The 109,693-nt window shown below is 68.5% G+C and carries 117 protein-coding genes and 1 tRNA gene (1 of these 118 only partly in view); 41 read left to right on the top strand and 77 right to left on the bottom strand.

What is annotated here, in order from left to right; genetic code table 11:
• Nucleotides 1-898, top strand: the 3' portion of a protein-coding gene (hemW, locus tag ABNQ39_RS12520) for a radical SAM family heme chaperone HemW (RefSeq protein WP_376959784.1). Its footprint begins 272 nt before the window's first position; the window shows 898 of its 1,170 coding nt (coding positions 273-1,170); the start codon falls outside the window, past its left edge; its stop codon occupies nt 896-898.
• A gap of 33 nt (nt 899-931) precedes the next feature.
• On the top strand, nt 932-1,426 hold the full coding sequence (locus tag ABNQ39_RS12515) for a dihydrofolate reductase (RefSeq protein WP_376957896.1): 495 nt from the start codon (nt 932-934) through the stop codon (nt 1,424-1,426).
• Nucleotides 1,427-1,453: 27 nt separating this feature from the next.
• On the opposite strand, the gene ABNQ39_RS12510 is transcribed toward ABNQ39_RS12515, so the two are convergent.
• The 7 genes from ABNQ39_RS12510 to ABNQ39_RS12480 form a co-directional block, all read right to left on the bottom strand.
• Nucleotides 1,454-2,365: a ParB/RepB/Spo0J family partition protein gene (locus tag ABNQ39_RS12510; RefSeq protein WP_098740884.1), complete on the bottom strand. Its 912-nt coding sequence runs from the start codon at nt 2,363-2,365 to the stop codon at nt 1,454-1,456.
• Nucleotides 2,362-3,159 carry a ParA family protein gene (locus tag ABNQ39_RS12505; protein WP_063635622.1) on the bottom strand — a complete coding sequence of 266 codons (798 nt, stop codon included), beginning with the start codon at nt 3,157-3,159 and terminating at the stop codon, nt 2,362-2,364. The genes ABNQ39_RS12510 and ABNQ39_RS12505 overlap by 4 nt, the downstream gene beginning before the upstream one ends.
• Nucleotides 3,160-3,221: 62 nt before the next feature.
• The gene (gene rsmG, locus ABNQ39_RS12500) at nt 3,222-3,836 is read right to left on the bottom strand and encodes a 16S rRNA (guanine(527)-N(7))-methyltransferase RsmG (RefSeq protein ID WP_376957895.1); all 615 of its coding nucleotides are present in this window, start codon (nt 3,834-3,836) and stop codon (nt 3,222-3,224) included.
• Nucleotides 3,833-5,713 carry a tRNA uridine-5-carboxymethylaminomethyl(34) synthesis enzyme MnmG gene (gene mnmG, locus ABNQ39_RS12495; RefSeq protein WP_376957894.1) on the bottom strand — a complete coding sequence of 627 codons (1,881 nt, stop codon included), beginning with the start codon at nt 5,711-5,713 and terminating at the stop codon, nt 3,833-3,835. Before mnmG ends, rsmG begins: the two co-directional genes overlap by 4 nt.
• 356 nt (nt 5,714-6,069) lie before the next feature.
• Nucleotides 6,070-7,401, bottom strand: coding sequence for a tRNA uridine-5-carboxymethylaminomethyl(34) synthesis GTPase MnmE (mnmE, locus tag ABNQ39_RS12490; protein WP_376957893.1), 1,332 nt, complete (start codon nt 7,399-7,401; stop codon nt 6,070-6,072).
• A gap of 10 nt (nt 7,402-7,411) precedes the next feature.
• A complete protein-coding gene (locus tag ABNQ39_RS12485) occupies nt 7,412-7,786 on the bottom strand; it encodes a (2Fe-2S) ferredoxin domain-containing protein (protein ID WP_376957892.1) in 375 nt (124 codons plus the stop codon).
• Nucleotides 7,783-8,034, bottom strand: coding sequence for a DUF6489 family protein (locus ABNQ39_RS12480; RefSeq protein WP_014249167.1), 252 nt, complete (start codon nt 8,032-8,034; stop codon nt 7,783-7,785). The genes ABNQ39_RS12485 and ABNQ39_RS12480 overlap by 4 nt, the downstream gene beginning before the upstream one ends.
• 200 nt (nt 8,035-8,234) lie before the next feature.
• Between ABNQ39_RS12480 and ABNQ39_RS12475 the strand changes: the two genes are divergently transcribed.
• From ABNQ39_RS12475 to ABNQ39_RS12465, 3 genes are read left to right on the top strand one after another with little or no spacing between them, the layout of a single operon-like run.
• Nucleotides 8,235-10,286, top strand: a complete 2,052-nt coding sequence (locus ABNQ39_RS12475) for a thioredoxin domain-containing protein (RefSeq protein WP_376957891.1) — start codon at nt 8,235-8,237, stop codon at nt 10,284-10,286.
• A 20-nt stretch (nt 10,287-10,306) separates the two neighbouring features.
• Nucleotides 10,307-10,804 carry a methylated-DNA--[protein]-cysteine S-methyltransferase gene (locus ABNQ39_RS12470; RefSeq protein WP_376957890.1) on the top strand — a complete coding sequence of 166 codons (498 nt, stop codon included), beginning with the start codon at nt 10,307-10,309 and terminating at the stop codon, nt 10,802-10,804.
• 38 nt (nt 10,805-10,842) lie between these two features.
• Entirely contained in the window at nt 10,843-11,817 is a 975-nt protein-coding gene (locus tag ABNQ39_RS12465; protein WP_376957889.1) for a quinone oxidoreductase family protein, read from the top strand.
• 136 nt (nt 11,818-11,953) lie between these two features.
• On the opposite strand, the gene dnaQ is transcribed toward ABNQ39_RS12465, so the two are convergent.
• From dnaQ to ABNQ39_RS12440, 5 genes are read right to left on the bottom strand one after another with little or no spacing between them, the layout of a single operon-like run.
• On the bottom strand, nt 11,954-12,637 hold the full coding sequence (gene dnaQ, locus ABNQ39_RS12460) for a DNA polymerase III subunit epsilon (RefSeq protein ID WP_376957888.1): 684 nt from the start codon (nt 12,635-12,637) through the stop codon (nt 11,954-11,956).
• Nucleotides 12,630-13,274, bottom strand: coding sequence for a dephospho-CoA kinase (coaE, locus tag ABNQ39_RS12455; RefSeq protein ID WP_376957887.1), 645 nt, complete (start codon nt 13,272-13,274; stop codon nt 12,630-12,632). The genes dnaQ and coaE overlap by 8 nt, the downstream gene beginning before the upstream one ends.
• A 10-nt stretch (nt 13,275-13,284) precedes the next feature.
• On the bottom strand, nt 13,285-14,166 hold the full coding sequence (locus ABNQ39_RS12450) for a shikimate dehydrogenase (RefSeq protein ID WP_376957886.1): 882 nt from the start codon (nt 14,164-14,166) through the stop codon (nt 13,285-13,287).
• On the bottom strand, nt 14,163-14,768 hold the full coding sequence (locus ABNQ39_RS12445; protein WP_376957885.1) for a Maf family protein: 606 nt from the start codon (nt 14,766-14,768) through the stop codon (nt 14,163-14,165). The genes ABNQ39_RS12450 and ABNQ39_RS12445 overlap by 4 nt, the downstream gene beginning before the upstream one ends.
• Entirely contained in the window at nt 14,765-15,604 is an 840-nt protein-coding gene (locus ABNQ39_RS12440) for a pyruvate, water dikinase regulatory protein (protein WP_085086922.1), read from the bottom strand. The genes ABNQ39_RS12445 and ABNQ39_RS12440 overlap by 4 nt, the downstream gene beginning before the upstream one ends.
• A gap of 514 nt (nt 15,605-16,118) precedes the next feature.
• Between ABNQ39_RS12440 and hemE the strand changes: the two genes are divergently transcribed.
• From hemE to rho, 4 genes are all read left to right on the top strand, one after another.
• Nucleotides 16,119-17,144 carry a uroporphyrinogen decarboxylase gene (hemE, locus tag ABNQ39_RS12435; RefSeq protein ID WP_376959783.1) on the top strand — a complete coding sequence of 342 codons (1,026 nt, stop codon included), beginning with the start codon at nt 16,119-16,121 and terminating at the stop codon, nt 17,142-17,144.
• A gap of 93 nt (nt 17,145-17,237) precedes the next feature.
• On the top strand, nt 17,238-18,359 hold the full coding sequence (hemH, locus tag ABNQ39_RS12430) for a ferrochelatase (protein ID WP_376957884.1): 1,122 nt from the start codon (nt 17,238-17,240) through the stop codon (nt 18,357-18,359).
• Between the two features lie 55 nt (nt 18,360-18,414).
• Nucleotides 18,415-18,843: a protoporphyrinogen oxidase HemJ gene (hemJ, locus tag ABNQ39_RS12425; protein WP_376957883.1), complete on the top strand. Its 429-nt coding sequence runs from the start codon at nt 18,415-18,417 to the stop codon at nt 18,841-18,843.
• Nucleotides 18,844-19,238: 395 nt separating this feature from the next.
• Nucleotides 19,239-20,495: a transcription termination factor Rho gene (gene rho, locus ABNQ39_RS12420; protein WP_376957882.1), complete on the top strand. Its 1,257-nt coding sequence runs from the start codon at nt 19,239-19,241 to the stop codon at nt 20,493-20,495.
• Between the two features lie 126 nt (nt 20,496-20,621).
• Here the strand turns inward: rho and secB are convergent, their stop codons facing one another.
• Together secB and ABNQ39_RS12410 are read right to left on the bottom strand one after the other, a co-directional pair.
• Nucleotides 20,622-21,110: a protein-export chaperone SecB gene (secB, locus tag ABNQ39_RS12415; RefSeq protein WP_109052251.1), complete on the bottom strand. Its 489-nt coding sequence runs from the start codon at nt 21,108-21,110 to the stop codon at nt 20,622-20,624.
• 199 nt (nt 21,111-21,309) lie between these two features.
• On the bottom strand, nt 21,310-21,954 hold the full coding sequence (locus tag ABNQ39_RS12410) for an FxsA family protein (protein WP_376957881.1): 645 nt from the start codon (nt 21,952-21,954) through the stop codon (nt 21,310-21,312).
• Between the two features lie 236 nt (nt 21,955-22,190).
• Between ABNQ39_RS12410 and ABNQ39_RS12405 the strand changes: the two genes are divergently transcribed.
• On the top strand, nt 22,191-22,886 hold the full coding sequence (locus ABNQ39_RS12405; protein ID WP_376959782.1) for a Tim44/TimA family putative adaptor protein: 696 nt from the start codon (nt 22,191-22,193) through the stop codon (nt 22,884-22,886).
• A gap of 16 nt (nt 22,887-22,902) precedes the next feature.
• A complete protein-coding gene (gene mltA, locus ABNQ39_RS12400; protein WP_376957880.1) occupies nt 22,903-24,105 on the top strand; it encodes a murein transglycosylase A in 1,203 nt (400 codons plus the stop codon).
• A gap of 77 nt (nt 24,106-24,182) precedes the next feature.
• Here the strand turns inward: mltA and hslU are convergent, their stop codons facing one another.
• The 3 genes from hslU to ABNQ39_RS12385 form a co-directional block, all read right to left on the bottom strand.
• The gene (gene hslU / locus ABNQ39_RS12395; protein WP_376957879.1) at nt 24,183-25,526 is read right to left on the bottom strand and encodes an ATP-dependent protease ATPase subunit HslU; all 1,344 of its coding nucleotides are present in this window, start codon (nt 25,524-25,526) and stop codon (nt 24,183-24,185) included.
• Between the two features lie 5 nt (nt 25,527-25,531).
• The gene (gene hslV / locus ABNQ39_RS12390; protein WP_098740902.1) at nt 25,532-26,095 is read right to left on the bottom strand and encodes an ATP-dependent protease subunit HslV; all 564 of its coding nucleotides are present in this window, start codon (nt 26,093-26,095) and stop codon (nt 25,532-25,534) included.
• 103 nt (nt 26,096-26,198) lie between these two features.
• The gene (locus tag ABNQ39_RS12385) at nt 26,199-27,710 is read right to left on the bottom strand and encodes a serine protease (protein ID WP_376957878.1); all 1,512 of its coding nucleotides are present in this window, start codon (nt 27,708-27,710) and stop codon (nt 26,199-26,201) included.
• 135 nt (nt 27,711-27,845) lie between these two features.
• Between ABNQ39_RS12385 and hisB the strand changes: the two genes are divergently transcribed.
• The 7 genes from hisB (at nt 27,846) to ABNQ39_RS12350 (ending at nt 32,115) form a co-directional block, all read left to right on the top strand.
• The gene (gene hisB / locus ABNQ39_RS12380) at nt 27,846-28,469 is read left to right on the top strand and encodes an imidazoleglycerol-phosphate dehydratase HisB (RefSeq protein ID WP_044550958.1); all 624 of its coding nucleotides are present in this window, start codon (nt 27,846-27,848) and stop codon (nt 28,467-28,469) included.
• A 61-nt stretch (nt 28,470-28,530) separates the two neighbouring features.
• Nucleotides 28,531-29,175: an imidazole glycerol phosphate synthase subunit HisH gene (hisH, locus tag ABNQ39_RS12375; protein WP_376957877.1), complete on the top strand. Its 645-nt coding sequence runs from the start codon at nt 28,531-28,533 to the stop codon at nt 29,173-29,175.
• A gap of 4 nt (nt 29,176-29,179) precedes the next feature.
• Complete coding sequence (locus tag ABNQ39_RS12370) at nt 29,180-29,722, top strand: GNAT family N-acetyltransferase (RefSeq protein ID WP_376957876.1); 543 nt, start codon at nt 29,180-29,182, stop codon at nt 29,720-29,722.
• A gap of 61 nt (nt 29,723-29,783) precedes the next feature.
• Entirely contained in the window at nt 29,784-30,530 is a 747-nt protein-coding gene (hisA, locus tag ABNQ39_RS12365) for a 1-(5-phosphoribosyl)-5-[(5-phosphoribosylamino)methylideneamino]imidazole-4-carboxamide isomerase (RefSeq protein WP_098740906.1), read from the top strand.
• Nucleotides 30,530-31,315, top strand: a complete 786-nt coding sequence (gene hisF, locus ABNQ39_RS12360) for an imidazole glycerol phosphate synthase subunit HisF (RefSeq protein WP_376957875.1) — start codon at nt 30,530-30,532, stop codon at nt 31,313-31,315. The genes hisA and hisF overlap by 1 nt, the downstream gene beginning before the upstream one ends.
• Nucleotides 31,308-31,715, top strand: coding sequence for a phosphoribosyl-ATP diphosphatase (locus ABNQ39_RS12355; RefSeq protein ID WP_376957874.1), 408 nt, complete (start codon nt 31,308-31,310; stop codon nt 31,713-31,715). The genes hisF and ABNQ39_RS12355 overlap by 8 nt, the downstream gene beginning before the upstream one ends.
• Nucleotides 31,716-31,746: 31 nt before the next feature.
• Nucleotides 31,747-32,115: a histidine triad nucleotide-binding protein gene (locus tag ABNQ39_RS12350; protein ID WP_376957873.1), complete on the top strand. Its 369-nt coding sequence runs from the start codon at nt 31,747-31,749 to the stop codon at nt 32,113-32,115.
• Between the two features lie 39 nt (nt 32,116-32,154).
• On the opposite strand, the gene ABNQ39_RS12345 is transcribed toward ABNQ39_RS12350, so the two are convergent.
• From ABNQ39_RS12345 to ABNQ39_RS12190, 32 genes are all read right to left on the bottom strand, one after another.
• A complete protein-coding gene (locus ABNQ39_RS12345) occupies nt 32,155-32,553 on the bottom strand; it encodes a helix-turn-helix domain-containing protein (protein ID WP_376957872.1) in 399 nt (132 codons plus the stop codon).
• Nucleotides 32,554-32,577: 24 nt separating this feature from the next.
• Nucleotides 32,578-33,153, bottom strand: coding sequence for a Smr/MutS family protein (locus tag ABNQ39_RS12340; protein ID WP_376957871.1), 576 nt, complete (start codon nt 33,151-33,153; stop codon nt 32,578-32,580).
• 151 nt (nt 33,154-33,304) lie between these two features.
• Entirely contained in the window at nt 33,305-34,141 is an 837-nt protein-coding gene (locus ABNQ39_RS12335) for a shikimate 5-dehydrogenase (protein ID WP_376957870.1), read from the bottom strand.
• Between the two features lie 51 nt (nt 34,142-34,192).
• A complete protein-coding gene (ccmI, locus tag ABNQ39_RS12330) occupies nt 34,193-35,626 on the bottom strand; it encodes a c-type cytochrome biogenesis protein CcmI (RefSeq protein ID WP_376957869.1) in 1,434 nt (477 codons plus the stop codon).
• Nucleotides 35,626-36,096 (bottom strand): cytochrome c-type biogenesis protein, encoded by a 471-nt coding sequence (locus tag ABNQ39_RS12325; protein WP_376957868.1) that lies wholly within the window; start codon nt 36,094-36,096, stop codon nt 35,626-35,628. The genes ccmI and ABNQ39_RS12325 overlap by 1 nt, the downstream gene beginning before the upstream one ends.
• Nucleotides 36,096-36,650, bottom strand: coding sequence for a DsbE family thiol:disulfide interchange protein (locus ABNQ39_RS12320; protein WP_376957867.1), 555 nt, complete (start codon nt 36,648-36,650; stop codon nt 36,096-36,098). The genes ABNQ39_RS12325 and ABNQ39_RS12320 overlap by 1 nt, the downstream gene beginning before the upstream one ends.
• Nucleotides 36,651-36,664: 14 nt before the next feature.
• Complete coding sequence (locus tag ABNQ39_RS12315; RefSeq protein ID WP_376957866.1) at nt 36,665-38,671, bottom strand: heme lyase CcmF/NrfE family subunit; 2,007 nt, start codon at nt 38,669-38,671, stop codon at nt 36,665-36,667.
• Nucleotides 38,672-38,678: 7 nt separating this feature from the next.
• Nucleotides 38,679-39,143, bottom strand: a complete 465-nt coding sequence (gene ccmE, locus ABNQ39_RS12310; protein ID WP_376957865.1) for a cytochrome c maturation protein CcmE — start codon at nt 39,141-39,143, stop codon at nt 38,679-38,681.
• Complete coding sequence (gene ccmD / locus ABNQ39_RS12305) at nt 39,140-39,385, bottom strand: heme exporter protein CcmD (RefSeq protein WP_376957864.1); 246 nt, start codon at nt 39,383-39,385, stop codon at nt 39,140-39,142. Before ccmD ends, ccmE begins: the two co-directional genes overlap by 4 nt.
• Nucleotides 39,386-39,390: 5 nt before the next feature.
• Nucleotides 39,391-40,149 carry a heme ABC transporter permease gene (locus tag ABNQ39_RS12300; RefSeq protein ID WP_376957863.1) on the bottom strand — a complete coding sequence of 253 codons (759 nt, stop codon included), beginning with the start codon at nt 40,147-40,149 and terminating at the stop codon, nt 39,391-39,393.
• Nucleotides 40,150-40,384: 235 nt separating this feature from the next.
• On the bottom strand, nt 40,385-40,852 hold the full coding sequence (locus ABNQ39_RS12295) for an EVE domain-containing protein (RefSeq protein ID WP_376957862.1): 468 nt from the start codon (nt 40,850-40,852) through the stop codon (nt 40,385-40,387).
• Nucleotides 40,849-41,286, bottom strand: a complete 438-nt coding sequence (locus ABNQ39_RS12290; protein ID WP_376957861.1) for a VOC family protein — start codon at nt 41,284-41,286, stop codon at nt 40,849-40,851. The genes ABNQ39_RS12295 and ABNQ39_RS12290 overlap by 4 nt, the downstream gene beginning before the upstream one ends.
• A gap of 116 nt (nt 41,287-41,402) precedes the next feature.
• Nucleotides 41,403-42,095, bottom strand: a complete 693-nt coding sequence (locus ABNQ39_RS12285) for a helix-turn-helix transcriptional regulator (protein WP_376957860.1) — start codon at nt 42,093-42,095, stop codon at nt 41,403-41,405.
• 123 nt (nt 42,096-42,218) lie between these two features.
• Complete coding sequence (pnp, locus tag ABNQ39_RS12280; RefSeq protein ID WP_376957859.1) at nt 42,219-44,330, bottom strand: polyribonucleotide nucleotidyltransferase; 2,112 nt, start codon at nt 44,328-44,330, stop codon at nt 42,219-42,221.
• 347 nt (nt 44,331-44,677) lie between these two features.
• Entirely contained in the window at nt 44,678-44,947 is a 270-nt protein-coding gene (gene rpsO, locus ABNQ39_RS12275; protein ID WP_376957858.1) for a 30S ribosomal protein S15, read from the bottom strand.
• A gap of 14 nt (nt 44,948-44,961) precedes the next feature.
• Nucleotides 44,962-45,903: a tRNA pseudouridine(55) synthase TruB gene (truB, locus tag ABNQ39_RS12270; RefSeq protein WP_376957857.1), complete on the bottom strand. Its 942-nt coding sequence runs from the start codon at nt 45,901-45,903 to the stop codon at nt 44,962-44,964.
• On the bottom strand, nt 45,893-46,507 hold the full coding sequence (rbfA, locus tag ABNQ39_RS12265; protein WP_376957856.1) for a 30S ribosome-binding factor RbfA: 615 nt from the start codon (nt 46,505-46,507) through the stop codon (nt 45,893-45,895). The genes truB and rbfA overlap by 11 nt, the downstream gene beginning before the upstream one ends.
• A gap of 49 nt (nt 46,508-46,556) precedes the next feature.
• Nucleotides 46,557-46,952: a type II toxin-antitoxin system VapC family toxin gene (locus ABNQ39_RS12260; RefSeq protein WP_376957855.1), complete on the bottom strand. Its 396-nt coding sequence runs from the start codon at nt 46,950-46,952 to the stop codon at nt 46,557-46,559.
• Complete coding sequence (locus ABNQ39_RS12255) at nt 46,931-47,254, bottom strand: type II toxin-antitoxin system Phd/YefM family antitoxin (RefSeq protein ID WP_376957854.1); 324 nt, start codon at nt 47,252-47,254, stop codon at nt 46,931-46,933. Before ABNQ39_RS12255 ends, ABNQ39_RS12260 begins: the two co-directional genes overlap by 22 nt.
• Before the next feature lie 114 nt (nt 47,255-47,368).
• Entirely contained in the window at nt 47,369-50,248 is a 2,880-nt protein-coding gene (gene infB / locus ABNQ39_RS12250) for a translation initiation factor IF-2 (protein WP_376957853.1), read from the bottom strand.
• A gap of 21 nt (nt 50,249-50,269) precedes the next feature.
• Nucleotides 50,270-51,070 carry an RNA-binding protein gene (locus ABNQ39_RS12245; RefSeq protein ID WP_376957852.1) on the bottom strand — a complete coding sequence of 267 codons (801 nt, stop codon included), beginning with the start codon at nt 51,068-51,070 and terminating at the stop codon, nt 50,270-50,272.
• Nucleotides 51,071-51,144: 74 nt separating this feature from the next.
• Nucleotides 51,145-52,716, bottom strand: coding sequence for a transcription termination factor NusA (gene nusA / locus ABNQ39_RS12240; RefSeq protein ID WP_376957851.1), 1,572 nt, complete (start codon nt 52,714-52,716; stop codon nt 51,145-51,147).
• 119 nt (nt 52,717-52,835) lie between these two features.
• Complete coding sequence (gene rimP / locus ABNQ39_RS12235) at nt 52,836-53,336, bottom strand: ribosome maturation factor RimP (RefSeq protein WP_109052223.1); 501 nt, start codon at nt 53,334-53,336, stop codon at nt 52,836-52,838.
• Nucleotides 53,337-53,600: 264 nt separating this feature from the next.
• A complete protein-coding gene (gene trmB, locus ABNQ39_RS12230) occupies nt 53,601-54,353 on the bottom strand; it encodes a tRNA (guanine(46)-N(7))-methyltransferase TrmB (protein ID WP_376957850.1) in 753 nt (250 codons plus the stop codon).
• A gap of 151 nt (nt 54,354-54,504) precedes the next feature.
• Entirely contained in the window at nt 54,505-55,686 is a 1,182-nt protein-coding gene (gene metK / locus ABNQ39_RS12225) for a methionine adenosyltransferase (protein ID WP_376957849.1), read from the bottom strand.
• 315 nt (nt 55,687-56,001) lie between these two features.
• On the bottom strand, nt 56,002-56,496 hold the full coding sequence (locus ABNQ39_RS12220; protein WP_109052220.1) for a helix-turn-helix domain-containing protein: 495 nt from the start codon (nt 56,494-56,496) through the stop codon (nt 56,002-56,004).
• 130 nt (nt 56,497-56,626) lie between these two features.
• Entirely contained in the window at nt 56,627-58,240 is a 1,614-nt protein-coding gene (lnt, locus tag ABNQ39_RS12215; RefSeq protein ID WP_376957848.1) for an apolipoprotein N-acyltransferase, read from the bottom strand.
• Nucleotides 58,241-58,379: 139 nt separating this feature from the next.
• Nucleotides 58,380-59,336, bottom strand: a complete 957-nt coding sequence (locus ABNQ39_RS12210; protein ID WP_376957847.1) for a hemolysin family protein — start codon at nt 59,334-59,336, stop codon at nt 58,380-58,382.
• Entirely contained in the window at nt 59,333-59,839 is a 507-nt protein-coding gene (gene ybeY, locus ABNQ39_RS12205) for an rRNA maturation RNase YbeY (RefSeq protein ID WP_376957846.1), read from the bottom strand. Before ybeY ends, ABNQ39_RS12210 begins: the two co-directional genes overlap by 4 nt.
• Complete coding sequence (locus ABNQ39_RS12200) at nt 59,836-60,885, bottom strand: PhoH family protein (RefSeq protein ID WP_428846400.1); 1,050 nt, start codon at nt 60,883-60,885, stop codon at nt 59,836-59,838. Before ABNQ39_RS12200 ends, ybeY begins: the two co-directional genes overlap by 4 nt.
• A 56-nt stretch (nt 60,886-60,941) precedes the next feature.
• Nucleotides 60,942-62,336 carry a tRNA (N6-isopentenyl adenosine(37)-C2)-methylthiotransferase MiaB gene (gene miaB / locus ABNQ39_RS12195; RefSeq protein WP_376957844.1) on the bottom strand — a complete coding sequence of 465 codons (1,395 nt, stop codon included), beginning with the start codon at nt 62,334-62,336 and terminating at the stop codon, nt 60,942-60,944.
• A 181-nt stretch (nt 62,337-62,517) separates the two neighbouring features.
• Nucleotides 62,518-63,222, bottom strand: a complete 705-nt coding sequence (locus ABNQ39_RS12190; RefSeq protein WP_376957843.1) for a GNAT family N-acetyltransferase — start codon at nt 63,220-63,222, stop codon at nt 62,518-62,520.
• Nucleotides 63,223-63,667: 445 nt separating this feature from the next.
• Here ABNQ39_RS12190 and apaG point away from each other — a divergent pair, with 445 nt between their 5' ends.
• From apaG to ybaK, 3 genes are all read left to right on the top strand, one after another.
• Nucleotides 63,668-64,060, top strand: a complete 393-nt coding sequence (gene apaG, locus ABNQ39_RS12185) for a Co2+/Mg2+ efflux protein ApaG (RefSeq protein ID WP_098740939.1) — start codon at nt 63,668-63,670, stop codon at nt 64,058-64,060.
• Between the two features lie 459 nt (nt 64,061-64,519).
• Complete coding sequence (gene folE, locus ABNQ39_RS12180; RefSeq protein ID WP_193548487.1) at nt 64,520-65,146, top strand: GTP cyclohydrolase I FolE; 627 nt, start codon at nt 64,520-64,522, stop codon at nt 65,144-65,146.
• Between the two features lie 94 nt (nt 65,147-65,240).
• The gene (ybaK, locus tag ABNQ39_RS12175) at nt 65,241-65,723 is read left to right on the top strand and encodes a Cys-tRNA(Pro) deacylase (protein WP_193548476.1); all 483 of its coding nucleotides are present in this window, start codon (nt 65,241-65,243) and stop codon (nt 65,721-65,723) included.
• A 17-nt stretch (nt 65,724-65,740) separates the two neighbouring features.
• Here ybaK and ABNQ39_RS12170 read toward each other — a convergent pair.
• A tRNA-Arg gene (locus ABNQ39_RS12170) sits at nt 65,741-65,817 on the bottom strand.
• A gap of 304 nt (nt 65,818-66,121) precedes the next feature.
• Complete coding sequence (locus ABNQ39_RS12165) at nt 66,122-66,859, bottom strand: sulfite oxidase-like oxidoreductase (RefSeq protein WP_376957842.1); 738 nt, start codon at nt 66,857-66,859, stop codon at nt 66,122-66,124.
• 327 nt (nt 66,860-67,186) lie between these two features.
• Here ABNQ39_RS12165 and ABNQ39_RS12160 point away from each other — a divergent pair, with 327 nt between their 5' ends.
• Nucleotides 67,187-69,469, top strand: coding sequence for a mechanosensitive ion channel domain-containing protein (locus ABNQ39_RS12160; RefSeq protein ID WP_376957841.1), 2,283 nt, complete (start codon nt 67,187-67,189; stop codon nt 69,467-69,469).
• Between the two features lie 137 nt (nt 69,470-69,606).
• Nucleotides 69,607-70,083, top strand: a complete 477-nt coding sequence (locus tag ABNQ39_RS12155) for a low affinity iron permease family protein (protein ID WP_376957840.1) — start codon at nt 69,607-69,609, stop codon at nt 70,081-70,083.
• A 7-nt stretch (nt 70,084-70,090) separates the two neighbouring features.
• Here the strand turns inward: ABNQ39_RS12155 and ABNQ39_RS12150 are convergent, their stop codons facing one another.
• Both ABNQ39_RS12150 and ABNQ39_RS12145 read right to left on the bottom strand, forming a co-directional pair.
• Entirely contained in the window at nt 70,091-70,681 is a 591-nt protein-coding gene (locus ABNQ39_RS12150; RefSeq protein ID WP_376957839.1) for a DUF2244 domain-containing protein, read from the bottom strand.
• Nucleotides 70,682-70,762: 81 nt separating this feature from the next.
• The gene (locus tag ABNQ39_RS12145) at nt 70,763-71,239 is read right to left on the bottom strand and encodes a hypothetical protein (RefSeq protein WP_376957838.1); all 477 of its coding nucleotides are present in this window, start codon (nt 71,237-71,239) and stop codon (nt 70,763-70,765) included.
• A 320-nt stretch (nt 71,240-71,559) separates the two neighbouring features.
• Here ABNQ39_RS12145 and nth point away from each other — a divergent pair, with 320 nt between their 5' ends.
• Nucleotides 71,560-72,195: an endonuclease III gene (gene nth / locus ABNQ39_RS12140; protein WP_376957837.1), complete on the top strand. Its 636-nt coding sequence runs from the start codon at nt 71,560-71,562 to the stop codon at nt 72,193-72,195.
• Nucleotides 72,196-72,266: 71 nt separating this feature from the next.
• Here the strand turns inward: nth and ABNQ39_RS12135 are convergent, their stop codons facing one another.
• The 4 genes from ABNQ39_RS12135 to ABNQ39_RS12120 all read right to left on the bottom strand — a co-directional run bounded on the left by ABNQ39_RS12135 (nt 72,267) and on the right by ABNQ39_RS12120 (nt 75,817).
• The gene (locus tag ABNQ39_RS12135; RefSeq protein WP_376957836.1) at nt 72,267-73,112 is read right to left on the bottom strand and encodes a bactofilin family protein; all 846 of its coding nucleotides are present in this window, start codon (nt 73,110-73,112) and stop codon (nt 72,267-72,269) included.
• Nucleotides 73,113-73,263: 151 nt separating this feature from the next.
• Nucleotides 73,264-73,959, bottom strand: a complete 696-nt coding sequence (locus ABNQ39_RS12130) for an EI24 domain-containing protein (protein WP_376957835.1) — start codon at nt 73,957-73,959, stop codon at nt 73,264-73,266.
• 116 nt (nt 73,960-74,075) lie between these two features.
• A complete protein-coding gene (gene fabF / locus ABNQ39_RS12125) occupies nt 74,076-75,347 on the bottom strand; it encodes a beta-ketoacyl-ACP synthase II (RefSeq protein WP_376957834.1) in 1,272 nt (423 codons plus the stop codon).
• The gene (locus tag ABNQ39_RS12120; protein WP_376957833.1) at nt 75,344-75,817 is read right to left on the bottom strand and encodes a winged helix-turn-helix transcriptional regulator; all 474 of its coding nucleotides are present in this window, start codon (nt 75,815-75,817) and stop codon (nt 75,344-75,346) included. The genes fabF and ABNQ39_RS12120 overlap by 4 nt, the downstream gene beginning before the upstream one ends.
• Nucleotides 75,818-76,053: 236 nt before the next feature.
• Between ABNQ39_RS12120 and ABNQ39_RS12115 the strand changes: the two genes are divergently transcribed.
• The gene (locus ABNQ39_RS12115; protein ID WP_376957832.1) at nt 76,054-77,073 is read left to right on the top strand and encodes an adenosine kinase; all 1,020 of its coding nucleotides are present in this window, start codon (nt 76,054-76,056) and stop codon (nt 77,071-77,073) included.
• Nucleotides 77,074-77,176: 103 nt separating this feature from the next.
• On the opposite strand, the gene ABNQ39_RS12110 is transcribed toward ABNQ39_RS12115, so the two are convergent.
• Nucleotides 77,177-77,656, bottom strand: coding sequence for a hypothetical protein (locus tag ABNQ39_RS12110; protein WP_376957831.1), 480 nt, complete (start codon nt 77,654-77,656; stop codon nt 77,177-77,179).
• Between the two features lie 129 nt (nt 77,657-77,785).
• On the opposite strand from ABNQ39_RS12110, the gene ABNQ39_RS12105 reads away from it, so the two are divergent.
• From ABNQ39_RS12105 to ABNQ39_RS12075, 7 genes are all read left to right on the top strand, one after another.
• A complete protein-coding gene (locus tag ABNQ39_RS12105; protein ID WP_376957830.1) occupies nt 77,786-78,316 on the top strand; it encodes a hypothetical protein in 531 nt (176 codons plus the stop codon).
• Between the two features lie 97 nt (nt 78,317-78,413).
• Complete coding sequence (locus tag ABNQ39_RS12100; protein ID WP_376957829.1) at nt 78,414-79,103, top strand: hypothetical protein; 690 nt, start codon at nt 78,414-78,416, stop codon at nt 79,101-79,103.
• Between the two features lie 170 nt (nt 79,104-79,273).
• Complete coding sequence (locus ABNQ39_RS12095; RefSeq protein ID WP_376957828.1) at nt 79,274-80,191, top strand: sulfite exporter TauE/SafE family protein; 918 nt, start codon at nt 79,274-79,276, stop codon at nt 80,189-80,191.
• 11 nt (nt 80,192-80,202) lie between these two features.
• Nucleotides 80,203-80,991 (top strand): TIGR02186 family protein, encoded by a 789-nt coding sequence (locus tag ABNQ39_RS12090; protein WP_376957827.1) that lies wholly within the window; start codon nt 80,203-80,205, stop codon nt 80,989-80,991.
• Nucleotides 80,992-81,009: 18 nt separating this feature from the next.
• A complete protein-coding gene (locus ABNQ39_RS12085; protein ID WP_376957826.1) occupies nt 81,010-81,528 on the top strand; it encodes a universal stress protein in 519 nt (172 codons plus the stop codon).
• Nucleotides 81,529-81,697: 169 nt separating this feature from the next.
• Nucleotides 81,698-82,255 carry a NifU family protein gene (locus tag ABNQ39_RS12080; protein ID WP_376957825.1) on the top strand — a complete coding sequence of 186 codons (558 nt, stop codon included), beginning with the start codon at nt 81,698-81,700 and terminating at the stop codon, nt 82,253-82,255.
• 59 nt (nt 82,256-82,314) lie between these two features.
• Nucleotides 82,315-83,184, top strand: a complete 870-nt coding sequence (locus tag ABNQ39_RS12075; protein ID WP_376957824.1) for a DUF1848 domain-containing protein — start codon at nt 82,315-82,317, stop codon at nt 83,182-83,184.
• 16 nt (nt 83,185-83,200) lie between these two features.
• Here the strand turns inward: ABNQ39_RS12075 and ABNQ39_RS12070 are convergent, their stop codons facing one another.
• The 4 genes from ABNQ39_RS12070 to ABNQ39_RS12055 all read right to left on the bottom strand — a co-directional run bounded on the left by ABNQ39_RS12070 (nt 83,201) and on the right by ABNQ39_RS12055 (nt 86,332).
• Nucleotides 83,201-83,566 carry a response regulator gene (locus ABNQ39_RS12070; protein WP_098740953.1) on the bottom strand — a complete coding sequence of 122 codons (366 nt, stop codon included), beginning with the start codon at nt 83,564-83,566 and terminating at the stop codon, nt 83,201-83,203.
• A gap of 159 nt (nt 83,567-83,725) precedes the next feature.
• Complete coding sequence (gene grpE / locus ABNQ39_RS12065) at nt 83,726-84,325, bottom strand: nucleotide exchange factor GrpE (protein ID WP_098740954.1); 600 nt, start codon at nt 84,323-84,325, stop codon at nt 83,726-83,728.
• A gap of 51 nt (nt 84,326-84,376) precedes the next feature.
• Nucleotides 84,377-85,417, bottom strand: coding sequence for a heat-inducible transcriptional repressor HrcA (hrcA, locus tag ABNQ39_RS12060; protein ID WP_085090505.1), 1,041 nt, complete (start codon nt 85,415-85,417; stop codon nt 84,377-84,379).
• Nucleotides 85,418-85,585: 168 nt separating this feature from the next.
• Nucleotides 85,586-86,332: a creatininase family protein gene (locus ABNQ39_RS12055; RefSeq protein WP_376957823.1), complete on the bottom strand. Its 747-nt coding sequence runs from the start codon at nt 86,330-86,332 to the stop codon at nt 85,586-85,588.
• Between the two features lie 221 nt (nt 86,333-86,553).
• Between ABNQ39_RS12055 and ABNQ39_RS12050 the strand changes: the two genes are divergently transcribed.
• A complete protein-coding gene (locus ABNQ39_RS12050) occupies nt 86,554-88,086 on the top strand; it encodes a YifB family Mg chelatase-like AAA ATPase (RefSeq protein WP_376957822.1) in 1,533 nt (510 codons plus the stop codon).
• 30 nt (nt 88,087-88,116) lie between these two features.
• Here the strand turns inward: ABNQ39_RS12050 and ABNQ39_RS12045 are convergent, their stop codons facing one another.
• Nucleotides 88,117-88,371: a helix-hairpin-helix domain-containing protein gene (locus ABNQ39_RS12045; protein ID WP_376957821.1), complete on the bottom strand. Its 255-nt coding sequence runs from the start codon at nt 88,369-88,371 to the stop codon at nt 88,117-88,119.
• Between the two features lie 22 nt (nt 88,372-88,393).
• A complete protein-coding gene (locus ABNQ39_RS12040; protein ID WP_376957820.1) occupies nt 88,394-89,887 on the bottom strand; it encodes an alpha/beta fold hydrolase in 1,494 nt (497 codons plus the stop codon).
• A 975-nt stretch (nt 89,888-90,862) separates the two neighbouring features.
• Between ABNQ39_RS12040 and ABNQ39_RS12035 the strand changes: the two genes are divergently transcribed.
• Nucleotides 90,863-91,237 (top strand): MarR family winged helix-turn-helix transcriptional regulator, encoded by a 375-nt coding sequence (locus tag ABNQ39_RS12035; RefSeq protein ID WP_085090502.1) that lies wholly within the window; start codon nt 90,863-90,865, stop codon nt 91,235-91,237.
• 7 nt (nt 91,238-91,244) lie between these two features.
• Here ABNQ39_RS12035 and ABNQ39_RS12030 read toward each other — a convergent pair whose 3' ends face one another.
• From ABNQ39_RS12030 to ABNQ39_RS12020, 3 genes are all read right to left on the bottom strand, one after another.
• Nucleotides 91,245-91,934, bottom strand: a complete 690-nt coding sequence (locus tag ABNQ39_RS12030) for a pyrrolidone-carboxylate peptidase (protein WP_376957819.1) — start codon at nt 91,932-91,934, stop codon at nt 91,245-91,247.
• A 13-nt stretch (nt 91,935-91,947) separates the two neighbouring features.
• On the bottom strand, nt 91,948-92,946 hold the full coding sequence (gene trpS, locus ABNQ39_RS12025) for a tryptophan--tRNA ligase (protein WP_376957818.1): 999 nt from the start codon (nt 92,944-92,946) through the stop codon (nt 91,948-91,950).
• Nucleotides 92,947-93,040: 94 nt separating this feature from the next.
• Nucleotides 93,041-93,409 (bottom strand): cupin domain-containing protein, encoded by a 369-nt coding sequence (locus tag ABNQ39_RS12020; RefSeq protein ID WP_376957817.1) that lies wholly within the window; start codon nt 93,407-93,409, stop codon nt 93,041-93,043.
• Between the two features lie 108 nt (nt 93,410-93,517).
• Here ABNQ39_RS12020 and ABNQ39_RS12015 point away from each other — a divergent pair, with 108 nt between their 5' ends.
• Nucleotides 93,518-94,387 carry a LysR family transcriptional regulator gene (locus ABNQ39_RS12015; RefSeq protein WP_376957816.1) on the top strand — a complete coding sequence of 290 codons (870 nt, stop codon included), beginning with the start codon at nt 93,518-93,520 and terminating at the stop codon, nt 94,385-94,387.
• Nucleotides 94,388-94,460: 73 nt separating this feature from the next.
• Here the strand turns inward: ABNQ39_RS12015 and gshB are convergent, their stop codons facing one another.
• The 4 genes from gshB to rsmI are packed head-to-tail and all read right to left on the bottom strand — an operon-like array spanning nt 94,461 to nt 97,571.
• Nucleotides 94,461-95,408, bottom strand: coding sequence for a glutathione synthase (gene gshB / locus ABNQ39_RS12010; RefSeq protein ID WP_376957815.1), 948 nt, complete (start codon nt 95,406-95,408; stop codon nt 94,461-94,463).
• Nucleotides 95,409-95,430: 22 nt separating this feature from the next.
• Nucleotides 95,431-96,273 (bottom strand): SirB1 family protein, encoded by an 843-nt coding sequence (locus ABNQ39_RS12005; RefSeq protein ID WP_376957814.1) that lies wholly within the window; start codon nt 96,271-96,273, stop codon nt 95,431-95,433.
• A gap of 27 nt (nt 96,274-96,300) precedes the next feature.
• A complete protein-coding gene (locus ABNQ39_RS12000) occupies nt 96,301-96,669 on the bottom strand; it encodes a YraN family protein (RefSeq protein WP_098740964.1) in 369 nt (122 codons plus the stop codon).
• On the bottom strand, nt 96,666-97,571 hold the full coding sequence (gene rsmI / locus ABNQ39_RS11995) for a 16S rRNA (cytidine(1402)-2'-O)-methyltransferase (RefSeq protein WP_247872894.1): 906 nt from the start codon (nt 97,569-97,571) through the stop codon (nt 96,666-96,668). The genes ABNQ39_RS12000 and rsmI overlap by 4 nt, the downstream gene beginning before the upstream one ends.
• A gap of 104 nt (nt 97,572-97,675) precedes the next feature.
• Between rsmI and ABNQ39_RS11990 the strand changes: the two genes are divergently transcribed.
• On the top strand, nt 97,676-98,833 hold the full coding sequence (locus ABNQ39_RS11990; RefSeq protein WP_376957813.1) for a penicillin-binding protein activator: 1,158 nt from the start codon (nt 97,676-97,678) through the stop codon (nt 98,831-98,833).
• A 203-nt stretch (nt 98,834-99,036) separates the two neighbouring features.
• Here the strand turns inward: ABNQ39_RS11990 and ABNQ39_RS11985 are convergent, their stop codons facing one another.
• From ABNQ39_RS11985 to ABNQ39_RS11965, 5 genes are all read right to left on the bottom strand, one after another.
• A complete protein-coding gene (locus tag ABNQ39_RS11985; protein ID WP_098740967.1) occupies nt 99,037-99,726 on the bottom strand; it encodes an ABC transporter permease in 690 nt (229 codons plus the stop codon).
• 4 nt (nt 99,727-99,730) lie between these two features.
• Nucleotides 99,731-100,435, bottom strand: a complete 705-nt coding sequence (locus ABNQ39_RS11980) for an ABC transporter permease (RefSeq protein ID WP_376957812.1) — start codon at nt 100,433-100,435, stop codon at nt 99,731-99,733.
• Nucleotides 100,436-100,596: 161 nt separating this feature from the next.
• Nucleotides 100,597-101,451: a lysine/arginine/ornithine ABC transporter substrate-binding protein gene (locus ABNQ39_RS11975; RefSeq protein ID WP_376957811.1), complete on the bottom strand. Its 855-nt coding sequence runs from the start codon at nt 101,449-101,451 to the stop codon at nt 100,597-100,599.
• Nucleotides 101,452-101,537: 86 nt separating this feature from the next.
• A complete protein-coding gene (locus ABNQ39_RS11970) occupies nt 101,538-102,344 on the bottom strand; it encodes an ABC transporter ATP-binding protein (protein WP_376957810.1) in 807 nt (268 codons plus the stop codon).
• A gap of 137 nt (nt 102,345-102,481) precedes the next feature.
• Complete coding sequence (locus ABNQ39_RS11965; RefSeq protein WP_376957809.1) at nt 102,482-104,161, bottom strand: putative transporter; 1,680 nt, start codon at nt 104,159-104,161, stop codon at nt 102,482-102,484.
• Nucleotides 104,162-104,748: 587 nt separating this feature from the next.
• Between ABNQ39_RS11965 and ccmA the strand changes: the two genes are divergently transcribed.
• Nucleotides 104,749-105,441 carry a heme ABC exporter ATP-binding protein CcmA gene (ccmA, locus tag ABNQ39_RS11960; protein WP_376957808.1) on the top strand — a complete coding sequence of 231 codons (693 nt, stop codon included), beginning with the start codon at nt 104,749-104,751 and terminating at the stop codon, nt 105,439-105,441.
• A complete protein-coding gene (gene ccmB / locus ABNQ39_RS11955; RefSeq protein WP_098740972.1) occupies nt 105,438-106,103 on the top strand; it encodes a heme exporter protein CcmB in 666 nt (221 codons plus the stop codon). The genes ccmA and ccmB overlap by 4 nt, the downstream gene beginning before the upstream one ends.
• 19 nt (nt 106,104-106,122) lie before the next feature.
• Here ccmB and ABNQ39_RS11950 read toward each other — a convergent pair whose 3' ends face one another.
• The gene (locus ABNQ39_RS11950) at nt 106,123-106,698 is read right to left on the bottom strand and encodes a glutathione peroxidase (protein ID WP_376957807.1); all 576 of its coding nucleotides are present in this window, start codon (nt 106,696-106,698) and stop codon (nt 106,123-106,125) included.
• A gap of 370 nt (nt 106,699-107,068) precedes the next feature.
• On the opposite strand from ABNQ39_RS11950, the gene ABNQ39_RS11945 reads away from it, so the two are divergent.
• The 3 genes from ABNQ39_RS11945 to ABNQ39_RS11935 all read left to right on the top strand — a co-directional run bounded on the left by ABNQ39_RS11945 (nt 107,069) and on the right by ABNQ39_RS11935 (nt 109,648).
• Nucleotides 107,069-107,434: a hypothetical protein gene (locus ABNQ39_RS11945; RefSeq protein WP_376957806.1), complete on the top strand. Its 366-nt coding sequence runs from the start codon at nt 107,069-107,071 to the stop codon at nt 107,432-107,434.
• A 363-nt stretch (nt 107,435-107,797) separates the two neighbouring features.
• A complete protein-coding gene (gene motA / locus ABNQ39_RS11940) occupies nt 107,798-108,658 on the top strand; it encodes a flagellar motor stator protein MotA (RefSeq protein WP_098740974.1) in 861 nt (286 codons plus the stop codon).
• Nucleotides 108,659-108,688: 30 nt separating this feature from the next.
• Nucleotides 108,689-109,648, top strand: a complete 960-nt coding sequence (locus ABNQ39_RS11935; RefSeq protein ID WP_376957805.1) for a lipid II:glycine glycyltransferase FemX — start codon at nt 108,689-108,691, stop codon at nt 109,646-109,648.
• Nucleotides 109,649-109,693 lie beyond the last annotated feature (45 nt).

Genomic DNA, 109,693 nt, shown 5'->3' with positions numbered 1-109,693 from the left:
GCCGGTCGCCGAGGGGCTGGAGGCGACGCTGGAGGCCAACCCGACCTCCGTCGAAGCCGACAAGTTCCGCGCCTTCCGCAGCGCCGGCATCAACCGCGTCTCGCTGGGCATCCAGGCGCTGGACGACGCCAGCCTGAAGTTCCTCGGCCGCGAGCACAATGCGGCGGAGGCGACCGGCGCCATCGAACTGGCGGCGCGGATTTTCGACCGCTTCTCCTTCGACCTGATCTATGCCCGTCCGGGCCAGACGGTGGCGGCGTGGCAGGCGGAGCTGGCGCGGGCGCTGGACTACGCGGTCGGCCATTTGTCGGTCTATCAGCTGACCATCGAGCAGGGCACGGCCTTCTATCCGCTCCATGCCCGCGGCGATCTGGTGCTGCCCGACGAGGATCTGGCCGGCGATCTCTATGAGGCGACGCAGAGCCAGCTGACGGCGGCCGGGCTGCCGGCCTACGAGATTTCCAACCATGCCCGTCCAGGCGAGGAAAGCCGCCACAACCTGACCTACTGGCGCTATGGCGACTATGTCGGCATCGGTCCCGGTGCCCATGGCCGGCTGACGCTGGACGGCGAGAAGTTCGCCACCCGAGCCCACCGCGCCCCGGAGATTTGGCTGGAGCGGGTGGAGCGCGACGGCCATGGCGCTGCCGCTCCCGATCCCATCGACCGCGACGCCCGCGGGACCGAGCTGCTGATGATGGGGCTGCGCCTGAGCGAAGGCGTGCGGCTTGCCCGCCTGACGGAGGAAACCGGCCGGAATTTGGACGATTTCGTCGATCCGGCAGCCCTGTCCCGCCTGATTGACGGCAATTTCCTCACCCGCGATGCCGACCGTCTGGTTGCCACACCGGAGGGGCTACAGCGTCTGAACGCGGTACTCGGCGCAATTCTGGCGTAAAATCGGTCAGCTCCAGCAGGGAAAGGGCATGGAATGCTCATCACTCTGATCGTCGCCGCCGCAACGAACGACGTGATCGGCCGCGATGGCCGGCTTCCCTGGACCCTTCCCAGCGACCTGCGCCGGTTCAAGGACCTGACGATGGGAAAGCCGATCCTGATGGGTCGGAAGACCTGGGAGTCCCTGCCGCGCCGTCCGCTTCCCGGCCGGGACAATCTGGTGATCAGCCGTCACGCCGAAGTCGGCGAAAAGGACGGCGCCCGCTGGTTCAGCGGGCTGGGTGCGGCGGTGTCGTGGGCGCAGGCGTCCGGCGCCGCCGAACTCTGCGTCATCGGCGGTGCCGCCCTGTTCCGCGAGACGATGCCGATTGCCGACCGCCTGCACCTGACCCGCATCGAAAGCGCGGTCGACGGCGACACGCTGATGCCGCCGATCGGGGCGGAGTGGGCCGAGGTGTGGTCGAGCGCGCCCATGGAAGAGAACGGGCTGATCTATCGCTACATCGACTTCGGGAAGGTGAGGGGGTAGGGGGCGAACGCCCCCGATAAAGCCCCGTTACTCTTCGCCGCCCAGCCGGTGCAGCACATCGTCCAGCTGGTCGAGCGTCTGGTAATGGATGGTGATCGTCCCGCGCTGCCCCTGCGGATTGATGGCGACCTTCAAGCCGATGCGGGCGGAGATCTCCTCCTCCAGATTGATGAGGTCGACGTCCTTCATCGCGGGCGCGGATCCGGCTCCGCCGGCCGCGGCCTTGCCCTTCTTCGCCTTGGGCTGATCGCCGCGCATCAAATCTTCGGTCTGGCGCACGTTCAGGCCGCGGGTCACCACCTCGCGGGCGACGGCGGCCGGATCCGGGGCGGTCAGCAGGGCGCGGGCATGGCCGGCGGTCAGAGCGCCGTCCTGCACCATCGACTTGACCGGCTCCGGCAGGGCCAGCAGGCGCATCATGTTGGCGACATGGCTGCGGCTCTTGCCGACAGCGCGGGCCAGATCCTCCTGCGTGTGTTCGAACTCCTCCATCAGGCGGCGATAGCCTTCCGCCTCTTCCAGAGGGGTCAGATCCTGGCGCTGGATGTTCTCGATCAGCGCGATTTCCAGCGCCTCGCGGTCGCTGAGATCGCGGATGATGACCGGCACTTCATGTAGGCCGGCGATCTGCGCCGCGCGCCAACGGCGTTCGCCGGCGATCAGCTCGTAGGAATTGGCGTCCTCGGCGTCGCGGCGGACCAGCAGCGGCTGGAGGATGCCCTTGTCCCGGATGGACTCGACGAGGCCCTGGATCGCCTCGTCGTCGAACTTCCGCCGCGGCTGGTACTTGCCGGGATGGACGAACTCGATCGGCACCTGCTTGGACTGCCGCACCTTGTCGAGCGCCGAATAATCCTCGGTCGCCTCGCCGAACAGGGCGGACAGGCCGCGGCCCAGGCTGGCGCGGCGGGCGCCGCCTTGTTTGGTGTCGTCGATCATGCGGTCAGTCTCTTCTCACGGCGGAGCACCTCGCCCGCCAGATGGATGTAGGCCTGCGATCCGGGGCAGCGCATGTCGTAGATCAGCACCGGCTTGCCGTGGGACGGCGCCTCCGACACCTTGACGTTGCGCGGGATCACGGTGTCGTACACCTTCTCCCCGAAGAAGCCGCGGACGTCCGCCGCCACCATGTCCGACAGATTGTTGCGCTTGTCGAACATGGTCAGCACGACGCCGTGGATGTCGAGGTTGGGGTTGAAGGCGCGCTTCACCCGCTCGATGGTGCGGACGAGATGGCTGAGACCTTCCAGCGCGTAGAACTCGCACTGGAGGGGGACCATCACCGCATGCGACGCGACCAGCGCGTTCAGCGTCAGCAATCCCAGCGCCGGCGGGCAGTCGATCAGGACGTAATCATATTCCAGCGCGCTGTTGGCGACCGCCTCGCGCAGGCGAAACTCGCGGCGCTCGGCGCCGACCAGTTCGATCTCGGCACCCGACAGATCGACCGATGACGTGATGATCGACAGGTTCGGCACCGAGGAGGGGGTGGCCGCCTCCTCCAGCGACACGTCGTCGAACAGCACGTCGTAGATGCCGACGCGGCGGTCGGAGCGGGGGATGCCGAGACCGGTGGACGCGTTGCCCTGCGGGTCGAGGTCGATCACCAGCACCCGCTTGCCGATGACGGCGAGCGCGGTGGCGAGGTTGATCGTCGTCGTGGTCTTGCCCACGCCGCCCTTCTGGTTGGCAATCGCAACCACGCGGGCAAGGGGACGGGTGACGGCAGACATGGCAGCCTCTCGGGAGTCCGGTTGGCGGGAAGAGGGCGGGGGAACGGTGTCAGGCACGGTCTTCACGCACGCTCAAGATGGCTCACACGCAGGATGGTCCCGCTCGGATCGGTGCGGCTGTCGAATCGCTCAGGAACCAGTGTCCAATATTGCGTTGCAGCGGTCAATTCGTCGTCCAGTGCCGCGCCCTTCAGGAACAGGCACTTGCCGCGCGATCCGATGAAGGGATGAGCCCAGCCGAACAGGTCGGCCAGCGGCGCCAGGGCGCGGGCGGTGACGACATCGGCCTCGATGCCGGTGACGGTCTCGATCCGCTTGGTGTGGACGGTGACCGGCGCCTCGCAGACGCGGGCGACCTCGCGCAGGAAGGCGCATTTGCGCACGTCGCTCTCGATCAGGTGCACCTGCGGCACGCCGAGGATGGCGAGCACCAGACCGGGGAAACCGGCGCCGCTGCCGAGATCGACCAGCATCCGCGTACCCTCCGGCAACAGCGGGAAGAGCTGGGCGGAGTCGAGAAAGTGGCGCTTCCAGGCATCCGACAGGGTGGAGGGGCCGACCAGATTGATCTTCGGCTGCCACTTGCGCAGCAGAGCCTCATAGGCGATCAGGCGGTCGAGCGTTTCACGTGAAACACCCGTGGCCTCCTGAAATGCAACCGCATCGAACCCGCTCATTCGGCAGCCACCCCTGACGGCTCCACATCGCGCCGCTTCACGTGGCGGAGCAGGGCGACCAGCGCCGCCGGGGTCATGCCGGGAATGCGCGCGGCAGCGCCCAGCGTCGCCGGACGCGACTGGCGCAGCTTCTGCCGGATTTCGGCGGACAGGCTGCCGATGCCGTCGACATCGAGATCGTCGGGCAGGGCGAGCGACTCGTCCTTGCGGAAGGCGCGGATGTCGGCCTCCTGCCGGCCGAGATAGCCGGCATATTTGCCGTCGATCTCCAGCTGCTCGGCAATCTCGGGCGCGATTTCGCCAAGCTCCGGCCACAGGCGGGCAAGGGCGGCGAGGTCGATGTCGGGGTAGCGCAGCAGGTCGGCGGCACTGCGGCGCACGCCGTCCTGGTTTACCGCGACGCCCTGGCGGGACAGCTCGACCGGCGTCGCCTGCAACGACGCGACCAGGGCACGTCCGGCGGACAGGGCGGCGCTCTTGGCGGCAAAGACATCGCGACGCTCGGAGCCGACGCAGCCGATGGCGACGCCCTTGGCGGTCAGCCGCTGGTCGGCATTGTCGGCGCGCAGCAGCAGCCGGTATTCGGCGCGCGAGGTGAACATGCGGTAGGGCTCGTTGGTGCCCCGGCCGATCAGGTCGTCGATCAGCACGCCGATATAGGCGTCGGCACGGTCGAGCACAAAACCATCCTGGTTGCCGCTCGCCGCCAGCGCCGCGTTGATGCCGGCCATCAACCCCTGCGCCGCCGCCTCTTCATAGCCGGTGGTGCCGTTGATCTGGCCGGCCAGGAACAGGCGCGGCGCCCGGCGGGTCTCCAGCGTCGGCTTCAGCTCGCGCGGATCGACGTAATCATATTCGATGGCGTAGCCGGGACGGATCATCACCACCTTATCCAGCCCCGGCATGCTGGCGAGGATGCCGAGCTGCACGTCGCGGGGCAGGGAAGTCGAGATGCCGTTCGGGTAAACGGTGGGATCGTCCAGCCCTTCCGGTTCGAGGAAGATCTGGTGCTTCTCCTTCTCGGCGAAGCGGACGACCTTGTCCTCGATGGACGGGCAATAGCGCGGACCGGTGCCGGTGATCTGGCCGGAATACATCGGGGCGCGATGCAGGTTGGCGCGGATCAGCGCATGCGCTTCCGGCGTCGTCCAGGTGATCGCGCAGTCGATCTGCGGCGTGTCGATCCGCTCGGTCATGTAGGAGAAAGGCGGCGGCGGCAGGTCGCCGGGTTGCTTCTCCAGCGCGTTCCAATCGATGGTGCGCCCGTCGAGCCGCGGCGGGGTGCCGGTCTTCAGACGGCCGAGCGGGAAGCCGAGACGGGCCAGCGTGTCGGACAGGCCGATGGACGGCGCCTCGCCGACGCGGCCGGCGGGGGTGCGTTCCTCGCCGATGTGGATCAGCCCGCGCAGGAAGGTGCCGGTGGTCAGCACCACGGCACCGGCACGGATGGACTCGCCGGCGCCGGTGACGACGCCGGTGATCCGCTGCTCGCCATCGACGATCAGGTCCTCGGCACCGCCGGCCTCGATGAACAGGTTCTCCTGGTCCGCCAGCAGAGCCTGCATCGCCTGCCGGTAGAGCTTGCGGTCGGCCTGGGCGCGCGGTCCGCGGACGGCTGGGCCTTTGCTGCGGTTCAGGATGCGGAACTGGATGCCGCCACGGTCGATGGCCTTCGCCATCACCCCGTCCAGCGCATCGATCTCCCGCACCAGATGGCCCTTGGCCAGACCGCCGATGGCGGGGTTGCAGGACATCTCGCCGATGGTTTCGACCTTGTGGGTCAGCAGGAGCGTGCGCGCACCCATGCGCGCTGCCGCCGCGGCAGCCTCACAGCCGGCGTGACCGCCGCCGACAACGATGACATCATAGCTTCGCATGTGCGGGACCATAGCGGAACGGCGGCGCGGATCCAAGAGGCAGGCGGGGAGGCGCAGGTCTTCGAAGTCAGGTCAAGAAGGCCGCCTATAAGCTCTCTCCCCCCTGGGGAGAGGGTTGGGGGGGCAGCGCGGGCGGAACGCCCGTGCCAGGGGATTGCCAAGGGGCAGTATGCCCCTTGGCGGCGCGCAAAGCGCGCCGGCCCCTCACCCTCCCCACGCCTTTGGCGTGGGTCCCCTCCCTCTCCCCGGGGGAGAGAGGGCCTTACATCGCGTACCGTTAACCCGATGGGAAGCGGGCGGGGACAAGTGCCGCAGGTCAGCCCTGTTTCACGTGAAACACGCCCTCATTTCTCCCCTTACTTGCCGATGCAGAAGTCCCGGAAGATCACGTCCAGCAGATCCTCGACATCGACCCGCCCGGTGATGCGCCCCAGCGCCCGGCTGGCGAGACGCACATCCTCCGCCGCCAGCTCGGGCAACGGCGCGTCCAACGCCCGCAGCAACGACTCCCGGCAGTCGGTCAGCGCAGCCCGGTGACGGGCACGGGTCAGCGACGGCGCGCTGCCGATGGCTAGCCGGTCGGCGCTGAACTCCGTCAGTTTTTCTTCCAACAGTTTCAGCCCCTCACCGGTCTGGGCGGAGACCAGGACCGGAGACAGATGCGGCCGCAGATCGGCAGCCTTCGCAAGGTCGGTCTTGTTGAAGACCACCACGGTGTCGCGGTCGATCAGGTCCAGCGTCGCCGGGTCGAGATCGGGCAGGGTGGCGGCATCGAACACCGCGACCTTCACGTCGGCGCGGGCGGCCCGGTCCCGGGCACGGCGGATGCCTTCCTCCTCAACCTCGTCGGCGGCGGCCTCCCGCAGGCCCGCGGTGTCGGCCAGCACGACCGGATAGCCGCCGAGGTCGAGATGCACCTCGATGATGTCGCGGGTGGTGCCGGCGCGGGCGGAGACGATGGCGGCGTCCCGGCGGGCCAGCGCGTTCAGCAGGCTCGACTTGCCGGCATTGGGTGCGCCAACGATGGCGATGTGCAGGCCCTCGCGCAGCCGCTCGCCACGGCCGCCGTCATCGAGATGGCTGGCGATTTCCCCAGCCAGCCCGGCGATCACCGGACGGACGGCATCGGCGACACCGCCGGGCAGGTCGTCCTCGGCGAAGTCGATATCGGCCTCGATGTGGGCGAGCGCGCGGGTGAGCCGCTCGCGCCAGCCGTCATAGAGCTTGCCGAGCGCACCATCCATCTGCCGCAGCGCCTGCCGGCGCTGCGCGGTGGTCTCGGCGTCGATCAGGTCGGCGACCGCCTCGGCCTCCGTCAGGTCGAGCTTGCCGTTCTCAAAGGCGCGGCGGGTGAACTCGCCGGGCTCTGCCAGCCGCAGGCCGGGCAGGGTGGCCAGCGCCTCGATCACGCCGGTGACGACGGCGCGCCCGCCATGCAGATGCAGTTCCACCACATCCTCGCCGGTGAAGCTGGCGGGTGCGGTGAAGCGCAGGACCAGCGCGTCGTCGAGCGCGTCGCCGCTCTTCGGATCGCGCAGCTTGGTCAGCACGGCACGGCGCGGTGCGGGCAGGGTACGGCCGGTCAACAAGGCGAGAGCGGATCCGGCCTCGGGTCCCGAAATGCGAACCACCGCCACACCGGATCGGCCGGGGGCGGTGGCGAGTGCGTAGATGGTGGTGACGGACATCGGCGGAGGATCAGCCCTGCTGCTCGGGCCGCAGCGCGCGCTGCTCCGACGTCAGCATCAGCCGCTCGACCCGGCGGCCTTCGACCAGATGGGTCTGGAGGATTTCGTCGACGTCGCCGGTGCTGCGATAGGTGTACCAGACGCCTTCGGGATAGATCACCAGCGTCGGCCCCAGCTCGCAGCGGTCGAGACAGCCGGCGGAATTGATCCGCACCTTGCCGTCGAAACCGAGTTCGCGGGCACGGGCCTTCATATAGTCGCGCAGCTTCTCCGACCCGTGGGCGGCGCAGGATCCGCGCCGGTGCCCGTCGGGGCGGCGGTTGGTGCAGCAGAAGACATGGGCTTCGAAATAAGGCTTCTGGGACTCAATTGAACGGTCGGTCACTTTCTTCCTTCCTGGCCCAGGGCGGACGCCATCTGGGACCAAAACATCTTCTGCATCTGCTCCATGCCCTGGATGCCGGCGGGCAGCCAGGTCTTGAGCATGGTCTCCGGGTCCATCGCCTGGAGGTTGGCACGCATCCGTTCCTGGATCTCGTGCATCATGGCATCCTGCATCGGCTTCACGTCGGGCAGGCCGAGGAAGTGCCGGGCCTCGTCCGGGGTGCAGTCGATGTCGACGGTGATTTTCATGGGGACCCCCTCCAGAGCCGGAGCCGGCCTCTCCCCCTCGAAATCGAAGGATCGGGCACCGGTCCAGCCATTGGCCGCGTTGATTTTGGGGTTGAGCGCCGCGGCGGCTCATGCCCCACTATACAGATAGGATGCACTGGCGCAACGCCACCCCGGCGCCACCTATTGTCCAACGACACACCAACAGATCGGACACCGCCATGCCCGCCACTCCGTTGGGCGCGAACCTGCTAGGCCGGGAGACCAGCCCCTATCTGCTGCAGCACAAGGACAACCCGGTGCACTGGATGCCCTGGGGTCCGGAGGCCTTCGCCCGTGCCAAGGCGGAGAACAAGCCGGTGCTGCTGTCGGTCGGCTATGCCGCCTGCCACTGGTGCCACGTGATGGCGCATGAGAGCTTCGAGAATCCCGAGATTGCCGGGCTGATGAACGAGCTGTTCATCAACATCAAGGTCGACCGGGAGGAACGTCCGGACCTCGACACCATCTACCAGTCGGCACTGGCGCTGCTGGGACAGCAGGGCGGCTGGCCGCTGACCATGTTCCTGACGCCGGATGCCGAGCCCTTCTGGGGCGGCACCTATTTCCCGCCGGCGGCGCGCTATGGCCGCGCCGGCTTCCCCGACGTGCTGCACGGCATCGCCGACACCTATGCCAACGAGCAGGACAAGGTGGTCAAGAATGTCGACGCGCTGAAATCGGCCCTGGCCGGGATGGGCGAGAACCGGTCGGCCGGGGCGGTCGATGCCGCGGTGCTGGATCAGGTGGCGCAACGGCTGCTGCGCGAGGTCGACCCGATCCATGGCGGCATCGGCAGCGCGCCGAAATTCCCGCAGGTGCCGCTGTTCGAACTGCTGTGGCGGGCGTGGCAGCGCACCGGCCGCGAGCCCTTCCGCGAGGCGGTGACCCACACGCTGGCCAACATGGCGCAGGGCGGCATCTACGACCATCTCGGCGGCGGCTTCGCCCGCTATTCGGTCGATGAACGCTGGCTGGTGCCGCATTTCGAGAAGATGCTCTACGACAACGCCGAGCTGCTCGACCTGATGACGCTGGTCTGGCAGGAGACGCGCGACCCGCTGCTGGAGACCCGCATCCGCGAGACGGTCGGCTGGCTGCTGCGCGAGATGATCGCCGACGGCGGCGGCTTCGCCGCGACGCTGGACGCCGACAGCGAGGGCGAGGAGGGACTCTTCTATATATGGCAGGAGCATGAGGTTGACCGGCTGCTCGGTCCCACCCTCGGCGACAACGGGCTGGCGACGTTTAAACGCGTTTACGAGGTGCTGCCCCAGGGCAATTGGGAAGGCGTCACCATCCTGAACCGGCTGGGCGGCCTGACGCTCGCCGACGACGCCACCGAGGCGATGCTCGCCAAGGGCCGGGACATCCTGCTGCGGGCGCGGGCCAAGCGGGTGCGGCCGGGCTGGGACGACAAGGTGCTGGCCGACTGGAACGGCCTGATGATCGCCGCCCTGACCCATGCCGCCCTGGCGCTCGACGAGCCGGAATGGCTGGACACCGCCGGCCGCGCCTTCGCCTTCGTCCGCGACCGCATGGACACGGACGGGCGGCTTTGCCACAGCTGGCGGCACGGGCAGGGCAAACACACCGGCATGCTGGACGACTATGCCCACATGGCGCGCGCCGCCCTGGCGCTGCATGAGGCGACCGGGGATCCGGCCGCCCTCGACCGGGCCAGGCTCTGGGTGGCGACGCTCGACGCCCATTTCTGGGACGGTGCCAACGGCGGCTATTTCTTCACCGCCGACGATGCCGAGGGGTTGATCGTCCGCACCAAGAGCCCTCACGACAACGCCACCCCCAGCGGCAACGGCACCATGCTGGCGGTGCTGGCCATTCTGTTCCAGCGCACCGGCGAGGATGCCTATCGCGAGCGGGCAGAGGCGCTCGCCGCCGCCTTCTCCGGCGAGCTGACGCGCAACTTCTTCCCGCTGCCGACCTTCCTCAACGCGGTGGAGCTGATGACGGCGCCCTTGCAGATCGTCATCGTCGGCCCGCCCCGGACGGCGGAGACGGAGGCGCTGCGGCGAACGGTGCTGGAGCGCTCGCTGCCCAACCGCATCCTGACCGTGCTGGCACCGGAGGCGGATCTGCCGGCCGGTCACCCGGCGCAGGGCAAGGGGATGCGCGACGGGGTTGCCACCGCCTATGTCTGCCGCGGCATGACCTGTTCGGCCCCGGTGACGGCGCCAGCGGATCTGGCGGCGCTTCTGACGACGAACAGCTGACTTACCGCGGGAGGACCCCTATGGCGCGCCTTTCCATCGACAGCCCGCTCGGGCCCCTGATGCTGACCGGGGACGGATCCGCCCTGACCGCGGTCGGCTGGGGCCGTTTCGACCAGGACGAGCCGGACGCCGTGCTGGTCGAGACGGCGCGCCAGCTGGACGCCTATTTCACCGGACGACTCCAGCGCTTCGATCTGCCGCTGAAGCCGGCGGGCACCGCCTTCCGCCAAAGCGTCTGGGAGGCGATGCTGGCGATCCCCTATGGCGGCACCGCCACCTATGGCGGGATGGCGAAGATGCTGGACAGCGGACCGCGCGCGGTCGGCGGTGCCTGCGGCGCCAACCCGATCCCCATCGTCATCCCCTGCCACCGGGTGCTGGCCAGCGGCGGCGCGCCCGGCGGCTATTCCGGCCATGGCGGGCTCGACACCAAGGCGTGGCTGCTGGCGCTGGAGCGCCGGCATGCCGGTGTCGGCCAGGGCAACGGCGCGGCGGCGGAGCAGTTCGCGCTGCTCTGAGACGCCTGAAAACTCAAAAGAAGGGAGACCAAACCACCATGGTTCACGCGATCCGCATCCACGAGCACGGCGGGCCGGAGGTTCTGCGCTGGGACGAGATCGAGGTGGGAGAGCCCGGTCCGGGACAGGTGCGCATCCGCCAGACCGCGGTCGGGCTGAACTACATCGATACCTATCACCGCTCCGGCGCCTACAAGCTGCCGGATCTGCCGGCGGTGATCGGCATGGCAGGATCCGGCGTGGTGGAGGCGCTGGGACCGGACGTCACCACGCTGAAAATCGGTGACCGCGTCGGCTACGCCATGTCCATCGGCGCTTATGCCGAGAGCCGGCTGATCGCCGCCGACCGGTTGGTGCCGCTGCCGAGCTGGCTCGACGAGCAAGCGACCGCCGCCACGCTGCTCCAGGGCTTGACCGCGCAGTATCTGCTGCGCAGCACCTATGCGGTCCAGCCCGGCGACACCATCCTGGTGCAGGCCGCCGCCGGCGGGGTGGGGCTGCTGCTGTGTTCCTGGGCGCGGCATCTCGGCGCTACGGTGATCGGCACCGTCGGGTCGGAGGAGAAGGCCGAACTGGCGAAGGCCCATGGCTGCCACCACACCATCGACTACACCCGCGAGGATTTCGTCGTCCGGGTGAAGGAGCTGACAGGCGGGCAGGGCGTGCCGGTCGTCTATGACGGCGTCGGCAGGACGACCTTCCTCAAAGGGCTGGATTGCCTGCGGCCGCGCGGTCTGATGGTCCTGTTCGGCGCCGCGTCGGGCGCGCCGGAGCCGCTGGATCTGGGGCTGCTGGCGGCGAAGGGGTCGCTCTACGTGACGCGGCCGACGCTGGCGACCTACACCGCCAAGCGGGAGGATCTGATGGCCTCCGCCGCCGATCTGTTCGACGCGGTGAAGACTGGCGGGGTGACGTTCACCGTCAACCAGCGCTTCGCGCTGAAGGACACCGCCGACGCCCACCGGGCGCTAGAATCGCGGGCGACCACGGGGTCGACGGTGCTGGTGCCCTAGAGTGTGATCGGTTCAAGCGGAATTGCTTGAAGCGTGAATCACACGGAAAACCAAAAGCCTAGAGTTTGTCTGGTGCTTCAATAAGCACCAGACAAACTCTAAAAGTTGGAACCGGAGACCCGGATCCGGCCCTCCCTCACTCGACCGCCCACAGCGGGTTCTTCATCTTCTTCAGCATCTCCGCATGCGCCGCGGCCTCATCGTCGCTGACGGCGAAGACGCGGGCTTCGCGGAAGGGGCGGTCGATGCGGACCGGGCTGGCGACGCCGCCCTTCGAAGCCGGACCGCCGGCGAAGGACAGGCCGGTCTGCCGGCCGCCCAGCAGCTCCAGATAAACCTCGGCCAGCAGCTGCGCATCGAGCAGCGCGCCGTGCAGGGTGCGGTTGGAGTTGTCGACGCCGAAGCGCTTGCACAGCGCATCCAGGGTGGCGGGCGAGCCGGGGAACTTCTGCCGGGCCATCAGCAGGGTATCGACGGCGCGGTCCTTCGGCATCACCGGATAGCCGGCGATCTTCAGCTCCCAGTTCAGGAAGTGCATGTCGAAGGCGGCGTTGTGGATCACCAGCGGCGCGTCGCCGATGAAAGCGACGAAGTCGGCGGCGACATCGTTGAACAGCGGCTTGTCGGCCAGGAACTCCGTGCTCAGCCCGTGGACGGCGAAGGCCTCCGGCGGCATGTCGCGCTCGGGGTTCAGATAGACGTGGAAACGTTCGCCGGTGGCGAGGTGGTTGACCAGCTCGATGCAGCCGATCTCGACCAGCCGGTGACCTTCCTCCGGCTTGAAGCCCGTGGTTTCGGTGTCGAGAACGATTTCACGCATGATGGATTTGCCCTGGTTGATAGCCGCGCAGCGGCCAGTGCCTTCCGGTCCGCCGTACCACGTCGCGCACAATGCCCTGAAGCGCGCGCCGCGTCACCAGCCGACCGGCGCCGGTCGGAACGACATAGTCGGCGCGGCGGCGTTTTTCCGCGTCCGGCATCTGGCGGGCGAGAATGCCGGCGAACTTCTCCGCCGTCATGCCCGGCCGGGCCAGCACGCGGGCGCGCTGGACGGCGAAGGGGGCCGAGACGACGATGGTCGCATCGACCCGCCGCTCGCCCCGGGTTTCGAACAGCAGCGGGATGTCCAGCACGGCGATCCCGGCACCGCGACGGGCGGCACGGGCGAGGAAGTCGCGCTGCGCCGCCTGGACCATCGGATGCAGGATCGCCTCCAGCCGTTTCAGCGCGTCAGGATCGCGGAACACCGCCGCCCCCAGCGCCGGCCGGCTGACCGCTCCATCGGCCACCACGCCGGGAAAGGCGGCGTCGATGACGGGCACCGCCCGGCCGCCGCGGCCGAGCAGCCCATGCACCACCGCGTCGGAATCGCAGACCGGCGCACCCATCGCCTGCAGCATGCGGGCGGCGGTGCTCTTGCCCATGCCGATGGAACCGGTCAGGCCCAGCACGATCATGGCCCGTGCCTCAGCCTTCCAAAACGAAGCGGGTCAGATCCGGGGTCACCTGCGGCTCGACGCCGAACCAGGCTTTGAAGCCGGGACGCGCCTGATGCAGCAGCATGCCGATGCCGCCGGCCACCGGGTTGCCGCGCGTCCTGGCCTCGGCCAGCAGCGGGGTCTCCAGCGGCACATAGACGATGTCGTTGACCACCGCCGAGGCGGGCAGGGCGCGCAAGGACAGCTCCAGCGCCGGCTGCCCGGCCATGCCCTGGGTCGTGGTGTTAACCAGCAGGGATGCACCGTCGAGCGCGGTTTCACGTGAAACCCAATCGACCACCGCCACGCCGCTGCCGAGCCCGACCGCGGCCAGATCCGCCGCCAGCTCCTCGGCACGGGCACGGGTGCGGTTGACCAGACGGACCTCCGGCGCACCGGCGTCGAGCAGCGCGACCACCACGGCGCGGGCGGCACCGCCGGCACCGATCACCGTCGCCGGACCGCGCTCCGCCGTCCAGTCCGGCTGTTCCGCGCGCAGATTCTCGATGAAGCCGAAGCCGTCGGTGTTGCCGCCTTCAAGCGCGCCGTCCTCCGCCACCACGATGGTGTTGACCGCTCCCATCCGCCGCGCCGTCCCGTCCAGCCGGTCGACGGTGCGGAAGGCGATCTCCTTCAGCGGGACGGTGACGTTGCAGCCGCGGAATCCCAAAGCGGGCAGGGCGCGGATCGCCTGCTCGGCGCGCTCCGGCGCCACCGCCAGCGGCACATAGGCACCGTCGATTCCGTACTGCCGCAGCCAGAAGCCATGCAGCCGGGGCGAGCGCGAATGGCCGATGGGCCAGCCCATCACACCGGCGATCTTCGCCTTGCCACTGATCGTCCCAGCACTGCCCGAAGAACCCGCCGTCATTCCCTGCCCACTCCATGCACGCGCAGAAAGCCGAGCAGCGGCAGAAGCGGCAGCCCGAGGATGGTGAAGAAGTCGCCCTCGACCCGCTGGAACAGCTGTGCCCCCAGCCCTTCCAGCTGATAGGCGCCGACCGAGTGCAGCACGTCGTCGCCAACAGAGGTCAGGTAATCGTCGAGGAAGGCTTCGCTGAAGTTGCGCATGGTCAGGCGGGCGCTGTCGGTCTTGTGCCACATCCGCTCGCCGTCGCGCACGACCACGGCGCAGCTGACCAGCCGGTGGGTCTTGCCGCGCAGGTCGAGCAGCTGGGCGCGTGCCGCGGCGCGGTCGCCCGGCTTGTCGAACCAGCGCCCCTCGCACTCCAGCATCTGGTCGGCGCCGACCACCAGCGCGCCCGGATGGCGGCGGGTGATGCGCTGGGCCTTCAATTCGGCCAGGGCTTCGGCGACGGCGTCGGCGGGAACGCCCTCGGCCCGGCCGGCGGCCTTCACCTCGTCCTCGTCGACCAGCGGCTTGTCGAGGAGGGCGGGCACGCCGGCCTGTTCCAGCATCGCCGCCCGCGTGCGCGAGCCGGACGCCAGGACGAGCTTGGGAGCCGCGCTCACGTCTTCTTCCCTTCCGGGCTGAAATTGGCGCTCTGGCGGCGGGCCAGCAGCATCATGATCTCGGCCGCGGTCTCCTCGATGGAGCGGCGCGACACGTCGATCACCGGCCAGCCGCGCCGGCTGAACAGCCGCCGCGCCTCCTGCACCTCGGCACGGACCAGCTCGGGGTCGGCATAGCTGGAGCCCTCGCCCTGGTTCAGCAGCTTAAGCCGGTTGCGGCGAATCTGCACCAGCCGGTCGGGATCCTTGGTCAAGCCGACGATCAGCGGCCGGGTCAGCAGGTCCAGCTCCGCCGGCAGCGGGCTGCCCGGCACCAGCGGGATGTTGGCCGCCTTGATGCCGCGGTTGGCCAGATAGATGCAGGTCGGCGTCTTGGAGCTGCGCGACACGCCGATCAGCACGACGTCGGCCTCGTGCAGGTCCCAGTTCGACTGGCCGTCGTCATGCGACAGGGCGAAATCGACGGCGTCGATGCGGCTGAAATATTCGGCGTCGAGGACGTGCTGGCGACCGGGCTGGCGCTGCGATTCCACGCCCAGGAAGGCGGCGAGCGCGTTGATCAGCGGATCGAGCACGGGGATGCAGGGCACCTGCATCTCACGGCAGAAATCCTGGAGCCGGCGGCGCAGCGTCTCGTCGACCAACGTGAACATCACCAGCCCGTGATTGTCCCGGATTCCCTCCAGAACGAGGTCGAGCTGGCGGTCGGTCCGCACCAGATTCCAGAAATGTTCGATCGGCCGCACGTCGTCGAACTGGATGACGCAGGCGCGCGCCACGCTGTTGATCGTCTCGCCCGTCGCATCGGATACGAGATGTAGGTGGAACTCTTTCATCCGTCCCCAACATTCTGTGGAGAATCCGGCCCAGATCTGTGGACAACCGGATTCACCGTCGTTTCGTCCCGGCTGGGGGACTCTTCCTCCCCGATACGGCCAAGCGCGGAACAACTCCGCCGACCGCTTCGGAAGCTGGGAAGATCCGGTCCCGTCCGCCCGGTTATCCACGGGACTCCCGCTCGTCCAGCTATAGCATTTCCGCCGTTTCCGGCGGTAGTGCTCCGAATCGTCCACAGATCCGCACACATGCCCGCACAAGCCCCCGGATCTGTGGACAGATTCTCCAGAATCGGGGATCACCGTTATCCACAGCCATCCACCTCATCCTCTTCCTTTCTCCCTTTAAAAAATATAGTGAAGAAGAGGGGATAAACCCGTCCCGGATTCTGGCGCGGAATCGGTGCCGGAATCGCACGGGGCTTTTCGGATTCGCATGTCAGGGGAACGCACCGTCTTGTCCGCCACCAGCTCCGACGTCCAGAATCGGGCTTCCAAGCCTGCCCTGAAGCCGATGCTTGCCGCCCTGGCGGGAGAGGTGCGGCCGCGCCCGCCCTTCTGGCTGATGCGTCAGGCCGGACGCTATCTGCCGGAGTATCGCGAACTGCGGGCCAAGGCCGGCAGCTTCCTCGACCTCTGCTACAATCCCGACTTCGCGGTCGAGGTCACCTTGCAGCCGCTGCGCCGCTACGGCATGGACGCGGCGATTCTGTTCTCCGACATCCTGGTGGTGCCGCATGCCCTGGGGCAGCCGCTGGCCTATCTGGAAGGCGAGGGGCCGAAGCTGGATCCGGTCCGCAACGTCGAGGATTTGAAGCGCCTGTCGCGCGACCGCTTCCACGAGACGCTGGCGCCGGTCTACGAGACGGTGCGCCGGCTCTCCACCGCGATCCCCGCCGAGACGACGCTGATCGGCTTTGCCGGGGCTCCCTGGACCATCGCCTGCTACATGGTCGAAGGGGCGGGCTCCAAGGAGTATGCCCACGTCAAGCGCTGGGCCTACGGCGACCCTGTCGGCTTCGGCCAGCTGATCGACCTGATCGTCGAGGTGACCGCGGATTATCTCTGCCGCCAGATCGAGGCCGGGGCCGAGACGGTGCAGCTGTTCGACAGCTGGGCCGGCGTGCTGCCGGTCGCCGAGTTCCGCCGCTGGGTGATCGAGCCGACGCGGCAGATCGTCGCACTGGTGAAGGCGAAGCACCCGAACACGCCGGTCATCGGCTTCCCGCGCGGCGCCGGCCACGCCTATGAGGAGTATGTCTCCGGGTCCGGCGTGGATGCCGTCGGGCTCGACACCACCGTTCCGCCGGTGTGGGCGGCGCAGACCCTCCAGACGCGGCTGCCGGTGCAGGGAAACCTCGATCCGATCATGCTGGCTGCCGGCGGCAAGGCGCTGGAGACGGCGACCCACGACATCCTGGCGGCGTTGGCCGGTGGGCCCTTCGTGTTCAACCTGGGCCATGGCGTCATCCAGTCGACCCCGCCGGCCCATGTGGAGGCGCTGACGCGCATCCTGCGGGACTGGCCGGGGCAGGGCTGAACGGCTTATCGGACGGACCGGTGCTAAGCGGCTGAAAAAGCGACGGCGGGGGTCTGGACAGAGTGGCGGCGACGCTCCAGTTTAGCGGGCACCATGAGCCAGCCATTCTCCCAGCCCTCCGCCCCGACCGATGCAGCCGCCGGCAGCCCGACTTCCGGGGTCCGGCCGCGCCGCGTTGCCGTCGTGCTGTTCAACCTCGGCGGTCCGGATGCGCCGGAGGCGGTGCGGCCCTTCCTGTTCAACCTGTTCGCCGATCCGGCCATCATCCGGCTGCCGAACCCGTTCCGCTTCGTGATCGCCAGCCTGATCAGCGGGCGGCGGGCCAAGCCGGCGACGGCGATCTACGCCCAGCTCGGTGGCAAGTCGCCGCTGCTGGAGAACACGGAGGCCCAGGCGGCGGCGCTGGAAGGGGTGCTGGGGGCGGAGCCGGCTGTTGCCGGTGCCGAGACCAAGGTCTTCATCGCCATGCGCTACTGGCACCCGATGAGCGCCGAGACGGCAGCAAAGGTGAAGGCCTACGACCCGGATCTGGTGGTGCTTCTGCCGCTCTACCCGCAATTCTCCACCACCACCACGGCGTCGAGCGCCAAGGCTTGGGCCGAGGCGGCGCGCACCGTCGGGCTGTCGGCGCCGACGAAGCTGCTGTGCTGCTACCCGACCCAGGCCGGCTTCATCGACGGCGCAGCGGACCTGATCCGCCCGCTCTACGAGGCCGCCAAGGCCCATGGCAAGCCGCGCGTCCTGTTCTCCGCCCACGGGCTGCCGAAGAAGGTGGTGGCCGCCGGCGACCCCTATCAGTGGCAGTGCGAGCGGACGGCCGAATCCATCGCCGCAGCGCTGGGCATCGACGATCTGGACTGGATCAACTGCTACCAGAGCCGCGTCGGCCCGATGGAGTGGATCGGTCCCAGCACCGACGCCGAGATCCGCCGCGCCGGCCAGGACGGCGTGCCGATCCTGGTGGTGCCGATGGCCTTCGTGTCGGAGCATTCCGAGACGCTGGTGGAGATCGAGATCGAATACCGTCACCTCGCCGAGGAGGCCGGGGTGCCGCACTTCACCCGCGTGCCGACGGTCGGGGTGCATCCCGGCTTCATCGACGGGCTGGCCCGGCTGGTGCGGCAGACGGTCGCGGGCAAGGCGGCGATCTGCTCGCAGAAGGGCGACCGGATCTGCCCGTCCAACTTCTCCGGCTGCCCGCAGGCGCGGGGCTGAGCCGCGACGGCCGAACCGAAACGGCTGAACAGTCAAGAAAAAGGGGACACGCCCGGTGTTGTACGATTGGATCAAGGCGCTGCACGTCATCAGCATCATCGCCTGGATGGCGGGGCTGCTCTATCTGCCGCGCCTGTTCGTCTACCATTGCCAGGTGCAGGCCGGATCCGAGGCGTCGGAGACCTTCAAGGTGATGGAGCGCCGGCTGCTGCGCGCCATCATGAACCCGGCGATGATCGCGGCGTACGTGTTCGGCATCGCCATGATCGTGCTGACGCCGGAATGGATGAAGCAGGGCTGGCTGCACGCCAAGCTGCTGTTCGTCCTGCTGCTGACCGCCAGCCACATGATGATGGCCCGCTGGCGCCGGGACTTTGCCGAGGACCGCAACACGCGGCCGCAGCGCTTCTACCGCATCGCCAACGAGGTGCCGACGCTGCTGATGATCGGCATCGTCATCTTCGTCATCGTGAAGCCCTTCTGACCGGCCCCTTCCGAACCAGGGGTCAGGTGAATCGCCGGTCTTCCATCTCCCGGAAAAAGCGGAATCCGCGACCTTTGCCGGTTTCGCTTTCGTTTGACTTGCGTCCGCCGATCCGATAACCATGTCAGGACCACGGGGTTTTCGCCCCGCGGCCTCCCACGCCCACATCTGCCGATCCGACGCTCTGATCTTGAGCCGGGCCTGGTGGCTGGCGAATCGCTCCCGTGCGGCCATTTTCCGGACGCCCTGGCGCGCCTTCGCCGAAGCGCCACCCGCTGCCCACCCGACGCGACCGCGTTGCGGCGTCCGCCGCCCCCAGCCGCCGTCGGCCGGACCCTCCGGCACTCCCCACCTCCAAGGCCATTCCCCCGCATGACGATTTCACAGGCAATCCGATGCATCTCCAAGAGCTGAAGTGCAAAAGCCCCGCTGAACTGCTGGCGTTCGCGGAGGAGTTGCAGATCGAGAACGCGAGCACGCTGCGCAAGCAGGACATGATGTTCGCGATCCTGAAGCAGCTGGCCGAAAACGACATTCCGATCTTCGGCGACGGCGTGTTGGAGGTGCTGCAGGACGGGTTCGGTTTCCTGCGTTCGCCGGAATCCAATTATCTGCCGGGTCCCGACGATATTTACGTCAGCCCCAGCCAGGTGCGCCGCTTCGGCCTGCGCACCGGCGACACGGTGGAAGGGCAGATCCGCTCGCCCAAGGACGGTGAGCGCTATTTCGCCCTGCTGAAGGTCAACACCATCAATTTCGACGCGCCCGACAAGGTCCGTCACCGCATCAACTTCGACAACCTGACGCCGCTCTATCCGGAAGAACGCATCCGGATGGAGGTCGAGGACCCCACCAAGAAGAACCTCACCGGCCGCATCGTCGACCTGGTGGCGCCGCTCGGCAAGGGGCAGCGCGGGCTGATCGTGGCGCCGCCGCGCACCGGCAAGACGGTGATGCTGCAGAACATCGCCCACTCGATCGCCACCAACCACCCCGAAGCCTACCTGATCGTCCTGCTGATCGACGAGCGTCCGGAAGAAGTGACGGACATGGCCCGCTCGGTCCGTGGCGAGGTCATCAGCTCCACCTTCGACGAGCCGGCGACCCGCCACGTCCAGGTCGCGGAAATGGTGATCGAGAAGGCCAAGCGGCTGGTCGAGCACAAGCGCGACGTGGTCATCCTGCTGGACAGCATCACCCGTCTGGCCCGCGCCTACAACACCGTCGTGCCGTCATCGGGCAAGGTGCTGACCGGCGGTGTCGACGCCAACGCCCTGCAACGGCCCAAGCGCTTCTTCGGCGCCGCCCGCAACGTTGAAGAGGGCGGGTCGCTGACCATCATCGCCACCGCGCTGATCGACACCGGCAGCCGCATGGACGAGGTGATCTTCGAAGAGTTCAAGGGCACCGGCAACTCGGAAATCGTGCTGGACCGCAAGCTCTCCGACAAGCGCACCTTCCCGGCCATCGACATCTCCAAGTCGGGCACCCGCAAGGAGGAGCTGCTGGTCGACAAGGGCACCATGTCGAAGATGTGGATCCTGCGCCGCATCCTGATGCCGATGGGCGTGACCGACGCGGTGGACTTCCTGGTCGACAAGCTGAAGCACACCAAGTCGAACAACGAGTTCTTCGAAAGCATGAACCAGTAAGGTCGTGCCGGATCCGCCCTCTCCTCTGCGGAGGGGGCGGCCATCTGTCGCGGCACAGAAAAAGGGCGGGGACCTTCCGGTCACCCGCCCTTTTTCTTTTCAACTCAACTCAATCCCTGACTGGGATCAGAAGGGCGGCTGCTGCGGCTGTTCGGCCTGCTGGGCCGACTGGCGGTGGTACAGCTCGGCGAAGTCGATCGGGTTGATCATCAGCGGCGGGAAGCCGCCTTCGCGGGTCGCGCTGGAGACGATGGCGCGGGCGAACGGGAAGATCATCCGGGCGCCTTCGATCATCAGGACCGGGCGGTGATGCTCTTCCGGCAGGCCGGGGAACTGGAACAGCGCGCCATAGGCCAGCTCGACCAGGAAGGCGACGGTCTCGCCCTGGCGGGCTTCGCACCGCAGGTTCAGCGTCAGCTCGTAAATGTCGTCGCCGACCTTCTGGCCCTGGACGTCGACGCCGATGTTGACCTGCGGCTGCGGCTGGTTCGGCAGCAGGCTCTGCGGGGCGTTGGGGTTCTCGAAGGAGAAGTCCTTCACATACTGCGCGAGGACATGCATCGGCAGCGAAGACGTCTGCTGCTGCTCGGCGCCGTTGCTCATCTGATCGGACATAACGGACTCCTAATCGCCGGCCCGCTTTCCATCCCCGATTCCGCTATGGACGGGGGGCAGGGGTCGCAGGCCGACCCGGATGTGAGGTGACAGGGTTTGGTTCGCGACGGTTGTGCCTTCGCCCAACGGGCTGGCTATCATGGATCGGCCGTCCTGCCAACGGAAACCGCCGACGGGAAACCGGCTGCTGGCCGGCAGCTCAGCGCCGCTCGTCCGGACGCTGCTTGCCCCATTGGGAATCGGTCAGCCGCGGCGCGTCGCGATCCTCGCCGCTCCTGTCCTCCGGGGTGACGTCGCGGAAATCGCCGTCGATGACGCCGGGCACGCCGGGAGTGGGGCGGAAGGGATCGTCGCCGCGTCGGGGACCGCCGGTGCCGAATTCGGCACTGCCGAAACCCTGCTCGCTGGCGGTGGGACCGCCGGCCGCGCCGCCGAAACCGGCTCCGAAGCCGCCCCCAAGGCCACTCCGGCCCGTGGTGGTGAAGACCGGCATGCCGGCGCCGATGCGGCTGAACAGCCAGCGGCCGATGCCGCGGCGCAGCGGCCGGATCAGCAGCAGGATGCCGAGGATGTCGGTCAGAAAGCCGGGGATGATCAGCAGGACGCCGGCCAGCACGGCGCAGAAGCCGTCGAGCACGGTGCCGATGGGTGCCTCGCCGCGCGCCGCCGCCGCCTGGGCTTTGCTCAGCGAGGCCAGCCCCTGGTGACGGACGATCAGCATGCCCACCACCGCCGACAGGGCCAGCAGCCCGATGGTCGGCCCGGCGCCGATCCAATCGCCGACCTGGATGAATCCGACGATCTCCAGGATCGGCAGAAGAAGGATCAACAACAGGGGATTCATGGTGTCCTTGCTCTTCGGGCTCGCTGCCCCTATCTAGGTTTGGATAGGTCGTCCGGTCGAAAGACCGCCGGCCTTACCCAATTGGCGGTTCAATCGGCAATTACTGGCGGGCAAGCAACACGTAATGCCGACCGGCCGCAAGGTCCAGAGGCGGGCCGGATCCGCCGGCGATTTCGCCGCGGCAAATGCCAAGACAACAAGACGTTCACGACAAATCGTATCGGAAGGAACAGATGATGGGAGACGGGTTCGTGTTCATCGAGATCGTGATCTTCGCGATGATCGCGGCCTTCCTCGTCTATCGGCTGCGCAGCGTCCTCGGCCGCCGGACGGGGGAGGAGCGGCAGCGGTCCAACCCCTTCACCTCGGCTCCGGGGGCCGCGAAGCCGGACAATGTCGTGCCCTTGCCGGAGCGCAACCGGACGCGACCCGATGTCGCACCGGGCGCCGATGTGGTCGCTTCGGACGAGCCGCTGTCGCTGGCCGCGTCGATCGACCAGATCCGCGCCGCCGATCCGACCTTCGACGAGAAGCATTTCCTCGAAGGTTCCAAGGCCGCCTTCGCCATGATCGTCGATGCCTTCGCCCGCGGCGACACCGCGACGCTGCGCCCGCTGCTGGCCGACGATGTCTATGACAGCTTCGCCCAGGTCATCCGCGACCGTCAGGCCGCCGGCGAGCAGCACGAGGCCCGCATCGAGCAGGTCCGCGAAGCCGAGGTGGTGGAGGCGAAGCTGGATGCCGGCCGCACCGCCCGCGTCACCGTGCGTCTGGTCTCCGATCAGGTGAATGTGGTGCGCGACCGCAACGGCGCCATCGTCGATGGCGATCCCAAGGCGCTGGTGGAGAACACCGACGTCTGGACCTTCGCCCGCAACCTCCGCTCCCGCGATCCGAACTGGGCGCTGGTCGAGGTTCGTCCGGTCCAGTGAGGAACGACCGCCAGCAATGACACATCGTCACCGTACCGGTTTCAGCGCCATCGCCCTCTTCGGGGCGGTGGCGTTGCTGTTTTCGGCCTGCGCCCCCAAGGAAGAGGCCAAGCCGCCGCCCGACGCCCTGACCCTGGCGCCGCTGTCCTTCGCCGATCTGTCCGGCTGGCGCAGCGATCCGGTGGCGCAGGCGGTGCCGGCGCTCACCCGGTCCTGCGCCCGCTTCAAAAGCCTGCCGGCCGACCGGATCGTCGGGCCGAACGGGGTGGCCGGGACCATTGCCGACTGGCAGGGCCCCTGCGCCCGTCTGGCGGATCTGCCCGCCGGCGACGATGCTGCGGCCCGCGCCTTCTTCGAGCAGAACTTCACCCCCTACGCCGCCGGCAACAACGGCAGCCGCGAGGGCCTGTTCACCGGCTATTACGAAGCCGAGCTGGAGGGCAGCCCGCGCCCGGATCCGGCCTATCCGGTGCCGCTCTACCGCCGGCCGCCCGATCTGGTGATGGTCGATCTCGGCGATTTCTCCGACCGCTGGAAGGGGGAGCGCACCGCCGGCCGCGTGGTCGACGGCAAGCTGAAGCCTTACGAGGATCGCGCCGCCATCGTCGCCGGATCGCTGAAGGGCAAGGGGCTGGAACTGGTGTGGGTGAAGGACCCGATCGGTGCCTTCTTCCTGCAAATCCAGGGCTCGGGCCGGATCCGGATGGCCGATGGCAGCGAGACGCGCATCGGCTACGCCGCCCAGAACGGCCACAAATACGTCGCCATCGGCAAGGAGCTGATCGACCGCGGCGCGCTCAAGCGCGAGGAGGTCTCGTTGCAGACCATCCGCAGCTGGCTGCTGGCGCATCCCGATCAGGCGGCGGGGGTGATGAACGTCAACCCGTCCTACGTCTTCTTCCAGACGCTGACCGGCGATGGCCCGAACGGCGCCCAGGGCGTGGCCCTGACGCCCGGCCGCAGTCTGGCGGTCGACTCAAAGTTCATGCCCTACGGCGTTCCGGTGTGGCTGGATGCCGAGGACCCGGTCGATGCCGGACAGCGGCTGCAACGGCTGCTGGTGGCCCAGGACACCGGCGGAGCGATCCGCGGGCCGGTGCGCGGCGACGTCTTCTGGGGCCATGGCGCGGAGGCGGAGCACCGGGCCGGACTGATGAAGAGCCGCGGGAGCTATGTGCTGCTGCTGCCGAAAAGCGTGAAGGTGGCGGCAGGAGGATAAGCGGGCAGGGCAGCGGCGATCCCGCGCAATGTTTCACGTGAAGCAGAGGGGCGCCGTCTCGGGCGCCCCTCACGCGTTTACAGGATGAACTTCGACAGGTCCGCGTTCTTCGCCAGCCCGCCGACCCGCTCCCGCACCAGCGCGGCGTCGATGGTGACCGTCTCGCCGGCACGGTCGCTGGCGGCGAAGCTGATCTCCTCCAGCAGCCGCTCCAGCACCGTGTGCAGGCGGCGCGCGCCGATGTTCTCCACCGAGCCGTTGATCTCCGCCGCCAGCCGGGCCAGCTCGTCGATGCTGTCGTCGGTGAAGACCAGATCGACCTCCTCCGTCTTCATCAGCGCCTTGTACTGGCGGATCAGGCTGGCCTCCGGCTCGGTCAGGATGCGCTTGAAGTCGTCCTGGCTCAGCGCCTTCAGCTCGACGCGGATCGGCAGGCGGCCTTGCAGCTCCGGCAGCAGGTCCGACGGCTTGGCGACGTGGAAGGCGCCCGACGCGATGAACAGGACATGGTCGGTCTTCACCGGACCGTGCTTGGTCGACACCGTGGTGCCTTCGATCAGCGGCAGCAGATCGCGCTGGACGCCTTCGCGGCTGACGTCGGCGCCGCGGGCGTCGGAGCGGGCGGAGATCTTGTCGATCTCGTCGAGGAAGACGATGCCGTTCTGCTCGACCGCGCGGATCGCCTCGGCCACCACCTTTTCCTGGTCCAGCAGCTTGTCCGACTCCTCGGCCATCAGCACGGTGTGGCTCTCGGCAACCGTCATGCGGCGGGTCTTGGTGCGGCCGCCCATCATCTTGCCGAACATGTCGTTCAGGTTCAGCATGCCCATCTGGGAGCCCGGCATGCCGGGGATGTCGAAGGTCGGCATGCCGGCCGGCGCAGCGGTGTCGGCGACCTGGATTTCGATCTCCTTGTCGTTCAGCGTGCCCTCGCGCAGCATCTTGCGGAACTTGGCGCGCGTCTCGGCACTGGCGTTGTCGCCGCACAGCGCGTCGAGCACGCGCTCCTCCGCCCGCAGCTCGGCCTTGGCGGCGACCTCCTTGCGCAGCCGCTCACGGGTCAGGCCGATGGCGGCCTCGACCAGATCGCGGACGATCTGCTCGACGTCGCGGCCGACATAACCGACCTCGGTGAACTTGGTGGCTTCGACCTTGAGGAAGGGAGCCTGGGCCAGCCGGGCGAGGCGGCGGGCGATCTCGGTCTTGCCGACGCCGGTCGGGCCGATCATCAGGATATTCTTCGGCAGCACCTCTTCCCGCAGCCCCTCGGGCAGCTGCTGCCGGCGCCAGCGGTTGCGCAGCGCGATGGCGACCGCGCGCTTGGCCTCGTTCTGGCCGACGATGTAGCGGTCGAGTTCGGAGACGATCTCGCGCGGGCTGAAGGCGGCGGTGTCGGCGGACACGGATGCGGTCTGGCTCATGGCGCTCACAGCTTTTCCAGGGTGACGTTTTCGTTGGTGTAGACGCAGATGCCGGCGGCGATCTTCATCGCCTTGCGCGCCACGGCCTCCGCATCCATCCCGTCGATGTCGATCAGCGCGCGCGCCGCCGACAGGGCGTAGGAACCGCCGGAGCCGATGCCGATCAGCCCGTCCTCCGGCTCCAGCACGTCGCCGTTGCCGGTCAGCACGAGGCTGACGCTCTTGTCGGCCACCGCCATCATCGCCTCAAGCCGGCGCAGATAGCGGTCGGTGCGCCAGTCCTTGGCCATCTCGACGCAGGCGCGGGTCAGCTGGCCGGGATACTGCTCCAGCTTGCCTTCCAGCCGTTCGAACAAGGTCATCGCATCGGCGGTGGCGCCGGCGAAGCCCGCCATCACCGTGCCGCCAGCCAGCCAGCGGACCTTGCGCGCATTGGCCTTCATCACCGTCGGGCCGACCGAGACCTGCCCGTCGCCGGCGATCACCACCTGACCGTTCTTGCGCACCGACAGGATCGTGGTGCCGTGCCACTGGATGGGATCATGAGGATTGGACGCTGGATAGGTCATGCGGGAACCACGCTGGAGAATGGGAAACGTCCCCGCCGCCCCGGATCCGGGGCGCCGTCGCAGGCGCATGGAGCTTGCAAGTCGTGGCGGCAGGGCATCCGGTCTATGTGGGAGGGGCGCTGTCGCCGTCAAGCATATCGCCGTTTGGCCCATCCTCCTCCCACAGGGACTCTACCGGGGCGTTCCGGCGCGTTTTGCCCGGTTTGGTCGGGGTGACGGACGGCATGGGGCCGGCCGGATCCGCCCCCAGCCGGTCGAGCAGCGGACCGAGCGCCAGGAACTCCACCAGACCGGCCGGGGTGGCGGCCAGAGTGGGGGCGGAACGGCCGGCGGAGGGCGCGATCCCGACAAGCGCACCGCTGCCGTCGAGCAGCGGGTCGCCCGCCTCGGTCACCGCGGTCAGCAGGGCGGCCGAGCCCAGATCCGCCTGGACCACCGAGGGGGCATCCCCCTCGTCGGCCGGCAGCCCGCCGACGATGCCGGCGACCTTCCGTCCCCGTCCGCCGGGGATCGCCCGCACCGGCTCGCTGACGCGCAGGGCCGCGGTGCGGACGGGCAGGGCGGGCAGCCGGGCCGGTACCCGGACCAGGGCGAAGCCGCTGGCCGGGTCGCGCCCGACCACCCAGCCGGTCAGCTCCACCCCGCGGGCAGGTCGGACGGTGACGGTGGGGTCTGATCCGGGCAGCGGGGCCAGCAGCACCGCCTGCACCTCGCCGGCCGCATCGGTCTCGCCGATCACCAGCCCATGCGACCCGCCGACCGGGACTCTCGCCGCTGCCGGCCGGCCGGATCCGGCCCCGGTCCGCAGCAGCAGGCGGCCTGGACGGGACGCCGCCGACCCCGCAGCCAGGGCAGGGGGGGCGGCGTCCGGCGTCAGCGGGGTGGGGCCGGATCCGGCCGGCGCCGCCACGGGAAACACCACCGACGAAGACTGAGACTGGGGCAGGTCGCCGCCCGACAGCAGGGTGCGGAAGCCGCCGTCGGCGGCGAGCGCCTCGACCGCGGCGGCGAAGGCCTCCTCGACCAGCAGGGTGTCGCCTTGCGGCACGCCGCTCTCCTGCGCGATGGCGCCGGTGGTGACCACCCGGTGCACCAGCCCGCCGCCGCGCGCGTCGTAGACCGTCCATTCCACCTTGACGCTGCCGGTGCCGGAACTGCCCTTGCTGCTGCCGGTCAGCCAGTTGGTGCGGTGGCAAAGCTCCAGCTGCACGTCGCGCAGATCGCCCTGCACGGTGAAGCGGGCACGGCTGCGGTTGCCGTCGGGATTGTCGGGACCGCCGGGCCGGCCGACCACGTCGAAGCCGGCGGCGGTCATCGCCTCGGCGAAGCGCTCGTCGAAGGTGGAGCCGCGCCGCATGTTGACGCCGCTGGTCCAATAGACGTCGTCATAGGGCGGGGCGCAGTCGATGCCCCAGACATAGCGGCCGATCTGCATCCCGCGCCGCATCGACCCGATGGTCAACTCGCCGAAGCGGAACGGCGCCGTGGTCCCGGCGGCCACCGGCGGCGCCGTCCTGGCGACCGGCGGCGGCGGGGACAGGCCGGCACATCCGGCCGGCAGCAGGCCGGACAGGAGAACCAGGACTGCGACGATTGGGCGCGGATGGTCGGTCATAAGCGGATATGCACGCAGGAAGTGTAAACAACTCTATCCTGCACACGTCCGTAGGACAATCGTCGGAATGGACGGGCCGCGCATCAATCGTGCCGGGTGCTGGCGCGGGGGGATGCTTCCTGCTACAAAACCGCCATGGACCAGACCCCCATCAATGGCGGCCGCCGCGCCTCGATCGAGCGGAACACCACGGAGACCCGGATCCGGGTCGCGCTGAACCTTGACGGCACCGGCGTCTACGACGTCAAGACGGGGGTCGGCTTCCTCGACCATATGCTGGAACAGCTGTCGCGCCACAGCCTGATGGACCTGACGGTCCTGGCCGACGGCGACCTGCACATCGACTATCACCACACCACCGAGGACACCGGCATCGCCATCGGCATGGCGGTGGCGAAGGCGCTGGGCGACCGCAAGGGCATCCAGCGCTACGGCCATTCCTATGTCCCGATGGACGAGACGCTGACGCGGGTGGCGCTGGACTTCTCCAACCGGCCCTACCTGATCTGGAAGGTGAACTTCACCCGCGACAAGATCGGCGATTTCGACACCGAGCTGTTCCGCGAGTGGTTCCAGGCCTTCGCCATGGCCGCCGGCGTGACGCTGCACGTCGAGAACCTGTATGGCGAGAACAACCACCACATCGTGGAAAGCTGCTACAAGGCGCTTGCCCGCGCGCTGCGCGCCGGGGTGGAGATCGACCCGCGCAAGCGCGATGCGGTGCCCTCGACCAAGGGCACGCTCGGCGGATCGCTCTGACGGCGGGGACCGCGGTCCAGTCCTCCCCCTCCGCCGTCCTATCGGAAGGTTTGTCACGTTCATGGAAACGGTCGCGCTGATCGATTACGGCTCCGGCAACCTGCGCTCCGCCGCCAAGGCGATCGAGCGCGCGGCCGGCGAAGCCGATGCGTCCTACACTGTCCTCGTCACCTCCGACGCCGATGCCGTCCGCCGGGCCGACCGCGTGGTCCTGCCCGGCGTCGGCGCCTTCGCCGACTGCAAGCGCGGCCTGTCGGAGGTTCCCGGCATGCTGGAGGCGCTGGAGGAGGTGGTGCACCGCCGCGGTCGCCCCTTCCTCGGCATCTGCGTCGGCATGCAGCTGATGGCGGAGCGCGGCCGCGAATATGGCGTGACCGAGGGTCTGGGCTGGATCGCGGGCGAGGTGGTGAAGCTGGAGCCGGCCGATCCGGCCCTGAAGATCCCGCACATGGGCTGGAACGAGCTGAACATCCGCCACCCGCACCCGGTGCTGGCCGGCCTGCCCGAGGGCAGCCACGCCTATTTCGTCCATTCCTACCAGTTCAGGCTCGCCGATCCCGACACGCTGATCGCGTCCGCGGATTATGGCGGGCCCTTCGCCGCGGTGGTCGGGCGCGACAATCTGGTCGGCACCCAGTTCCACCCGGAGAAGAGCCAGGCGACCGGCTTGGCGCTGATCGCCAATTTCCTGCGCTGGAAGGTCTGACGAGATGGCCGAGATCGCCATCGACAAGGTCGATGCGCTGAAGACCGCCGACCTGCACGACCTGTGCGACGCGGCCGATGACGCCATCCGCGCCGGCGGCGGCTTCGGCTGGGTCGAGCCGCCGCCGCGCGATGTGATGGAACGCTATTGGAAGGGCGTTCTGGTGGTGCCGGAACGGGTGATGTTCGTCGCCCGCCTGGACGGGGTGGTGGCCGGATCCGCCCAGCTGGTTAAGCCGCCGCGCAACAACGAGGCGCAGGCCCACGCCGCCCAGCTGACCACCAGCTTCGTCGCCCCCTGGGCGCGCGGCCACGGCCTTGCCCGCCGCCTGACCGTGGCGGTGCTGGAGGAGGCGCGCGCCGTCGGCTTCAAGGTGCTGAACCTCGACGTCCGCGTGACCCAGGATGCGGCCATCGCGCTCTATGAATCGCTCGGCTTCAAGCGCTGGGGCACCCATCCCTTCTACGCGCTGGTGCAGGGAAAGCCGCTCGCCGGACATTACTACTGCAAGGATCTCGAGCCTGCGCAACAGCCGCCGGCACAATAACCGACAGCCCAATGACCGCCCGCCCGACAACCGCCAGCCACGCCATAGGAAGACGCCCGCGATGATCATCTACCCCGCCATCGACCTCAAGGACGGTGCCTGCGTCCGCCTGCTGCGCGGCGAGATGAGCCAGGCCACGGTCTTCAACACCGATCCCGGCGAACAGGCCCGCCTGTTCCAGAGCCAGGGCTTCGAATGGCTGCATCTGGTCGACCTCAACGGCGCCTTCGAAGGCAAGCCGGTCAACGGTGCGGCGGTCGAGAGCATCCTGAAGTCGGTCACCATCCCGGTGCAGCTCGGCGGCGGCATCCGCGACCTGACCACCATCGGCATGTGGCTGGAGAAGGGCATCAGCCGCGTCATCCTGGGCACGGTGGCGCTGCGCGATCCGGAGCTGGTGAAGGCGGCCTGCCGCGAGTTCCCCGGCAAGATCGCCGTCGGCATCGACGCGCGCGAAGGCTATGTCGCCGTGGCCGGCTGGGCCGAGACCTCCGACATCAAGGCGCTGGATCTGGCGTTGAAGTTCGAGGATTGCGGCGTCGCCGCCATCATCTACACCGACATCAACCGCGACGGCGCGATGGGCGGCGTCAACGTCGAATCCACCTCCGATCTCGCCTTCCACCTGACCACGCCGGTCATCGCGTCCGGCGGCGTCTCGTCCATCGAGGACTTGAAGGCGCTGAAGGTCGAGGAGGACACCGGGATCGAGGGCGTGATCTGCGGCCGGGCGCTGTACGATGGCCGGATCGATCCCAAGGAGGCACTGGCCCTGCTGTCCGCCCCCGCCGTCGAGGACGCCGACTGATGCTGAAGATGCGTGTCATCCCCTGCCTGGACGTCAAGGACGGCCGGGTGGTCAAGGGGGTCAATTTCGTCGATCTGGTCGATGCCGGCGATCCGGTGGAGCAGGCCCGCGTCTATGACCGCGAGGGGGCCGACGAGCTGACCTTCCTCGACATCACCGCCAGCCACGAGAACCGCGACACCATCTTCGACGTGGTGCGGCGGACGGCGGAGCAGGTCTTCATGCCGCTGACCGTCGGCGGCGGCGTGCGCACGGTGGACGACATCCGCAAGCTGCTGTTGGCCGGCGCCGACAAGGTGTCGATCAATACCGCGGCGATCCACCGTCCGGAGTTCGTGCGCGAAGGCGCGGAGAAGTTCGGCGCCCAGTGCATCGTCGTCGCCATCGACGCCAAGAAGGTGGCTCCCGGCAAATGGGAGGTCTTCACCCATGGCGGCCGCAACGCCACCGGCATCGACGCGGTGGAGTGGGCCAAGCGGATGGAATCGTTGGGGGCCGGCGAAATCCTGCTGACCTCGATGGACCGTGACGGTACCAAGAGCGGCTTCGACCTGGAACTGACGCGCACGGTGGCGGACTCGATCCGCGTCCCGGTGATCGCGTCGGGCGGCGTCGGCACCCTCGACCATCTGGTGGAGGGCATCCGCGAAGGGCACGCCACCGCGGTGCTCGCCGCCTCGATCTTCCATTTCGGCACCTACACCATCGGTCAGGCCAAGGCCGCGCTCGCCACCGCCGGCATCCCGGTGCGCCCGGCCAAGACGCTGGAGACGACAAATGGGTGACAAGAAGGCCACCGAGAAGGCCGCGGAAAAAGCCGGCGAGAAGTCTGCCGATAAGGCACTGACCACCCCGTCGGCCACCCCGTCGGCGGAGGTGCTCGACCGCCTGTTCGTCACCGTGCAGGGCCGCAAGGGCGCGGATCCGGAAAGCTCCTACACCGCGAAGCTCTACAGCCGCGGCACCGCCAAGATCGCCCAGAAGGTGGGCGAGGAGGCGGTGGAGGCGATCCTGGAGGCCGTGCGCGGCGACAAGGCGGCGCTGGCCGCGGAATCCGCCGACCTGCTCTATCACCTGCTGGTGCTGTGGGCCGATCTCGGGCTGGACCCGGCGGAGGTCTGGAGCAGGCTCGCCCAGCGCGAGGGCACCAGCGGCATCGACGAGAAGAAGTCCCGTAAAGCCTGATCGGGGCCTCCCCAGCAAGAGGACGCATGCGATGGCCAAGAACTATGACGCCAACAACGTGTTTGCCCGCATCCTGCGCGGCGAAATCCCGTGCAAGAAGGTCCATGAGACCGAACACGCGCTGGCATTCCACGACATCGAGCCGCAGACCCCGACCCATGTGCTGGTGATCCCGAAGGGCGCCTACATCGACCTGGACGACTTCACCGCCAAGGCGTCGGAGGCGGAGATCGCCGGCCTGTTCCGCGCGGTGGGCGAGGTCGCCCGCATGGTCGGCGCCGACGGCCCCGGCTACCGCATCCTGTCCAACTGCGGGGAAGCCGCGCATCAGGAAGTGCCCCACCTGCACATCCACCTGTTCGCCGGCCGCGACCTCGGGCGGATGATCGGCAAGGCCTGAGGGAAAGAATTCCCTCTGCCTTCGGGAAAAGGGAACCGTCTACCGCCGCCGCATCCCCACCCGGCGCCGTGTCCCCTTTTTTGGCGGCACGGCGTCGAGGATCGCCAGGATCGCCGCGATCCCGTCCTCGTCCAGATCGTCGATCCGTTCCGACAGAAGGTTGGCGAGTTCCGTCGCCCGCGCGCTCAGGCCGGAGGTGTCCACCGTCACGCGCGGGTGGGACAGATCCGCCAGCCGCTCCAGCTCCTCCGCCTCGTCCCAGATGATGCCGAAATAGGCGCAGATCTGCCGGACCAGCTGGGGGGAGGGCTGGCCGCGCTTGCCATGCTCCAGCGCCGACAGATAGGCGGACGAGATGGACAGGTCGGTCGCCATCTGCTTCAGCGTCACGCCCCTGGCGTCGCGCAGCGACCGGACCCGTTCGCCGAACGGGGTCATGTGGAGTCCCTGACTGTTTGGGACCTAGTCCTTACGGTCGCGCCGCCGTTTGATCAAGACATACAGCGCGCCGTCGCCGCCATGCTTGGGCTGGGCCGGCTGGATCGCCAGCACCATCGGCCGCAGGGCCGGATCGGCCAGCCAGCGGGGGGTTGCCTGACGCAGCACGCCCAGGCTGCCGAAACTGCCCTTGCCGGTGATCACCAGCACACAGCGCCGCCCCTCGTTCCAGGCGCGGTGGACGAAGCCGGCGAGCGCGTGGTGCGCCTGCGCCTGGGTCATGCCGTGCAGGTCGATGCGGCCGTCGATCTCCAGCTCTCCGCGGCGGAACCGGTCGCCGGTGCGGCGGTCGATGTTGGCGGTCGATCCGGGGGTCAGCGGCGGATGGGCCGCCCGCGACGGCCGGGCCGGGGAGAGGAATTGCTTGGCGGTCGGCGGCGGGGCGAGGCTGGTCGCCACCGGCTCCTCGACCAGCTCGGCCATGGTCGCCAGCGGTTCCGGCTCCGACTCGACCTGCCGTCCGGGCATCGGTTCGGCGTCGCGCATGGCGATCCGCCACAGGCGCCGCTCGTCGGGCGTGGGCAGTCGTCTGCGGGTCATCGGCGCGGAACCTTCTGCGGCAAAGAAAAGGGCGGTGCCAACGGATAAAGCCCGTCGGCCCGCCCCTGTCAATGTGTGTTGCCGCGCCGCAAAGAAAAAGGGCGCCGGCGAAAAGGCCGCCCACGAGGCGGCACGTTGCCGAAGCCTGGGCTCAGCCCTGCGACCAGGCGGCGGCGGCGGCGATCTGCTCGTCGGTCGGACGCACGCCGGTGTAGAGCACGAACTGTTCGAGCGCCTGGAGGGCGATCACTTCGGCGCCGGTGATCACCGGCTTGCCGGCCTCCCGCGCGGCGCGGATCAGCGGGGTTTCGGCCGGCATGGCGACGACGTCGAACACCTGCGCCGCCGATGCGATCAGCGCAGGCTCGAAGGCGAGGGTGTCGGCTTCCGGCCCGCCGGCCATGCCGAGCGGCGTCACGTTGACCAGCAGCGATCCCTCGGCAATGCCGGTGGTGTCCGGCTGCCAGGGCAGGCTGTACTCGTCGGCGAGCCGGCGGCCGGCCGCCTCGTTGCGGGCGATCAGCGTGCCGTTGGTGAAGCCGGAATCGCGCAACGCACACACGACCGCGCGGGCCATGCCGCCGCTGCCGCGGAGCGCGAAGGGCAGGCCGGGCGAGACGTCGTGACGGTCCAGCAGCGTGCGGACCGCGAGATAGTCGGTGTTGTAGCCGCGCAGCCGGCTCCCGCCATCTTCTGCGCTGTCGTTGACGATGGTGTTGACCGACTGCAACCCGGCGGCCGACGGGTCCAGCTCGTCGAGGAAGGGGATGCAGGCTTCCTTGAAGGGCATCGACACGCCGCAGCCGCGGATGTTCAGCGCCCGGATGCCGGTGATGGCCCCCGGCAGATCCGTGGTGGTGAACGCCTTGTAGACGTAATTCAGCGAGAGGGCTTCATAGAGGTGATTGTGGAAGCGCGTGCCGATGTTGCTCGGGCGGCCCGAGAGCGAAATGCACAGGCGCGTGTCTCTGTCGATCTTGTGGGGCAACCAAGCCTCTCCTTGCCGCAGTCTGGTTCCGGACGTTGTCGCCCCGGCGGGTCAGCCGCCCGCCTTCAACGCGTCCAAACGTCCTTTCAGCAGAGTGTATTCCGGATCGCTCGGCTTGAACTGGGCGATCAGCTTACCCCAATGGGCGGCGGCTTCATCCTTGCGGCCCGACATCATGGCGTCGAGGCCGAGCAGCCACAGCGCATCCTTGTTCTCCGGCTCTGCCTTCAGCGCCAGCCGCAGGGCGGAGGTCGCCTCGTCCGGCAGGGGCTTCGGCGTTTCGTTGCGCGGCTGGGTCTGCAACACGGCGTTGGCGTAGGCGATCTGTACGTCGGCGCGGTCCGGCGCCCGTTCGCGCGCCTTGCGGGCGGCGTCCAGCGCCTTGGCGGTGTCGCCCAGCACGCCGTAGGAGCGGGCGAGCTTCAGCCAGCCATCGACGTCCGACGGGTCGGCCTCCAGCCGGGCGGCGAGGTTGGCGACCATGCCACGGATCATCTCATCCTGGCCCGCTGCGTTGCCTTGGGCATTGCCCTGGGGGTTGGCCTGAGCCTGCGCGTTCGGGGCCGCCTGCTGGCTGCCCTGCGCCGCCTGCTCCTTCTGCTCCGGCGGCAGCGGCTGCGGCGTGACCTTGGCGGGGTCGAGGTTCAGCGCCACCGCGGCCTCGCGGATCTGGTCGCGCACCACCAGCACCCACGGCGCGTCGGCGGGGGACTCCGCCATCAGCGCGCTCCAGCGGTCGAGCGCCCCCTGCTGGTCGCCGGCCTGGAAGCGGGCGAGCGCGGCGAAGAAGCGGGCGCGCGGGTCCTTCGGCTCTTTCGCCAGCACGGCGTCGAAGGCGGCCACCGCCTCCTCCGGCACCATGCCGTCGTTGGCGGACACCAGCGTCTCGGCGAACAGCCCCTGCACCTCGACATCATCCTTGTTCAAGGCGACGGCATGGCGCAGCGCGTCGGCGGCATCGCCGTTGCGGCCCATCTTGGCATAGGCCTGCCCCAGGATCAGCCAGCCCTGGATGTCGCCGGGATTCTCGGCCAGCTGGGCCTTCAGCTTGTCCATCGCCGCCAGGACGCTCTTCGGCGGCCCGCCGCGCTCCTGCTCGATGTTGCGCGAGGCCAGCGGCTGGGCCGGCAGATCTGGGCGGCCGACCGATCCATAGACCGCAAGCGCGCCGACCGGCAGCACCAGCGCCAGCAGCACGGCCAGCACGCGGGCGCTGCGCGGGGCGCTGCTGCCGCCAGCGGTCGCCGCGGTCTTCTCGGCGGTTGCCAGCATGCGCCGGGCGATCTCCGCCCTGGCCGCCTCGGCCTGGGCGTCGTTGATCAGGCCGCGCGTACGGTCGCGCTCCAGCTCGTCCAGCTGGTCGCGGTAGACCTCGCGGTCGAACTCCTCGCGGTCGGGGCCGGATCCGGCCGTGCGCAGAAGCGGCGGCACGATCAGCAGCAGCACGGCCGCGGTCAGGACGGCGGCGAAAATCCAGAACAGCATCAGTCGTCTTTCCGCAGCAGGGCGTCCAGCCGCCGCCGCTCATCCGCGCTCAGGGGCGCGGTGTCGGCACCGGCGGCAACGCCGCGCCGCCCGCGCAGGAACAGGAAGGTGCCGGCCGCACCCAGCAGCAGCACGGCGAAGGGACCGATCCACAGCACCAGCGTGGTCGCCTTGAAGGGCGGCCGCAGCAGCACATAGTCGCCGTAGCGGTCGGTGACGTACTCCATCACCTTGTCGTCGCTGTCGCCGGCCTTCAGCCGGTCGCGCACCAGGAGGCGCAGGTCGCGGGCCAGCGGCGCGTTGCTGTCGTCGATGGACTGGTTCTGGCAGACGAGGCAGCGCAGCTCCTGGCTGATGGTGCGGGCGCGGGTCTCCAGCGCCGGATCCGGCAGCACCTCGTCCGGCTGGACGGCCAGGGCAGGGGAGAGCGTCGACAGCGCCAGCAGGGCGGCGAGGAGGATGCGCGTCATCAGCCCTGCCTCAGATGCTTGACCATCGGGAGGATCTGCTCCTCCACCACCTGCGGGGTCAGCGGGCCGACATGCTTGAAGCGGATGCGGCCCTTGCGGTCGATCAGGTAGCTCTCCGGCACGCCATAGACGCCCCAGTCGATCGACACCCGGCCGTCTTGGTCGGCGCCGATGGCGGCATAGGGGTTGCCGTTGCGCGACAGCCAGGTCAGCGCATCCTCCGGCTTGTCCTTGTAGTTGATGCCGTAGACCGTCACCCCCTGCTCGCGCGACAGGCGGGTGATGACGGGATGCTCCGCCTTGCAGGGGATGCACCAGGAGGCGAAGACGTTCACCAGCGTCACGTCGCCGACCAGCTTTGCCGAGGACAGGCCACTGGCGGCCGGCTGGCCCTGCACCATCTGGCCCGGAATGGCGGGCAGGTCGAAGGTCGGGGCCGGCTTGTCGATCAGGGCCGACGGGATGTCGCGCGGGTCGCGCTCGAACCCCAGGAAGAAGGCGACGCCCACCCCGATGAACAGCAGGAAGGGCAGCAGGTACAGAAGGCGGCGCATGGTGTCTCGTGTCCTCATTCGGCCGGCAGCGGAGCCGACTTGCCCCCGGTTTTCCCGGCCGTGCGGCGGCGTTCCGGCGCGCCGATGCGGAAGCGGCGGTCGGTCAGGCTCACCAGCCCGCCCAGCATCATGCCGACGCCGCCGATCCAGATCCACGGCACCAGCGGGTGGTGGTAGATGCGGACGATCCAGGCGGTGCCGTTCTGCGTCGGGTCGCCCAGCGCCACATACAGGTCGGAGAAGACCGTGGTGTGGATGGCCGATTCCGTGGTGGTCATGCGGGTGGTGCTGTAGCTGCGGCGCTCCGGCTCCAGCGTGGCGACGCGCTGGCCGTCCTTGGTGACGGTGAAGGTGCCGCGCTCCGCCTTGAAGTTCGGGCCGTCGACCAGACCGACGCCGTCGAACTGGAACTCGTAGCCGGCGACGCTGGCCCGGTCGCCCGGCTTCATCGCCGTGATCGATTCCGTCTGCCACGCCGAGGTGCCGGTCATGCCGAGGATCGACAGGCCGACGCAGGCATGGGCGATGGTCATGCCCCAGGCGCTGCGCGGCAGATGCACCGCGCGGTTCCAGCTGTTCTTGAACGAGGTGCGGAACAGGGCGATGCGGTCGGCGAACTCCACCAGCGAGCCGACGAAGGCCCAGGCGGCAAGGCCGATGCCGACCAGCGCCAGCAGCGGACCGCTGCCCGCCTTGACATAGGCGGTGACGGCGACGGCGGCCACCACGGCGACGCCGGCAACCCACAGCCGGGTCAGAGCCGCTCCCAGATCCGCCCGCTTCCACGACAGATAGGGGCCGACGACCATGGCGACCACCATCGGGATGGCGACCGGAACGAAGGTGGCGTTGAAGAAGGGGGCGCCGACCGACACCTTGCCCAGCTTCATGATGTCGAGGAACAGCGGATAGAGCGTGCCGATGAACACCGTCGCCGTCGCGGTCGACAGCAGCAGGTTGTTCAGCACCAGCGCGCCTTCGCGGCTGATCGGCGCGAACAGGCCGCCCGCCTTCAGCGTCGGCGCCCGCAGGCTGTAGAGCAGCAGCGAGCCGCCGGTGGCGATCGCCAGCAGCACCAGGATGAAGATGCCACGCTTGGGATCGACGGCGAAGGCATGGACCGAGGTCAGGATGCCGGAGCGCACCAGGAAGGTGCCCATCAGCGACAGCGAGAAGGTGACGATGGCGAGCAGGATGGTCCAGCTCTTCAGCGCGTCGCGCTTCTCCACCACGATTGCCGAATGCAGCAGGGCGGTGCCGGCCAGCCAGGGCATGAAGGAGGCGTTCTCCACCGGGTCCCAGTACCACCAGCCGCCCCAGCCCAGCTCGTAATAGGCCCACCAGGAGCCCATGGCGATGCCCATGGTCAGGGTCGACCACGCCGCCAGCGTCCAGGGCCGCACCCAACGCGCCCAGGCGGGATCGACCCGCCCCTCGATCAGCGCGGCGACGGCGAAGGAGAAGGCCATCGAGAAACCGACATAGCCGGCATAGAGGAAGGGCGGGTGGAAGGCGAGGCCGGGGTCCTGCAACAGCGGGTTCAGGTCGTTACCGTCGATGGGCGCCGGAATCACGCGGATGAAGGGGTTGGAGGTGATCAGGATGAACAGCAGGAAGCCGACCCCGATCAGCCCCTGGACCGCCAGAACGCGGGCTTTCAGCGTCGGCGGCAGGTTGCGCCCGAACACGGCGACGGCGGCGCCGAAGATCGTCAGCATGACGATCCACAGCATCATCGAGCCCTCGTGGTTGCCCCAGACGCCCGACACCTTGTAGAGCATCGGCTTGGCCGAGTGGCTGTTCTGCACCACGTTCAGCACGCTGAAATCGGACACCACATGCGCCCAGGTCAGCGCCGCGTAGGCCAGCAGCACCAGCAGCATCTGGGCGATGGCCGCGGGCACCGCGACGTTCATCCAGGCGCCGTTGCGGGTGGCGGCGCCGACCAGCGGCGGCACCGACTGCACCAGCGCCACGAACAGCGCCAGCACCAGCGCGTAATGGCCGAGTTCGGGGATCACGGGTCCGCTACTCCTTCTTCGCCGTCTTCGTCGCGGACTCCGCCGGGTTCTTGTAGACGCCGGCCTGCTTCAAGGCCTCCGACACCTCGGGCGGCATGTAGTTCTCGTCATGCTTGGCCAGCACCTCGCGCGCGACGAAGACGCCGCCGGTCATCCGGCCCTCGGCCACCACCCCCTGGCCCTCGCGGAACAGGTCGGGCAGCTGGCCGCGGTAGCGGACGTCCACCGTGTGGGCGGTGTCGGTGACGCGGAAGGCGGTGGTCACGCCGTCCTGCTGCTTCTGGACGCTGCCTTCCTCGACCAGCCCGCCCAGGCGGAAATTGCGGTCGCCGACCTGCTGCGTCTGCAGCTGGCTCGGGCTGTAGAAGAAGACGATGTTGTCCTGGAAGGCGGTCAGCGCCAGGGCGGTCGCCGAACCCAGCCCGAGAAGGGCGAGGCCCAGCATGTAGAGGCGGCGTTTCTTGCGGGTCATCCTTCGCTCGCTTCCGCCGGCGTTCCGGCGTTCTGATCGGCCGCTTTCCGGCCAGTGCTGTTGGAGCTATTGCGGGTGCGGCGGCGGGCGGGGCGGGCGCTTTCCAGCGCCTTCAGCGTCGCCTCGGCGTTGCGCAGCCCCTTCCAGGTGGCGACCAGCAGCCCCAGCAGCACGATGGTGGCGATGCCGTAGGCCGGCCAGACATAGGCGGCATACCCGCCCATATGGAGAAATTCGCTCATCGTCCTTACCCCCGCATCCCGTCCGTCACGGTACCGTCACCGGCAACCCCACCGGCGACTGCCAGCCGCAGCGTCTGGATCTTGCGCTGGGCGATCTCGGTGCGCACGCGCAGCAGGACCACCGACAGGAAATAGGCGGTGAAGGCGCCGGCCATCACCAGCAGCGGCGTCAGCATGCTGGGGTCGATGCTGGGGCCGCCCATGCGCACGACGCTGGCCGGCTGGTGCAGCGTGTTCCACCAGTCGACCGAGAACTTGATGATCGGCACATTGACGATGCCGACCAGCAACAGGACGTTGCCCGCCTTCATGCCGCGCTGCGGATCGTCGAAGGCGTTCACCAGGGCCATGTAGCCGAGATAGAGGAAGAACAGGATCAGCACGCTGGTCAGCCGGGCGTCCCACACCCACCAGGTTCCCCACATCGGCGCGCCCCACAGCGACCCGGTCACCAGGCAGACGAAGGTGAATCCGGCGCCGATGGGGGCGGCGGCCTTGGCGAACAGGTCGGCCAGCGGGTGCTTCCACACCAGGCCGCAAGCCGCGGCGATGGCCATGTTGGTGTAGACGAACAGGCTCATCCAGGCGGCGGGGACATGGATGTACATGATCCGCACCGTCTCGCCCTGCTGATAGTCGGGCGGCGAGCTGAACAGGCTGAACCACAGACCGAGGATCGTCAGGATCACGGTCGCCCCGGCGCACCACGGCAACAGCAGGGCCGACAGGCGCAGGAAGCGGGCGGGGTTGGCGAAGCGATGCATGGAACGATGGCCCCGGTACGGGATGACCTTGGTCAGGCTTGCGGACGATATAAGCGCATGTATGGCGGACTGCGAGGGGTTTCGCCTTGATCTCGGTCAGGCCGATCCGCCATTCGTTCGTACTCTGACACCAAGGTATGAGGTGCCCCGGACCTCCGGCGGCACCTGTCTTCCCGTGTGTGGGACGCCCGAGGCGGGGCGTTTCATCCCCCGCGCGCCGGTGATTTTTTCCCGATCAGGCCGCCATCGCGTTCCGCGCCGCCGCCCCCATCGCCTCCGCAATCAGGTCGAAGTCGCGCAGGCTGACCGGCAGCAGGCCGAAGCGGAAGGGATAGCCCCAGTTCCGCACCCCGGCGGTCAGCTCCAGCCGGTCCAGCAGCGGCTGGATCGGCGCCTCCTCCGCCGGCCACCAGGACACGTCGCGGCGGAAGGGACTGAAGCCGCCGCCCATGTCGAACCGGTAGGGCTCGCCCGGCAGGATCGTGCCGATGGCGGTGAAGGATTTCAGCCCGTCCGCCGCCCCGAACCTGTCGGTGGGGGAGTAGTACGCCACCCGGTCGCCCGCCCGGATCCGCCGCAGCGGGGCGGCCTTGCCGTGGCAGACCTGCATGAAGCCGCCGGCCCGGCCGCGCCGGACATGCTCGGCGCTGGCGACCGCGATCCAGGCTGCGAACGGGGCGCCGGTGTATGTGCTGCCGCTCACGACCGCACCTGCTCGGACTGGGCTTCCTCACCCCGGTTGGGGGCGAACACGCGCAGACGATGGCCGTCCGGGTCCAGTGCAACGAAGGTATGACCGAAATCCATCGCGGTCGGCGGTTGCAGGATGGTCAGGCCGCGGCCGCTCCAGTCGGCGTGCAGGTCGCGCACCACGACCTCGTCGGCAACGGTGAAGGCGATCTCGCCGCCGCCGGGCGCGGTCGCCGCCGGCTCCACCGTGTGGCGCGACCACAGGCCCAGCATCAGCCCGTTTCCCGCCTTGAACATGGCGAAGGTGGGCGAGGCCTCCACCGGCGGCCGGCCCAGCAGCTCGGCGTAGAAGGCGGCGCTGGCGGCGGGGCTGTCGACATAAAGCAGGACGAAATCGAGGGCGAGGGCGGCGGCGGGGTTGGCGGCAGCGGTCTGGGTGGCGGTCATGGTCGGCTCCGGTCTTGAGCGGTTGGGGTGGGGCGGTTCCGTTCGGCGCCCTCACCGGCAAAGCCAAGACTAGGCGGGCATGCTGACAGTTTCCGTCAGCATGCCGTCAACCCCGATCATCCCTTTTGCGGGATGCCCTCGGCCGCGCGCCACTCCTTCAGCATCGCCTGCCGGCGGCGGGGATAGCGGATGTCGCTGGCGGTCAGCGCCAGGATGCGGTCGGTGCGGAAATGGCGGAAGGACTGGCGCAGCTCGCACCACGCCACCATCACCCGCACCCGGTCGAAGAAGCCCAGCGCGAAGGGCCAGACTGTGCGCCGGCTTTCCGAGCCGTCACGGTCGCGATAGGCGATCTCCAGCTTGCGCTCCCCACGGATCGCGCCGCGGATGGCCGCCAGTTCGGCGTCCCCCGCAGGAATGGGTTCGCCCGGCCCGACCAGCAGGGTCGAGCCGTCCAGCCCCTCGCGCTTGTCGGCCGGCAGCACCGCCGCGATCTTGGCGAGCGCGTTGCGCGCCGCCCCGCCCAGCCGGCTGTCGCCGCGCTCCACCACCCAGCGCGACCCCAGCACCAGCGCCTCGACCTCCTCCTCGGTGAACATCAGCGGCGGCAGCAGGAAGCCGGCGCGCAGCAGATAGCCGACCCCCGGCTCCCCCTCGATCATCGCGCCCTGCGCCTGGAGCGTGGCGATGTCGCGGTAGAGCGTGCGCAGGCTGACCCCCAGCTCGCCGGCAAGCGACTTGCCGCTGACCGGCTGGCGATGCCGCCGCAGAACCTGCATCAGATCGAGAAGACGTTCGGCGCGGGACATCGGGAACTGCGGAAAGGGAAGGGACACCCATAATGACAAGGGGCGCTCCCCGATGGGAAGCGCCCCTCTTCATGGCAGGAGTCACCGGGCGGTTGCCCGGCGGTCCCGAACCTTAACGACGGATCACTCCGCCTTCTTGGTCAGGTCCTCGCCGGTGGCCTGGTCGACCTGCTTCATCGACAGCTTGACCTTGCCGCGGTCGTCGAAGCCGATGACCTTGACCTTCACCGAGTCACCCTGCGACACGACGTCCGACACCTTGCCGACGCGCTGCTGCGCCAGTTCGGAGATGTGGACGAGGCCGTCGCGCGAACCGAGGAAGTTCACGAAGGCGCCGAAATCGACGACCTTCACCACCTTGCCGGTGTAGACGACGTTCATCTCCGGCTCGGCGACGATGCCCTTGATCCACTCGATGGCGGCGTCCGACTTCTTCTGGTCGACGGCCGAGACCTTGACGGTGCCGTCGTCCTCGATGTCGATCTTGGCGCCGGTCTGCTCGACGATCTCGCGGATCACCTTGCCGCCGGAGCCGATCACGTCGCGGATCTTCTCCTTCGGGATGTTGATCACGGTGATGCGCGGGGCGTTCTCGTTGACGCCTTCGCGGGCGCCGGTCAGCGCCTTCGACATCTCGCCCAGGATGTGCAGGCGGCCGTCCTTGGCCTGGCCCAGCGCGATCTTCATGATCTCCTCGGTGATCGAGGTGATCTTGATGTCCATCTGCAGCGCGGTGACGCCGACCTCGGTGCCGGCGACCTTGAAGTCCATGTCGCCGAGGTGATCTTCGTCACCCAGGATGTCCGACAGGACGGCGAAGCCGTGGTCTTCCTTGATCAGACCCATGGCGATGCCGGCGACCGGACGGATCAGCGGCGCGCCGGCGTCCATCAGCGACAGCGAGGTGCCGCAGACGGTGGCCATCGAGGAGGAACCGTTGGACTCGGTGACTTCCGACACGACGCGCAGCGTGTAGGGGAAGTCTTCCTTCTTCGGCAGCAGCGGGTGGATGGCGCGCCACGCCAGCTTGCCGTGGCCGATCTCGCGGCGGCCCGGGCTGCCCATGCGGCCGGCTTCACCCACCGAGTACGGGGGGAAGTTGTAGTGCAGCATGAAGTGCTCGCGGTACTCGCCCTCGAGCGCGTCGATGATCTGCTCGTCCTGGCTGGTGCCCAGCGTGGTCACCACCAGCGCCTGGGTCTCGCCACGGGTGAACAGGGCCGAGCCGTGGGCGCGCGGCAGGATGCCGACTTCCGACACGATCGGGCGCACGGTCTTGGTGTCACGGCCGTCGATGCGGCGGCCGGTCTTCAGGACGGCGCCGCGCAGGATGTCGGCTTCCAGCTCCTTGAACTCGAACCCGATCGACTGGGCGTCGAATTCCTCGGCCAGCGTCTCGAGCGCCTTCGCCTTGGCGGCGCCGACCTTCTCGTAGCGGCTCTGCTTGACCGTCTCGGTATAGGCGGCCTCGACGGCGGCGCCGACGGTCTCGCGCAGGCGGGCCTTCAGGGCCTTGCGGTCATAGGCCGGCTCCGGCAGGTCCCACGGCTCCTTGGCGGCTTCCTCGGCCAGGTCGATGATCAGGTTGATCACCGGCTGGAAGTTGGTGTGGCCGAACATGACGGCGCCCAGCATGACCTCTTCGGTCAGCTCCTTGGCTTCCGATTCGACCATCAGCACGCCTTCGACGGTGCCGGCGACGACCAGATCCAGGTCGCTGTCGCCGACCTCGTCCCGGGTCGGGTTCAGGATGTACTGGCCGTTCTTGTAGCCGACGCGGGCGGCGGCGATCGGACCCAGGAACGGGATGCCGGAGATCGTCAGCGCGGCCGAGGCGCCGACCATCGCGACGATGTCCGGATCGTTCTCCAGATCGTGGCTCAGCACGGTGCAGACGACCTGCGTCTCGTTGCGGAAGCCATCGGCGAACAGCGGACGGATCGGACGGTCGATCAGGCGGCTGACCAGCGTTTCCTTCTCGGTCGGACGACCTTCGCGCTTGAAGAAGCCGCCGGGGATCTTGCCAGCCGCGAAGGCCTTTTCCTGGTAATTGACGGTCAGCGGGAAGAAATCGATGCCCGGCTTCGGCGCCTTGGCGGCGACGGCGGTGCACAGGACGGTGGTGTCACCATAGGTGACCAGAACCGCGCCGTTGGCCTGACGGGCGATCTTGCCCGTTTCCAGGACCAGCTTGCGGCCGCCCCACTCGATTTCCTTGCGATGAACAGTAAACATGGATTCTTTCCTTCCATCCGACACCCTGGAACGGCCGGATTGCCGCCCAAGGCCGGGGCCATCGGTCGTAGGACCCCGCGAGAAAACTGGAGATACGGTGTTCGACAACAGGACCAAATCAATCGAGGTAGAGGCGCTGCGGATGCAAAAAAGGCCGGTCCCCGAATAAACGGGCCGGCCTGTCCATCACGAAACGCTCAAGATCGAGTTTCTATTGCCAATAACCAATGAGGTGTTCCGAAACGGTACAGGTGAACGAAGACTTGCCTTGTTCCGCTGTTCCGGTGGGTAGCCCCCGGCCGGTGGCCGGCCAGGGGAACCCGAACCCGTCAGCGGGACGGCGCAGCTTAGCGGCGCAGGCCCAGACGCTCGATCAGCGCGGCGTAGCGCGGATGATCCTTCTTCTTCAGGTAGTCGAGCAGACGGCGGCGCTGACCGACCATCACCAGCAGACCACGGCGGGAGTGGAAGTCCTTCTTGTGGCCCTTCAGGTGATCCGTCAGGTTGCTGATGCGCTCCGTCAGGATCGACACCTGGACCTCGGGCGAACCGGTGTCGTTGGTGCCGCGGGAAAATTCCTTGATCAGCTCTTGCTTGCGCTCGGGCGTAATCGACATCGGGGTCTCCTAAATCACGTGAGGTTGAGCACGCGCACCGGACGGACCTCCGCCCCCTCGACACGGGCCAACGCCACCGGCGTTCCGCCGAAAAGCGCAATGACGGTGCAATCCCCCCCTTCAGCACCCTGAACCGCCATCAGCCGTTCACGATCCTGCCGGGTGAGGAGAGCGACCGTCTGGCCGTGCCTCAGTCGGTGCGCTTCCGCTTCCGTCAGGGCCAGCGCCGGGATGTCGTCCAGCGCGGTCTCGATCGGCAACAGAAGTCGTTCGACGGCCGCACCTTGCTCCATGGCGGCCAGTTCGTCCAGGGAAATCGCCCGGTCCAGCGTGAAGGAGCCGACGCGCAGGCGGCGCAGAAGCCCGACATGGCCGACCGTGCCGAGCGCCTCCGACAGGTCGCGCGCCAGCGAGCGGACATAGGTGCCCTTGCCGCAATCGACCTCGAACACCGCATGGTCGGCGTCGGGTTCCTCGACCAGCTCGAAGCGGTCGATGCGCACGGTGCGGGCGGCCAGATCGACCGCATCGCCTTCGCGCGCGATGTCATAGGCGCGCTCGCCGTCGATCTTGATGGCGCAGAACTGCGGCGGGACCTGCTGGATCTCGCCCAGGAAGGCGGGCAGGGCGGCGCGGATTTCGTCGGTCGCCGGACGGTGGTCCGAGCGGGCGATCACCTCGCCCTCGCGGTCGTCGGTGCTGGTGCGCTCGCCCCAGCGGATGGAAAAGCGATAGGTCTTGGCACCGTCCATGGCATAGGACACGGTCTTGGTCGCTTCGCCCAGCGCGATCGGCAGGATGCCGGTCGCCAGCGGGTCCAGCGTGCCGCCATGCCCGGCCTTCTCGGCGTTCAGCAGGCGGCGCACCTTCGACAGCGCCTGGGTGGAGGTCATGCCTTCCGGCTTGTCCAGCACCACCCAGCCATGGATCGGCGTGCCCTTGCGCTTACGAGCCACGACGGCCGCCCTTTTCCCCGCTATTTTCCCCGCTTTTGTCCTCGTCGTCGAGCATGGCGCGGTCCTCGTCGAGGTCGTCGTCCCCGTCCAGTTCGTCGTCCGCCGCGTCGGGATCCTCGTCCTCGCCGTCCTCATCCTCGTCCCAGGAATCGTCCTCGTCCTCGTCATGGTCGTCGTCGCCATTGACGCGGCCCAGCGGATGGCCGCTCAGGTCGCGGGCGACCTCCGGGCTGTGCAGGATGCTGTCGATGCGGTGGGCGTAGTCGAAGGAGGTGTCGCCCTCGAAGCTCAGCGTCGGGGCGTGGCGCAGGTTGACCATGCGGGCGACCTGCCCGCGCAGGAAGGCGGCGGCCCGTTTCAGGGCGACCTGGGCCTCCTCCATCCGCTCGCCGCCCAGCGTCGCATAGAAGACGGTGGCGTTGGACAGGTCGGGGCTGATCCGCACCTCGGTGACCGTGACGTTCAGCGAGGCCAGTTCCGGATCGTGGAAGTCCCCGCGGCGGAACAGGTCGGCAAGGGCGTGGCGCACCTCCTCGCCGACGCGCAGTTGCCGTTGGGACGGGGGCTTGCCGGCGATGAACGCGCCGCGCTTCTTGCTGGCCATGGTACGTGTCTTTCGTCGATGTCTGGCACCCGCGGCGGCCTGACCGGTGTCAGGACCAGAGAACGGGCACGTCGTAAAGTCTGATGGTTCGGTCGGCGCTGACCAGCGTCAGGCCATCGGCCTGGGCCTGGGCGATCAGCATGCGGTCGAAGGGGTCGCCGTGATGCCGGGGCAGATTGTCCAGCCGGTCGATGTGACGGACGTCGATGGGATGGATCGTCAGACCGTTTTCGACCAGAAGGCGATGAAACCCGGTGGGCAAGGTCAGTTTTCCGAGGCCGGTCTTGATGGTGAGTTCCCAGAGCGACGCGATGCTCGCCAGCACGGTGTTGGAACCGTCGGCGATCACGGTCCGGACAGCGGAACCGAGCTTCGGGTCGTCGGTCGCCAGCCACAGCAGCACATGACTGTCGAGCAGCAGCCTCACCCCGGCACCCCTTTCCACTGGTCCGGCCACTCCTCGTCCGGAGCGAGACCGTAGAAGCTCTTCAGCAGGTCGTCGGGCAGCGGAGCGTCGAAATCCTCGGCGATCCGGATTTGTCCCTTGGCGAAGCCGAACAGCACCGGTCGCTTGCCGGACGGCGTTCGTGCGGGCGCCCCGTCTTCCGCGAGGGGATCTTCTGCGACGGGCACCAGCTTAACCGCAGGCTTCCCATCGCGAAGAATGACGATCTCCTCGCCATTCTCCACCCGGTCGATCAGTTCGGCCATATGCCCGTCGGCTTCGGAAAGCGGAACGCGATCCATAGCGTCACCTCCAGGTTGGCGTCACCCTCACCCTGTCCGGAAAAACTATCCGGAAAACGAACCGCCCGGCCCCGTCCGGTAGAACACCGGAAGGGGCCGGGCGGACCGTCGGTCTCAAAGCTCGCGAGCGATTTCGTCGATCTCGAAGGCTTCGATCTGATCGCCGGCCTGGATGTTGTCGTAGTTCTCGAAGGCCATGCCGCACTCGTAACCCTCGCGGACGTCCTTGACCTCGTCCTTGAAGCGCTTGAGCGTCTTGAGCGTGCCTTCGTGAATGACGACGTTGTCGCGCAGCAGGCGGACGCCGGCGCCGCGCTTGACGGTGCCCTGCGTGACCATACAACCGGCGACCTTGCCGACCTTCGTGATGTTGAACACCTCGCGGATGGTCGCGTAGCCGATGAAGCGTTCCCGCAGCGTCGGAGACAACAGACCGGTCAGCGCCGCCTTCACGTCGTCGATCACGTTGTAGATGATCGAGTAGTAGCGGATTTCGACGCCGTCGCGCTTGGCGAGATCGCGGGCCTGCGGGTTGGCGCGGACGTTGAAGCCGATGATCATCGCGTTGGACGCATTGGCCAGCGTGATGTCGGACTCGTTGATCGCACCGACCGAGTTGTGCAGGACGCGGACCTTGACCTCGGTGTTCTCGGCCGTGAGCTTCTCCAGCGAGCTGGCGATGGCTTCGATCGAGCCCTGCACGTCGCCCTTGATGACGACCGGCAGTTCCTTGGCCTCGCCGGCCTGGATGCGGCTGAACATGTCCTGCAGCGAACCGCGGGCCGAGGCCGCCACCGCCGCTTCGCGCTTCTTGCGCTGGCGGAACTCGGCGATCTCGCGGGCACGGGCCTCGGACTCGACGACGGAGAAGTCGTCGCCGGCCATCGGCGTGCCGTTCAGGCCCAGAACCTCGACGGGCACGGCCGGGGCCGCCTCGTTGACGTTCTGGCCGCGGTCGTTGATCAGGGCGCGGACGCGGCCCCACTCGGCACCGGTGACGAACACGTCGCCGACCTTCAGCGTGCCGCGCTGGACCAGCACGGTGGCGACCGAACCGCGGCCACGCTCCAGCTTCGCCTCGATGACGACGCCTTCGGCGGCACGCTCGGGGTTGGCCCGCAGCTCCAGGATTTCGGCCTGGAGGAGGATGGCCTCCTCGAGCTTGCTCAGGTTGCGCTTGGCCTTGGCCGACACTTCGACGTCGAGCACGTCGCCGCCCATCTCCTCGACCACCAGCTCGTGCTGGAGCAGTTCCTGGCGGACGCGCTCCGGCTTGGCATCGGGCAGGTCGCACTTGTTGATGGCGACGATGATCGGAACCTTGGCCGCCTTGGCGTGGCGGATGGCCTCGATCGTCTGCGGCATGACGCCGTCGTTGGCGGCGACCACCAGCACGACCACGTCGGTGACGTTGGCGCCGCGGGCACGCATCTCGGTGAAGGCGGCGTGACCCGGCGTGTCGATGAAGGTGATCTTCGCACCCGACTCCAGCTGCACCTGATAGGCGCCGATGTGCTGGGTGATGCCGCCGGCCTCGCCCGACACCACGTCGGTCTGGCGCAGCGCGTCGAGCAGCGAGGTCTTGCCGTGGTCGACGTGGCCCATGATGGTGACGACCGGCGGACGGGACACCAGGATGGCGCCCTCTTCCTCGGTGGCACGCAGGCCGATCTCGACGTCGGACTCCGACACGCGGCGGACGCGGTGGCCGAACTCGGTGATCAGCAGCTCGGCGGTGTCGGCGTCGATGGTCTGGTTGATGGTCGCCATCACGCCCATGCGCATCAGCGCCTTGATGACGTCGGCGCCACGCTCGGCCATGCGGTTGGCCAGCTCCTGCACGGTGATGACCTCCGGCAGGACGACGTCGCGGGTGACCTTGGCGGTCTCCTGACGGCTCATCTGGCGCAGGCGTTCACGCTCGCGGGCACGGCGCACCGCGGCCAGCGACCGGGTGCGGTCGCTGCCGTCGTCGCTGAGCGCCTGCGAGACGGTCAGCTTGGTGCCCTTGCGGCGGTCGGCGCCGGCGGGAGCCTTGGCGGCCGGACGGGCCGGCGCGGCCTTGGCCGGAGCGCCGCCGCGACCACCCTTGCGGCGGTTGTCGTCCTCTTCCTCGGCGCGGGCCGGCGGGGCGCCGACGCCCGGCGGGGTGCGGCCGGGAGCGGCGTCGGCGGCCGGACGGGCTGTCGCGCCGCCGGGGCGCTGGTCGCCGGCCGGACGGGCACCGGCCGGACGCGCGCCGTCACGGCCCGCACCGTCGCGGGCGCCATCGCGGACACCGTCGCGGCGCGGGGCCGGCTCGGCGTCGCGACGCTTGGCGTCCTCGGCTTCCTTGCGCTTGGCCTCTTCCTCCTTGCGGCGGCGTTCGGCCTCGGCGGCGATCTTGCGATCCTCCTCCTGGATGGCGCGCATCTCGTCCAGCTCGCGCTGGCGCAAGGTATCGGCATCCAGGATGATCGGCGGCATTTCCGGCGCGGCCGGCGCCGGAGCGTCGGAGGGGGCGGCGGCCGGAGCAGCGGCTTCGGAGGGGGCGGCCGGAGCGGCGGCCTCATCTTCGGCGATCTGGGCGGCGCGGGCTTCGGCCTCGGCGGCGCGGGCTTCGGCGCGGGCCGCGTCTTCCTCGGCGTCGATCCGGCGCTGCTCTTCGAACGCCGCGGCGCCACGAAGCGCGCGCAGGCGGGATTCCAGCTCCTCGCGGGTCAGCTGGCGCCCGGCAGGGGCACCGCCGCCACGGGGGCGCTGGCCCTGGGCGCCGCGCATCGGCAGGCCCTGGGCAGCTTGACGCGCGGCGGCGCCGCCGTCGGCAACGCCGGGCACGGCGCCCTTTTCAACATGACGCTTGCGCTTGACCTCTACGGTCACCGCTTTTGACCGGCCATGGGAGAAGCTCTGCCGGACCTGGGTCTCGACCGGCTTCTTCGACTCCAGCTTTCCTTTGCTGGCGCCGGTTAGGTGCAAGACTTTTTTCTGGTCCTGGTCGTTGCTGTCGGTCATCGGTTCCCGAATGGTCAGACGTTACATCGCAGGCCGGCCGGCCGTATCGCCGACTCCCAAGCCCTTATCAGATTCCCGGTGCGCGTCCCGGTCCCCTTCGGGACCTGTCGAGCCCAGCTGCCCCTGGGGACCTTTCAGCCCCCTCAGGCGTGCCGCATCGCGGGCCAGCCCTGCGGCCAGCCTGCCCCGCGCCACCACGGCGTGCACCGCGTGATCGCGTCCCAGCGCCGCGGCCAAGGCCGGGGACTGGAACAGGTCGATCACCGGCAGCGACGGCGCGAGCGCCGTCACCTTGCCGCGCTGGTCCAGCGAGCCGTCCGCGGCTTCAACCAGCAGGGCCGGCGGGGGACCCGCACGGCCGACCTGGTTGGCCCTCAACGCCTCGCGCACCTTCTCGTATCCCGCCAGAACGTGGCCGGCACGGCGGGCAAGGCCCAACGCGTGCAGACAGCGCCGCTCCAGCAGCCGTTCCAGCCTCTCGGCCAGATCGGGCGGTACTTTCACCGCCCGGCGGGCCGCTTTGGCGAAAACGGATTTACCCATGGCTTTCGCCAGGGCATCCCGGTCGGCCGTGACCCAAAGGCCGCGGCCGGGCAGACGTTCCTCCAGGTCCGGAACCACCTCGCCGTCGGGGCCGATCACGAAGCGGATCATGCTCTCCTTCGGCCCCACCGTGCCCGACGCGATGCAGCGGCGCAGAGGCCCCTTCTCGTCGTCGGCCGGCAGGCGGTCCGTACCGGCACAATCGTCCTGTGCCAAATCCTGTTCCGGCACCGCATCCGCGGTGGCGGTCGGTGTCCGTTCGTCGTTCCGTTCGGTCATCCGATCGTCATCCGCTCGCGCGGTCCCGAATAATCGTTCCTCTCGGGCGCAGTTCCAACCGGCATTGCTGCCGGTCAGGCCTGCGCGCCCTGGCCATCGGCCGAACCCGCGGCAGCGCCGTCGGCGGCGGGAGCCGCAGTGGCGCCGTCCTCGCCCTCACCCTCGAACCAGTGGGCGCGCGCGGCCATGATGATCGCGTTCGCCTCCTCTTCCGAGGGAGCGTCCTTGGCGCCGTCCTTGCCCAGGATCTCGACCAGCTCGTCGCCGGCCAGATCGGCCAGGTCGTCCAGCGTCTTGACGCCGTTCTCGCCCAGCTTCACCAGCTGCGTGGCGCTGAAGCCGGTCAGCTCGGCGATGATGTCCTCGACGCCCAGCTCCAGCCGGCGCTCGTTGGCCTGCTCGTCCCGGACTTCCAGGAAGGCCAGGGCGCGCTGCTTCAGCTCGTCGGCGACCGACTCGTCGAACCCTTCGATCTCGGCCAGCTCCTCGGTCTCGACATAGGCGATCTCCTCGACCGAGGTGAAGCCTTCGGCGACCAGCAGGTGGGCGATCACGTCGTCGACGTCCAGCGCCTGCATGAACAGGGCGGAGCGGTTGTGGATTTCCTCCGACCGGCGCTCCGACTCTTCCTGTTCGGTCAGGATGTCGATGTCCCAGCCGGTCAGCATCGAGGCGAGGCGCACGTTCTGGCCGCGGCGGCCGATGGCCAGCGACAGCTGGTCGTCGGGCACCACCACCTCGATGCGGTGGTTGTCGTCGTCGAGCACGACCTTGGCGACCTCGGCCGGGGCGAGCGCGTTGACGACGAAGGTCGGCGCCTCGCCGTTCCACGGGATGATGTCGATCTTCTCGCCCTGCAGCTCGCCGACGACCGCCTGGACGCGGCTGCCGCGCATGCCGACGCAGGCGCCGACCGGGTCGATGGAGCTGTCGTGGCTCAGCACCGCGATCTTGGCGCGCGAACCCGGGTCACGGGCGACCGCCTTGATCTCGATGATGCCGTCGTAGATTTCCGGCACTTCCTGGGCGAACAGCTTCGCCATGAACATCGGATGCGTGCGCGACAGGAAGATCTGCGGCCCGCGCGGTTCCTCGCGGACGTCGAAGATGTAGGCGCGCACACGGTCGCCGTTCTTGAAATGCTCGCGCGGCAGCAGCTCGTCGCGGCGCAGGATCGCTTCGGCGCGGCCCAGGTCGACGGTGACGTTGCCGTATTCGACGCGCTTGACCAGACCGTTGACGATCTCGCCGTTGCGGTCCTTGTACTCGTTGAACTGGCGCTTGCGCTCGGCGTCGCGCACCTTCTGCACGATCACCTGCTTGGCGGTCTGGGCGGCGATGCGGCCGAAATCGATCGGCGGCAGCGGGTCGACCAGGAAATCGCCGAGCTTGGCGCCGGCCTTGCGCTTCTGGGCGTAGGGCAGGGTTACCTGCGTCGCCTCGTTCTCCACCGTCTCGACCACTTCGAGGTGGCGGGTCAGATGGATGTCGCCGGTCTTGCGGTCGATGCGGGCGCGGATGTCATGCTCATGGCCGTACTTGGAGCGGCCGGCCTTCTGAATCGCCTGCTCCATCGCCTCCAGGACTTCGTCCCGGTCGATGTTCTTTTCGCGGGCGACCGCGTCAGCGACTTGCAGCAGTTCCATCCGTTACACTTCCTGAATCGGTCTTGTGTGGTGCCGGTCTTGCGTGATGTCCGGTCGGGTCGGCGGGGGGCAACTTCGGGCGGGGATCCTGGCGGCTATCGTCCTGGCGGACCGGGCCGTCAGTGCTCCAGGCCCTCCTGCTGCTCCTGGCTGGCGCGGATCAGCTCGTCCGTCAGCACCAGCTTGGCGCGCAGGATGTTGTCGAACTCCAGCCGGGCGGGTCCCTGTTCGGTGTCGACGCACACGAGGCCGTCCTCGACGCCCTTCAGCATGCCCTTGAAACGCTTGCGGCCGTCGATGGCCATGCGGCTTTCCAGCCGGGCTTCGAAGCCGGCGAAGCGCTCGAAATCCTTGAGCCGGGTCAGCGGCCGGTCGATGCCGGGGGAGCTGACTTCCAGCGTGTAGGCCTCGCGGATCGGGTCTTCCACGTCCAGCAGGGCTGAAACGGAGCGGCTGATGTCGGCGCAATCCTCGACAGTCATGGGCGCGCCGTCGGCGCGCTCCGCCATGATCTGGAGAATTGCCCGCTGGCCGCCGGAGATCTGAACGCGCACGACCTCATAGCCCATGGCTTCGACCGACGGCGTGATGATCTGTTCGATGCGACCTGTAGCGTCCATTCCACCTAACCCAAAGCCTGCGGCCGGGATCGAACCGGACGAGGTTTCCACAACAGAAGGTTCAACAAGCGCGTGCTTCCACACGCTCATAAAAAAATAAGTGGGCAAAAGCCCACCCGCAAAGCGTCTCGCCGGCCCGGTTGCCCGGGCCGCCGATCCGTATGGGTTCTCAGAGGCTGAATATAGTCATTCCGGCCGATGCCGCAAGCCTTTTCGGGACCGATCGACGTCGCGGCCCGGAATCTCAAGCGGAACGGGTATATGTCATCCCCGCGGGCGGCGGACGAACCTCATGAAGACCGGCTTGCGCCCGGCAATGATCGCCTTCTCCTCATAGCGCGTTGCCGGCCAGTCGTCGGGGCGGATGCGCCAGTCGGACGGGCGGCGCGCCGTCCATTCGAAATCGGGATGCTTGACCGTATGTTCGAGCATCCAGCGCACCAGACCCATGTCGTCGCTGGCCAGACGCAGCTCGGCGCCGTCCTTCAGCACGCGGGCCAGCCGCGGCAGGTTCTCCGGCCCGATGAAGCGGCGGTCGGCATGGCGCTTCTTCGGCCAGGGGTCGGCGAACAGCACGAAGGCACGGCCGATCGACGCGTCGGGCAGGGCGTCCAGCAGCGGCCGGGCATCGTCGGGATGGATGCGCACGTTGCTGAGATCGTCGTCGTCGATCATCCCCAAGAGACCGGCGATGCCGTTGAGGAAGGGTTCGGCGCCGACGATGCCGACATCCGGGTTGTGCTTGGCCTGCCAGGCGAGGTGATGGCCCATGCCGAAGCCGACCTCCAGCCAGACCTCGCGTTTCGGCGCGTCGAACAGGCTGGCGGGGTCCCAAAATCCCGGTGTCGGGCTGCCGCCGGATTTCGGCACCGCGATCTGGAGCTGCGGCAGCAGATCCTCGATCAGGCTCGTGCGGCGCTTACGCAGGGGGCGGCCCTTGCGCCGGCCGAACAGCCGGTTTCCGGTTTCTATCTGCGGAGCGTCGTCGGTCGGTCGGTCGGTTTTGCTGTCGGTCATGGGCTGTCGGCTAGGGGCTGTCGGTCATGGCGGCCGATGCGGTTCGAAGAGCGGCATCGGCAGGAAAAGGGCTTACACAAAAAGGGCGGCGGAGGCCGTTTCCAGCCTCCGCCGCCCTTTTTCATCTCTGGTGATCCGCCGGTCGGGGCAGTCAGAAGGCGCCGCGCAGGGCCTCGACCAGATCGGTCTTCTCCCACGAGAAGCCGCCGTCCACCTCGGGCTCGCGGCCGAAATGGCCGTAGGCGGCGGTGCGGGCGTAGATCGGCTTGTTCAGGCCCAGATGCGTGCGGATGCCGCGCGGGGACAGGTCGACCAGCTGCTGGAGGATGTCGGACAGACGGTCCTCGTCGACGTTGCCGGTGCCGTGGGTGTCGACATAGACCGACAGCGGCTTCGACACGCCGATGGCGTAGGAGACCTGGATCGTGCACTTGTCCGCCAGTTCCGCCGCGACGACGTTCTTGGCGAGGTAGCGGGCGGCGTAGGCGGCCGAGCGGTCGACCTTGGTCGGGTCCTTGCCGGAGAAGGCGCCGCCGCCGTGCGGGGCCGCACCGCCGTAGGTGTCGACGATGATCTTGCGGCCGGTCAGGCCGGCGTCACCGTCCGGGCCGCCGATGACGAAGCGGCCGGTCGGGTTGACGTACAGATTCTTATCGTCGCACATCCAGCCTTCCGGCAGGCAGTTGACGATGTGCGGCAGCACGATCTCGCGCACCGCGTCCTGGTCCAGCCCCTCGGCATGCTGGGTCGACAGCACGATGGCGGTGGCGCGGGTCGGGCGGCCGTCGATGTACTGCAGGGTGACCTGGCTCTTGGCGTCCGGGCCCAGCTGCGGGGCGGCGCCGGAATGGCGCGCCTCGGCCAGCGACTTCAGGATGGCGTGGCTGTAGTAGATCGGCGCCGGCATCAGGGCCGGGGTCTCGCGGCAGGCATAGCCGAACATGATGCCCTGGTCGCCGGCACCCTCGTCCTTGTTGCCCGCAGCGTCGACGCCGACCGCGATGTCGGCGGACTGGGAATGGACGAAGCACTTGACGTCCATCTTCTCCCAGTGGAAGCCGTCCTGCTCGTAGCCGATGTCCTTCACCGCGGCACGGGCGGCTGCGACCAGCTGGTCGGCCTCGATGCTGGCGGGGCCGCGAACCTCGCCGGCCAGCACCACCTGGTTGGTGGTCGCCAGCGTCTCCACGGCCACGCGGGCCTGCGGGTCGTGCGAGAGGTAGAGATCGACGATGGCGTCGGAAATGCGGTCGCAGACCTTGTCGGGATGACCCTCCGACACGGACTCGCTGGTGAAGACGTAGTTCAACTTTGCCACGGGAAACCTCGGCATTCGGCGGCACGCTATTTCATGAGCCGAAACGGCAGACCGGTACAGCGGCCGCAGACACCGATCCAAATCCGGTTTTGACAAGGTTTCAGGCCGGGGTCAAGAAGCCTACCGGCGGTAAGGCCTTGGTCCTATCATCGCAGGCACCACACGAAGGGGGTGGATACGGTCGCGCCACATCTTCCCCGTTCGGTGGGTATCGCAGGCCGCGGACAACCGGCAGGAGTCGCTGCCGTGAGCTCGACGCCCCCAATTGCCGCTCCCAATTGCCGCGGTGAATTGCCGCCGTGGGTCACTGCTGCAAATCACCGCCGCACCTTACTCCGCGGCTTCCGCCACGGCGGCGCTGGCCACTGCCTTGGTCAGCTCGAACAGGCGCTTGCGCACCGACGGATCGCTGATCTTGTAATAGGCGCGGACCAGTTCCAGCGTCTCGCGCTTGGCCATCGGATCGGGCTCGTAGGTGCTGGCCGACCGCTCTTCCGAGCCACCCGCCTCGTCGTCGTCATCGACGCGGGCCGAGGCCGCGTCGGCCGGCATGTCGTCGAAGAAGAAGGAAACCGGCACGTCCAGCACGCGGCTGAGATCGAACAGACGCGATGCGCCGATGCGGTTGGCGCCACGCTCGTACTTCTGCACCTGCTGGAAGGTCAGGCCGATGGCCTCACCCAACTTTTCCTGGCTCATGCCGAGAAGGGTGCGGCGGAGACGGACGCGGGATCCGACATGGACATCGATGGGATTCGGCTTTCCGGTCTTCGGACGGCCTGCACCCGCACGGCGCCCGCGCGGCGCTCCAGTTTCAGTCTGCATCTCGTTTATCCCTGTAACGGTTGTGCAACCTAGTTACGACATATCCACGTATGCAGTCAAGCCCGCTCCGGTCATGCCGGTTACACGAATTTGTTCTGCCGGTGGCGGGCAGAATGCCCGTATTGCAGTGTCACCGGTGATATCGCGAGGCTAGGGCTGCCATGAAACAGCCTAGAAGCACTATGCCGAAAATCCAGTCTCCCATGCGGGCATAGGCTGTAACGCCAGACGGAGCTTTCGGTAACGTGGTATCGATGAAGCCACGCTCACCCAGACCGAGCAATTGTCGCACACGACCGTAGGAATCCACCACCCCGGATATTCCCGTATTCGCCACCCGGACCAGCGGCAGCCCTTCCTCGACGGCCCGCACCTGATTGATGGCGAAATGCTGGTGCGGACCGGCGGTGCGGCCGTACCAGGCGTCGTTGGTCAGGTTCAGCAGCCATTGCGGCCGGTCGGCGGTATCGACCACCGCGCCGGGGAAGATGCTCTCGTAGCAGATCAGCGGGCTGAAAGGCGGCAGGCCCGCCACGCGGTCGCCCAGATGCAGGGTGCGCGGGCCGGGACCGGCGGAGAACTCCGCCCCGTTGCCGGCGATGGCGCCGACCGGCAGCCATTGCCGCAGCGGCATATATTCGCCGAAGGGGACGAGATGGAACTTGTCGTAGTCGGCGACCGCGGCGCCGCTGCCGTCCACCGCCACCATGCCGTTGAAATAGCGGCGCTCGCCGTCGGCATCCACCGTCGTGCGCGGGGCTCCGGTGATCAGCAGCCCGCCGGACGGCGTGACCGAGGCCAGGGCCTGCCGCACCCGCGCATCGTCCTCGATGAAGAAGGGAACGGCGGTTTCCGGCCAGATGATGACGTTGGGCGGCGGGGTGGAGGGATCGGCCGGGGCGGCGGCGGACAAAGCGAGATGGCTCTGGAAATTCTGCACCCGTTCGCCGGGCGCCCATTTCAGCCGCTGGTCGATTGCCGCCTGCACCAGCCGCAGCCGCACCCCCGGCACCGGCTCGTCGACCGCACCGGCCAGCCGCCATGCGCCCCAGCCGCCGAGGATCGCCAGCAGCGCCAGACCGGCGGCGACGGCGGCGCCGGCCCGGCCGGGCGTGGTGTCGCGGTCGGGCAGGGCGGCCGGCAGCGACGCCACCAGCACCGTCACCAGCGTCAGGCCATAGATGCCGACCAGCGAGGCGGTCTGCAGAACCGGCAGTACCCCGACCCAGCCATAGCCGATCAGGTTCCAGGGAAAGCCGGTGAAGACATGGCCGCGCAGCCATTCCCACAGGCACCAGCAGGCGGCGAACAGCAGCGGGCGCCCGAGCCCGGCGCCGAAGCCGCGCCGGCGCAGCAGCTGGAAGGTCAGGGTGGCGCCGCCGCTGAACGTCGCCAGCACGACCGGCAGGCCGACCGCCGACAGCGGCAGCGCCCACCAGAAGCGTTCGATGTCGGTGAACAGGGCGGCGCTGATCCAGTAGAGCCCCAGCAGGTGGTGGCCGAAACCGAAGAACCAGCCGACGGCGAAGGCGCCCTTTTTGGTCTCCGCCCCGTCGAGCAGCCAGATCAGGCCGGGAAAGGCCACCAGCACGACCGGCATCAGGTCGGCCGGCGGCAGCGCCAGCGTGGCGAACCCGCCCAGCAGCATCGCGGCGGCCAGCCGGCGCCAGCCGGTCAACGCGGCCAGCCGCGCGGAAACGCGGCCCAGCTTGGCCGGGACGGGCAGGGTGTCGGTGGCGGTCAAGGCAAAACTCCGGCAGCGGCAGGGATGGCGGCGCCATAGGTGCGGGCGGCGCCATAGGTAATGCTGCCGTGCGGGGGTGCCAAGGTTCTTGTGGGCGGGGCTGTGTTGTGGGGGTGGGGAGGCCGGCCCCACCCAGTCTTCAGGCCGTCTCCGCCAGCTCCACGCTGTTGGCCGGGACGTTGTGGACGCGCAGGCGCTTCAGCCGGCGGGAGTCGGCGTCGACGATCTCGAACTCCAGGCCCGACGGGTGGACCAGCCGTTCGCCCAGCCCCGGCACGCGGCCGGCGATGGAGACGACCAGACCGCCGAGCGTGTCGATGTCCTCGCGCTCCTCCTCGGTCAGCACCGGGCCGACGCGGACCTCGAAATCCTCGATGGGCAGGCGGGCGTCGGCGATCAGGCTGCCGTCGGGACGTTCGACCAGCCGCGGCGCCGCGGCCTCGTCATGCTCGTCCTCGATCTCGCCGACGATCTCCTCGACCAGATCCTCGATGGTGACGAGGCCGTCGATGCCGCCGAACTCGTCCACCACCAGCGCCATGTGCTGGCGGGTCTGGCGCATCTGCACCAGGAGGTCGAGCACATGCATGGAGGGGGCGACGATCTTCGCCTCGCGGATGATGCCGCTCAGGTCCGGCTTCTGGCGCAGCCCTTCGGCGGAGATGGCCTGCTTGGCCATCAGGGTCATCACATCCTTGATGTGAATGATGCCGACCACGTCGTCCAGGGTCTCGCGGAACACCGGCAGGCGGGAATGGCCTTCCTCGGCGACGCGCTGGACCAATGCTGGGAAGGGGGTGTCGATGTCGACGGCGATGATGTCGGCGCGCGGCACCATGACGTCGGCGACGGTGCGGTCGCGCAGCTTCAGGATGTTGGTCAGCAGCGCCCGCTCGCCTGTGCCCAGCGAATCCTCGCCGTCCTCGCTGGCCGCATCGTCCAGGCCGGAGATCAGCTCTTCGATGGTGCCGCGCAGGGATGTGTCCTCGCGGCCGCCCCAGACGGTGCGGAGCCACCCCTTGAACAGGTGGCCCAGGGAATGGTCTTCGGCCCCGTTGTCATCACGGGGCGTGCGACTGTCGGATATATCGCTCATCGGTCCGGCGGTTGGTGGTTGGCGGCGTAAGGATCGGCGATTCCGAGCGTGGCGAGCAACCGGGTTTCCAGCGCCTCCATCTCCTCGGCCTCGTCGTCCGTCTCGTGATCATACCCCAGCAGATGCAGAACACCATGCATCACAAGGTGAGTCAGGTGGTCCTGCAAGCTTTTCCGCTGTTCGGCGGCTTCGCGTGCAACCGTCTCATAGGCGAGGATGACGTCGCCCAGCATCACCGGCACGCCCTCCTGCGCGTCGGGCTCCTCCGCTTCGGTCAGGGCGAAGGACAGGACGTTGGTCGGCTTGTCCTTGCCGCGATACTCGCGGTTCAGCCGGTGGACCAGTTCGTCGTCGGCCAGCACGACCGACAGCTCGGCCGGGCCTTCCTCGTCGTCGTAGGCCGCAGCGAGCGCGGCGAGCGCCGCGCGCTCGGCCAGCCACTCGGCATCCTCGGCCCAGTCGCCGGCTTCACGTGAAACAGCGATATCGACCGCGGTGGTCATTCCGGTTCTCCAACGATCCCAGCATCGCCGCCGGTCGTTTCGGATGCGGAACCGGTCGGCGCAGCGTTGAAGCGGCGGGCCTGCTTGCGTTCCGCCTCGCGGGCGTCGGCCTGGTCATAGGCACGGATGATGCGGGCCACCATCGGGTGGCGGACCACGTCGGCGTCGGTGAAGCGGACGAAGCGCACCCCCTCCACCCCGCGCAGGATGTCGAGCGCGTCGCGCAGGCCCGACCGGGTGCCGGTCGGCAGGTCGATCTGCGAGATGTCGCCGGTGATGACCATCCGCCCGCCTTCGCCGAGGCGGGTGAGGAACATCTTCATCTGCATCGGTGTGGTGTTCTGCGCCTCGTCGAGGATGACGAAGGCGTTGCCCAGCGTCCGGCCGCGCATGAAGGCCAGCGGCGCGATCTCGATCTCGCCGGACTCCAGCCGCTTCTTGACCTGTTCGGCCGGCAACATGTCGTGCAGCGCGTCATAGAGCGGGCGCAGGTAAGGATCGACCTTTTCCTTCAGGTCGCCGGGCAGGAAGCCCAACCGCTCGCCGGCCTCGACCGCCGGGCGCGACAGCACGATGCGGTCGACCTGACCGGTGGTCAGCAGGGCCACCGCCTGCGCCACCGCCAGATAGGTCTTGCCGGTGCCGGCCGGGCCGAGCCCGAAGACCAGCTCGCTCTCCGCCAGGGCCTGGAGATAGGCGGCCTGGGTCGGGGTGCGCGGCGTGATCGGGCCGCGCCGGCGGGTGCGCAGCGCGATCTCGGCGCGGGTGATCGTCGCCTGCGGGGCGGCGGGGCGCGGCTCCTCGCCAGCAGCGACGCCGGCGAAACCGGCCTCGGCGGTCGCCATGCGGACGGCGCCGTCGACCTCGCCGCCGTCGATGGTCTGGCCGCGGGTCAGCCGGCCATACAGGCCGTTCAGCGCCGTCCGCGCCGTCTCGGCGGCGTCGGACGGGCCGGAGATGGTCAGGGTGTTGCCGCGGGAGATCAGCGACACGCCGAGAAGCGATTCGATGCGGGCGAGGTGGCGGTCATGCTCCCCGTACAGCATCGGCAGAAGACGGTTGTCATCGAATTGAACGTCGATGCGCCGTTCGGGCAGACCGTTCAAGCGCTGGCCTCCAAGGTTACGGCAGGCTGGAAGGGAGAGGTGGTGACGTATTCGCCGGTCACCACGGTGCCGGCGAGGCTGTTGGCCCGCGCGGCGTCGACCCGCACCTCGACGATGCGGCCGAGCAGCCGTTCGTCCGCCTCGGCATGGACCGACTGCATCCACGGGCTGCGGCCCAGCAACTGGCTGTCGCGGCGGCCGACGCGGTCGAACAGGACCGGCACGCTGCGGCCGACGAAGCCGTGGTTGAAGGCGATCTGCTGGGCATCCAGCAGCTGGCGCAGAGCCTCCAGCCGCGCCTCCTTCACCGCGTCCGGCAACTGGGCGCCCTCGACCGCGGCCGGGGTGCCGGGACGCGAGCTGTATTTGAAGGAATAGGCCTGGGCATAGCCGATCTCGGTGACCAGCTTCAGCGTCTGGGCGAAATCGGCGTCGGTCTCGCCGGGGAAGCCGACGATGAAGTCGCCGGACATCGCCAGATCGGGCTTGGCCGTGCGGAGCCGGTCGACCAGCCGGCGGTAGTCGTCGGCGCTGTGCTTGCGGTTCATCGCCGCCAGGATGCGGTCCGACCCGGCCTGCACCGGCAGATGCAGGTAGGGCATCAGCTGCGGCACCTCGGCATGGGCGCGGATCAGGTCGTCGGCCATGTCGCGCGGGTGCGAGGTGGTGTAGCGGATGCGCGCCAGCCCGTCGATCTCCGCCAGTTCGCGGATCAGCCGGCCGAGGCCCCAGGTCACGCCGTCCGGCCCGTCGCCGTGCCAGGCGTTGACGTTCTGGCCCAGCAGGGTGATCTCGCGCGTGCCGCCGGCGACCAGCCGCTTCGCCTCGGCCAGGATCTGGCCGGCGGGGCGGGAGAACTCGGCGCCACGGGTGTAGGGCACCACGCAGAAGGTGCAGAACTTGTCGCAGCCCTCCTGCACCGCCAGGAAGGCGGCGACGCCCTGGGATCCTGCTTCCTCCGGCAGGAGGTCGAACTTGGATTCGGCCGGGAAATCGGTGTTCAGCACGCTGCCGGCGGCACGGCTGGCCTTCGCCACCATCTCCGGCAGGGTGTGGTAGGTCTGCGGGCCGAAGACCATGTCGACGAAGGGGGCGCGGGCGACGATCTCCTCGCCCTCGGCCTGGGCGACGCAGCCGGCGACCGCCAGGATCATCCGGCCATCCTCGGCCTCCGCCTTGCGGTCCTTCATCTGGCGCAGCCGGCCCAGCTCGGAGAAGACCTTCTCGGCCGCCTTCTCGCGGATGTGGCAGGTGTTCAGGATCACCATGTCGGCGCCGTCCGGCTCATCGACCGGTTGGTAGCCCAGCGGTGCCAGGACGTCCACCATGCGGGCGGAGTCGTACACGTTCATCTGGCAGCCCCAGGTCTTGATGAACAGCTTCTTGGTCAACCCGCACCCTTCCGCTTGGAACAAAAACGAATAGCGCGCTCACGGTTCTGCGTGGCGCGCGGCACGCCGTCGGTCCGGCGTCGCTCCTGAAAAGATGGTATCGCGTGCGGGGCGAATCGAGTCAATCCCGCTTCGCCCCGCTCCATTTCGCACAACAAGCCGTTTCCGGGATGCGGAACGGTCACGCCGCCCCGGCCTGGAGGCCGTCGCGCCAGAACCAGTCGGTCCGGCGCACCCGGTCAGTCCAAAGTCGCTCCGCCGCCGTCCGGCCGAACAGGGCGCTGAAAGGGACGGGGGTGTCTCCCGCCGGCAGGTCGATAGACGTGGCCAGCACCGGGCCGAGAACCGGCGTGGCGCCGGCCTCGCTCTCCTGCGCGTCGGCCTGCTCGGGCTTGCCGATCATGCCGGCGGCGCCGGCCAGCGAGCCTTCGACCAGTTCCAGCCCCAACAGCCGGCTCATGTCGACCGGACCCGGCATCTCCATGCCCAGCGTCAGGGCGCGGGAGAAGCCGAACCGCTCGTAATAGGGGGCGTCGCCGACCAGGATCACCGACTTGTGGCCCAGCGCCACCGCCTTGTTCAGGCTCATCCGGATCATCTTGCTGCCCAGCCCGCTGCCCTGGAGATGGGCGGCGACCGCGATGGGGCCGAGCAGGATGGACGGGGTGGCGCCGCCGACCAGGATCGGCCAGTAGCGGATGGTGCCCACCACCACCTCGCGGCCATGCTCGTCATGCTCGATGGCGACGAGGTTCAGGGCGGGGATGGAGTCGACGCCGTCGCGCAGCCGGTAGGCGGTCTTGTTGAAGCGGTCGGGACCGAAGGAGGCGTCCAGCAAGGCTTCGATGGCGGCGGCGTGCTTGGGCTCTTCGACGGTGATGATCATCAGCTGGGGCTCCCGGCGGGAAGAAGGTCTTCTCAGAAGGCTTCTGAAGGGCGGATCGCGCCGCCGCCGGAAGGCCGGGGGTGTCAGGTCCCCGATGTGCCTCTGGCGTTCGCACGCGACCCAAGGACGGCCGCAACCGCAATGCGCGGTGCGAGGCTCCGTCGTCGGATGCGAAGGGCGTGCGAACGAGACATGGACAAGGCTCTTCGGCCGTTGCTGGGACTTGCGCATATATCATCGTCGCCCCCCCGTCGCAAGACCGTGGAGACCCCGATGCAGTGCATAACTGTATCCATCTGAATGCGGGCATGTCCCACGATTGTCCGGGGCGCTTCTGGACAGTGCGGAGGGGGGACCTTATTCTGTGCCGACAGCCGCCCGGCGCCGTTTACCGGGCTGTCCGTTCGGATTGCCCGCCCAGGATTGCCCGCCAGGATTCTCGACCATGTACACCGCCGTCACCCACGACATCCGCGTCACCGTGCAGCCCGTGTTCCTGGAGGACCAGTCGTCCCCGGCGGAGGGACGCTTCGTCTGGGCCTACCATGTCCGCATCGAGAATGAGGGCGAGGAGACGGTGCAGCTGCGCACCCGCCACTGGCGCATCACCGACGCCATGGGCCGCGTGCAGGAGGTGCGGGGGCCCGGCGTCGTCGGCGAACAGCCGGTGCTGGAGCCGGGCGACCATTTCGAATACACCAGCGGCACCCCGCTCGGCACGCCGTCCGGCATCATGGCCGGAACCTACGGCATGGAGGGCGAGGACGGCCGCGCCTTCGACGTGACGATCCCGGCCTTCTCGCTGGACAGCCCGCACCAGCCAATGCAGCTGAACTGACCGGAAAAATCCGGACCCAGAATTCCGGCTGCGGAAATCCGGCTGCAGGCGAATAATACAATAGAACTTGTGTGGTTATTGGAAGAATTCAACACGCGGCTTTGACAAGCCGCATGGCTGCCCGTACTTTGTCCATCGCTTGAAGGTCATAGGCCGGATCCTATCTAGGATCTTCCGAATGGCGTCCGGCGACAGAAACCGGGCGGAAACGGGAAGGCAGGCGCCGCCGCTCCGTTCCAGATATTTCCTTTTCGTCTTACGGGCCGTTCGGTTGATCCGCCGAGGCATCGGCTCCGTACTGACGGCAAACCCGAGTGACGCCAGACAGGATGGGCGTGTTGCGCGACAGCCGTCGGCTCACGGCCGATGGTCCACGCAAGGCGTGTTATCAGTTATGGAAAGGATGTTCCCGTGACGGCTACCAAGACCCCGCACGCCAAGCCTCCGGCGGCCGACAACGTGCTCCGCGGCCCCGGCCTGTCCCGGCCGGACGCCCTTGCCCGCCCGTCCCGCGCCGAGGCGGAGGAGGCCGTGCGCACCCTGATCCGCTGGGCCGGCGACGACCCGGCGCGCGAAGGGCTGGTCGGCACGCCGGACCGCGTCGTCCGCTCCTATGAGGAATTCTTCGCCGGCTACGGCATCGACCCGGTCGAGATCCTGTCGCGCACCTTCGAGGAGACCGACGGCTACGACGAGATGGTTGTGCTGCGCGACATCCGGGTCGAGTCCTATTGCGAGCACCACATGGTGCCGATCATCGGCAAGGCCCATGTCGCCTATCTGCCGCGCCGCCGCGTCGTCGGCATCTCCAAGCTGGCGCGGCTGGTCGAGGCCTATGGCAAGCGCCTGCAGATCCAGGAGAAGATGACGGCGCAGATCGCCAACACCATCGACGAGGTCCTCCAGCCCGAGGGTGTCGCCGTGGTGGTCGAGGCGCAGCACCAGTGCATGACGACCCGCGGCATCCACAAGACCGGCGTGACCATGGTGACCAGCCGCATGCTGGGCGCCTTCCGCACCGACCCGTCGACCCGCCGCGAATTCCTGACGATGATCGGCAACCCGTCGTCGCGCGGGATGGAGTGAGCGTCTCCCTCTTTCCGTTCGGGGAGAGGGCTTTACACCCCTTGCACCGCCTGCCAAGCTCCCGCCGCACTTAGTTCAGCGAGCGGTGTGGAGCATGGCGGCGAAGGTGACCCCGGCGGTCAATGCGGCGAAGGCGGCGGGCGTCGCCTTCCGGCTGATGGAATACGAGTACGACCCGTCGGCCGACGCCATCGGCCTGCACGCGGCCGAATCGCTCGGCCTCGACCCGGCCATCGTTTACAAGACCCTGATCGTCCAGCTGGAGCCCAAGGCGCTGGCCTGCGCCGTCATCCCGGTTGCGGCCAAGCTGGATTTGAAGGCCATCGCCGCGGCGGCCAAGGCGAAGAAGGCCGATCTGGCCGACCCGGCGCTGGCGGAAAAGACCACCGGCTTCCTGGTCGGCGGCATCAGCCCGCTCGGCCAGAAGAAGGCGCTGCCGACCTTCATCGACGCGAGCGCCGAAGCGCTGCCGGAAATGGTGGTGAATGGCGGCCGGCGCGGCTTGCAGATCGTGCTGGCGCCCGCCGATCTGGCCAAGGCGACGAAGGCGGCGGTCTGCGCCATCGTCGCGCACTGAACGGCGATTTTTTGTGGTGGTGACCCCGGCAGGACTCGAACCTGCTGCCTCAAGTTTAGGAAACTCGCGCTCTATCCTGATGAGCTACGGGGCCACTTGCGCCGCACCTTAACGGTTTCGCTTGCAAGGGGAAAGCGGCTTTTGGTGAAAGTGCGGCGTCGCCGGAGCGCTCGCCTGAAAGGTGGGCGTCACGCCGTTGGAAGCAACATAGAACACGGATTACACGGATCAGGCTGTATCCGCGACGTCAATCCATAGGAATGGCGACCGGGATGGACCGTGCTGAACCGGGCGGTTCCGTGAAATCCGTGTCAAAATCCGTGAAATCCGTGTCGATCGTTGCCTGCGTCTCCAGTACCTTGCGTTCAGGCGAGTGACTTGCCCCCGCCGGCCACCCGTCAGTCCGAATAGCGCTCCTCCAGCCAAGGGTCGGCGTGGTTGTTGTAGCCGCGGACCTCCCAATAGCCCTTGCGGTCGCTGGCCAGCAGCTCGATCCGCTTCACCCACTTGGCGCTCTTCCACAGATACAGCTTGGGCAGGATGATCCGCACCGGACCGCCATGCTCGCGGCTGATCGGCTGTCCCTCCCAGCTCGTGGCGAGCAGCACACCGTCGTCGTCGAAGTCCGACAGGGCGACGTTGGTGGTGTAGCCGTCGAAGGAATGGAAGACGACGAAGCGCGCCTCCGGCTTCGGCCGGGCCAGCTCCAGCAGGCGGCGGGCGCTGACCCCCTCCCAGCGGTTGTCGTAGCGCGACCAGGTGGTGACGCAGTGGATGTCGGAGACGAAGCTCTCCTGCGGCTGGGCCTGGAAATCGCCCCAGTTCCACGACAGGCGGTTCTCCACCAGCCCGTCCACCGCGAGCGTCCAGTTGGCCGTCGTCACCTTCGGCGTGATGCCGAGATCCAGCACCGGCCAGTCGGTCACCAGACGCTGGCCGGGCGGCAGCCGGTCGCGCGCCGGGTCGGCGGCATGGCCGGTGAGCGCACGGCCGTCGCGCGCCCATTGCTCCTTGGTGGCGACCAGCTTGTCGCGGACGGCGCCGTCCTGTCCGACCTGCCGGTCCGGTTCCAGTCCGGTACGCCCGTCCGGCTTGGGATCCGGCTTGGCATCCGGTTTGGGAGGTGTGTCGCTCATGGCTCATCCTTACTCAGCGCTTCCGGCACCGCCGGCATCTCCGCCGGCAGGGGCCCCGCTAAAAAAAGGAACAGACAGTCGGGTTGGCAAGCGGAAGCGGGAGAACTAACTTCCCGAAACCCGGCATATCGGAGCCCCGGCTTATTGGAGCCACAGTTCCACGCCAGGGTGCCGGCCGGCTGTTTCTGTGCCGCCCACCCGTATCGCCGCCCCGTCAGAGACCACCCGAGTGAATTGCCGATGATCCGGTCCGCAACGCCCGCCGCAAACCCACTGCCAAGCGTTTGGCGTCAGCTCCTGTCCGGCGGCCTGGCCGTCCTGCTTCTCGTGGCTCTGCTCGCCGGGGCGGGGGCTCCGGTGCTCGCCGCCTCAGCAGCGCCCGCCGGCGCCGGTCCGGCACCCGCCGCCGGTGCCGCCGCTCCCGCCGCCGCCGCGCCGGTGGTGGTGGACGAGGCGACCGTGCAGCAGCTGGAGGCGCTGGTCGGCACGCTGGAGAACCAGGATGCGCGCACCCAGCTGGTCACCCAGCTGCGCAACCTGATCACCGCCCAGCGCGGCCTCGCCCAGGCCAAGGAGGCGGAAGGCGAGTCGGCTCTGCCGCAGACCCTTGGCGCCCGCGCGCTGGCCTTCCTGGCGGCGCGGATGGACGTGGTCAGCCGCCAGCTGGTGCAGGTCGCCAACGTCTTCTCCGACCTGCCGGGGGCGCTGTCCTGGGTCCAGCGGCAGGCGCAGGACGACACCGCCCGCGACCGCTGGGTGCAGATCGGCATCCAGCTGGCGATGATCCTCGGCATCGGCGCGGTGGCCGCGCGCGGCATCGCCTGGCTGCTCAGCCGGCCGCGCCACGCCATGGCTGCCCGCCATGTCGGCTCCACCCTGCTGCGCATCCCGATGCTGCTCGGCCGGGCGGTGCTGGAACTGGCGCCGATCCTCGGCTTCATCGTCGTCGCCTACACCATCCTTTCGGTGACCGAGCCGGCGCCGCGCGTCCGGCTGGTGGCGCTGGCGGTGGTGAACGCCACCGTCATCACCCAGGCGCTGCTGATCCTGGTGCGGATGCTGTTCGCGCCCGACGCCCCCAACCTGCGCATGGTCCACACCAGCGAGGCCGGGGCGAAGCGTTGCTACATCTGGTCGCGCCGGCTGATCGCGGTCGCGGTCTACGGCTATTTCCTGGCGGAGGGCGCCTATGTGCTGGGCCTGCCGCTGGGCGCCTACGGCGCGCTGCTGAAGCTGCTGGGCGTGGTGATCGCCGCCATGCTGATCGCGCTGATCCTGCAGAACCGCGTCGGCGTCGCCGACTGGATGCGCGGCAACCCGCTGTCGGGCGACGGCGACCCGCTGGCGACCGCCCGGCGCGAGGCGGAAGGGCAGGGGGCGGTCCTGCGCACCGCGCGCCGCCGCTTCGCCGAGATCTGGCACGTGCTGGCCATCCTCTATGTCGTGGTGACGCTGGGCGTCTGGGTGCTGAACGTCTATGGCGGCTTCGAATTCCTGGCCCGCGGCACCGCGGTGACCGTGGTGGCGGTGGTGGTGGCCCGGCTTCTGGTGGGCGGGCTGAACCGGACGCTGCGCCGCGGCCTGACCATGAACCGCGAGCTGGCCGGCAACCTGCCGCAGCTCCACACCCGCGCCTTCCACTATCTCCCCATCGTCCAGCGCATCGGCAAGGTCATCATCTGGCTGGTGGCGCTCGGCGCCGCGCTGAACGGCTGGGGCATCGACACGCTGGGGATGGTCGAAACGAACGCCGGCCGCCGCATCCTCGGCAGCGCCATCTCCATCGGCCTGCTGCTGGCCGGCGCCATCGTCGCCTGGGAGGTGGTGAGCGCGCTGATCGAGCATTTCCTGCGCGCCACCGACCGCAACGGCACCCGCATCGAACGCAGCGCCCGCATGCGCACGCTGCTGCCGCTGCTGCGCAACGCCTTCCTGATCCTGCTGGTGACGATGGTGTCGCTGATCACCCTGTCGGAGCTGGGCGTCAACATCGCGCCGCTGCTGGCCGGTGCCGGTGTCGTCGGTCTGGCCATCGGTTTCGGATCGCAGACCCTGGTCAAGGACATCATCACCGGCCTGTTCATCCTGTTCGAGGACACGGTGTCGGTCGGCGACGTGGTGGATGTCGGCGGCGGCCATTCCGGTACGGTGGAGGCGATCTCCATCCGCTCGATCCGCCTGCGCGACGGGGCGGGTGCCGTCCATTCCGTGCCGTTCAGCGCCGTCACCACCGTGAAGAACATGAGCAAGGACTTCTCGGTCACCCTGTTCAACATCACGGTGTCCAACCGCGAGGATCCCGACCGCATCATCGCCGCGCTGAAGGAAACCGGCGCCGAGGTCCAGGCCCAGCCGCAGTTCGCCGCCGACATCCTGAACCCGCTGGAGGTGCTGGGCGTCGACAAGCTGTCCGACACCGGCATCAACATCCTGGCCCAGTTCAAGACCCGCCCGACCCGCCAGTGGGGTGTCACCCGCGAGTTCAACCGCCTGCTGAAGAAGAAGTTCGACGAGCTGGGCATCGCCATGCCGACCCAGTCGATGCAGCTGGTCGTCGGCCAGAACCCGCAGGACCGCGCGCTGGCGGAAGCGCTCAGCCAGGGCTCCTGACCGCCGGGGGTACCGCCCGCCGGGGGTACCGCCCGTAAGCACGGGCTCCGACGTTACGGACAGGGAACGCCCGGCATTGCCGGGCGTTTTCCTTATGTACGTCCTGTACGTTCGATCAGCGGGAGCCAGCCGCAAAAATGGTCAGCGATGCCTTTTCCCGGTTCGCCCGCTGGATGGAGCGCCAGTCCGGCCGTCCGGGCGCCTTCGTCACCGCCTTCGCCGTGGTGCTGGTCTGGGGGCTGACCGGACCGCTGTTCCACTTCTCCGACACGTGGCAGCTGGTGATCAACACCGGCACCACCATCGTCACCTTCCTGATGGTGTTCATCATCCAGAACGCCCAGAACCGCGACACCCAGGCCATCCACCTGAAGCTGGACGAACTGATCCGCGCCACCCACTCCGCCCGCAACGGCATGATCGACGTGGAGGAGATGCCGGAAACCGAGCTGGCGAAGGTGAAGCGCAGCTTCGAAAAGCTCGCCCAGACCGCCGAGTGCCTGGACCACCGCATCGACGAGAAGGTGGAGCGCGCGGTCGAGCGCGAAGTGGAGCGCGAGGTCGACGAGGAGCTGGAGGAACGCGGCCTGCCCGACCCGGCGGACAAACGCTAGGCAGGACCTATCCGGCGGGCGCCGGCGGGCAGGGCGGACGGCGCCAGGCCCGCAGCGCATCGCCCAGCGCGCTGGCGAAGCTGGACCGTTCGTCCGGCGACAGGAAGGACCCGACGCCTACGGACTGGCCATGGGAACTCAGCGTGACCTGCCCGGCGGCGCCGCGGCGCTCATGGTCGGCCGGCTCGGTGTGGGTGATCCGCAGCCAATAGGGATGGAAGGACCAGCGCCGCTCCGGCGCCTTCCAATGCACCCGCTGCACCGTCAGCGCGGTTTCGGTCAGCCGCACCCGTTCGTACTGGCGGGCCGAGCGGTAGCTGACGCGGAAGGCCAGCCACAGCGCCAGAACGTCCAGCCCGCAGAAGGGCACGACCGGCCAGGCGCCATGGGCGACGAAGATGCCGGCGACGATCAGGTTCATCGCCACCACCACCGCCATAAGGACCCGGAAGCCGCTGCGGCCCAGGCTGCGGTGCGGGTGGAGGATGGCGTCGAACAGCACGCGCACCGACCCACTGCCGCCGCCGCTTTCCGCGGGGGAGGGACCGTCGCCGGGCTGCCGGCCACCGGGTTGCGGGCCGCTGATGTCGATTGGCATGGCGGCCATCCTACCCCAGCGCCGCCCGGCAGAAAACCGCGAGGAAAGCGGGGTTATGCCGCCCTCGTCATGCCGCCCTCCTTATGCCGCCTTCGACACCATCGGCACCAAGCCGCCGTTCAGCACCCAGGCCATGGCGCTGTCCATGCCGTAATGGTCCGCGGCCGGCCGGCCCCCGATCTCTCCGGCCAGACCGCCGTCGGCCTGCGGATCCTCGGCTAGGACGAAGATCCGCGCCTGATCGTCGATGCCGGCGGCGATCATCACCTCCGCCATTGCCGCGGCCCAGTGCCAGTCGGTCATCACCACGCCGCAGCGCAGCTGTCCGCAGCGCCGGGCCAGCTTCATCAGGGCGACGACGATCTCCGGCCGGAATCCCTCGGCCTCGAAGCGGTCGAACTCGACAAGGCTGCTCCAGGACGTGCCGCGGGCGCCCAGGGTGGCGCAGTGCCTCTCCACCTGCCGGGCGATGGTGTCGCGCTGCTCCAGCGACAGGGTGCCCTGCAACCGGACATGCAGTCCCCAATCCTTCAGTTCCACAAGAAAAGACGCGGTCATATCAAGATACCCTTATCCGATCGGAACGCCACAACCAGGATGATCCATGGTTCTTTTAAAGGCGTTCAAGCGGTGTCCCGGCAGTCAGCAAATCATACGCCACCGTGAAAGCGACCGGAAAGCCGGTATTCTGCGACCAATTCTGTTGATCCGGCGTCACTTATTCCAATCTTTGTCGCAAATTGCGACGCAACGCTGCAGTTTGGCCTGCGGCCTGCGCCGGAGTGTTTCGCGGCTGTCATCATCGCCTGTCGCAGCCCCTCCGAACGGCCCGCTCCGCCTCTGGCGCAGGCGGGGCCGTTGCGGCTATGGTGGCGGCCATGAAGCCAGCCGCCGTCCAGGAATTCTTCCGCCGCCTGTCCGCCGCCAATCCGGAACCCCGGAGCGAGCTGGAATACATCAATCCTTACACGCTGCTGGTCGCCGTGGTGCTGTCGGCCCAGGCCACCGACGTCGGGGTGAACCGGGCGACCGGACCGCTGTTCCAGCTCGTCACCACGCCCCAGCAGATGGTGGCGCTGGGCGAGGAGGGGCTGCGCGGCTACATCAAGACCATCGGCCTGTTCAACACCAAGGCCAAGAACGTCATCCGCCTGTCGGAGCTGCTGATCGAGCGCCATGGCGGCGAGGTGCCGCGCGACCGCGACGCGCTGGAACAGCTTCCCGGTGTCGGCCGCAAGACCGCCAACGTCGTCCTCAACGTCGCCTTCGGCGAGGAGACCATCGCGGTCGACACCCACATCTTCCGGGTCGGCAACCGCACCGGGCTCGCCCCCGGCAAGACGCCGGACGCGGTGGAGGCGAAGCTGCTGAAGACGGTGCCCAAGCTGTACCGCCGCCATGCCCACCACTGGCTGATCCTGCACGGCCGCTACGTCTGCAAGGCGCGCAAGCCCGATTGCCCGGTCTGCCCGGTCGCCGACCTCTGCGGCTTCAAGGACAAGATCATCGCCTGATCTCGCCTGACCCAGACGCAAAACGCCCGGCATGGCAGAAAGCCAGCCGGGCGTTTTGCGGTTTTTGCCGGTCAGACGGTCTCGGCCGCCGGGACCTGCTCGGCCACGGGCTGGGCCACGGGCTGGACCGCGGCGGCGGCGGGCCTGGAGCCGGCGCCGTAGATCTGGATGTCGCCGATCAGCTGGCCGCCGGCATCGACCGCCAGTTCGCCGAAGCGGATCGACCCGGTGATCTTGCCGGTGGAGCGCACGGTCAGGCGGCCGCGGACGGCGATGTCGCCTTCGAAGCGGCCGGCGATGTCGGCCTCCTCGATGTCGACCGAGCCCTTGAACAGGCCGGTCTCGGCGATCTCGACCAGCCGGCCTTCGCGCAGCTTGGCCTCGACCGTGCCCTCGACCACCACCACGTCGCACGAGCCGATCTCGCCGGTCAGCGAGATGTCGCGGCCGACGATCAGGCGGCGCTGCTCGGGCATGGCCGGGGCGACGGGGGCCGGCGCGACCGGAGCCTGGGCGGCGGCGGCCGGGTTGGCGATCGGGATCGACGGCTGGCGCGGGGCGGAGCCGGGCATGTCGACGACCCGGCGCGGCACGTCGGTCTTGAAGCCGGCACCCGGCACGGACGGCGCGGACGGGGGCTTGGGAATGCTGTTCATGTCGGGTCCCTTCGAGGCGGCAGGCATGTCGGGATAGGCCGGGGCGGCGTGCTGCGTGTCCGCCAGGGCGTGGGCCATGCTGGGGGCGGCGGCTCCGGCCGCGAGAGCGGACGCCGGGGCATGTGCCGGATTATTCAGCGAGGCGAGCGGCGACGAGACGGCGCCGGGCTCGCCCGGGGTGTACGGACGGACACCCGGCTGCGGCGGGACGGGGCTGTCGGCCTTGGGAGCGGCGGGCGGTGTCTTTCGTCCGAACAGCATGAGCGGTTCCCCCAGTCTGGACATTCGGGTGGCGGGATGGCCTGGAAATCGTGTGGCCCGGTGCCGGAGGCGCCCCGCCGGGAAGGCGGTCGCCGCAATCGGTGTCCGGGCGGCCGGTTTCCGGGCAGGCGACGGTGTGCGGCCGTGCCGCCTAGCGGCGTATCACGGTCGTCCGGCCTGCCGCAAGGGCCGCCGACATAGACTGTAGGACATGAACCATGAAGGCGCTCGCGACGACCGGGACCAGCAAATTGGCGAAGGGGATTGTCGAAAGAAAGGCAATGACGACCCCGGCCAAAAAAGGTTTCAGCGGTCTGGCACGGCGCATCGCCCGCGCGGCGGCGCGGTCCATCCGCCGGTGCGCGACCATCTCGAAATACTCCCGGCCCAGCAGATAGCCGTTGATGGTGTAGAAGACGATCAGGTTCAGGCCGGGCGCGAAGATGTAGATCGGCAAAGCCAGCAGATTGACTGCCAGCACCAGCAGCAGGAAGCGCAGCGCCGTCGCCAGCTCCTCCAGCCAGCCGGCCTGGCGCGGGGCGGGCAGGCCGGGGTAATGCCGCGCCTCCACCCGCTCCACCACCTCGTCGAGGAAGAAGCTCGACACCGTGCCGACGGTGGCCGGGAACAGCAGCCACGCCAGCACCAGCACCCCCAGCCCGCCCATGACGTCGATGGTGGCGTCGATCCAGCCATAGCCGGTCAGCGGCGTCGCCGACAGCGCCCACGAGGCGCCGACCGCCAGCAGGGCATAGGCGAGCAGCGAGACGAACACCCCGGTCCACACCACCCGGCGCACGCGCGGGTCGGACAGCTGGGCGAAGGCAAGCACGAGGGCGCGGATCATCGGCGGTCCGTAAGGCGGCAAGGAAGGGCGGCGGGACATGGCCGCCGCCGCCCGCATATCTACGGTGGCCGGCGGCCGGGTTCCAGTCCCCCCCGTGCCGTCCTGCCGCTCTCCCGTTACGGCGCGGGGCTGAACACCAGCGCGGCGTTCGTCCCGCCGAAGCCGAAGCTGTTCGACAGGACGTGGCGGATGCGCCGCTCCTTCGGCCGCAGCGGCACGAGGTCGAGGTCGCAGCCCTCCGACGGCGCTTCCAGGTTCAGGGTGGGCGGGGCGACCTGATCGCGCAGGGCCAGGATGGCGAAGATCGCCTCCACCGCACCCGCCGCGCCCAGCAGATGGCCGGTCGCCGATTTGGTCGAGGACATCGAGAGCGCCGCCGCCGCCGGGCCGAACAGGCGCTTGACCGCCGCGATCTCCACCGGGTCGCCGGCCGGGGTGGAGGTGGCGTGGGCGTTGACGTAGTCGATGGCGTCCGGCGCCAGCCCGGCCCGCTTCAGCGCGGCGCGCATGGCGCGGAAGGCGCCGTTGCCGTCCTCCGCCGGGGAGGTGATGTGGTAGGCGTCGCCCGACAGGCCATAGCCGGTGACCTCGGCATAGATCGTCGCCCCGCGCCGCTTGGCGTGCTCCAGCTCCTCCAGCACCAGCACGCCGGCGCCTTCGCCCATGACGAAGCCATCGCGCTCGCGGTCCCAGGGGCGCGACGCATGGGCCGGGTCGTCGTTGAAGCCGCTGGACATGGCGCGGGCGGCGCAGAAGCCGGCGATGGCGAGACGGCAGATCGTCGCCTCGCTGCCGCCGGCCAGCATGACGTCGGCATCGTCCATGGCGATCAGCCGGGCGGCGTCGCCGATGGCATGGGCCCCGGTCGCGCAGGCGGTCACCGCGGCATGGTTCGGTCCGCGGAAGCCGTAGCGGATCGAGACATGGCCCGACGCGAGGTTAATGAGGGTCGACGGCACGAAGAAGGGCGAGATGCGGCGCGGCCCCTTCGTATGCAGTGTCAGCGCCGCGTCGGCCAGGGCCGGCAGGCCGCCGATGCCGGAGCCGATCATCACGCCGGTGCGCTCCTGCGCCTCCGCGTCCGCCGGGCGCCAGCCGGCATCGGCCACCGCCTCTTCCGCGGCGGCCAGCGCCAGCAGGATGAAGCGGTCCATCTTGCGCTGGTCCTTGGGCGGCACCACCGCATCGGCATCGAAGGCGGCCTCGCCGCTGTCCGGCACCTGTCCGGCGATGCGGCAGGGCAGGTCGGCGACATCGATCCCACCGGCATCGACCCCACGGATCGCGCGGATGCCGCTGCGGCCGTCCAGCATGGCGCGCCAGCTGGGGTTCACCCCGGCCCCGAGCGGCGTGACCGCGCCCAATCCGGTGACCACGACTCGTCTCATTCGGTTTCGTCCTTTGCCCATGTCGTCTTTGCGGGGATGGTGAATTCCGGGCGCAGCCGCTCCGGTTGGATCGCTTCGCCGGTCGTCCTGTCGACCAGCACCGGTTCGACCCGCCGTCCTGTTTCCCTGTCGACGATCCGGAACGCCCCGCCGGGCGGCAGCCAGCGGCTGCCCCAGTCGGCCATGGCGATCAGCACCGGCAGGAAATCCCGCCCCTTGCCGGTCAGGTGATAGGCGTGGCGCAGCGGGCGGTCCCGGTAGGGCCGTTTCTCCAGCAGCCCGGCCTCCACCAGAGCCTGGAGGCGGCGGGTCAGCATGTTGGTGGCGAGCCCGATGCTGCGCTGGAACTCGTCGAAGCGGGTCAGGCCCAACATCGCGTCGCGCAGGATCAGCAGGGACCACCATTCCCCGACCTCGTCAAGGCTGCGGGCGATGGGGCAGGGAACGTCGCTCAGGCGGGTGCGTCGCATGGCGGCGACTGTCGCACGGTCACTTTCATCATGCAAGTGATGGGGGACGCTTCGCCATGGGCACCTCAAAGGCCCTTTCCCCTCCCCAGGGGGAGACAGGGCTATCCGCTGCGGCCAGGAAGATCGCCCTCGGGAGCATCGGAAGTGCTCGCCCGAGCCGCACTTGTGATGCGGGCGGCGGCGGCTATACTCGCGCCGCAACATCGCCCCGACCGCAAGATTCTCCAGGAGAGCCCATGGCCACGTCCACCCCCGATGCCACTCAGGATGCCGCCTACGACGTCACCGGCATCGGCAACGCCATCGTGGACGTGATCGCCCACGCCGACGACGCCTTCCTCGCCGCCAACACCATCGAGAAGGGGGCGATGACGCTGATCGACGCCGCCCGCGCCGAGGAGCTTTACGGCCGCATGGGGCCGGGCGTGGAGGTCTCCGGCGGCTCGGCCGGCAACACCATGGCGGGCATCGCCATGCTGGGCGGGCGCGGCGCTTATATCGGCAAGGTCGCCAGGGACCAGCTGGGCGACGTGTTCCGCCATGACATCCGCGCGGCCGGCGTCGCCTTCGACAGCGCGCCGCTGCTGGGCGGGGCGCCGACCGCCCGCTGCCTGATCCTGGTCACGCCGGACGCCCAGCGCTCGATGAACACCTATCTCGGCGCCTGCGTCGAGCTGGGGCCGGAGGACATCGACGAGGCGCTGATCGCCGGCTCGCAGGTCACCTATCTGGAAGGCTATCTGTGGGATCCGCCCCGCGCCAAGGAGGCCTTCCGCAAGGCGGCGGAGATCGCGCACGCCGCCGGCCGCAAGGTGTCGCTGTCGCTGTCCGACAGCTTCTGCGTCCACCGCCATCATGCCGAGTTCGTCGATCTGGTGGAACGCCATGTCGACATCCTGTTCGCCAACGAGCATGAGATCGGCGCCCTCTACGGCACCGACAGCTTCGAGGACGCGCTGGCGGCGGTGAAGCGGCTGGGCAAGACGGCGGCGCTGACCCGTAGCGAGAAGGGCGCGGTCATCGTGTCGGCCGGCGAGGTGGTCGAGGTGGCGGCCGAGCCGGTGGAGCGGGTGGTCGACACCACCGGTGCCGGCGACCTCTATGCCGCCGGCTTCCTGTTCGGCCACACCCGCGGCCTGTCCCCGGCGGTCTGCGGCCGTCTGGGCGCCGTCGCCGCGGCGGAGATCATCAGCCATGTCGGCGCCCGGCCGGAGGTGAACCTGCGCGAGCTGGTCGCCGCCAAGGGCATCCTCTAACCTGCGATTTGCGCCTCAGATCGCGACAACGTTGCCGGCCGCACTGCATTTTGCAACTGCGGCCGGTTCTCGTTCCGGTCCGGTCTTCTTCGGTTCAGCCGGCTCAGTTCAACTGGTCATCCACCACCGGCCGCTCCGGCACGGTGACCCGGGCGCACAGCAGCGCCAGCGCCGTCCCGCTGTCGGGGGCGGCCACCGCCCAGCGCTCCGGCCGGTCGGGACGCGGGACGGTCAGCAGCCACAGCCGGTCCTTTTCGCCGAACCGCTCGGTCATCAGCGTGTATTCCCGCGGCCCCTGGCGGCGCAGGTCGTTCAATTGGCTCTGCAATTCCGCCGCCTGGGCGTTGCGCACGGATATCGCGTCCTCCAGCTGGCGCAGTTCGGTTTCCTGCCGGCGCAGGTCGCGCCGCAGGGAGTCGGTGGTCTGGGCCAGCTCCGTCCGTCCATGATGCAGCTGCGACCGGCGGCGCTGCACCGACGCGATCCGGTAGCCGATCCGCAGGATCGACACGGTGCCCCAGCTGAGGCAGGCCATCATGATGACCATTTCCAGCACCAGCAGCAGCGGCGTCTGCATGCCCATCGGTCCTCCGCTCCTTCGGCACGCTCCTTGCTGCGTGCGTGACTGCCGGGATTGCAGCAACCGGCGTGCCAGGGCGGGTACCGGCATTTGCGGCGGACTTCGACGGACTTCGACGGGGGAGGGGGTGTGATGGAGGTGGTGCGGACGATTCTCAGCTCGGCGGTGCCGCTGGTGGCGGCGCTGGCCGTGCTGTGCCATCTGTGCTGGGTCGGCATCCGGCGCAGCTGGGAACGGGTGGCCGGGCTCGACCGGCTGCGCCAGTCGGTGCGGCCGCTGAAGGAACGCCAGCGCGCCGAGACGGAGGCGCTGGCCGACATGGCCTGCCGGCTGGAGGAGGCGAGGGGCCGTCTGACCGCCGCCGAACTGCGGGTCAGCCATCTCCAGCGCCAGATCGACACGCTGGACAAGGAACCGCCGGTCTTCCTGCACGTCCTCGGCCCCCCCGGTGGCAACCGGCGCGGCTTCAAGGCGGAGGCGAAGTTCGACACCGTTGTCGCCGCCGCCGCCCGCGCCGCCGGCAAGCCGGTGAACCCGGCCTGGCGCTATGGCAACCGGGTCGTGGTGCATGCGCTGGACATGGCGTCCGCCCGGCGCGAGGCGGACCATGTCTTCCCGCAGAAGGGCGGCTATCAGGTCTTCTTCCACGCGGCGGTGCACTGACCCCCTGCCCGGTTGCCGTTTTTCGCAAAAGCCCACCGTTTGGAGAAATAATTCCTATAACCTCTCCGCAATGCCCACCCATTCGCGGAGCCACGCCATGCCCCTCGACAGCCGTACCCTCGCAAACGACCAGTTCCCGGTGTGGGCCGAAGAGCCGCCGGTGCCGTCGGACGGCTCTCTGGTCCCCGGCTCGCAGTTCCATGAGGAGCAGTGGATCATGGCCGCCGGCATGCTGGCGCGCGGCAGCAGCTTCCTTTATGTCGCCCGCGCCATGGGATGCAGCCGCACCACCCTCTGGCGCGCTTACTACGGCTCCAAGGATTTCCGTCACAGAGTGTGGTGGGAGCGGCAGGCGTTGCGCCGCGAGGCCGACCTGCGCCTCTCCTCGCTGCGCAGTCTGGTGGTCGAGCAGATCGAACGGCTGGTCTCCTCCGGCGATCCGTCCACCGTGCGCTGGCTGGCCGACCGGCTCGGCATCCTCGACGGGCTCGCACCACAGCCGGCGCAACGGCCGCAGCCCCCGCAGCCGTCGGAAGACCTGTCTGCCACCGACCCTGCGGCTGACCCTGCCGCAGACCTTATCGCCGACCTCGACGACGACAGCATCCCCGGCGCCTTCCGCGAACGCACCCCGCCCGATCCGCGCGCCGTCGCCGCCATCCTCGCCCGCCCGGAGGCGGCGGGGCCAAAGGGCGTCTATCCCTATACCCTCAACCCCGACGATCCCTATCCAACCCTCGGCTCGGCGCTGGAACGCCGGGGCAAGGCCGCCTTCGACCGTCTGTAAGGCGGACAAGATGGAACATCGGCCGGAAACCGTTCCACGCCGTTCCACCCCTCCCGCCGGCCCCGTCACCGGAAGCGACCCCCCAAAAGGCCGGCGCTGCGGTCTTCCGCCACGGCACCGGCTCGGGTAAGCTGCCGATCCCGCCGCCCATCCTGACAGATTGCCCCTCCATGCAAGTCTACCTGCCGATTGCCGAGATGTCGGTCAACGCGCTGCTGGTGCTCGGCATGGGCTGGCTGGTCGGCTTCCTGTCGGGCATGTTCGGCGTCGGCGGCGGCTTCCTGATGACGCCGCTGCTGATCTTCATCGGCGTTCCCCCGGCAATCGCCGTCGGCACCCAGGCCAACCAGCTGGTCGCCGCCAGCGTGTCCGGCGTGCTCGCCCACTGGCGGCGCGGCAATGTCGACGTGAAGCTGGGTGTGGTGATGCTGGGCGGCGGCGTGGTCGGCACCGCGGTGGGGGTGTGGATCTTCGGCATCCTCCAGCGGCTGGGCCAGATCGACATCGCCATCACCCTGTCCTACGTCTTCTTCCTCGGCACCATCGGCGGCATGATGCTGGTGGAAAGCAGCCGCGCCATCCTGCGCCGCCGGGCGCCGACGGCCAAGCGCGGCAAGCTGCACCGCCACATCTGGCTGCACGGCCTGCCCTTCAAGATGCGCTTCCAGCGCTCCAAGCTCTACATCTCCGCCCTGCTGCCGGCGGGGATCGGGGCGGTCGGCGGCATGCTGGTGGCGATCATGGGCATCGGCGGCGGCTTCCTGCTGGTGCCGGCGATGATCTATCTGCTGAACATGCCGGCCGGTCTGGTCGCCGGCACCTCGCTGTTCCAGATCATCTTCACCACCGCGGCGGCGACCCTGCTCCAGGCCGCCACCAACCAGACGGTGGACGCCATGCTGGCGCTCCTGCTGCTGATCGGCGGCGTGATCGGCGCGCAGTTCGGCACCAGGGCCGGCACCCGGCTGCGCGGCGAGACCGCCCGGATGGCGCTGTCGATGATCGTGGTGGCGGTGGCGCTGAAGCTGGCCTGGGACCTGTTCTCCCGTCCCGACGACCTCTACACCCTGACCATGGGGCTGCACTGATGGCGGCGGGCATGACCGAACGCAGGCCAGCCAAGCGCCGGCCCATCAAGCGCAGGCTGGTGCAGGCCGCCGCGGCGCTGGCCGGGCTGCTGCTGGGCGGCACGGTGGCGGCGACGGTGTGGGCGCAGCAGCTGGTCGCCGACCTGTCGAGCCACCTGATCGCCATCACCACCGGCTTCACCGGCACGGAGGTCGTGCTGTTCGGCACCACCGACGGGGCGGGCGACGTCGCCATCGTCGTCACCGGCCCGCGCTCCCCCGCCACCGTCCGTCGCAAGCAGCGGGTGGCCGGCATGTGGATGAACACCGACAGCCTGCGCTTCGACCAGGTGCCCAGCTTCTACACGGTGGCGGTCAGCCGGCCGCTCGACCAGCTGGTCGGCCGCCCGGTTCTGGAGCGCCACCAGCTGGGCCTGCCGCAGCTGCAGCTGCCGGCCGATCCCACCCTGCCGCCGGAGGAGCTTGCCGCCTACCGCAGCGCGCTGATCCGCAACAAGCAGCGCCAGGGGCTCTACGCCATCTCCATGGGGCAGGTCGCCTTCCTGGGCGAACGGCTGTTCCGCACCAACATCTATTTCCCGGCCAATGTCCCGACCGGGCTGTACAATGTCGAAGCCCTGCTGATACGCGACGGCGAGGTGGTCAGCGCCCAGACCACTCCGCTGGTGGTGTCCAAGATCGGGTTCAGCGCCGAAGTGTCGGACTTTGCGCGCAACCGCCCGGTCATCTACGGGGTGGTCGCCGTCCTCGGCGCCATCGCGGCCGGCTGGGCGGCCGGCGCCGCATTCCGCCGGGTCTAAGCCGAGAGGGTGACAGAGATGACCGACACGACGCAGCCGACGACGCCCGACACGCAGCAGCCCCCCGCCGCAAAACCGGTGCGCATCTTCCTGGTGGTGGTCGACGACAGCCCGGAGCTGAAGGTGGCGCTCCGCTATGCCTGCCTGCGCGCCCGCAAGTCGGGCGGCAAGGTGGCGCTGCTGACCGTCCTGGAAAAGGGCGAGATGCAGCACTGGCTGGCGGTGGAGAACCTGATCCGCGAGGAACAGCGCGCCGAGGCGGAGCAGATGCTCCAGAAGCTGGCGCGCGAGGTCAACCAGCTGACCGGCACCCTGCCGGCGCTCTATGTCCGCGAAGGCAACCGCACCGAGGAGGTGCTGGCCCTGATCGGCGAGGAGCCGAGCATCTCCATCCTGGTGCTGGCCGCCGGCACCGACCCGGAGGGGCCCGGCCCGCTGATCTCCTACTACACCGGCCGCGGGCTGGGGCGGCTGCACATCCCGCTGACCATCGTCCCCGGCGGTCTCAGCAACGAGGAACTGGACGCGATCACGTGAACGGGGCACGCAGGTAAGGATAGGCGCCGCGCATGCCGGATGCCGAATACCCACACAACCGGGGTCCTTGATCCGCCCGGCGTTTCGGCCCAGATTTCCCCCAATCGTGCCGCAGCCCAATCCTGGGCGCGCCGGCGGTTCCATTCCGCCGCCGATGGAGGACCAGACCATGTTCATTCAGACCGAGCAGACGCCCAACCCGGCGACTCTCAAGTTCCTGCCGGGGCGTGACGTGCTCGGACGCGGCACCGCCGACTTCACCAGCCGCGAGGATGCCGCCCGTTCGCCGCTCGCCCAGCGCCTGTTCGAGATCGAGGGTGTCGTCGGCGTCTTCCTGGGTGCCGACTTCATCACCATCACCAAGACCGATGCGCGCGACTGGTTCCTGCTGAAGCCGTCGATCCTCGGCGTGATCATGGAGCATTTCACCGCCGACCGCCCGGTCCTGCTGGAGGACGGCGGCGACGGCCATGCCGCGGCGGCGAACGCCGACGACGAGGAGATCGTCGAGCAGATCAAGGAGCTGCTGGACACCCGCGTCCGCCCGTCGGTCGCCCAGGACGGCGGCGACATCACCTTCCAGGGCTTCGAGCGCGGCGTCGTCTATCTGGCGATGAAGGGGGCCTGCTCCGGCTGCCCCAGCTCCACCGCCACGCTGAAGCACGGCATCGAGAACATGCTGCGCCACTACATCCCCGAAGTGGTCGAAGTCCGCGCGGTCCAGTAAGGATTTGGGAATGCCGGCCTGCCCTTGATGTGGCGGGCCGGCATACCCATGCTGGCTGCATGATCATCTCCGCCAGCTACAAGACCGACATTCCCGCCTTCTACGGGCGCTGGTTCCTGAACCGCCTCGACGCCGGCCATTGCCGGATGGTCAATCCCTATGGCGGCCAGACCTACCGCATCGACCTGACCCGTCCGGCGGTCGACGGCCTCATCTTCTGGACTAAGAATCTGGGACCGTTCCTGCCCGCGCTCGACAGCGTGGCGGAGCGCGGCTTTCCCTTCGTCGTGCAATACAGCATCACCGGCCTGCCGACCGCGCTGGAGCGCTCGGTCCCCGCCTGGGAGACCGCGGTCGGCCATATGGCACAGGTGCGCGGGCACTGGGGGCCGCGTGCCGCGGTCTGGCGCTACGACCCCATCGCCCTGACCGACGCGACGCCGCCCGCCTGGCACCGCGAGACCTTCGCCGCCATCGCCCGCTCGCTGCGCGGGGTGACCGACGAGGTGGTGGTGTCCTTCCTCCAGCCTTACCGCAAGACCGCCCGCAACCTCGCCGCCGCCGGCATCGGCTGGCGCGATCCGGAGGGGGAGGAGAAGCGCGCGCTGCTGGCGGAGCTGGCCGGGATCGCGGCGGGGGAGGGGATGACGCTGACGCTCTGCACCCAGCCGGACCTCGTGGACACGCCCGGCACGGCGCCGGCCCGCTGCGTCGATGCGCTGCGGCTGTCCGATGTCGCGGGCCATGCGATCGCCGCGCGGGAGAAGGGCAACCGGCCCAGCTGCCTGTGCGCCGAAAGCCGCGACATCGGCGACTATGACAGCTGCCCGCACGGCTGCGTCTACTGCTATGCCGTCGCCGACCGCGGCAAGGCCCAGCAACGCTTCGCCGCGCACGATCCTGAAGGGGAGTTTCTGGTCGCCCGTTGACGGGGAAGACCGGTCCTTACGGGCAGACCTTCCGCACCGTCTCCACCAGCTTTTCCGGGTTGAACGGCTTCACCAGCCAGCCGGTGGCGCCGGCTTCGCGGCCGGCGGACTTCTTGGCCGGATCGGCTTCGGTGGTCAGCAGCAGGACCGGGGTGGCGCGGTTGGTGGCCGAAGCGCGGATGGCGCGGGTCAGCGCCAGCCCATCCAGGCCCGGCATGTTCAGGTCGGTGATGATGCAGTCGAACTTGCGCTGGTTGACCAGGGCGAGGCCGGCAGTGCCGTCCGACGCCTCCGCCACCTCATAGCCGGCGCCTTTCAGCGTGAACCCGACCATGTCGCGGATGGTCTTGGAATCGTCGACGGTCAGGACGCATTTGGGCATGGAACGCGGCTCCGGTTGCTCGGCCGAAAGAGTTATGGGAAAGGCCTAGGCAATTTCCCGCCGACCGTCAACCGCTGGCGTACCCTATTCCGCACAACAAGGAAGCCCCCGGCCCGTCGGCGGCGCCGCTGAACCGGGGGCTTTGCAGAGGCTGTACGGTTACGCCTTCGTATCGACGTGCTGGCCGCCGGCGTCACCGCCCTTGGCGACACCGACCATCGCCTCGCGCAGCAGGCGGCCGTGGATGGTGTAGCCGGGCTGGAGAACCTGCACGACGGTGCCGGCGGCCTTGCCGGTGTTCTCGATCTCGAACATCACCTGATGGAAGTTCGGGTCGAACGGCTCGCCGGCCGGGTCCAGCTTCTTGATGCCGGCGCGGTCGAAGGCGGCGAACAGCTGGCGCTCGGTCGCCTCGACGCCGACGGCGAGGCCCTTCAGAACATCGTCCTGCTCGCGGCCCTCGGCCGGCACGGCGTCGAGCGCGCGGCGCAAATTGTCGGCGACCGACACCAGCTCCTTGGCGAAGCTCGACACGGCGAACTTGCTGGCGTCCTCGCGGTCGCGCTGGGCACGGCGGCGGGTGTTCTCCGTCTCCGCCATGGCGCGCAGAAGCTGGTCCTTCAGGCTGGCGACCTCGGCCTCCAGCTTGGCGACGCGGTCCTCGGGCGAACCGGCATCCGTCTGGTTGGCGGCGGTGTCGGCGGTGGCCTCGGTCGGCTCCACCGTGGCGTCGGCGGGCTTGTTCTGCTCTTCGCTCATGGTTTTCTCAATTCTTGCTTCGTCAAAAGGCGGAGTTGGTGAGGGTGGTGGTCAGCCGATCAGCCGGCTGACCACCTTGGCGGTGTAATCGACCAGCGGAATGATACGGGCGTAATTGATGCGGGTCGGGCCGATGACGCCGATGGCGCCGATCACCTGTTCCCGGCTGTTCTGGAAGGGGGAGATGATCATCGAGCAGCCGGAATGGCTGAACAGGACGTTCTCGGCGCCGATGAAGATCTGCACGCCGTCGCCGCGACCGGTGGCGTCCAGCATGCGCAGCATCGTCTCCTTGGTCTCCAGCGCCTCGAACAGGCCGCGCACGCGCTCCAGATCCGACAGCGCGGTGACGTCCTCCAGCAGGCGGGACTGGCCGCGGACGATCAACTGGCCGGCGTTCGACCCGCCGCTGCCGGCCCAGGTGGCCAGACCGGCGGCGACCACCTTGCGCGACAGCTCGTCCAGCTGGGTCTTCTGCTGCTCGATCTCCTGCAGGACCTCCTGCCGAGCCTCGTCCAGCGTGCGCCCGGCGAGCTTGGCGCTGAGGAAATTCGAGACCGTCTGCAGGGTGGAGGTGGGGACCCCCATCGGCACCTCGATCACCCGGTTCTCGACCAGCCCGTCCTCGTTCACCAGGACGACGAGGGCGCGGCCGGGGCCGAGCGACACGAACTCGATGTGCTTGAGCGGCCGGTCGGTCTTGGGCGCCACCACCAGGCCTGCGCAGTGCGACAGGCCGGACAGCATGGTCGACGCCTCGCCCAGCACGTCGGCGAAGGCGCGGCCGGAGGCGGAGCATTTCGCTTCGATCGAGGCGCGCTCGTCCTCGGTCAGCGACCCGATCTCCAGCAGGCCGTCGACGAACATGCGAAGGCCGGCATCGGTCGGGATGCGGCCGGCGGAGGTGTGCGGGGCGTAGAGCAGCCCCTGCTCCTCCAGGTCGGCCATCACGTTGCGGATGGTCGCGGGCGACAAGGCCATGCCAAGCCGCCTGGAGATCGTGCGCGAGCCGACCGGCTCCCCCGACGCCACATAGGCGTCGACGATCAGCCGGAAAATCTCGCGCGATCGCTGGTTCAGCTCGTTGATCATGGACTGGGGCGGTCGTGCTCTGTTCGGGCCGGTCGGTTGCGGAACGCGGGTTCCGTCAACCGGTCCGAATTTAGGCAGGTCCGACCGCCGAATCAACGTGCGGGGCGAAGATGCCCCACCGGCATGCCCCCATTGGGATGCGGGCGGCATGCAGGCATGTGACCGCCCTTACTGCTCCGCCAGGAAGGCGCGGTACTGGGTGGCGATGGCGCCGACCGCCGCCTCGTACAGGCGCTGGCCATGTTCGGGACGGGCAAGGCCGGGGGCGGAGCCGATGCGGCCGTCGGGATAGCGGCGGCGGAAGTCGCGGGCATCGTGGAAGCCGCCGGCCGGCGCCTGTTCCGGTTCCATCGCCGCGCTCTTGATCGAGTCGGGATAGGCGTACTGGGTCAGCGACACCTCGCTGGGGGTGGCGTGCGAGCCCTCCTTGCCCTGGTACAGCTCGCGCGACAGCCGGCCGACCTCGCCATTCTCCCACCAGTTCACCAGGGTGCAGCGCAGGTCCGGCGCGTCACGGCCGCGCAGCGCCCGGTTCTCCGCATAAATCTCGTAGAAGGCGGCGCGCAGCGTGGCGATGTTGCCGCCATGGCCGTTGACGAAGAAGAAGCGCTCGAACCCGTGTTCGGCCAGCGAGCCGACATAGTCGCGCAGCAGCGCGATCAGGGTGGACGGCTTCAGCGTCATCGAGCCGGGGAATTCCATGTGGTGGACGGCCATGCCGACCGGGATGGTCGGGCCGACCAGCGCGCCGGTGGCGTCGCCGACGCCCTTCGCGATGACCTCGGCACAGATGGCGTCGGTGCCGACCAGCCCGTTCGGTCCGTGCTGCTCGGTCGAGCCGATCGGCATGATGATGCCCTTGGAGGTCTTCAGATAGCTTTCGACCTCGGCCCAGGTGCTCAGGTGAAGCTGCACGGTGGCTGATCCTTTTCGACGATGCGTGCCGGAAATGCGGCCGGGAATGCGTTTGCCTTCATGTTAGGCGGCCGGCGGGCCGGGACAACCGCTCCCTGCGCCGGGCGGGCATGACGGGGCCGTTGGCTGGGCTTTGTTCATCCCGCGCTGGCGCATTGGTCTCATGGTGACTACAATCGCGTGTACCATGCCCTAATGGGCGTCTGTTTCGGGGTGCGGTGGTGGTTGCGCGTGTCAACACGGTGGCGTTTCAGGGCATCGAGGTGCTGGGGATCGACGTCCAGGTCCAGATGTCCGGCGGAATCGTCGCCTTCACCGTCGTCGGCCTTCCCGACAAGGCGGTGGGCGAAAGCCGGGAGCGGGTGCGCGCCGCGCTGCACGCGCTGGGACTGGCGCTGCCGGCCAAGCGCATCACCGTCAACCTCGCTCCCGCCGATGTGCTGAAGGAGGGAAGCCATTTCGACCTCCCCATCGCGCTCGGCCTGCTGACGGTGATGGGGGTGCTGCCGGATGCGGAGATCGCCCGCTATGTGGCGCTGGGCGAACTGGCGCTGGACGGCGCCTTGACCCCGGTGGCCGGTGTGCTGCCCGCCGCCATCGACGCGCTGGCCAACGACCGCGGCCTGATCTGCCCGGCGGCTTGCGGCGGGGAGGCGGCCTGGGCCGGTCCCGACCTCGACGTGCTGGCGCCAGCCAATCTGCTGGCGCTGATCAACCATTTCAAGGGCACCCAGGTGCTGACCCCGCCCAGGCCGCGGATGCAGGAACAGGACGCGCCGCCGCCCGACCTGCGCGACGTGAAGGGCAACGAAACGGCCAAGCGCGCGCTGGAGGTCGCCGCCGCCGGCTCGCACAATCTGCTGATGATCGGCCCGCCCGGTTCCGGCAAGTCGATGCTGGCCGCCCGTCTGCCCGGTCTGCTGCCGCCGCTCGACCCGGCGGAGGCGCTGGAGGTGTCGATGATCCACAGTGTCGGCGGTCTGCTGGAGGACGGTCGTCTGCTGCGCCAGCGCCCCTACCGCGCCCCGCACCAGTCGGCCAGCCTGCCGGCGCTGGTCGGCGGCGGCACGCGGGCGAAACCAGGCGAGATCTCCCTGGCGCACCAGGGCGTTCTGTTTCTCGACGAGTTGCCCGAGTTTCCCCGCGCGTTGCTTGAGGCGTTGCGTCAACCGCTGGAGACCGGCAAGGCGGTGGTCAGCCGTGCCAACCACCATGTGACCTACCCGGCGCGTGTCCAACTGGTGGCGGCGATGAACCCCTGCCGCTGCGGCCATCTCGACGACGCCTCGCTCGCCTGCGCCCGCGCGCCGAAATGTGCCGCCGACTATCAGTCGAAGATCAGCGGCCCGCTGTTCGACCGCATCGACCTGCACATCGACGTGCCGGCGGTCAGTCCCGCCGACCTCAGCCTGCCGCCCCCGGCGGAGGGCAGCGCCGCCATCGCCGCCCGTGTCGCCGTCGCCCGCGCCATCCAGGCGGAACGCTATGGCGGCTTCGGTCCTTACCCGGCCGGTCGGGCGGTGCGGACGAATGCCGAGGCAGACGGCGAACTTCTGGAGAAGGTGGCCTCCCCCGACGCCTCCGGCCGCGCCCTGCTGACCGAGGCGGCGGAGCGGCTGAAGCTTTCCGCCCGTGGCTACCACCGGGTGATGCGGGTCGGGCGGACGCTGGCCGATCTCGACGGGGCCGATGGGGTCAGGCGCCGTCACATCGCGGAGGCGCTGAGCTACCGGCGGATCGCGCCGGGGCGGTGAGCAGGGGGCGGCGCCGGCTGACCGCCGGCATCAGTCTGCGGCGGTTGCCGCCCCATGTTGTTGCGCGGTACGGATCGCTGCCGCGATGGCGCCGCGCGCCTGCGGGCTGTTCTTCCAGCAGCTCGCGCCCAGCTCTCCGGCGATTGCCGTGCACAGGGCCGCGGCGTCCGCACCGGCCAGCGCCGCCAGATCATGGATGCCGACCTGCTCGAGCCGGCCGATCACGGTCGGGCCGACGCCTTTGACCGCCAGCAGCACGGCGCGCTCATGGGATGGAAAGGGCATCGGGAAACTCTTCTCCTGCGGGTCACGGCCCTTCGAACACCGGCGGCTTGGCCGCGCCCGGACAGGCGGTCGCCGGAACCGACTCCTGCTCGACGAAGGTCACGGCGGCGGCCATGGCGCAGTCCTCGCTGGAAGTCACGATGTGGCTGGCGGCGCGGAAGACCAGATGGCGGCTCTTCGGCAGGGTGGCGGCGGCGCGGTCGCTCCAGTCCGGCGGGGTGACGGGGTCGTAGGCGCCAGACAGCAGCAGCACCGGCACCGGGCTGGCGACCGGCAGGCGCTCGGTCAACTCCTGATGGCCGGCCGGCCACAGGCGGCAGACGCGCTGGCCGGGGTCGTCGGCGGCGACCAGCCCGTAGGGGGCATAGCGGCGGGCGTTGTCGGCGCGCTTCAACGGATCGGCGGTGGTCACCGACTCACGGCATTCGACCGAGAAGGCCAGCCCGTCGGCGACCTCCGGGTCGCCCAGCCAGTTGGTCGGCGCCCATTCGGCCAGCGTGGCGTACTGGCCGCGGATGGCGCGGTCGAGCATGATCGGCAGGGCCGGCACCGCCTCGCTGACCGCCATCGCCTCTAGCCCGGCGGCGATGGCCGCCCCGCCGGTCAGCCGCAGGACGCGGCGCGTCTCATGGTCGCCGACGACGATCTCGACCGGGTTGCGGTCAAGCCGGTCGATCAGGCCGAGAAAGCGCTTTTCCAGATCGGGAAAGGCGGAGCGGCAGGCCCGGTTGGCGGCGCAGTCGTCGAACAGCCGGCGATAGGCGCGTTGCGCCAGCCAGGCCATTTCCTCCTGCGCATTGACGTCGGGTGGATAGACGCTGTCGAAGACGGCGGTGCGGACACGGGTGCCCTGCCGCCGCAGGATCTCCAGCCCGACCCGTGTGCCGTAGGACACTGCGAACAGGTTCACGCGCTGGGCCCCCAGCGCGGTGACGATGTCCAGCGCATCCTCCGCCGCGACGGGGGTTGAGAATTGGGTGGCGTCCAGCCCGGCCGCCTGCAGCCGCGCGGAACAGGCGCTCACCGCCGAGCGTTCCGCCGCCGCCCGCTGCTCGCGCGTCAGCGGCCGGGTGCCGCGGGTGGTGCCGACGGCGTCCAGTTCCGGGCAATCGGTGTCGGGTTCCGCCCGGCCGACGCCGCGCGGATCGAACAGGATCAGGTTGCGGGTGCGGCGGAACGGAGCCGACAGCTCCCACCACACCTCCATCCGCTCCTCCGTCGCCTCGCCGCTGCCGAAGGGGGAGGCGCCGGGGCCGCCCTCCAGGAACAGCACGGGATCGGGGGCCGGCTGGCGGGCGGTGCTGAGCAGGACGGCGACCGGCAGGCGCAGGCTGCGGCTGTTGGGACGGTCCCGCCGCTCCGGCACCGCGACCGTTCCGCACAGGGCCGCTTCGCCGTCCGGCACGGTGAACCAACAGGGGCCGGGGGTGAAGCGCGCCTCCGCCGCCGCGGGCAGGCTCCACAGCGTGCCCGCCGCCACGGCTGCAACCGCCAGCAGCTTGCGGGCGGAACGCACCGCTGTCGGCCATGCGGAAGAGGGGAGGATGGACACGGACGGACGACCCGGAACTGATGGATAGGAGACCGATGAGAGGAGTACCGCAGACGGCTTTTGCCGCCGGCTTTGTGTTTGACCGACCCACCTCCGCTTGTCCAGAGATGCCCGGCCTCATCCCCGCGGATGGCGAAACGGCGGAAAAGCGGTGCCGATTTGCAACAGACGTGCGGCGAAGGTCACGCCATTTGCAAACGAACGGTCATCTCGGGAGGAACCGGTTGACGGAACACATCCGCACGCGGAATTATTTCGTCACAGAGGCCCGGCCGTCGGTGCCTCTCGGTTAAAGGAGCAGATCATGCCGACCTTGTGGACGGCGTTGCGGAGCCGCTGGCTCGATTCCGGGCTGTCCTCGGGACCGGGCCGATTGTGCGACCATTTGCGGCGCGACATCGGATTGACGGACGGAGACGCCGGAGACGGCGAAGAGCCTCCACTCGCCTGCCGTCTTCCGCCTTTTCACATCCGCGATCGGAACCTATCGGACGCGCGGACATTTTTGACCTTGCAACCGTATCGCTGACCGGCGATACCGGATCCGCCGGCCTCTCACGCCGGCCTTCACTCAACCCCTGGAGAGTTTCGATGAAAGCCATCGTAGCCACTGCCTGGACTCGCCGATCGGGCGATCCGGCCATCACCGCCGCCCATATGGCCGCCAATCAAGCCCAGCCGGCCCGCCTTCTTCCCGCAGCCTTCGAACGTGAATTCCGGATATCGAGAGGATCCCATGTGTGTCTTTCTGGGTTTTTGCGGTCACCGTCTCTTCGTTGAACACGCCCGCTGGGCATCGCCGGCCGGGTCCTTCGACCTGAGGCGTGAAAACGGGGAAGTCATCCTATGGCTTGGACGCCTGAACATCATCTACACACCGGCCCGCTGGGGACCACCCTCCCGCGCTGCATAGCGCGCGGCGCCGCGGAGACCTGCTGAATGCCGGCCCGCGTTCGTCATGACGAGGTCCTTACCGTCGTCCAGGTGCTTGAGGCGTTCCGCAAGCTCGACCCCGATCTGCCCATCCAGTATGCGCTGAGTTTCATGACCATCGCGCAGAGCGAAGGCATCTCCATCGGCGAACTGGCGGAACGCCTGGGCATCGCCCAATCCTCCGCGTCGCGCAACGTCGCGGCGCTCAGCCGCTGGCACAGCTTCGGCAAGGCCGGCCTCGATCTGGTGCAGGCGCAGGAAGATCCGCGCGAACGCCGCCGCAAGATCGTCACCCTGACCGACAAGGGCCGTGAGTTCCTGGACGCGTTGCGCGCCATCGTGAACCCGCCCGAGCAGCGCCGTCCCGCCAGGACGGCCTGATCCTTATCTAAGCGATCCCGTCCAGCGCCCGTCGCAGCATGCCCACCAGCGTGCGCACCGCCAGTTCCTGCAGCTCCAGACCCAGACCGCCGAAGCGGCGCAGCGTTGCCGCCCGTTCGGGCAGCGGCGGCATGTGGAAGAAGCCGTAGGGCACGTCCAGGCCGGCGCTCTCGATGATATGGCGCGCCCGGTAGAACAGATGGTTGCCGAGGAAGCCGCCGGAAAAATCGCCGAAGGTCACCGGCAGTCCGGCCATCGACAATTCCCGCATCACCCGCGGCACCGGCAGGGTGTTGCCATAGGCGGTCGGCCCGTCGGGTACGATATCGGCATGGTCCCGCACCGTGCCGGCCGCATCGGCCAGCGGGCTTTCGTCGCGGTTCCAGGCCAACCGTTCCAGCCGGATGTAGTCGCTGGACTCCAGATAGGCGAAGCCGAGCGCCGCCAGCGGCCGGTGTTCCGCCAGTAGGTCCGCGAAGGCCTCGCCGCAGGCGTCATACAGGGGGGGGAGGGTGGCGGTGACGACCCCCGGCTCTCCCGCCAGCCGCTCCATCAGCAGGGCGGTCGGATCGGCCGTCCAGGGATGGACAGTGGGGGGATGATCGGTGGAGGTATGGTCGGCGGCGGAAGGATCCGCTTCGCCGTCCGGGGGTGTCCCGAACGGCGCGAAGCCGGTGATCAGGATGGGGGCCGTCACGGGAAAGTTATCCTTACGGCCGCAGCAGGCCGATAATGTCCTTCACGTCGTTCAGGTTCTTTTCCGCAATCGCGGCGGCGCGCTCGCCGCCCTTCTTCAGCAGCCGGTCGATCTCTGCCTTGTCGGCCAACAGTTCCTTCATGCGGGTGGTGATCGGCGCCAGCTTGTCCACCGACAGGTCGACCAGCGACTTCTTGAAGTCGGAGAACTGGGACCCGGCGAACTGCGCCAGCACCTGTTCGCGCGACTGGCTGGCCAGCGCACCATAGATGGTGACGAGGTTGTCGGCCTCCGGACGGGCCTCCAGCTCGGTCACGGTTTCCGGCAGCGGTTCCGGATCGGTCTTAGCCTTGCGGATCTTCTGCGCGATGGTGTCGGCATCGTCGGTCATGTTGATCCGCGAATATTCGGACTCGTCCGACTTCGACATCTTCTTCTTGCCGTCGCGCAGGCTCATCACCCGTGTCGCCTCGCCCAGGATCTGCGGCTCGGGCAGCGGGAAGTATTCGGTCTCATAGCGGCGGTTGAAGGCGCCGGCGATGTCGCGCGCCAGTTCCAGATGCTGCTTCTGGTCCTCGCCCACCGGCACATGGGTGGCCTTGTACAGCAGGATGTCGGCGGCCATCAGCGTCGGGTAGGCATAGAGGCCGAGGTTGGCCATGTCCTTCTGCTTGCCGGCCTTTTCCTTGAACTGGGTCATGCGGTTCAGCCAGCCCAGCGGCGTGTGGCAGGACAGGATCCAGCCCAGCTCGGCATGGCCGGAAACCACCGACTGGTTGAACAGGATGTTCTTGTCCGGGTCGATGCCGGCGGCGATGTAGGCCGCGGTGACCTCGCGGATGTTGTTGCGCAGAACCTCCGGATCCTGGTCGATGGTCAGCGCGTGCAGGTCGACGACGCAGAAGATGCACTCGTAGCTGTTCTGCAGATCCACCCAGTTGCGCAGCGCCCCCAGATAGTTGCCGAGGTGAAGCTGCCGGGTCGGCTGCATGCCGGAGAAAATGCGGTTCACGGGTGGTCTCGCTCGAAAACTCTGGGAGGCGGCAGTTATCGCCCCCCGAAGTCCGCCGGTCAAGGCGCGGCGCGCCGCAGCCGCGCCCGCTTTCCTAGGCCAGCTGTTGGGCGATGGAGCGGGTCATCGGCGTCTCGACATCGCCGGTGTGCTTCGTCGTCACCGTTTCGATCAGCAGAATACAGCATTCCTCGTCGGCGACCGGATTGTGCATCACTCCCCGTGGGATCACGCACAGTTCGCCCGGTGACAGCAGCGTCTCGCCGCCATCCTCGAACTGGATGCGCAACTGGCCACGGATGACCTGGAAGAGTTCGTCCTCATCATCGTGGCGGTGCCAGACGAACTCGCCCTTCAGCTTGGCGACCTTCACATACTGGTCGTTCACCCGCGCGATCACTTTGGGCGACCAGTGATCGGTCAGGGCGTCGAGTGCGGCGTCGATGTTGAGGGCAGGGATCATCGGAACGGCTTCTCCGGTCGTGATGTGGACGGAACCGGAATAACGCTCAGCCGATCTCTTAGATAACCAATAGTGGAGATGGGGATCATTAGTATCCATAATGCCGCAATGCCCAGAAACCTCGACACCACCCTGCTGCGCAGTTTCGCCGCGGTCGCCGACCACGCCAGCATGACGGCGGCGGCCCAGAACCTGAACCTGACGCAGGGGGCGGTCAGCCAGCAGATCGCCCGGCTGGAAGCGCTGGCTGGCGGCCCCCTGTTCATCCGTGACCGCAGCGGATTGCGCCCGACCGCGTTGGGGGAGCGTTTGCTGGGGAAGTCCCGGCGGTTGCTGGCGCTGAACGACGAGATTTGGGCAGACATCACCGGCGGCGCCATCGACGGGCCGGTGCGGATCGGCGTTCCCTACGACCTTGTCGCTCCCTGCATCGCTCCGATGCTGCGGAGTTTCACCGCTGCCTTCCCGAAGGTCGAGCTGACGCTGATCTGCGGATCGTCCCCCGAACTGGCGGGCCGCATCGGCGATGGCGATCTCGACCTTGCGCTAGTCGAGGAGCCGGTGGAGGCGGCGCAGGGCGAGCATCTGCTGATCGACCGTCTGGTCTGGGTCGGTGCGCGCGGTGGCAGTGCTTATGCCGCGACCCCGCTGCCATTGTCGCTGGTGGTGGAAACCTGCGTCTTCCGGCCGGCAGTGATGGCGGCGCTGCGCCGGCAGGGGCGGGACTGGCGCAGTATGTTCGAGAATGGCGGCCTTGACGCCACCTTCGCCACCGTGCGGATGGATCTCGCGGTCTCGGCCTGGCTGGCCTTCACCGTGCCGCCCGATCTGGAAATCCTGCCGGCGGACAGCGGTCTTCCCGACCTGCCGTCCTTCGCCGTCACGCTGCATCGGCCGGTCCGCACGCCCTCACTGGCGGCGGCGGAACTGGCCCGGCAAATCCGCGACGCCTTCGCCCGGTTCAAGCGGGCGGGCTGACCGGTTCCGCACTCCAGCCCGCCCGTTCGAACCGGTGGCGCCCTATCCTTACTTGCCTGCGCGGCGGCGCTTTTTACTTTGTCGCGCGACGGCGCTCGATGGCATCCCACAGCAGGGCTTCCAGCTGAACACCGTTCAGGCGGTTGATCTCCTGGATGCCGGTGGGGGAGGTGACGTTGATCTCGGTCATGTAGTCGCCGATCACGTCGATGCCGACGAAGACCAGACCCTTCTCCCGCAGCACCGGGCCGATAGCGGCGCACATCTCGCGCTCGCGCGCGGTCAGCTCGGTCTTCCTGGCGCTGCCGCCGGCATGGAAGTTGGCGCGGGCCTCGCCCTCCAGCGGCATGCGGCTGACCGCGCCCACCGGCTCGCCGTCGACCAGGATGATGCGCTTGTCGCCCTGGCGGATCTCCGGCAGGTACTTCTGCACGATCACCGGCTCGCGGTAGAGCTGGGTGAACATCTCCAGCAGGGAGCCGAGATTTTCGTCGTCCGGCTTCAGGTGGAAGACGCCGGCGCCGCCATTGCCGAACAGCGGCTTGACGATGATGTCCTTGTGCTCGGCCCGGAAGTCCAGGATGGCCTGCTTGTCGCTGGTGATCAGCGTCGGCGGCATCAGGTCGGGGAACTTGGTGATGAACAGCTTTTCCGGCGCGTTGCGGACCTCGGCCGGGTCGTTGACGACCAGAACCTTGGGCTGCACATGCTCCAGCAAATGGGTGGAGGTGATGTAGGCCATGTCGAAGGGAGGGTCCTGCCGCAGCAGGATGACGTCCATCGTCGACAGGTCGGTCATAACCGGCTCGCCCAGCGTGTAGTGGGCGCCGCGCTGGCGCACAACCGTCATCTCGCGCACACGGGCGGTCAGACGGTTGCCGGTCAGGATCAGATCGCGCGGGTGGTAGTGGTACAGGCGATGGCCGCGCTTCTGCGCCTCCAGCGCCATCATGAAGCTGGAATCGGTGTCGATGTTGATCGACTCGATGGGGTCCATCTGGAAGGCGACGGCGAGGCTCATGACGGGTCCCTCTGGAACGGGGTCAGTTCAGGCGGTTCTTCAATTGCTGGATCAGCGAGGCGGTCTGATGCCGGTGATGGTCGTCGCCGGTCAGCGCCATGAAGGTCTCCAACGCGGTGATGGCGTCCTTCAGATTGCCGGCATGGGCTTCCAGAAGGCCGGTCTCGCGCCACAGCGCCGGCTCGTGTGGGGCGAACAGGCGCATCGCCTCCAGCACCTCCAGCGCCTTCGGCACATCGTGCGCCGACAGGTGGCGCAGCTTGATGTTGTTCTGCAGGCGCAGCAGCACGTCGCGGTTCGACACCGGCTGGTAATGGCCGGGCTCCAGCTCGGCGGCGCTGCCGGCGGTGGCCTTCAGCAGGTCGCGCAGGTCGACGACACTGCGGGTCTGCCCCTCGTTGAACGGATCGAGGATGGCGCGGGCGCCGTCCTTCTCGATGCGGACCAGGAAATGGCCGGGAAAGTTCAGCCCGACCATCGGCCAGCCCTGCGAACGGGCGGCATGCATGTAGAGGATGCCGAGCGCCACCGGCAGGCCGCGGCGGCGATCGACCACCCGCAGCAGGTTGGCGTTCTGCAGGTCGTCGTAGGTGTCGTGGTCGCCGGAATAGCCGTGGCGTTCACCGATCACGGCGTGCAGGTGCGCAATGCGCAGTTCCAGCCTGTCTGCGGCCGGATCCTGCGCCGCGACGCGGGCGGCCAGATCCTCGACGATGGCGCGGATGTGGGCGCGGTAGGGGGCGAGGTCGGCGCTCGGCAACTCCAGCGCGCCCAGGGCCAGGGCGGCTTCGGCCAGATCGATCTCGTCGTCCGGCTGGTCGCCGATGCGGCGCAGGATTTCGCGGGCTTCCGCGCGGTTGCTCAAGACTGTTGCCCCCTCAAATTCATCCCCTCACAGTCTCCAGGCATCGACCAGATGACGGGGCCAAGCCCAAGGGGTAACCAGCATCACGTCGAAGCGCAAGACATAGCCGGCATAGCGCGGGTTGGCGCCGAGGAAGGCATGGGCGGCGCGAGCAAGCCGGCCGCGCTGGCGGGCGTTCAGCGCCTCGTTGGCGGTGTCCCAGTCGCCGCGCGCCTTCACCTCGACGATGGCGATGGTTTGGCCGCGTCTGGCGACAATGTCGATTTCGCCCATCGGCGTGCGCAGGCGGCTGGCCAGGATGCGGTAGCCGCGCAGCCGCAGCGACAGGCGGCACAGCGCTTCCGCCCGGCGGCCCAGGCTTTCGGCCCGCAGGCGCCGCGCATCCAGGTCGGTCATTTCGTCCGTTCCTCCCGCTGTAGTTCCAGCGCGCGGGCATAGACGGTGCGCTTGTGCTGGCCGGTGCGGGCGGCGACATCGGCGGCGGCATCGCGCACCGACAGGCGGGTCAGCGCCTCGCGCAGCAGGGCGTCGACATCGGCTTCGCCGGGTGTCGCCTCCTCTCCCGGCGGACCGATCACCAGCACGACCTCGCCGCGCGGCGGTCCGGCCTCGGCGTAATGGGCGGCCAGCTCGGGCAGTGTGCCGCGCCGCACCTCCTCGTACAGCTTGGTCAGCTCGCGGGCGACGGCGGCCTCGCGCGGACCCAGGATGTCGGCGAGATCGGCCAGCGACTCCGGCAGGCGCTGCGGCGATTCGAAGAAGACCAGGGTGGCCGGCACGCCCTTCAGCTCGCCGGCGGTGGCGCGGCGCGCGCTGCTCTTGTTGGGCAGGAAGCCGGCGAACAGGAAGCGGTCGGTCGGCAGGCCGGACAGCACCAGCGCCACCAGCGGGGCCGAGGCGCCGGGCAGGGTGGTCACCGCCACCCCCTCCGCCACGCATTCCCGCACCAGCTTGTAGCCGGGGTCGGAGACCAGCGGCGTGCCGGCGTCGGTGACCAGCGCGATGGCCTCGCCCTTTTTCATGCGCCCGATCAGGATCGGACGCATCTTTGCGGCGTTGTGCTCGTGGTAGGAGACGAAAGGGGTGTGGATGCCGTGGATGCCCATCAGCTTGGCGGTGACGCGCGTGTCCTCGCAGGCGATGGCGTCGGCCCGCTTCAGCGTGTCGAGCGCGCGCAGCGTGATGTCCGCGGCGTTTCCGATGGGGGTAGCGACGACATACAGCCCGCCCGCGAGTTTACTTGGCGCGGCGAGGGGGCTACCTTGAGCGCCACTTTCGGCCGGCTCGGTGGGGACCATGCCTTGGGTCTCGCCTTCGGTATCGGCGGCCGTTTCAGCAGATGTGGAGACGATTGGTGGCACGCTTGGCAACAGCTTTCTCACAGGGTCTGAAACGTCACGGCGTGGCAGCCTTGCTGGTCGCCGGCCTGTTGTCGGCCTGTTCGACTGTAAGCGCGCCGCCGCGGGTGGCACAAGCGCCGCAACCGGTTCCGGCTCCGGTGGCTCCCCTGCCGGAAGCGCAGGGCCCGATCAAGGTGGCCGTTCTGGTGCCGCTCAGCGGGCAGAGCGCCGCCATCGGCCAGGCCATGCTGGACTCCGCCCAGATGGCGCTGTTCGACATGGCCGGCGACCAGCTGCAGCTTCTGCCGCGTGACACCAAGGGCACGCCGAGCGGGGCGGCCGACGCCGCGCGCCAGGCGCTGGCCGAGGGCGCCCGCCTGATCATCGGCCCGCTGTTCGCCGCCGACGTCGCCGCGGTGCGGCCGATCGCCCAGAATGCGGGCGTCGACGTGCTGGCCTTCACCAACGACGCCACCCAGGCCGGCAACGGCACCTATGTGCTTGGCTTCGTCCCGGCCGATCAGGTCAACCGCGTCGCCGGCTATGCCCGCTCCCACGGGGCGACGCGCTTCACCGTGCTGGCGCCGCGCTCGCCCTATGGCGATGCTGTGGTGAATGCTATGCAGCAGATCGCACCGAAGCTCGGCACCATGACCACGCAGGTCGAGCGCTACGATCCGGCGGTCACCGACCTGTCGATCCCGGCCAAGCAGGTGGCCCAGGAAACCCCGCAGCCGCAGGCGTTGATGCTGGCTGAAGGCGGGCAGCGCGCCCAGGGCATCGCCCAGGCGCTGGCCGCCAACGGCGTGCAGCCGCAGCAGGTCAAGCTGCTGGGCACCGGCCTGTGGGACGACACCTCGCAAGGGGCGCTCGGGCAGGAGCCGGCGCTGGTCGGCGCGCTCTATGCCGCACCGGCCCCGCAGACCCGCGCTCGCTTCGAGTCGCAGTTCGAGCAGGTCTATGGCCGCAAGCCGCCGCGCATCGCCACGCTGGCCTATGACGCCACCTCCATCGCCGCGGTGCTGACCCGCACCGGCGGTCCGGTGCCCTTCGACCGCATGGCGATGACCAACCCGAACGGCTTCGAGGGGCTGGACGGCCTGTTCCGCCTGCGTGCCGACGGCATGGTCGAACGCGGGTTGGCGGTGATGGAGATCACGCCGACCGGGTCGCGCGTGGTCGACCCGGCCCCGCCGTCCTTCGAGATGCTCGGGCAGTAAGGAGACACGCTCTCTCCTCCGGGAAGAGAGGTTGGAAACGAAAACGCCGCGGCCGTCATCGGGACGGACCGCGGCATTTTCGTTTCCGAAGTAAGGATATGCAGGGATGGTCGCCGTGTGTCCCTCTCACCCCGGCCTTACTCTCCAAGGAAGAAGGCGGAAAACCTCCGGGTGGGAGAGGACGTGTGCGACGCTATCCTTACTTACGCCCGCGCCCGCAGGTAGGGGGTCAGGCGCCATTCGGCGAACTTGATCAGGCGGGTGGCGATGAAGTTCAGCACCAGATAGATCACGCCGGCGACGATGAACAGCTCGAAGACCGCGAAGGTCTGGGCGATCATACGGCGGGCGATGCCGGTGACCTCCATCAGCGTGATGGTGCTGGCGAGCGAGGTCGCCTTTACCATCAGGATCACTTCGTTGCCGTAGGCCGGCAGCATCTGGCGGATCGCCACCGGCAGCACGATGCGGCGGAAGGCGAGCGCCCGCGACATGCCGCAGGCCCGCGCCGCCTCCACCTGTCCCTGCGGCACCGACAGGATGGCGCCGCGCAGCACCTCGCTGGTGTAGGCGCCGGTGTTCAGTGTCAGCGCCAGGATGGCGCACCAGTAGGGTTCGCGCAGGAAGGGCCAGAGGATGCTGTCGCGGATGAACTCGAACTGGCCGAGCCCGTAATAGACCAGGAAGATCTGCACCAGCAGCGGCGTGCCGCGGAAGACGAAGACATAGGCCGCCGCCAGCGTCTCCACCACGCGGTTGCCCGACAGACGCAGCAACGCCACGCCGAAGGCGACCAGCGCCCCCAGAGCCAGCGATCCGACGATCAGCTGCAGCGTCAGCGTCAGCCCGCCGAGCATGCGGGGCAGGCTGTCCCACATCAGTTGCCAGTTCATGGCCTCAGGCCCTCCGGACGCCGCGATTGGCGGAGATTTCGGCGCGGTTGAACAGCGCCGTCGAAATGGTTGTCAGCATCAGGTACAGCACGGCGGCGGTGCTGTAGAACAGGAAGGGCTGGCGCGTGGCACCCGCCGCCAGATGGGTGATGCGCATCAGCTCGGCCAGCGCCGTCACCGACACCAGCGCCGTGTCCTTCAGCGTCAGCTGCCAGACATTGCCGAGGCCGGGCAGGGCGAAGCGCAGCGTCTGCGGCACCAGCACCCGGCGCAGGATCAGCCAGCGGCTCATCCCGCAGGCGCGCGCCGCCTCGATCTGGCCGAAGGGGACCGACTGCACGGCGCCGCGGATCACCTCGGTCGAGTAGGCGCCGGAAATCAGCCCGACCGCCAGCACGCCGATGGTGAAGGCGTTCAGGTCGACACGCCCGTCATAGCCGAAGGCCGAGGCGATGGAGGTGGCGACGCCGCTGCCGCCGAAGAAGAGCAGGTAGATCACCAGCAGTTCGGGGATGCCGCGGATTATGGTGGTGTAGACATCGGCCACGACATTCAGCGCCAGGGAGTGGCTGAGCTTGGCCGAGGCGCCGAGCGACCCGACGAGGATGCCGAAGGCGAAGGCCGACACGGCGACCGCGACCGTCATCGCGGTGCCCATCAGCAGCTGTCCGCCCCAGCCGTTGGGACCGAAGGAAAGGAGTTCCAGCATTGGCACGCCCGGTAAGGCCCGCCGGGCGCGGCGCGGAGCGCCGGCCGGACGGGGGTCAGCGAACGGAGGTTACTGAACGACTGGCGCCCAGTCGCCGTGAAGGCCGCCGGGCGCCGTACCGATCAGACAGGCGGACCTGGGGTCCGCCTTGCTTCGCCCCCTTACTTGGTGGGCGAGATGTCGTAACCGAAATGCTGGGTGCTCAGCTTCTTGACGGTGCCGTCCTTCAGCGCTTCGCCGATGGCCTTGTCGAACATCGCCTTCAGGTCGGCAGTGTCCTTGCGCAGGCCGACGCCCATGCCTTCGCCGATCACGCCGCCGATGAAGTTCGGGCCGACGATGACCATCTTGTCCGGCGTGGCCTTCACCACCGCCTCGACGACCGAACGGTCGCCCAGCATGGCGTCGACGCGGCCGGAGCCCAGGTCGATGCCGGCATTGTCGATCTTGTCGTAGGTGCGCATGGTCACCTTCGGCAGATGCTTGTCCATGAAGTCGGCCTGGATGGTCGACACTTGGACGCCGACCGACTTGCCCTTCAGCGCCTCGGCCAGCTTGTCCAGGACCGGCTTGGCCTTGCCCTGGTCGTTCAGGTCGACGCGGTCGGCGCCGAGGTTCAGCGCCTTGGCCAGCGGCGAACCGGTCACGACGGCGAAGACCGACGGCTCGGTGCCGTAGGGGACCGAGAAGTCGATGACCTTCTTGCGTTCTTCGGTGATGGTCATCGCCGACATGATGGCGTCATACTTGCCCTGCTGCAGGGCCGGGATGATGCCGTCCCAATCCTGGGCGACGAACTCGCAGGTGACCTTCATGCGCTTGCACAGGTCGTTGCCGAGGTCGACCTCGAAGCCGGTCAGCTTGCCCGAGGTGTCGGTGGCGTTCCACGGAGGATAAGCACCCTCGCTGGCGATGCGGACCGTCTTCCATTCCTTCGCGCCGGCGGCGCCGGCAGCGGCGACGGCCATCATGGCGCCGAGCGCCAGGGCCGAAACGATCTTTTTCAAGGAACACACTCCTCTGTTCGGTTCGCCCGTTCTTTGGCCCCTGTTGGGAGCCGGGCTGTTTCTGACGGTCCGGTCCTGCCCTCTGCCTCGTCCCCTCACGCCGCGCCGGACAGATGGCGCGAGAGGAACTGCCGCACCCGGTCCGAGTCGGGGTTGGTCAGCACCTTGTCGGGTGACCCCTCCTCCTCGATCCGCCCCTGGTGCAGGAAAACCACCTTGGACGCCACTTCGCGGGCGAAGCCCATCTCATGCGTCACCAGGATCATCGTGTTGCCTTCGTCCGCCAGTTGGCGGATGACGCGCAGAACCTCGCCGACCAGCTCGGGGTCGAGCGCCGAGGTCGGCTCGTCGAACAGCATCACCTTCGGCTGCATGGCTAGCGCGCGCGCGATGGCCGCGCGCTGCTGCTGCCCGCCCGAAAGCTGGACCGGATAGCTGTCGGCCTTCGCCAAGATGCCGACCTTGTCCAGCAGCATGCGGGCGCGGTCGATGGCTTCCGCCTTCGGCACGCCCAGCACATGGACCGGCGCCTCGATCACGTTCTGCAGGATGGTCATGTGGGTCCAGAGATTGAAGCTCTGGAACACCATGCCAAGCCGGGTGCGGATGCGCTCCACCTGCCGGGAGTCGGCGGGGACGCTGGCGCCGCCGCGCGTCTTCTTCAGCGCGATGGCCTCGCCGCCGATCACCACGCGGCCGTCGTCCGGGATCTCCAGCATGTTGATGCAGCGCAACAGCGTGCTCTTGCCCGAGCCGGACGAGCCGATCAGCGTGATCACGTCGCCTTCGCGCGCGGTCAGCGACACGCCCTTCAGCACCTCCAGCTCGCCGAACCGCTTGTGCAAATCCTCCACGGCGACGGCGGCGGGTGCGGAATCGCTGACGGGCGGATGGCGATGCATGCGGGAGAACCGGCTGGGTTGTGGAGGCTGGTTATGGTCTGACCATTACGGCACAGGCTAGACCGGGGCGCAGGGGTTCCGCAACGCGGATTTCACACGCCGCGCGCGTTGCGTCGCTTGTGTCGGAAAATGGTGCGTTACCACAACAATAGTACCAGAATTTGCGGCCCCAGGATACGCAGGCACATCGCCAGCGGGTAGACGGTGGCATAGGCCAGAGCCGGAGCCTCCGAAGCGACCAGCGCGTTGGCATAGGCCAGCCCCGGCGGGTTGGTCTGGGCGCCGGCCAGGACGCCGCAGATGGTCAGGAAGTTCAGCTTCATCAGCCCGCGCGCGACCAGCCCGGTCAGCAGCAGCGGCACCAGCGTTACCAGCACGCCCCACATCATCCAGGGCCAGCCGGCGCCGCTGGCCAGCGTGGCGACGAAGCGGTCGCCGGACGCGATGCCCAGCACGGCCAGGAACAGGATGATGCCGATCTCGCGCAGCGCCAGGTTGGCGGCCGGCGGCATGAACCAGACCAGCGGCCCGACATGGCCGATGCGGCCCAGGATCAAGGCGACGATCAGCGGCCCGCCGGCAAGGCCAAGACGCAGAGGTGCCGGCATCCCCGGCAGGAAGATCGGGATGGCGCCCAGCGCCGCGCCCAGCGCGATGCCCAGGAACATCGGGATCATCTCCACCTGCTGCAGCTTGCGAGTGGAGTTGCCGAAGATCTGCCCGACGGCGGAGAGACTGTCCGGCCGGCCGATCACCGTCAGGATGTCGCCGAACTGGAGCTTCAGCGCCGGGGTCGGCACCAGCTCCACGCCCGACCGGTTGACCCGGCTGACCACCACGTCATGGGCATCCTGGAGGTTCAGCGTGGCGATCGACTTGCCCAGAACCCCGTTGTTGGTGACGACGATGCGCTCCCATTTCAGGTCGGTGCCCTTGGTGGTCAGCGGCCGGTCGAACTCCTGCCCCAGCAGGGCGCGCACCTGCTCCAGCTTCGGCCGTGGCCCGACCACATGCAGCACGTCGCCCAGCTTCAGGCAGGTTCCGTCATGCGGGACGCAGAGCTTGCCGTCGCACAGCAGGCGCGATGCGACCACCCCCTGGCCGCACAGCAGGTCGATGGAGCCGAGCGGCCGGCCGGCAAGCTCCGGATTGCGGACCGCCAGATCCATGGTTTCCAAAGTCGACACCTCGGCCCGGCGGCACTCCTCGAAGCGGGCGGCCTCCGCCTCCGGGTCGATGCGGAACAGGATGCGGACGGCGGCCATCGACAGCAGGTTGCCGGCGATGCCGAACGGGTAGGTGACGGCGAAGGCAAGGCCGGGCAGGGCCATCACCGCCGCGTCGGCCCCGACCTCCGTCAGCACCTGCTGGGTGGCGGCCAGCGCCGGGGCGTTGGTCACGGCACCGGCGAACACGCCCAGCGAGGAGCCCAGCGACAGCGCCCCCGACGACACCAGCACCGCGGTCAGCAGGATGCTCGATCCCACCATCAGCAGGGCCAGCCCGTTCAGCGCCAGCCCGGTCCGCCGGAGTGCGGCGAAGAAGCCGGGACCGACCTGGATGCCGATGGTGTAGACGAACAGGATCAGCCCGAAATCGCGGATGAAGTCCATCATCTCCGGATTGAAGGCGATGCCCGCCTCCTTGGCGATGTGGCCGCCGGCGATCCCGGAGAACAGCACGCCGCCGATGCCGAGCCCGACCCCGCGGATCTTGATATGGCCGAGCGCCACGCCCGCCGCCGATACGAGACCGAGCATGAACACCACCCGCGCGATCGGCGGCATGGCCTGGAGGATGTCTGCGAAGGCCGACATGGGACAACTCGCTTCCTGAACAGATTTGGGCGGACGCCGCCGCAATCATGGGGAAACCCGGAAAGGCGCGTCGGTCCCCGTTCGAGCGGGGCATGACGGCGCCACGATGCGTCAGGACAGCGGCCAAGGCGTTGATTCAGAACAAGCGTCCAGCCTTTAGCCGTGACAATCCCGGCACCCGGCGCTGCGGCGCATGCATGGGAGCGCAGCGCTGCGGAGCCCCTGTTGCGTCATCGGGTGCATCCAATTCCTCGAACTCCATCCAAATTTTGCCACTTTCTTCCCTTACACGATAATCCAAGCAACCGGCCCCAGAGGTCGCGCGCATCGGCGTTCCCCCTAGCGCCATCGCTGCGACGAACGAAGCCGTTCCACAAGGTATCGACCGGCCGGACCCGGCCGGACGCAAGGCCATCGCGAGAACCCCCTCGCGGTGGCCTTTTCTTTTGTCCCGCGTCCATTGAACCGCTGTGCCCATTGAACCGCTGCGTCGGTTGACCGCTGGGGCGGTCGCATTCTCGCTCCGGCTTTCCCACCGCCTTGTGCTATAGCAGCGCCTCCCTCAACCGGAAGCGCGACCCGTCACCATGCCCGTCTTTGCCGGATCAGAACTGACCTGCCTGCGTGGCGACCGGCTGGTCTTCACCGGGTTGGAGTTCCGCATCGCCCCCGGCGGCGCGCTGGTTCTGCTCGGTCCCAACGGCAGCGGCAAGTCCAGCCTGCTGCGGGTGATGGCCGGACTGCTGAAGCCGCTGCGCGGCACGCTGGGCTGGGACGGGGTGTCGGTCGCCGACGACCCTGATGCCCACCGGGCGAGAGTGCAGTATGTCGGCCATCTCGACGCGGTGAAGCCGGTGCTGACGGCGGCGGAGAACCTCGCCTTCTGGGCGGCGCTGGCCGGGGCCGCCGATCCCGCCGCCAACGCGCGGGCCGCACTCGACCGGCTTGGGGTGCCGCACATCGCCGGGGTGCCGGGCCGCTACCTGTCGGCCGGCCAGAAGCGCCGGCTGAACCTGGCGCGGCTTCTGGCCGCACCGGCGACCCTGTGGCTGCTGGACGAACCGACCGTGGCGCTCGACCGCGCCGCCATCGCCCTGTTCGAGGGGCTGATCGCCGAACATCGGGCGCAGGGCGGCATGGTGGTGCTGTCCACCCACACCGACATCGCTACCCCCGGCGGCGAGGACCTGCATCTGGACGAGTTCGCCCCCTACGCCGACGAAGAGGCCGGCGATGAGGATGTGGGCGACGGGCATGAGGAAGAAGGGGCCGGGCCATGAGCCGTTTCCTGCGCCTTGTCGCGCGTGACCTGCGGCTGGCGTTGCGCCAGGGCTCGGACGCCACCATCGCCGTCATGTTCTTCGTGCTCTGCGTGGTGCTGTTCCCCTTCGGCGTCGGTCCGGAGCCGAACATCCTGGCCCGCATCGCCGCCGGCGTGATCTGGGTGGCGGCGCTGCTCGCCTCGCTGCTGTCGCTGGAGCGTCTGTTCCAGACCGATTACGAGGACGGCTCGCTGGAGCTTCTTTCGCTGTCTCCCCTGCCGCTGGAGGCCGCGGTGCTGGCGAAGACGCTGGCCCATTGGCTGGTCACCGGCGTGCCGCTGATCGTCGCCGCCCCGCTGCTGGCCGTCCTACTGAACATGGATGCGCAGGGGTTCGGTGTGCTGGTGCTGACCCTGACGCTGGGCACGCCGATCCTCAGCCTGATCGGCGCCATCGGGGCGGCGCTGACGCTGGGGGCGCGACGGGGCGGCGTTCTGCTGTCGCTGCTGATCCTGCCGCTCTACATCCCCGTTTTGATCTTCGGCGCCGGCGCCATCGACGCTGCGATCAACGGGCTGACCCCGCGCCCGCACCTGCTGTTGCTTGCCGGCATCCTCGCCGCCGCCCTGCCGCTCGCCCCCTGGGCGGGGGCCGCGGCGCTGCGGCAGGCGGTGGAGTAGAGCAGGAGCAACGGCTCCGCTAAGACTTCGGCGCCTTCTCCGGCAGCAGCGTCTCGATTGCCTCGCGCACTTTGTCCGACTCGGGGTCGGTCATGGTGGAGAACCAGGACACCAGCTTGCCGTCCGGCCCCACCAGATATTTGTGGAAATTCCAGCGCGGTTTGGCGAGGAAGCCCAGCTCGTCGGCCGCCCAGCGGTAGAAGGGGTGGGCGCTGTCGCCCGACACCACCGTCTTGTCCGCCATCGGGAAGTCGATGCTGTAGTTGACCTCGCAGAAATCCTTGATCTGGTTGGCGTTCCCCGGTTCCTGTCCGCCGAAGTCATCGGACGGCACGCCGACCACCACCAGGCCGCGGTCGCGGTAACGCTGCCACAGTGCCTCCAGCCCCTTGTATTGCGGGGTGAAGCCGCATTGCGAGGCGGTGTTAACCACCAGGATCGCCTTGCCCTTGAACTGCGACAGCGGCAGCGGCTTGCCGTCGATGCTCTGGAAGGTGAAATCGTAAGCGCTGCTTGCGGCCATGGCGCTAGCGCTTCCCATCATGGAAAGGACTGCCGCCATGGCGACGGTGCGAAGTCTGGCTCGGACGGTCATCGGCGCAGCTCGGTGGGTGGGGTGGCGGTTGGGATGAGGTCATCCTTACCCATACGATGCCTGATACGAGCCCCGGTGCCCATCGGATCATGACGGCGCCATCCGACTGCGCGCTTCATCCGGTCTAGCCCCTTCGGACGGGTAGCGGCGGCCGCCGTCGATCAACAGCTTCATAGATAAGGATGCACGGTACCCCTCGCCGCCGTCCCTTCACCCAATCCCGTCCACCGCACAGCGCCCAAAAATGTCCCACCCGGTCAAGCCTCAGCCTGAGCATAAGCGTTTATCCCATCGAAATGGGTATGTGGCCGGCCGCCCGGCGTCCGAGCTTCCCATTGCCGATGCAAGCCCATCCCAGGAGAATAGGTCGATGAACGCCGGAGCCGCCATGCAGGATCTCCAGATGCAGCGAACCGCGATGCGCCGGGCTGTCCGTGCCGCGGTGAAGGCCGCCGGTGTTGCCGGAACGATGTTGCTGCTCGGTGCCGCGCTGTCTGCGCCATCGCTTGCCGACCCGGGCGAGCATGGCCGCGGCCATGGCTGGGGCCATCACAAGAAGCATCACCATGATGACCGTCCGGTCGTCATCTATGGTGCGCCGCCGCCGGTGGTCGTGGTGCCGGCCCCGCCGCCGCGCGTGATCTATGCGCCGTCCTACGCACCGCCCCCGGTCATCTATGCACCGCCGCCCCCGCAGCCGGGCGTCAGCGTCCAGATGAACATTCCGCTTCGATAACGTTCTGTGCTTTTCGAGCGCCCCGGCTGACCGGTCCATCCGGTCGCTGGGGCGTTGCGCTGTCGTCTCGCTCCGCTTGGGCTGTGACCATCCTGTGCTTTTCCGTCGCGCTCCGACTGTGCATTTGCCCTCTGGGCACGGAGCCTAGCGACCCGTTCACCGTCCCTCCTCCCTGCACCCGTTGAAAACCCTTACTCCTCAGTCCTTTCGTGACAGGGCACTCGCGCATCGGTAGGATCGCGCGGCCTGTCGCGAAGGCGGTAGGCCGTTCGGGTGATTCACGGAAACTCAACCGATGTCCGGCCATCTGTCCGCCGGGAGCATCTTGCGGCCCGTGGTCGGTATGGGGAGGGGAGAGACCGAATGTTCGTGATGATCGGCTTCGGCATCGTGATCTTCAGTGTGTTCGGTGGCTACATCCTCGGCGGTGGCCACATGGGCGTGCTGTGGATGCCGTTCGAGTTTATGATCATCCTGGGTTCCGGTGCCGGCGCCTTTTTCATCGCCAATCCGAAATCGGTTGTCACCCACACGGGCAAGGAGCTGGGCCACCTGTTCAAAGGCCCGAAATACAAGAAGGAGGACTTCCTGGAGGTCCTCACCATGATGTACCAGGTCTTCAAGATTGCGAAGACCAAAGGGCTTCTGGCGCTTGAACAGCACATCGAAAAGCCGGAGGACTCGCCGCTCTTCCAGCAGTTCCCGAAATTCTACGGCGACCATCACGCCATCGCCTTCCTTTGTACCTATCTCCGTCTAATGTCGCTTGGCGCGGACAATCCGCATGAGCTGGTCGACCTGATGGACGAGGACATCGAGACGATGCACCACGAACACCAGCGCATCGCCGATGCCATCCAGGCGGTGGCCGACGCCGTGCCGGCGCTTGGCATCGTGGCGGCGGTGCTGGGCGTGATTCACACCATGGGCTCGATCACCGAGCCGCCGGAAGTGCTGGGCAAGCTGATCGGCGGCGCGTTGGTCGGCACCTTCACCGGCATTCTGGTCGCCTACGGCTTCCTCGCGCCCATCGCCAGCGGCCTCAAGAACGTCTATCACGCCGAGGGCAAGTACTATCAGGCGATGAAGACCGGCCTGATCGCACATTTGTCCGGCTACGCGCCCGCCATTTCGGTGGAATACGCCCGCAACGTGCTGGAACCGGAATACCGCCCGACTTTCGCCCAGGTGGAAGAGGCGACCTCCGCCCTGCCGCCCGCCTGATCCGGCCACCTGATCCTTCGGAAGACGCCGATGCCGGACATCGACATCGCCTGGAACGAGGGCACCGTCGGCGATTGGGATGCGCTGTTCGCCCGCGTTCCCCGCTCCACCCTGCTGCAGAGCTTCGCCTATGGCCGCGCCATGGGCCGCACCTATGGTCATGTGCCGCGCCTGGGCGTGATCCGTCGCGATGGCGAGTCGATCGGTCTCGTCCAGACGCTCGACCGCCGCATGCTGAAGCTGTTCCACGACCGGCAATGCTACCGCGGCCCGCTGTGGCTGGACGGCACGATCCCCGATGCCGACACGCTGGAGGCGGTGTTCCGCTTGTTGCGCCGCGCCTGTCCGGGCAATCCGCTCAACCGCGCCAACCTGCTGCCCGAACTCCCGGCCGGACCGGAGAACGAGGCGCTGCTCGCCCGCTGTGGCTTCCGCAAGGTCGGCCCCGGCTATCGAACCGTCTGGCTGGATCTGACGCGGAGCGAGGAGGCGATGCACGCCGGTCTCGCCCGCGACTGGCGCAAGCGCCTGCGCGGGGCCGAGAAGGCCGGTCTCGTCCTCGACGTCGACTGGAAGGCCGACAACCTGCCCTGGCTGATGAAGCGGGAGCATGACCAAGCTCGCGAGAAGGGGTTCCGCGCCATGACCGGGCCGCTGGCGGTCCGTCTGCGCAACGCCATGGTCAAAGGCGGCGGCCGCAACGACGGCGCGTTGATGATCACGGCGCTGGACGGCAGCACGCCGGCCGCCTGCTGGCTGTTCTTCCGTCATGGCGTCTGCGCCACCAGTCAGATCAGCTGGGCCAGCGAGGCGGGGCGCAAGAACGGCGCCACGCGCTTGGTGCTGTGGAGAGCGATGCAGGAATTGAAGCAGCGCGGCGTCCGCGCTCTCGACCTCGGTGGCATCAACCCGGACATCGCCCCCGGCGTCACCGAGTTCAAGCTCGGCACCGGTGGCGAGGCGGTGGAGACCGTCGGCCAGTATCGCTGATCTGGTTCGTCGTTGATCTGCTTTGCCTGATGATGGCCGCAGCGG

It is taken from the genome of Azospirillum sp. A26 (genome assembly GCF_042604635.1).
Classification (GTDB): Bacteria; Pseudomonadota; Alphaproteobacteria; order Azospirillales; family Azospirillaceae; genus Azospirillum; species Azospirillum palustre.
Note: the sequence above shows the minus strand (reverse complement) of the source record. Positions and strands in the feature narration are given on the sequence as shown.

Bases quoted from the DNA above. Each gene is read 5' to 3' on its own strand.
- ABNQ39_RS12515 (WP_376957896.1), top strand. From the start codon at position 932: ATGCTCATCACTCTGATCGTCGCCGCCGCAACGAACGACGTGATCGGC.
- ABNQ39_RS12510 (WP_098740884.1), bottom strand. From the start codon at position 2,365: ATGATCGACGACACCAAACAAGGCGGCGCCCGCCGCGCCAGCCTGGGC.
- ABNQ39_RS12505 (WP_063635622.1), bottom strand. From the start codon at position 3,159: ATGTCTGCCGTCACCCGTCCCCTTGCCCGCGTGGTTGCGATTGCCAAC.
- rsmG (WP_376957895.1), bottom strand. From the start codon at position 3,836: ATGAGCGGGTTCGATGCGGTTGCATTTCAGGAGGCCACGGGTGTTTCA.
- mnmG (WP_376957894.1), bottom strand. From the start codon at position 5,713: ATGCGAAGCTATGATGTCATCGTTGTCGGCGGCGGTCACGCCGGCTGT.
- mnmE (WP_376957893.1), bottom strand. From the start codon at position 7,401: ATGTCCGTCACCACCATCTACGCACTCGCCACCGCCCCCGGCCGATCC.
- ABNQ39_RS12480 (WP_014249167.1), bottom strand. From the start codon at position 8,034: ATGAAAATCACCGTCGACATCGACTGCACCCCGGACGAGGCCCGGCAC.
- ABNQ39_RS12475 (WP_376957891.1), top strand. From the start codon at position 8,235: ATGCCCGCCACTCCGTTGGGCGCGAACCTGCTAGGCCGGGAGACCAGC.
- ABNQ39_RS12470 (WP_376957890.1), top strand. From the start codon at position 10,307: ATGGCGCGCCTTTCCATCGACAGCCCGCTCGGGCCCCTGATGCTGACC.
- ABNQ39_RS12465 (WP_376957889.1), top strand. From the start codon at position 10,843: ATGGTTCACGCGATCCGCATCCACGAGCACGGCGGGCCGGAGGTTCTG.
- dnaQ (WP_376957888.1), bottom strand. From the start codon at position 12,637: ATGCGTGAAATCGTTCTCGACACCGAAACCACGGGCTTCAAGCCGGAG.
- coaE (WP_376957887.1), bottom strand. From the start codon at position 13,274: ATGATCGTGCTGGGCCTGACCGGTTCCATCGGCATGGGCAAGAGCACC.
- ABNQ39_RS12450 (WP_376957886.1), bottom strand. From the start codon at position 14,166: ATGACGGCGGGTTCTTCGGGCAGTGCTGGGACGATCAGTGGCAAGGCG.
- ABNQ39_RS12440 (WP_085086922.1), bottom strand. From the start codon at position 15,604: ATGAAAGAGTTCCACCTACATCTCGTATCCGATGCGACGGGCGAGACG.
- hemE (WP_376959783.1), top strand. From the start codon at position 16,119: ATGCTTGCCGCCCTGGCGGGAGAGGTGCGGCCGCGCCCGCCCTTCTGG.
- hemH (WP_376957884.1), top strand. From the start codon at position 17,238: ATGAGCCAGCCATTCTCCCAGCCCTCCGCCCCGACCGATGCAGCCGCC.
- rho (WP_376957882.1), top strand. From the start codon at position 19,239: ATGCATCTCCAAGAGCTGAAGTGCAAAAGCCCCGCTGAACTGCTGGCG.
- secB (WP_109052251.1), bottom strand. From the start codon at position 21,110: ATGTCCGATCAGATGAGCAACGGCGCCGAGCAGCAGCAGACGTCTTCG.
- ABNQ39_RS12410 (WP_376957881.1), bottom strand. From the start codon at position 21,954: ATGAATCCCCTGTTGTTGATCCTTCTTCTGCCGATCCTGGAGATCGTC.
- ABNQ39_RS12405 (WP_376959782.1), top strand. From the start codon at position 22,191: ATGGGAGACGGGTTCGTGTTCATCGAGATCGTGATCTTCGCGATGATC.
- mltA (WP_376957880.1), top strand. From the start codon at position 22,903: ATGACACATCGTCACCGTACCGGTTTCAGCGCCATCGCCCTCTTCGGG.
- hslU (WP_376957879.1), bottom strand. From the start codon at position 25,526: ATGAGCCAGACCGCATCCGTGTCCGCCGACACCGCCGCCTTCAGCCCG.
- hslV (WP_098740902.1), bottom strand. From the start codon at position 26,095: ATGACCTATCCAGCGTCCAATCCTCATGATCCCATCCAGTGGCACGGC.
- ABNQ39_RS12385 (WP_376957878.1), bottom strand. From the start codon at position 27,710: ATGACCGACCATCCGCGCCCAATCGTCGCAGTCCTGGTTCTCCTGTCC.
- hisB (WP_044550958.1), top strand. From the start codon at position 27,846: ATGGACCAGACCCCCATCAATGGCGGCCGCCGCGCCTCGATCGAGCGG.
- hisH (WP_376957877.1), top strand. From the start codon at position 28,531: ATGGAAACGGTCGCGCTGATCGATTACGGCTCCGGCAACCTGCGCTCC.
- ABNQ39_RS12370 (WP_376957876.1), top strand. From the start codon at position 29,180: ATGGCCGAGATCGCCATCGACAAGGTCGATGCGCTGAAGACCGCCGAC.
- hisA (WP_098740906.1), top strand. From the start codon at position 29,784: ATGATCATCTACCCCGCCATCGACCTCAAGGACGGTGCCTGCGTCCGC.
- hisF (WP_376957875.1), top strand. From the start codon at position 30,530: ATGCTGAAGATGCGTGTCATCCCCTGCCTGGACGTCAAGGACGGCCGG.
- ABNQ39_RS12355 (WP_376957874.1), top strand. From the start codon at position 31,308: ATGGGTGACAAGAAGGCCACCGAGAAGGCCGCGGAAAAAGCCGGCGAG.
- ABNQ39_RS12350 (WP_376957873.1), top strand. From the start codon at position 31,747: ATGGCCAAGAACTATGACGCCAACAACGTGTTTGCCCGCATCCTGCGC.
- ABNQ39_RS12345 (WP_376957872.1), bottom strand. From the start codon at position 32,553: ATGACCCCGTTCGGCGAACGGGTCCGGTCGCTGCGCGACGCCAGGGGC.
- ABNQ39_RS12340 (WP_376957871.1), bottom strand. From the start codon at position 33,153: ATGACCCGCAGACGACTGCCCACGCCCGACGAGCGGCGCCTGTGGCGG.
- ccmI (WP_376957869.1), bottom strand. From the start codon at position 35,626: ATGCTGTTCTGGATTTTCGCCGCCGTCCTGACCGCGGCCGTGCTGCTG.
- ABNQ39_RS12325 (WP_376957868.1), bottom strand. From the start codon at position 36,096: ATGACGCGCATCCTCCTCGCCGCCCTGCTGGCGCTGTCGACGCTCTCC.
- ABNQ39_RS12320 (WP_376957867.1), bottom strand. From the start codon at position 36,650: ATGCGCCGCCTTCTGTACCTGCTGCCCTTCCTGCTGTTCATCGGGGTG.
- ccmE (WP_376957865.1), bottom strand. From the start codon at position 39,143: ATGACCCGCAAGAAACGCCGCCTCTACATGCTGGGCCTCGCCCTTCTC.
- ccmD (WP_376957864.1), bottom strand. From the start codon at position 39,385: ATGAGCGAATTTCTCCATATGGGCGGGTATGCCGCCTATGTCTGGCCG.
- ABNQ39_RS12300 (WP_376957863.1), bottom strand. From the start codon at position 40,149: ATGCATCGCTTCGCCAACCCCGCCCGCTTCCTGCGCCTGTCGGCCCTG.
- ABNQ39_RS12290 (WP_376957861.1), bottom strand. From the start codon at position 41,286: ATGACCGCCACCCAGACCGCTGCCGCCAACCCCGCCGCCGCCCTCGCC.
- ABNQ39_RS12285 (WP_376957860.1), bottom strand. From the start codon at position 42,095: ATGTCCCGCGCCGAACGTCTTCTCGATCTGATGCAGGTTCTGCGGCGG.
- pnp (WP_376957859.1), bottom strand. From the start codon at position 44,330: ATGTTTACTGTTCATCGCAAGGAAATCGAGTGGGGCGGCCGCAAGCTG.
- rpsO (WP_376957858.1), bottom strand. From the start codon at position 44,947: ATGTCGATTACGCCCGAGCGCAAGCAAGAGCTGATCAAGGAATTTTCC.
- rbfA (WP_376957856.1), bottom strand. From the start codon at position 46,507: ATGGCCAGCAAGAAGCGCGGCGCGTTCATCGCCGGCAAGCCCCCGTCC.
- ABNQ39_RS12255 (WP_376957854.1), bottom strand. From the start codon at position 47,254: ATGGATCGCGTTCCGCTTTCCGAAGCCGACGGGCATATGGCCGAACTG.
- infB (WP_376957853.1), bottom strand. From the start codon at position 50,248: ATGACCGACAGCAACGACCAGGACCAGAAAAAAGTCTTGCACCTAACC.
- ABNQ39_RS12245 (WP_376957852.1), bottom strand. From the start codon at position 51,070: ATGACCGAACGGAACGACGAACGGACACCGACCGCCACCGCGGATGCG.
- nusA (WP_376957851.1), bottom strand. From the start codon at position 52,716: ATGGAACTGCTGCAAGTCGCTGACGCGGTCGCCCGCGAAAAGAACATC.
- rimP (WP_109052223.1), bottom strand. From the start codon at position 53,336: ATGGACGCTACAGGTCGCATCGAACAGATCATCACGCCGTCGGTCGAA.
- trmB (WP_376957850.1), bottom strand. From the start codon at position 54,353: ATGACCGACAGCAAAACCGACCGACCGACCGACGACGCTCCGCAGATA.
- metK (WP_376957849.1), bottom strand. From the start codon at position 55,686: ATGCCGAGGTTTCCCGTGGCAAAGTTGAACTACGTCTTCACCAGCGAG.
- ABNQ39_RS12220 (WP_109052220.1), bottom strand. From the start codon at position 56,496: ATGCAGACTGAAACTGGAGCGCCGCGCGGGCGCCGTGCGGGTGCAGGC.
- ABNQ39_RS12210 (WP_376957847.1), bottom strand. From the start codon at position 59,336: ATGAGCGATATATCCGACAGTCGCACGCCCCGTGATGACAACGGGGCC.
- ybeY (WP_376957846.1), bottom strand. From the start codon at position 59,839: ATGACCACCGCGGTCGATATCGCTGTTTCACGTGAAGCCGGCGACTGG.
- ABNQ39_RS12200 (WP_428846400.1), bottom strand. From the start codon at position 60,885: ATGCTGTACGGGGAGCATGACCGCCACCTCGCCCGCATCGAATCGCTT.
- ABNQ39_RS12190 (WP_376957843.1), bottom strand. From the start codon at position 63,222: ATGATCATCACCGTCGAAGAGCCCAAGCACGCCGCCGCCATCGAAGCC.
- apaG (WP_098740939.1), top strand. From the start codon at position 63,668: ATGTACACCGCCGTCACCCACGACATCCGCGTCACCGTGCAGCCCGTG.
- ybaK (WP_193548476.1), top strand. From the start codon at position 65,241: ATGGCGGCGAAGGTGACCCCGGCGGTCAATGCGGCGAAGGCGGCGGGC.
- ABNQ39_RS12165 (WP_376957842.1), bottom strand. From the start codon at position 66,859: ATGAGCGACACACCTCCCAAACCGGATGCCAAGCCGGATCCCAAGCCG.
- ABNQ39_RS12155 (WP_376957840.1), top strand. From the start codon at position 69,607: ATGGTCAGCGATGCCTTTTCCCGGTTCGCCCGCTGGATGGAGCGCCAG.
- ABNQ39_RS12150 (WP_376957839.1), bottom strand. From the start codon at position 70,681: ATGCCAATCGACATCAGCGGCCCGCAACCCGGTGGCCGGCAGCCCGGC.
- ABNQ39_RS12145 (WP_376957838.1), bottom strand. From the start codon at position 71,239: ATGACCGCGTCTTTTCTTGTGGAACTGAAGGATTGGGGACTGCATGTC.
- nth (WP_376957837.1), top strand. From the start codon at position 71,560: ATGAAGCCAGCCGCCGTCCAGGAATTCTTCCGCCGCCTGTCCGCCGCC.
- ABNQ39_RS12135 (WP_376957836.1), bottom strand. From the start codon at position 73,112: ATGCTGTTCGGACGAAAGACACCGCCCGCCGCTCCCAAGGCCGACAGC.
- ABNQ39_RS12130 (WP_376957835.1), bottom strand. From the start codon at position 73,959: ATGATCCGCGCCCTCGTGCTTGCCTTCGCCCAGCTGTCCGACCCGCGC.
- fabF (WP_376957834.1), bottom strand. From the start codon at position 75,347: ATGAGACGAGTCGTGGTCACCGGATTGGGCGCGGTCACGCCGCTCGGG.
- ABNQ39_RS12120 (WP_376957833.1), bottom strand. From the start codon at position 75,817: ATGCGACGCACCCGCCTGAGCGACGTTCCCTGCCCCATCGCCCGCAGC.
- ABNQ39_RS12115 (WP_376957832.1), top strand. From the start codon at position 76,054: ATGGCCACGTCCACCCCCGATGCCACTCAGGATGCCGCCTACGACGTC.
- ABNQ39_RS12110 (WP_376957831.1), bottom strand. From the start codon at position 77,656: ATGGGCATGCAGACGCCGCTGCTGCTGGTGCTGGAAATGGTCATCATG.
- ABNQ39_RS12105 (WP_376957830.1), top strand. From the start codon at position 77,786: ATGGAGGTGGTGCGGACGATTCTCAGCTCGGCGGTGCCGCTGGTGGCG.
- ABNQ39_RS12100 (WP_376957829.1), top strand. From the start codon at position 78,414: ATGCCCCTCGACAGCCGTACCCTCGCAAACGACCAGTTCCCGGTGTGG.
- ABNQ39_RS12095 (WP_376957828.1), top strand. From the start codon at position 79,274: ATGCAAGTCTACCTGCCGATTGCCGAGATGTCGGTCAACGCGCTGCTG.
- ABNQ39_RS12090 (WP_376957827.1), top strand. From the start codon at position 80,203: ATGACCGAACGCAGGCCAGCCAAGCGCCGGCCCATCAAGCGCAGGCTG.
- ABNQ39_RS12085 (WP_376957826.1), top strand. From the start codon at position 81,010: ATGACCGACACGACGCAGCCGACGACGCCCGACACGCAGCAGCCCCCC.
- ABNQ39_RS12080 (WP_376957825.1), top strand. From the start codon at position 81,698: ATGTTCATTCAGACCGAGCAGACGCCCAACCCGGCGACTCTCAAGTTC.
- ABNQ39_RS12075 (WP_376957824.1), top strand. From the start codon at position 82,315: ATGATCATCTCCGCCAGCTACAAGACCGACATTCCCGCCTTCTACGGG.
- ABNQ39_RS12070 (WP_098740953.1), bottom strand. From the start codon at position 83,566: ATGCCCAAATGCGTCCTGACCGTCGACGATTCCAAGACCATCCGCGAC.
- grpE (WP_098740954.1), bottom strand. From the start codon at position 84,325: ATGAGCGAAGAGCAGAACAAGCCCGCCGACGCCACGGTGGAGCCGACC.
- hrcA (WP_085090505.1), bottom strand. From the start codon at position 85,417: ATGATCAACGAGCTGAACCAGCGATCGCGCGAGATTTTCCGGCTGATC.
- ABNQ39_RS12045 (WP_376957821.1), bottom strand. From the start codon at position 88,371: ATGCCCTTTCCATCCCATGAGCGCGCCGTGCTGCTGGCGGTCAAAGGC.
- ABNQ39_RS12035 (WP_085090502.1), top strand. From the start codon at position 90,863: ATGCCGGCCCGCGTTCGTCATGACGAGGTCCTTACCGTCGTCCAGGTG.
- ABNQ39_RS12020 (WP_376957817.1), bottom strand. From the start codon at position 93,409: ATGATCCCTGCCCTCAACATCGACGCCGCACTCGACGCCCTGACCGAT.
- ABNQ39_RS12015 (WP_376957816.1), top strand. From the start codon at position 93,518: ATGCCCAGAAACCTCGACACCACCCTGCTGCGCAGTTTCGCCGCGGTC.
- gshB (WP_376957815.1), bottom strand. From the start codon at position 95,408: ATGAGCCTCGCCGTCGCCTTCCAGATGGACCCCATCGAGTCGATCAAC.
- ABNQ39_RS12000 (WP_098740964.1), bottom strand. From the start codon at position 96,669: ATGACCGACCTGGATGCGCGGCGCCTGCGGGCCGAAAGCCTGGGCCGC.
- rsmI (WP_247872894.1), bottom strand. From the start codon at position 97,571: ATGGTCCCCACCGAGCCGGCCGAAAGTGGCGCTCAAGGTAGCCCCCTC.
- ABNQ39_RS11985 (WP_098740967.1), bottom strand. From the start codon at position 99,726: ATGAACTGGCAACTGATGTGGGACAGCCTGCCCCGCATGCTCGGCGGG.
- ABNQ39_RS11980 (WP_376957812.1), bottom strand. From the start codon at position 100,435: ATGCTGGAACTCCTTTCCTTCGGTCCCAACGGCTGGGGCGGACAGCTG.
- ABNQ39_RS11970 (WP_376957810.1), bottom strand. From the start codon at position 102,344: ATGCATCGCCATCCGCCCGTCAGCGATTCCGCACCCGCCGCCGTCGCC.
- ABNQ39_RS11965 (WP_376957809.1), bottom strand. From the start codon at position 104,161: ATGTCGGCCTTCGCAGACATCCTCCAGGCCATGCCGCCGATCGCGCGG.
- ccmA (WP_376957808.1), top strand. From the start codon at position 104,749: ATGCCCGTCTTTGCCGGATCAGAACTGACCTGCCTGCGTGGCGACCGG.
- ccmB (WP_098740972.1), top strand. From the start codon at position 105,438: ATGAGCCGTTTCCTGCGCCTTGTCGCGCGTGACCTGCGGCTGGCGTTG.
- ABNQ39_RS11950 (WP_376957807.1), bottom strand. From the start codon at position 106,698: ATGACCGTCCGAGCCAGACTTCGCACCGTCGCCATGGCGGCAGTCCTT.
- ABNQ39_RS11945 (WP_376957806.1), top strand. From the start codon at position 107,069: ATGAACGCCGGAGCCGCCATGCAGGATCTCCAGATGCAGCGAACCGCG.
- motA (WP_098740974.1), top strand. From the start codon at position 107,798: ATGTTCGTGATGATCGGCTTCGGCATCGTGATCTTCAGTGTGTTCGGT.
- ABNQ39_RS11935 (WP_376957805.1), top strand. From the start codon at position 108,689: ATGCCGGACATCGACATCGCCTGGAACGAGGGCACCGTCGGCGATTGG.